106 protein-coding genes and 3 pseudogenes (1 of these 109 only partly in view) are annotated in these 95,296 nt (G+C 66.6%); 50 read left to right on the top strand and 59 right to left on the bottom strand.

The genetic code is table 11. From position 1 onward, the window contains the following. Positions 1-609, top strand: a 609-nt coding sequence (locus tag ACFVDI_RS04965) for an acyl-CoA dehydrogenase family protein (protein ID WP_378901198.1), incomplete at its 5' end; no start/stop codon positions are given. A gap of 1 nt (position 610) precedes the next feature. On the opposite strand, the gene ACFVDI_RS04960 is transcribed toward ACFVDI_RS04965, so the two are convergent. Beyond that, entirely contained in the window at positions 611-1,264 is a 654-nt protein-coding gene (locus ACFVDI_RS04960) for a TetR/AcrR family transcriptional regulator (RefSeq protein WP_378901195.1), read from the bottom strand. Between the two features lie 38 nt (positions 1,265-1,302). Between ACFVDI_RS04960 and ACFVDI_RS04955 the strand changes: the two genes are divergently transcribed. Together ACFVDI_RS04955 and ACFVDI_RS04950 are read left to right on the top strand one after the other, a co-directional pair. After that, a complete protein-coding gene (locus ACFVDI_RS04955) occupies positions 1,303-2,121 on the top strand; it encodes an alpha/beta fold hydrolase (RefSeq protein ID WP_378901192.1) in 819 nt (272 codons plus the stop codon). Between the two features lie 330 nt (positions 2,122-2,451). After that, a complete protein-coding gene (locus ACFVDI_RS04950; RefSeq protein WP_350716818.1) occupies positions 2,452-3,750 on the top strand; it encodes a site-specific integrase in 1,299 nt (432 codons plus the stop codon). Positions 3,751-3,845: 95 nt separating this feature from the next. Here the strand turns inward: ACFVDI_RS04950 and ACFVDI_RS04945 are convergent, their stop codons facing one another. Next, the gene (locus tag ACFVDI_RS04945; protein WP_141780853.1) at positions 3,846-4,121 is read right to left on the bottom strand and encodes a helix-turn-helix domain-containing protein; all 276 of its coding nucleotides are present in this window, start codon (positions 4,119-4,121) and stop codon (positions 3,846-3,848) included. Between the two features lie 371 nt (positions 4,122-4,492). Here ACFVDI_RS04945 and ACFVDI_RS04940 point away from each other — a divergent pair, with 371 nt between their 5' ends. Then, entirely contained in the window at positions 4,493-6,211 is a 1,719-nt protein-coding gene (locus ACFVDI_RS04940; RefSeq protein ID WP_378901187.1) for an ATP-dependent endonuclease, read from the top strand. A 355-nt stretch (positions 6,212-6,566) separates the two neighbouring features. Here the strand turns inward: ACFVDI_RS04940 and ACFVDI_RS04935 are convergent, their stop codons facing one another. The 3 genes from ACFVDI_RS04935 to ACFVDI_RS04925 form a co-directional block, all read right to left on the bottom strand. Continuing rightward, positions 6,567-7,574, bottom strand: coding sequence for a DUF6602 domain-containing protein (locus ACFVDI_RS04935; RefSeq protein WP_350716814.1), 1,008 nt, complete (start codon positions 7,572-7,574; stop codon positions 6,567-6,569). A gap of 367 nt (positions 7,575-7,941) precedes the next feature. Beyond that, positions 7,942-8,223: a TIGR02391 family protein gene (locus ACFVDI_RS04930; RefSeq protein WP_350716812.1), complete on the bottom strand. Its 282-nt coding sequence runs from the start codon at positions 8,221-8,223 to the stop codon at positions 7,942-7,944. A gap of 334 nt (positions 8,224-8,557) precedes the next feature. Continuing rightward, entirely contained in the window at positions 8,558-8,986 is a 429-nt protein-coding gene (locus ACFVDI_RS04925; RefSeq protein ID WP_350716810.1) for a hypothetical protein, read from the bottom strand. Positions 8,987-9,186: 200 nt separating this feature from the next. On the opposite strand from ACFVDI_RS04925, the gene ACFVDI_RS04920 reads away from it, so the two are divergent. Both ACFVDI_RS04920 and ACFVDI_RS04915 read left to right on the top strand, forming a co-directional pair. Further along, positions 9,187-10,014, top strand: coding sequence for a DUF2510 domain-containing protein (locus ACFVDI_RS04920; RefSeq protein ID WP_350716808.1), 828 nt, complete (start codon positions 9,187-9,189; stop codon positions 10,012-10,014). Positions 10,015-10,139: 125 nt separating this feature from the next. Beyond that, positions 10,140-10,658: a hypothetical protein gene (locus ACFVDI_RS04915; RefSeq protein ID WP_350716806.1), complete on the top strand. Its 519-nt coding sequence runs from the start codon at positions 10,140-10,142 to the stop codon at positions 10,656-10,658. 153 nt (positions 10,659-10,811) lie between these two features. Here the strand turns inward: ACFVDI_RS04915 and ACFVDI_RS04910 are convergent, their stop codons facing one another. After that, positions 10,812-11,408, bottom strand: a complete 597-nt coding sequence (locus ACFVDI_RS04910; RefSeq protein ID WP_350716804.1) for a hypothetical protein — start codon at positions 11,406-11,408, stop codon at positions 10,812-10,814. A gap of 561 nt (positions 11,409-11,969) precedes the next feature. Between ACFVDI_RS04910 and ACFVDI_RS04905 the strand changes: the two genes are divergently transcribed. From ACFVDI_RS04905 to ACFVDI_RS04895, 3 genes are all read left to right on the top strand, one after another. Continuing rightward, positions 11,970-13,178 (top strand): hypothetical protein, encoded by a 1,209-nt coding sequence (locus tag ACFVDI_RS04905; RefSeq protein ID WP_378901180.1) that lies wholly within the window; start codon positions 11,970-11,972, stop codon positions 13,176-13,178. 438 nt (positions 13,179-13,616) lie between these two features. Continuing rightward, positions 13,617-16,130, top strand: a complete 2,514-nt coding sequence (hrpB, locus tag ACFVDI_RS04900; protein ID WP_378901177.1) for an ATP-dependent helicase HrpB — start codon at positions 13,617-13,619, stop codon at positions 16,128-16,130. Between the two features lie 37 nt (positions 16,131-16,167). Continuing rightward, positions 16,168-17,901: a helicase gene (locus tag ACFVDI_RS04895; protein ID WP_378901174.1), complete on the top strand. Its 1,734-nt coding sequence runs from the start codon at positions 16,168-16,170 to the stop codon at positions 17,899-17,901. Positions 17,902-18,035: 134 nt separating this feature from the next. Here the strand turns inward: ACFVDI_RS04895 and ACFVDI_RS04890 are convergent, their stop codons facing one another. From ACFVDI_RS04890 to ACFVDI_RS04880, 3 genes are all read right to left on the bottom strand, one after another. Beyond that, positions 18,036-18,368, bottom strand: a complete 333-nt coding sequence (locus tag ACFVDI_RS04890) for a hypothetical protein (RefSeq protein ID WP_350721227.1) — start codon at positions 18,366-18,368, stop codon at positions 18,036-18,038. Between the two features lie 262 nt (positions 18,369-18,630). Then, positions 18,631-19,137, bottom strand: a complete 507-nt coding sequence (locus ACFVDI_RS04885; RefSeq protein ID WP_350721225.1) for a hypothetical protein — start codon at positions 19,135-19,137, stop codon at positions 18,631-18,633. Positions 19,138-19,364: 227 nt separating this feature from the next. Continuing rightward, complete coding sequence (locus ACFVDI_RS04880) at positions 19,365-19,760, bottom strand: hypothetical protein (RefSeq protein ID WP_350721223.1); 396 nt, start codon at positions 19,758-19,760, stop codon at positions 19,365-19,367. 260 nt (positions 19,761-20,020) lie between these two features. Between ACFVDI_RS04880 and ACFVDI_RS04875 the strand changes: the two genes are divergently transcribed. The 3 genes from ACFVDI_RS04875 (at position 20,021) to ACFVDI_RS04865 (ending at position 23,075) form a co-directional block, all read left to right on the top strand. Further along, the gene (locus tag ACFVDI_RS04875) at positions 20,021-20,623 is read left to right on the top strand and encodes an antibiotic biosynthesis monooxygenase (protein WP_350721222.1); all 603 of its coding nucleotides are present in this window, start codon (positions 20,021-20,023) and stop codon (positions 20,621-20,623) included. Between the two features lie 140 nt (positions 20,624-20,763). After that, on the top strand, positions 20,764-21,159 hold the full coding sequence (locus ACFVDI_RS04870; protein ID WP_350721220.1) for a hypothetical protein: 396 nt from the start codon (positions 20,764-20,766) through the stop codon (positions 21,157-21,159). Continuing rightward, entirely contained in the window at positions 21,156-23,075 is a 1,920-nt protein-coding gene (locus ACFVDI_RS04865; protein ID WP_378901168.1) for a caspase family protein, read from the top strand. The genes ACFVDI_RS04870 and ACFVDI_RS04865 overlap by 4 nt, the downstream gene beginning before the upstream one ends. A 412-nt stretch (positions 23,076-23,487) precedes the next feature. Here ACFVDI_RS04865 and ACFVDI_RS04860 read toward each other — a convergent pair whose 3' ends face one another. The 5 genes from ACFVDI_RS04860 to ACFVDI_RS04840 form a co-directional block, all read right to left on the bottom strand. Further along, positions 23,488-24,318, bottom strand: a complete 831-nt coding sequence (locus ACFVDI_RS04860; RefSeq protein WP_350719653.1) for a hypothetical protein — start codon at positions 24,316-24,318, stop codon at positions 23,488-23,490. Positions 24,319-24,691: 373 nt separating this feature from the next. Beyond that, positions 24,692-25,684 (bottom strand): hypothetical protein, encoded by a 993-nt coding sequence (locus ACFVDI_RS04855; protein ID WP_350719651.1) that lies wholly within the window; start codon positions 25,682-25,684, stop codon positions 24,692-24,694. A 311-nt stretch (positions 25,685-25,995) separates the two neighbouring features. Continuing rightward, positions 25,996-26,322, bottom strand: a complete 327-nt coding sequence (locus tag ACFVDI_RS04850) for a hypothetical protein (protein WP_350719649.1) — start codon at positions 26,320-26,322, stop codon at positions 25,996-25,998. A gap of 132 nt (positions 26,323-26,454) precedes the next feature. Next, complete coding sequence (locus ACFVDI_RS04845; protein WP_350719647.1) at positions 26,455-27,006, bottom strand: hypothetical protein; 552 nt, start codon at positions 27,004-27,006, stop codon at positions 26,455-26,457. Positions 27,007-27,014: 8 nt separating this feature from the next. Further along, entirely contained in the window at positions 27,015-27,437 is a 423-nt protein-coding gene (locus tag ACFVDI_RS04840) for a single-stranded DNA-binding protein (protein ID WP_350719645.1), read from the bottom strand. A 281-nt stretch (positions 27,438-27,718) separates the two neighbouring features. On the opposite strand from ACFVDI_RS04840, the gene ACFVDI_RS04835 reads away from it, so the two are divergent. Further along, positions 27,719-28,264, top strand: coding sequence for a hypothetical protein (locus ACFVDI_RS04835; RefSeq protein WP_350719644.1), 546 nt, complete (start codon positions 27,719-27,721; stop codon positions 28,262-28,264). Positions 28,265-28,677: 413 nt separating this feature from the next. Then, positions 28,678-29,313 carry a methyltransferase domain-containing protein gene (locus ACFVDI_RS04830; protein ID WP_350719642.1) on the top strand — a complete coding sequence of 212 codons (636 nt, stop codon included), beginning with the start codon at positions 28,678-28,680 and terminating at the stop codon, positions 29,311-29,313. 56 nt (positions 29,314-29,369) lie between these two features. On the opposite strand, the gene ACFVDI_RS04825 is transcribed toward ACFVDI_RS04830, so the two are convergent. From ACFVDI_RS04825 to ACFVDI_RS04815, 3 genes are all read right to left on the bottom strand, one after another. Further along, the gene (locus tag ACFVDI_RS04825; protein WP_141780841.1) at positions 29,370-29,849 is read right to left on the bottom strand and encodes a DUF2752 domain-containing protein; all 480 of its coding nucleotides are present in this window, start codon (positions 29,847-29,849) and stop codon (positions 29,370-29,372) included. Between the two features lie 109 nt (positions 29,850-29,958). Then, complete coding sequence (locus tag ACFVDI_RS04820) at positions 29,959-30,234, bottom strand: heavy-metal-associated domain-containing protein (RefSeq protein ID WP_141780840.1); 276 nt, start codon at positions 30,232-30,234, stop codon at positions 29,959-29,961. A 16-nt stretch (positions 30,235-30,250) separates the two neighbouring features. Next, positions 30,251-31,357, bottom strand: coding sequence for a sulfite exporter TauE/SafE family protein (locus ACFVDI_RS04815; protein WP_350719641.1), 1,107 nt, complete (start codon positions 31,355-31,357; stop codon positions 30,251-30,253). A gap of 264 nt (positions 31,358-31,621) precedes the next feature. Here ACFVDI_RS04815 and ACFVDI_RS04810 point away from each other — a divergent pair, with 264 nt between their 5' ends. From ACFVDI_RS04810 to ACFVDI_RS04795, 4 genes are all read left to right on the top strand, one after another. Further along, positions 31,622-33,628 (top strand): copper resistance CopC family protein, encoded by a 2,007-nt coding sequence (locus ACFVDI_RS04810; RefSeq protein ID WP_350719659.1) that lies wholly within the window; start codon positions 31,622-31,624, stop codon positions 33,626-33,628. A 328-nt stretch (positions 33,629-33,956) separates the two neighbouring features. After that, the gene (locus tag ACFVDI_RS04805; protein ID WP_350719639.1) at positions 33,957-34,466 is read left to right on the top strand and encodes a hypothetical protein; all 510 of its coding nucleotides are present in this window, start codon (positions 33,957-33,959) and stop codon (positions 34,464-34,466) included. Continuing rightward, the gene (sbnA, locus tag ACFVDI_RS04800; protein WP_378901158.1) at positions 34,381-35,547 is read left to right on the top strand and encodes a 2,3-diaminopropionate biosynthesis protein SbnA; all 1,167 of its coding nucleotides are present in this window, start codon (positions 34,381-34,383) and stop codon (positions 35,545-35,547) included. The genes ACFVDI_RS04805 and sbnA overlap by 86 nt, the downstream gene beginning before the upstream one ends. After that, positions 35,544-36,971, top strand: a complete 1,428-nt coding sequence (locus ACFVDI_RS04795) for an MFS transporter (RefSeq protein ID WP_350719637.1) — start codon at positions 35,544-35,546, stop codon at positions 36,969-36,971. The genes sbnA and ACFVDI_RS04795 overlap by 4 nt, the downstream gene beginning before the upstream one ends. 82 nt (positions 36,972-37,053) lie before the next feature. On the opposite strand, the gene ACFVDI_RS04790 is transcribed toward ACFVDI_RS04795, so the two are convergent. Continuing rightward, entirely contained in the window at positions 37,054-37,359 is a 306-nt protein-coding gene (locus ACFVDI_RS04790; RefSeq protein ID WP_141780833.1) for a CDGSH iron-sulfur domain-containing protein, read from the bottom strand. Positions 37,360-37,513: 154 nt separating this feature from the next. On the opposite strand from ACFVDI_RS04790, the gene ACFVDI_RS04785 reads away from it, so the two are divergent. From ACFVDI_RS04785 to ACFVDI_RS04760, 6 genes are all read left to right on the top strand, one after another. Further along, positions 37,514-37,819 carry a metal-sensitive transcriptional regulator gene (locus ACFVDI_RS04785; RefSeq protein WP_211352433.1) on the top strand — a complete coding sequence of 102 codons (306 nt, stop codon included), beginning with the start codon at positions 37,514-37,516 and terminating at the stop codon, positions 37,817-37,819. 52 nt (positions 37,820-37,871) lie between these two features. After that, positions 37,872-38,096: a heavy-metal-associated domain-containing protein gene (locus tag ACFVDI_RS04780; RefSeq protein ID WP_141780831.1), complete on the top strand. Its 225-nt coding sequence runs from the start codon at positions 37,872-37,874 to the stop codon at positions 38,094-38,096. Between the two features lie 74 nt (positions 38,097-38,170). Further along, a complete protein-coding gene (locus tag ACFVDI_RS04775) occupies positions 38,171-39,208 on the top strand; it encodes a hypothetical protein (RefSeq protein WP_350719635.1) in 1,038 nt (345 codons plus the stop codon). 52 nt (positions 39,209-39,260) lie between these two features. Beyond that, a complete protein-coding gene (locus tag ACFVDI_RS04770; RefSeq protein WP_350719633.1) occupies positions 39,261-41,633 on the top strand; it encodes a heavy metal translocating P-type ATPase in 2,373 nt (790 codons plus the stop codon). A gap of 118 nt (positions 41,634-41,751) precedes the next feature. Continuing rightward, positions 41,752-41,964: a heavy-metal-associated domain-containing protein gene (locus ACFVDI_RS04765; protein WP_141780828.1), complete on the top strand. Its 213-nt coding sequence runs from the start codon at positions 41,752-41,754 to the stop codon at positions 41,962-41,964. 270 nt (positions 41,965-42,234) lie between these two features. After that, positions 42,235-43,581, top strand: a complete 1,347-nt coding sequence (locus ACFVDI_RS04760) for an MFS transporter (RefSeq protein WP_350719631.1) — start codon at positions 42,235-42,237, stop codon at positions 43,579-43,581. A gap of 78 nt (positions 43,582-43,659) precedes the next feature. Here ACFVDI_RS04760 and ACFVDI_RS04755 read toward each other — a convergent pair whose 3' ends face one another. Further along, positions 43,660-44,262, bottom strand: coding sequence for a TetR/AcrR family transcriptional regulator (locus ACFVDI_RS04755; RefSeq protein ID WP_350719630.1), 603 nt, complete (start codon positions 44,260-44,262; stop codon positions 43,660-43,662). A 57-nt stretch (positions 44,263-44,319) separates the two neighbouring features. On the opposite strand from ACFVDI_RS04755, the gene ACFVDI_RS04750 reads away from it, so the two are divergent. Both ACFVDI_RS04750 and ACFVDI_RS04745 read left to right on the top strand, forming a co-directional pair. Further along, on the top strand, positions 44,320-44,571 hold the full coding sequence (locus ACFVDI_RS04750; RefSeq protein WP_211352432.1) for a hypothetical protein: 252 nt from the start codon (positions 44,320-44,322) through the stop codon (positions 44,569-44,571). Continuing rightward, positions 44,568-45,107: a DUF2269 domain-containing protein gene (locus ACFVDI_RS04745; RefSeq protein WP_350719627.1), complete on the top strand. Its 540-nt coding sequence runs from the start codon at positions 44,568-44,570 to the stop codon at positions 45,105-45,107. Before ACFVDI_RS04750 ends, ACFVDI_RS04745 begins: the two co-directional genes overlap by 4 nt. 9 nt (positions 45,108-45,116) lie before the next feature. Here the strand turns inward: ACFVDI_RS04745 and ACFVDI_RS04740 are convergent, their stop codons facing one another. The 6 genes from ACFVDI_RS04740 to ACFVDI_RS04715 all read right to left on the bottom strand — a co-directional run bounded on the left by ACFVDI_RS04740 (position 45,117) and on the right by ACFVDI_RS04715 (position 49,822). Beyond that, positions 45,117-45,506, bottom strand: a complete 390-nt coding sequence (locus tag ACFVDI_RS04740) for a four-helix bundle copper-binding protein (RefSeq protein WP_246088110.1) — start codon at positions 45,504-45,506, stop codon at positions 45,117-45,119. A gap of 290 nt (positions 45,507-45,796) precedes the next feature. Continuing rightward, complete coding sequence (locus tag ACFVDI_RS04735) at positions 45,797-46,873, bottom strand: HoxN/HupN/NixA family nickel/cobalt transporter (RefSeq protein ID WP_350719625.1); 1,077 nt, start codon at positions 46,871-46,873, stop codon at positions 45,797-45,799. An 89-nt stretch (positions 46,874-46,962) separates the two neighbouring features. Beyond that, a complete protein-coding gene (locus tag ACFVDI_RS04730) occupies positions 46,963-47,796 on the bottom strand; it encodes a DUF3152 domain-containing protein (protein ID WP_350719623.1) in 834 nt (277 codons plus the stop codon). Positions 47,797-47,808: 12 nt separating this feature from the next. Then, positions 47,809-48,657, bottom strand: coding sequence for a F510_1955 family glycosylhydrolase (locus tag ACFVDI_RS04725; protein WP_350719621.1), 849 nt, complete (start codon positions 48,655-48,657; stop codon positions 47,809-47,811). A 63-nt stretch (positions 48,658-48,720) separates the two neighbouring features. After that, positions 48,721-49,287: a DUF305 domain-containing protein gene (locus tag ACFVDI_RS04720; RefSeq protein WP_350719619.1), complete on the bottom strand. Its 567-nt coding sequence runs from the start codon at positions 49,285-49,287 to the stop codon at positions 48,721-48,723. An 85-nt stretch (positions 49,288-49,372) separates the two neighbouring features. Continuing rightward, the gene (locus tag ACFVDI_RS04715; protein WP_378901144.1) at positions 49,373-49,822 is read right to left on the bottom strand and encodes a DUF6153 family protein; all 450 of its coding nucleotides are present in this window, start codon (positions 49,820-49,822) and stop codon (positions 49,373-49,375) included. 672 nt (positions 49,823-50,494) lie between these two features. Between ACFVDI_RS04715 and ACFVDI_RS04710 the strand changes: the two genes are divergently transcribed. After that, positions 50,495-50,884 carry a M23 family metallopeptidase gene (locus ACFVDI_RS04710; protein WP_350719616.1) on the top strand — a complete coding sequence of 130 codons (390 nt, stop codon included), beginning with the start codon at positions 50,495-50,497 and terminating at the stop codon, positions 50,882-50,884. A gap of 31 nt (positions 50,885-50,915) precedes the next feature. Here ACFVDI_RS04710 and ACFVDI_RS04705 read toward each other — a convergent pair whose 3' ends face one another. Next, entirely contained in the window at positions 50,916-51,170 is a 255-nt protein-coding gene (locus ACFVDI_RS04705; RefSeq protein WP_378901140.1) for a hypothetical protein, read from the bottom strand. Positions 51,171-51,337: 167 nt separating this feature from the next. On the opposite strand from ACFVDI_RS04705, the gene ACFVDI_RS04700 reads away from it, so the two are divergent. Together ACFVDI_RS04700 and ACFVDI_RS04695 are read left to right on the top strand one after the other, a co-directional pair. Beyond that, a complete protein-coding gene (locus ACFVDI_RS04700) occupies positions 51,338-51,982 on the top strand; it encodes a GNAT family N-acetyltransferase (protein ID WP_378901137.1) in 645 nt (214 codons plus the stop codon). 260 nt (positions 51,983-52,242) lie between these two features. Then, on the top strand, positions 52,243-52,743 hold the full coding sequence (locus ACFVDI_RS04695; RefSeq protein WP_350719612.1) for a M15 family metallopeptidase: 501 nt from the start codon (positions 52,243-52,245) through the stop codon (positions 52,741-52,743). 9 nt (positions 52,744-52,752) lie between these two features. Here ACFVDI_RS04695 and ACFVDI_RS04690 read toward each other — a convergent pair whose 3' ends face one another. The 6 genes from ACFVDI_RS04690 to ACFVDI_RS04665 form a co-directional block, all read right to left on the bottom strand. Next, complete coding sequence (locus ACFVDI_RS04690; protein ID WP_350719610.1) at positions 52,753-53,703, bottom strand: M56 family metallopeptidase; 951 nt, start codon at positions 53,701-53,703, stop codon at positions 52,753-52,755. Beyond that, a complete protein-coding gene (locus ACFVDI_RS04685; RefSeq protein ID WP_350719608.1) occupies positions 53,696-54,043 on the bottom strand; it encodes a BlaI/MecI/CopY family transcriptional regulator in 348 nt (115 codons plus the stop codon). The genes ACFVDI_RS04690 and ACFVDI_RS04685 overlap by 8 nt, the downstream gene beginning before the upstream one ends. 26 nt (positions 54,044-54,069) lie before the next feature. Next, a complete protein-coding gene (locus tag ACFVDI_RS04680) occupies positions 54,070-54,924 on the bottom strand; it encodes a hypothetical protein (protein ID WP_350719606.1) in 855 nt (284 codons plus the stop codon). Positions 54,925-55,138: 214 nt separating this feature from the next. Further along, a complete protein-coding gene (locus tag ACFVDI_RS04675) occupies positions 55,139-56,272 on the bottom strand; it encodes a HAMP domain-containing sensor histidine kinase (RefSeq protein ID WP_350719604.1) in 1,134 nt (377 codons plus the stop codon). An 11-nt stretch (positions 56,273-56,283) separates the two neighbouring features. Further along, positions 56,284-57,009 carry a response regulator transcription factor gene (locus ACFVDI_RS04670; protein WP_141780812.1) on the bottom strand — a complete coding sequence of 242 codons (726 nt, stop codon included), beginning with the start codon at positions 57,007-57,009 and terminating at the stop codon, positions 56,284-56,286. 3 nt (positions 57,010-57,012) lie between these two features. Next, positions 57,013-59,523: a heavy metal translocating P-type ATPase gene (locus ACFVDI_RS04665; protein WP_350719602.1), complete on the bottom strand. Its 2,511-nt coding sequence runs from the start codon at positions 59,521-59,523 to the stop codon at positions 57,013-57,015. 123 nt (positions 59,524-59,646) lie between these two features. Between ACFVDI_RS04665 and ACFVDI_RS04660 the strand changes: the two genes are divergently transcribed. The 7 genes and pseudogenes from ACFVDI_RS04660 to ACFVDI_RS04630 form a co-directional block, all read left to right on the top strand. Continuing rightward, positions 59,647-59,856, top strand: a complete 210-nt coding sequence (locus ACFVDI_RS04660) for a hypothetical protein (protein ID WP_141780810.1) — start codon at positions 59,647-59,649, stop codon at positions 59,854-59,856. Continuing rightward, positions 59,853-61,376: a multicopper oxidase family protein gene (locus tag ACFVDI_RS04655; RefSeq protein ID WP_141780809.1), complete on the top strand. Its 1,524-nt coding sequence runs from the start codon at positions 59,853-59,855 to the stop codon at positions 61,374-61,376. The genes ACFVDI_RS04660 and ACFVDI_RS04655 overlap by 4 nt, the downstream gene beginning before the upstream one ends. A 31-nt stretch (positions 61,377-61,407) precedes the next feature. Beyond that, positions 61,408-62,010 carry a DUF305 domain-containing protein gene (locus tag ACFVDI_RS04650; protein ID WP_141780808.1) on the top strand — a complete coding sequence of 201 codons (603 nt, stop codon included), beginning with the start codon at positions 61,408-61,410 and terminating at the stop codon, positions 62,008-62,010. An 8-nt stretch (positions 62,011-62,018) separates the two neighbouring features. Then, positions 62,019-62,600: a class I SAM-dependent methyltransferase gene (locus ACFVDI_RS04645; RefSeq protein ID WP_350719600.1), complete on the top strand. Its 582-nt coding sequence runs from the start codon at positions 62,019-62,021 to the stop codon at positions 62,598-62,600. 3 nt (positions 62,601-62,603) lie between these two features. Further along, positions 62,604-62,762 (top strand): DUF1059 domain-containing protein, encoded by a 159-nt coding sequence (locus ACFVDI_RS04640; RefSeq protein ID WP_350719599.1) that lies wholly within the window; start codon positions 62,604-62,606, stop codon positions 62,760-62,762. 78 nt (positions 62,763-62,840) lie between these two features. Then, positions 62,841-63,296, top strand: a complete 456-nt coding sequence (locus ACFVDI_RS04635) for a hypothetical protein (RefSeq protein WP_350719598.1) — start codon at positions 62,841-62,843, stop codon at positions 63,294-63,296. Between the two features lie 157 nt (positions 63,297-63,453). After that, positions 63,454-63,764: pseudogene (locus tag ACFVDI_RS04630) on the top strand (IS3 family transposase); the annotation flags it as partial. Between the two features lie 430 nt (positions 63,765-64,194). Here the strand turns inward: ACFVDI_RS04630 and ACFVDI_RS04625 are convergent. The 4 genes and pseudogenes from ACFVDI_RS04625 to ACFVDI_RS04610 form a co-directional block, all read right to left on the bottom strand. After that, positions 64,195-66,087, bottom strand: a complete 1,893-nt coding sequence (locus tag ACFVDI_RS04625) for a TraM recognition domain-containing protein (RefSeq protein WP_350719596.1) — start codon at positions 66,085-66,087, stop codon at positions 64,195-64,197. Continuing rightward, entirely contained in the window at positions 66,087-66,539 is a 453-nt protein-coding gene (locus ACFVDI_RS04620) for a hypothetical protein (RefSeq protein WP_350719594.1), read from the bottom strand. Before ACFVDI_RS04620 ends, ACFVDI_RS04625 begins: the two co-directional genes overlap by 1 nt. Beyond that, positions 66,536-67,606 carry an ArdC-like ssDNA-binding domain-containing protein gene (locus tag ACFVDI_RS04615; RefSeq protein ID WP_350719657.1) on the bottom strand — a complete coding sequence of 357 codons (1,071 nt, stop codon included), beginning with the start codon at positions 67,604-67,606 and terminating at the stop codon, positions 66,536-66,538. The genes ACFVDI_RS04620 and ACFVDI_RS04615 overlap by 4 nt, the downstream gene beginning before the upstream one ends. 102 nt (positions 67,607-67,708) lie before the next feature. After that, positions 67,709-68,035, bottom strand: a pseudogene (locus ACFVDI_RS04610) (transposase); the annotation flags it as partial. A gap of 212 nt (positions 68,036-68,247) precedes the next feature. On the opposite strand from ACFVDI_RS04610, the gene ACFVDI_RS04605 reads away from it, so the two are divergent. The 12 genes and pseudogenes from ACFVDI_RS04605 to ACFVDI_RS04550 all read left to right on the top strand — a co-directional run bounded on the left by ACFVDI_RS04605 (position 68,248) and on the right by ACFVDI_RS04550 (position 74,626). Continuing rightward, positions 68,248-68,733 (top strand): hypothetical protein, encoded by a 486-nt coding sequence (locus ACFVDI_RS04605; RefSeq protein ID WP_378901123.1) that lies wholly within the window; start codon positions 68,248-68,250, stop codon positions 68,731-68,733. A gap of 56 nt (positions 68,734-68,789) precedes the next feature. After that, positions 68,790-69,161, top strand: a complete 372-nt coding sequence (locus tag ACFVDI_RS04600) for a metalloregulator ArsR/SmtB family transcription factor (protein WP_350719655.1) — start codon at positions 68,790-68,792, stop codon at positions 69,159-69,161. Between the two features lies 1 nt (position 69,162). After that, positions 69,163-69,909: a cation transporter gene (locus tag ACFVDI_RS04595; protein ID WP_350719591.1), complete on the top strand. Its 747-nt coding sequence runs from the start codon at positions 69,163-69,165 to the stop codon at positions 69,907-69,909. A gap of 123 nt (positions 69,910-70,032) precedes the next feature. Further along, on the top strand, positions 70,033-70,566 hold the full coding sequence (locus ACFVDI_RS04590) for a hypothetical protein (RefSeq protein ID WP_350719589.1): 534 nt from the start codon (positions 70,033-70,035) through the stop codon (positions 70,564-70,566). Beyond that, positions 70,563-70,880 (top strand): hypothetical protein, encoded by a 318-nt coding sequence (locus ACFVDI_RS04585; RefSeq protein WP_350719587.1) that lies wholly within the window; start codon positions 70,563-70,565, stop codon positions 70,878-70,880. The genes ACFVDI_RS04590 and ACFVDI_RS04585 overlap by 4 nt, the downstream gene beginning before the upstream one ends. Positions 70,881-71,192: 312 nt before the next feature. Beyond that, positions 71,193-71,615, top strand: a complete 423-nt coding sequence (locus ACFVDI_RS04580) for a MerR family transcriptional regulator (RefSeq protein ID WP_378901118.1) — start codon at positions 71,193-71,195, stop codon at positions 71,613-71,615. Continuing rightward, on the top strand, positions 71,612-72,640 hold the full coding sequence (locus ACFVDI_RS04575; protein ID WP_350719583.1) for an alkylmercury lyase family protein: 1,029 nt from the start codon (positions 71,612-71,614) through the stop codon (positions 72,638-72,640). Before ACFVDI_RS04580 ends, ACFVDI_RS04575 begins: the two co-directional genes overlap by 4 nt. Further along, the gene (locus ACFVDI_RS04570; protein ID WP_378901115.1) at positions 72,637-73,110 is read left to right on the top strand and encodes a YdeI/OmpD-associated family protein; all 474 of its coding nucleotides are present in this window, start codon (positions 72,637-72,639) and stop codon (positions 73,108-73,110) included. Before ACFVDI_RS04575 ends, ACFVDI_RS04570 begins: the two co-directional genes overlap by 4 nt. 122 nt (positions 73,111-73,232) lie before the next feature. Next, positions 73,233-73,556, top strand: coding sequence for a hypothetical protein (locus ACFVDI_RS04565; RefSeq protein ID WP_350719579.1), 324 nt, complete (start codon positions 73,233-73,235; stop codon positions 73,554-73,556). Further along, complete coding sequence (locus tag ACFVDI_RS04560) at positions 73,553-73,975, top strand: MerR family transcriptional regulator (RefSeq protein ID WP_350719577.1); 423 nt, start codon at positions 73,553-73,555, stop codon at positions 73,973-73,975. Before ACFVDI_RS04565 ends, ACFVDI_RS04560 begins: the two co-directional genes overlap by 4 nt. Beyond that, positions 73,972-74,277, top strand: a complete 306-nt coding sequence (locus tag ACFVDI_RS04555) for a hypothetical protein (RefSeq protein WP_350719576.1) — start codon at positions 73,972-73,974, stop codon at positions 74,275-74,277. Before ACFVDI_RS04560 ends, ACFVDI_RS04555 begins: the two co-directional genes overlap by 4 nt. Before the next feature lie 12 nt (positions 74,278-74,289). Further along, a pseudogene (locus ACFVDI_RS04550) lies at positions 74,290-74,626 on the top strand (YnfA family protein). A 101-nt stretch (positions 74,627-74,727) separates the two neighbouring features. Here the strand turns inward: ACFVDI_RS04550 and ACFVDI_RS04545 are convergent. From ACFVDI_RS04545 to ACFVDI_RS04515, 7 genes are all read right to left on the bottom strand, one after another. Further along, positions 74,728-76,032 carry an ATP-binding protein gene (locus tag ACFVDI_RS04545; RefSeq protein ID WP_350719574.1) on the bottom strand — a complete coding sequence of 435 codons (1,305 nt, stop codon included), beginning with the start codon at positions 76,030-76,032 and terminating at the stop codon, positions 74,728-74,730. Positions 76,033-76,190: 158 nt separating this feature from the next. Further along, positions 76,191-76,598 (bottom strand): hypothetical protein, encoded by a 408-nt coding sequence (locus ACFVDI_RS04540; protein ID WP_350719572.1) that lies wholly within the window; start codon positions 76,596-76,598, stop codon positions 76,191-76,193. A gap of 194 nt (positions 76,599-76,792) precedes the next feature. Continuing rightward, positions 76,793-76,933: a hypothetical protein gene (locus tag ACFVDI_RS04535; protein WP_350719570.1), complete on the bottom strand. Its 141-nt coding sequence runs from the start codon at positions 76,931-76,933 to the stop codon at positions 76,793-76,795. Between the two features lie 204 nt (positions 76,934-77,137). Then, the gene (locus ACFVDI_RS04530) at positions 77,138-77,953 is read right to left on the bottom strand and encodes a hypothetical protein (protein WP_350719569.1); all 816 of its coding nucleotides are present in this window, start codon (positions 77,951-77,953) and stop codon (positions 77,138-77,140) included. Positions 77,954-78,141: 188 nt separating this feature from the next. After that, entirely contained in the window at positions 78,142-79,587 is a 1,446-nt protein-coding gene (locus tag ACFVDI_RS04525; RefSeq protein ID WP_350719567.1) for an SCO6880 family protein, read from the bottom strand. After that, on the bottom strand, positions 79,584-80,882 hold the full coding sequence (locus ACFVDI_RS04520) for a conjugal transfer protein TrbL (protein WP_350719565.1): 1,299 nt from the start codon (positions 80,880-80,882) through the stop codon (positions 79,584-79,586). Before ACFVDI_RS04520 ends, ACFVDI_RS04525 begins: the two co-directional genes overlap by 4 nt. Positions 80,883-80,899: 17 nt before the next feature. After that, on the bottom strand, positions 80,900-81,208 hold the full coding sequence (locus tag ACFVDI_RS04515) for a DUF6112 family protein (RefSeq protein WP_179657653.1): 309 nt from the start codon (positions 81,206-81,208) through the stop codon (positions 80,900-80,902). Positions 81,209-81,360: 152 nt separating this feature from the next. Between ACFVDI_RS04515 and ACFVDI_RS04510 the strand changes: the two genes are divergently transcribed. Continuing rightward, positions 81,361-81,933: a DUF6933 domain-containing protein gene (locus ACFVDI_RS04510; protein WP_378901105.1), complete on the top strand. Its 573-nt coding sequence runs from the start codon at positions 81,361-81,363 to the stop codon at positions 81,931-81,933. Between the two features lie 3 nt (positions 81,934-81,936). Here ACFVDI_RS04510 and ACFVDI_RS04505 read toward each other — a convergent pair whose 3' ends face one another. The 7 genes from ACFVDI_RS04505 to ACFVDI_RS04475 form a co-directional block, all read right to left on the bottom strand. Beyond that, positions 81,937-82,224: a DUF6112 family protein gene (locus ACFVDI_RS04505; RefSeq protein ID WP_350719562.1), complete on the bottom strand. Its 288-nt coding sequence runs from the start codon at positions 82,222-82,224 to the stop codon at positions 81,937-81,939. A 100-nt stretch (positions 82,225-82,324) separates the two neighbouring features. Next, a complete protein-coding gene (locus ACFVDI_RS04500; RefSeq protein WP_350719561.1) occupies positions 82,325-83,482 on the bottom strand; it encodes a M23 family metallopeptidase in 1,158 nt (385 codons plus the stop codon). 13 nt (positions 83,483-83,495) lie between these two features. Then, a complete protein-coding gene (locus ACFVDI_RS04495) occupies positions 83,496-83,921 on the bottom strand; it encodes a hypothetical protein (protein ID WP_350719559.1) in 426 nt (141 codons plus the stop codon). Positions 83,922-84,214: 293 nt separating this feature from the next. Continuing rightward, positions 84,215-84,649, bottom strand: coding sequence for a hypothetical protein (locus tag ACFVDI_RS04490; RefSeq protein ID WP_350719557.1), 435 nt, complete (start codon positions 84,647-84,649; stop codon positions 84,215-84,217). Positions 84,650-84,688: 39 nt separating this feature from the next. After that, a complete protein-coding gene (locus tag ACFVDI_RS04485) occupies positions 84,689-85,021 on the bottom strand; it encodes a hypothetical protein (protein WP_350719556.1) in 333 nt (110 codons plus the stop codon). A gap of 113 nt (positions 85,022-85,134) precedes the next feature. After that, complete coding sequence (locus ACFVDI_RS04480) at positions 85,135-86,112, bottom strand: ParB N-terminal domain-containing protein (protein ID WP_350719554.1); 978 nt, start codon at positions 86,110-86,112, stop codon at positions 85,135-85,137. Beyond that, positions 86,105-87,064 (bottom strand): serine/arginine repetitive matrix protein 2, encoded by a 960-nt coding sequence (locus ACFVDI_RS04475; RefSeq protein WP_350719552.1) that lies wholly within the window; start codon positions 87,062-87,064, stop codon positions 86,105-86,107. Before ACFVDI_RS04475 ends, ACFVDI_RS04480 begins: the two co-directional genes overlap by 8 nt. Positions 87,065-87,211: 147 nt before the next feature. On the opposite strand from ACFVDI_RS04475, the gene ACFVDI_RS04470 reads away from it, so the two are divergent. Further along, the gene (locus ACFVDI_RS04470) at positions 87,212-87,379 is read left to right on the top strand and encodes a hypothetical protein (RefSeq protein WP_378901096.1); all 168 of its coding nucleotides are present in this window, start codon (positions 87,212-87,214) and stop codon (positions 87,377-87,379) included. A 22-nt stretch (positions 87,380-87,401) separates the two neighbouring features. Here ACFVDI_RS04470 and ACFVDI_RS04465 read toward each other — a convergent pair whose 3' ends face one another. The 9 genes from ACFVDI_RS04465 to ACFVDI_RS04425 form a co-directional block, all read right to left on the bottom strand. Beyond that, a complete protein-coding gene (locus ACFVDI_RS04465; protein ID WP_350719548.1) occupies positions 87,402-88,319 on the bottom strand; it encodes a bifunctional DNA primase/polymerase in 918 nt (305 codons plus the stop codon). A gap of 323 nt (positions 88,320-88,642) precedes the next feature. Continuing rightward, entirely contained in the window at positions 88,643-89,233 is a 591-nt protein-coding gene (locus ACFVDI_RS04460; RefSeq protein WP_350719547.1) for a GNAT family protein, read from the bottom strand. Next, entirely contained in the window at positions 89,220-89,963 is a 744-nt protein-coding gene (locus ACFVDI_RS04455) for a lasso peptide biosynthesis B2 protein (protein ID WP_350719545.1), read from the bottom strand. Before ACFVDI_RS04455 ends, ACFVDI_RS04460 begins: the two co-directional genes overlap by 14 nt. Next, positions 89,960-91,834 carry an albusnodin/ikarugamycin family macrolactam cyclase gene (locus ACFVDI_RS04450; RefSeq protein ID WP_350719543.1) on the bottom strand — a complete coding sequence of 625 codons (1,875 nt, stop codon included), beginning with the start codon at positions 91,832-91,834 and terminating at the stop codon, positions 89,960-89,962. The genes ACFVDI_RS04455 and ACFVDI_RS04450 overlap by 4 nt, the downstream gene beginning before the upstream one ends. Positions 91,835-91,923: 89 nt before the next feature. Further along, positions 91,924-92,067, bottom strand: coding sequence for an albusnodin family lasso peptide (locus tag ACFVDI_RS04445; protein WP_378901090.1), 144 nt, complete (start codon positions 92,065-92,067; stop codon positions 91,924-91,926). Positions 92,068-92,224: 157 nt separating this feature from the next. Next, positions 92,225-93,157 carry an aminoglycoside phosphotransferase family protein gene (locus ACFVDI_RS04440; RefSeq protein ID WP_350719540.1) on the bottom strand — a complete coding sequence of 311 codons (933 nt, stop codon included), beginning with the start codon at positions 93,155-93,157 and terminating at the stop codon, positions 92,225-92,227. 10 nt (positions 93,158-93,167) lie between these two features. Continuing rightward, on the bottom strand, positions 93,168-94,607 hold the full coding sequence (locus ACFVDI_RS04435) for a helix-turn-helix transcriptional regulator (RefSeq protein ID WP_350719538.1): 1,440 nt from the start codon (positions 94,605-94,607) through the stop codon (positions 93,168-93,170). A 216-nt stretch (positions 94,608-94,823) separates the two neighbouring features. After that, positions 94,824-95,123, bottom strand: a complete 300-nt coding sequence (locus tag ACFVDI_RS04430) for a hypothetical protein (protein WP_350719536.1) — start codon at positions 95,121-95,123, stop codon at positions 94,824-94,826. A gap of 67 nt (positions 95,124-95,190) precedes the next feature. Continuing rightward, positions 95,191-95,296 carry the end of a LysM peptidoglycan-binding domain-containing protein gene (locus ACFVDI_RS04425; protein WP_350719534.1) on the bottom strand. The gene runs 3,077 nt beyond the window's last position, so 106 of the gene's 3,183 nt are visible here — the last part of the coding sequence; the start codon falls outside the window, past its right edge; it ends in the stop codon at positions 95,191-95,193.

Genomic DNA, 95,296 nt, shown 5'->3' with positions numbered 1-95,296 from the left:
GTGGTGGAGAAGTCTGATGAGGGGGTGTCCTTCGGTGCCCCGGAGAAGAAGCTCGGGATCAAGGGATCCCCCACGCGCGAGGTGTACTTCGACAACGTGCGTATCCCTGCGGACCGGCTGATCGGTGAGGAGGGCAAGGGGTTCACCTATGCGATGCAGACCCTGGACCACACCCGGATCACGATCGCGGCCCAGGCTGTGGGTGTGGCGCAGGGTGCGTTGGACTATGCGTTGGGCTACATCCAGGAGCGCAAGCAGTTCGGCAAGGCGATCGCGGAGTTCCAGGGTGTGGAGTTCATGGTCGCTGACATGGGGATGAAGATCGAGGCCGCCCGTCAGCTGACCTATGCCGCGGCGGGGCGTTCGGAGCGCGGTGACAAGGATCTGACGTTCTTCGGTGCCGCCGCGAAGGCGTTCGCGTCCGATGTGGCGATGCAGGTCACCACCGACGCGGTGCAGCTGCTGGGTGGGTATGGGTTCACCCGCGACTACCCGGTCGAGCGGATGATGCGTGATGCCAAGATCACCCAGATCTATGAGGGCACCAACCAGGTCCAGCGGATCGTGATGGCCCGCCAGCTCCTCGCCGGCATCCAGTCGACCCTGTGACCTACGCGGGCGCCTGAACGTTGCCGTCGGGTCGCTGGTCACCCGCCCGGGCTGCCTGACCGAGGAGCGTCGCGTGTGCGGCGTCGACGATCTCGAGGAGCCTGTCGCGGTCGAGGCCTTGGTTGGACTGCGTCGAGAGCCCGTGCCAGAGCGTCTGCACGAGCGTGGCGAGTGTCGACGGATCCATGTCGGGTCGCAGCTGGCCGTCGTCGCGTGCTCGCTCGATGCGCGCGCGGAGCAGCTGCTCGTTGGAGGCGTGCAGGTCGCTCACGTAGGTCCGGGTGTCGATGGTGTCGGGCATGTCCGTCATCGCGGCACTGCTGATCAGGCAGCCCGGGTGATAGGCGCGCGGCTGGGTGAACTCCTCGACCGAACGGCGTAGGAGCCGCTCGAGGACATCGCCGAGATCGGGCGCAGAGCACGCCTCGGCATAGATGGTCCGGTAACGCTCTGCAAAGGTGCGGACGGCCTCCTCGAAGAGGCCCGCCTTGCTGCCGAACGCGGCATAGATGCTCGAGGTGGACATCCCGAGAGCAGAGCTGAGCGCGCGCGTGGTCGTGCCGGAGTATCCCCGGCTCCAGAAGAGCCGCGCGGCGGCCAGCACCGCATCGTCACGGTCGAACATCGGCGGACGTCCGAGGGGCCGGGAGGTCATGGGTTGAATTATAGAGCGCTCGTTTCATAATAAGAGTTATGGAGCGTACGTTTCAGAAAACCGTCCCAACGGCCGCTGGCGGTTCGATCACCGTCGATGTCTACGGAGACGGGCAGAGTCCAGGTCTGCTCGTCGTTCCCGGTGTCATGAGTGATGCCCACGGATGGCGGCACGTCGCCAGGGCCACGACCCGGTGGCCGTCGGTCTCGATCGTCAACCGCCGAGGGCGTGTCCCGTCGGGCCCGCTCGGGGAGGGCTATTCGATCCGGACCGAGGTCGACGACCTGAAGGCTGTGATCGAACGCCTCGGTGAGCCGCGGGACATCGTCGGCTGGAGCTACGGCGGTCTCATCGCGCTCCTGCTCGCCTCGGAGCGACCGGTCGAGCACGTCATCGCGTACGAACCGGTCGCGCCCGGGTTCGGAGCCGACGCGCTGCCGTCCCTGCGCAAGGCGGACGAGCTCGGCGATCGGGACCGCAGCGTCGAGATCGTGAACCGCGAGGTCTCCGGGTTCTCGGCGGAACACGTCGAGACCCTCCGGGCCGACCGCGACGCCTGGGCCACGCTGTGCCGCCTCAGCGAACCGCTCTACGCCGAGCTCGGCGCCCTCACCCGGGCGGAGATGCCGGAGACGTTGGGTTCGCAAGCGCGCCTGATCGACCTGCTCATCGGCGAGCACAACGTCGGCACGGCGCCGTACGGCACATCGTTCGAGCAGGTCAGGGAGCGGGTTCGCGATGCCGAGGTCCATCGGCTTCCCGGTCAGGGTCACCTCGCCCACGTGGATGCCCCGGACACACTCGGCCAGATGCTCGACTCCCTCGCCCGTGTGCCCGGCGGAGGCCTTCTGATCTGACCCCGGCCGACGCCCTCCGGCCAGGCCTGTCCGGGGTGCGTACGTTGCGATTCCCCTCGGTCTCGGGCCAGCGGATGTCGCCACCTGGGCGCATCCGGTGCCCGCGGTCGGAGGGTTCCCGTGAAATGCGAGAAACCCCAGGTCTCCCTGGGGTTTCTCTTTGTGCGCGAGGGGGGACTTGAACCGACATAAACCCCGCAGGTCAGGCCGACTTTTGGCCGATTCAGGCGTGAAGTGACCTCCCGTTACCTCCCGTTGCCTCCTGTTCTGGCCCGTGTTGTGCCCGGTGTCCGGGCACGGATTCGCACCTGATGCACGGAGGTGCAGAACATGGTGTGGATCGAGAAGCACAAGCGCAGTGACAAGGTGGTGTCGGCGTACGTCGTATGGCGGCTCGGCGGCGGCCGTGATGGTGAGAAGCAGTTCGAGGCGTTCAGTGCGGGGACGAGCGAGCAGAATCTGGCTCGTGCCGAGGGATTCCAGAAGATGGTCGTGGCCGCCGGAAGCCACTGGCCCGACGGCTGGGTGAAGGGCGAGGGGTTCGTACGTCCGAACGGCGGCGATCCGACCGCGGAGGCTCCTGCTTTCTCCACGATCGGCGAGGAGTACATCCGCCAGATCGTCGACATCACGCCCGGCCAGCGCAAGAAGTATCTCTCGCAGGTGCGCGTGCTCGCTCGCCTGGAGGTCCGCGGGCGGTTGCCGTTCGCGCAGCCAGTGTCGGCGATCAGCGAGCCGGAGGTGAAGGCTTGGCTGATTGACTGGGACCGTGCGCTGAAGACGAAGGCGAACTACCACGGTCTGATGTACGGCGTCTTCAACTATGCCGTGGAGCAGGGCTTCCTCACCGTCAACCCGTGTGCCCGGACGGCTCCGAAGCGTCGACGGGTCAAGCAGTCCCAGGCGGAGCTGCGGTTCCTGTCGGAGGACGAGTTCGCAGCTGTCGTGGCCAAGGCCGACGGCTACTCCTACTCCGCAGCCGACCTGATCCGGGCCACCGCCGGAACTGGCCTTCGTTTCGGTGAGATCACCGCGCTTTGGGTCAGTGACGTCGACTTGCGCAACCGGACGATCCGGGTGAACAAGGCGTGGAAGCGCGTGGGGGAGAACGGTGAGACCGAGGTCCCGTCGTGGCTGAAGAAGCAGATCCGCGATAAGCACACGATGCGCGAGCACTACCTCGGTAACCCGAAGACACCGAAGTCAAGGCGTACGGTCTCGATCTCGTCGAGCATGGCGACCATCCTGGAGAAGCTGATCGAGGGAAAGGCCGCGAACGACTTCGTGTTCGTCTCGCCAACTGGTCGGCCGGTGCACAACTCGGACTTCTATACCCGGGTCTGGCGTCCGCTGATGGATGAGGTGATCGAGGACGGGATCGCGTCGTTCCGGTTCCACGACCTGCGGCACACGCACGTGTCGTGGCTCATCGCCGGTGGCGCCCCGCTGCCGCACATCCAGGCACGGCTGGGACACGAGTCAATCACGACCACGATCGACACCTATGGCCACCTGTTGCCGGCCGGGGATGAGCTGATCTCTGACATCGTCGACGCCGTGCTGAGCGGCAAGCAGATCCGACCGCCTCTCCACCTGCTGCGCGGCGGAGTCGACGCCGCGGTCGCCTGAGCAACCGGATCGTTGGGCATCGGTCTTGCGCTGCCTGGTCGGTTGGCGTGGCATCGTCTCGCCTCGCCAACCGACCATCAGGACAGTCCTGAAGGTCAAAGACGCGAACGGCTCGCCCCTTTGGGCCTGAGGGTGAGGACGCTTTCCTCGCTAGGCACAGTCACGGGTTGTTCGCCAGCGGCAACGAGCTCGTCGAGGTGCTCGATGCGAAAGCGCACGTGCTTCCCAATCCGCGTGTATCGAATCCGGTGCTGACGTACCGCGTCCGCCACCCAGCGCCGGGGCACGTTGAGGTACGCCGCTGCTTCGTCGACGTTGAGAAGCGGCGGTGGGAAAGTTGTCGGCGCAGATCGAGCGGGTCGGGTCGGCATTGGTCTACTCCTCTCCGTGGATACACGACACTCGATCTAGAGGTGTGACGGGCTTTCCAGCCCGAGAGCCGTGACGTGTACGACCACGTCGCCGGGGGAGTTGACCGTTGGCGTTGGCCGTTGTGCGTCGATTCGCCCACAATGACTCACGACTTGACCACAGAACTTGGCTCGGTCCGCGCCTCCGAACTCACTGGGAAGGCCCCCGTTCTGTCGGAGCTGCAAGACTCTAACTCCCTACATACCTGATCGCCACGGCGCCAGCGCCAGCCTTGGCGCGAGGGCACCTCAACGGGGCCGGGCCGGACGACCTATCAGCCGCTGATACCAAAGGCACCCCAACCCTGATCTGGCTTCGGTAGGGTACCCGGGTGAGAATAACTGGGATCCGGGTTAAGAACTTTCGCACTATCGGGACGCAGGAACAGTTCCTCGATCTTCGCGAAAGTATGACTATCATCGGTCCCAACAACACCGGCAAGACGAATCTTCTGCACTCGGTGCAGATGTTCTTTACCGGCCATGAGAACACCCACGACTATCACGTTGACATCGACTCGCCTCGCGGCAAGGGCGCGCGAACCAGCATCGTCGGCTATTTCGAAGGCGATCCCCATGGTCAGGATTCCGAATTCTATGATGCGCTAGACAGACTCTACGCGATGTATAGCCTCACGCGACCAAATCCAACCGTCGCTTTATATCTGACATTCTCGCCTTCCAACACCCCTGTATACAACTTCTTCCCCAACCAGAAGCGACCGAAGGATGGTACGACACAATCCGCCATTAGCCGTCTCCAGAAGCAGATGGTAGTTGACCTCCTTTCCGAGTTCGAGTGCCATTTCATTCCATCTGAGAAGAGTATGCACGAGCTCATTGACGACGTCTTGACCCCGCTCATTCGCGGCGTCGTGGTGGGCGTACTCGAGCCGCTTCTAGGTGAAATTGAAACCAAGCTGGACGATGTTTCGAAGAACATCACGAGCGCGCTTGCGGCCAGTGGCATCGACGGGTTAACAGCATCCTTTGGTTTTCGAGGAGGCTCGATGGAAAACATGCTAAGCGACTTCGACCTTTATCTGAGCGACCCTTACAAAACTCCGTTCGCACGAAAGGGCCAGGGGATCCAGAGCCTGGCTTTCATGGCGACACTTCAGTGGGTCACCAACATGGAGGCTGCTCGCGGGCAGAAGGCCATCTGGCTCATTGAAGAACCGGAGTCGTTCTTGCATCCGCAGCTCTCCCATAGTGCAACCCGACTTCTCGAGAAGCTCGGGAACTCTTCGACGCTCGCCATGACAAGCCACTCGATGGCATTCGTACCCCACGATCCGCGACGGGTAATTGGAACCAGTCTCGATTCGGAAGGATGCACCGAGATCGCATCTTTCAAGTCGCACGAGAAGGCGACGGTGGTGCTCAGAAAAGGCCTCGGCCTCAGATTCGCCGACTACTTCTCACTAGGGACCGTGTCCGTCCTGACCGAGGGGCAGTCGGATTCTGAGTACCTGCGATGGTTTCTAAAGATCAGCGAAGACTGGCCGGATTGCAGTTGGCCTTCTCTTCGAACTGCGACGATTAGCGACCGCGGCGGAGCGTCGCATCTCGCAGGCTTTGTTCGCGCGAACTATGAAATCCTTCGGAAGGAACAACCGACCGTGAGCCTGTTCGACGCTGACGAGGCGGGCATTAGGGCGGTGAGTGACCTGAGCGCATATTTCAACAACGTTGGAGTGCCGTTCAATTCTAACAAGGAATACGTGTACGTGCGGGCCGGATTCGCTATCGAGGGACTGTTTCCAGATGAATGGATGCGCGACGCGCGGAATGCGAATTCGAATCACTTCTCCGATTTCCAGGTCGATGCTGGAGATAACATAGTCAAGTACCGCATCAAGGACAACGCAAAAGGGTCGATTAGCCACACCATGCGGACGCGCGCCGAGGCCGCCAGAGATAGAGGTTGGGCTCACCGATGGCTCGCCGTTTGTGCGGCGCTCGACAAGGCACTGGGTCACCAGGCATCGTCGCTTCTTGCCGCTACCGAAGTTGCCGACATCGATGAGGCATCCGGGGCGGCACGTTAGTCCGTCGCCTGGCACGTAGACCACGACGAACAGACCGAGGTCCATTGTCGCTAGCTGGCGGATTCTCATGATTGCACCAGCATGATCCGAGAAGAAGTTCGTGCCGAGTAAGCGCGGTGGATCTCGTGCAGGCTGCAAGCGGCGCGCGGATGAGTACGGCGCTGCAGCGTTCGGCGCGAGTCGGCGCGAGGTGATGTGATGAGGCGCGTCACCCCCTCCCCCCGGTGTGGCGAGGTGTGCTCGGCCCGTGTCGTCGGTCTCGGTCGCCAAGCCGCCATCGATGGAGAGGGGCGTTGGACGAACCCAGCGATGAAGTGTTCGCCGAGTACATACCCTACGAGATGGAGGCCCTCGGTCAGCGCAGTCCGCGTTGCCGCAGGGTCTTCACGGTCACTTCGCCGTTCTTGTCCATCGTGGGCTCGGTCGCAGCGACCGCTGCGGCCTCCTCAGGTGTCAGCGGCTCCTGACTGGCAATCTTCTGGAAGACTGCCGATGGCACGCCCGTGAGCTGCTCCATGAGTTCGTGTGCACGGGCGCGAAGACGTTCACTGACGCCCTCGCCCGGAGCGGTGCCACTCACGTTAAGTTCGTCTCGTGCGTAAGCCAACAGGTTAATGGGCGGCCGAGTGAATTCAGAGATGTGCGTCGCCAGGCTCAGAAACCACATAAGCAACGCTTTGTTGCTCTCCGCGTCCAGGAGGAAGCCGTGCGAGGATGGAGAGGCGGTGATTCTCGGTGCGATGGAGTCGCCTTCGTCGTCGAGTTCTAGACCGGAGTTCAAGTTCACGCCGCGGGTGAGGTAGCAGGCGGAGTCAATCCGGTGGTGGGCAGGCAGATCGAGTTGAAGCTCGTTGAGCGGACCTGCGTACATGTTGTCGCTGTCAAAGGCAAACAGCGAGTAGTACGGCGGCGGAGCCTCCCAGACCCGCTCATACACGTAGAACCTGCGACCGTCCGGCGACGGCATGAACGCTGAACGCTCCATCGTTTTCACCGAGAGGCAGTTGGCCAGAATTCCCTTGAGGTCAGCCCTCTTCAAAGCCATCTTCACTTCGATCACGGCGACCACGCCCTCGATAGGGACCAGCGTCACGTTGTCCTCGGCCGATCGGAACAGCATCGGGCAACGGATTGCGTCATACACGATCACATCAAGTTGTCGACTGCGGTGCCCCGCGCTGTCGATGACCTCTCCGCTTGTGACGCCGACCCCTGCTGGCAGATGATTCCGCAGGAAAGCCGCAACGAACTGTTCGGCAGTGGTGCCTTTGGTGGTTGAGTTCTCGAGTGCCGCACGATTGGCTTTGATGTCAGCAAGCATCTTGGCTTGAGTGGCATTCAGGATGTCGCCGAGCGAGGTCATGACCATCTTGTACCACGGCGGTCAACCACACGCATATATCTCGGATGGCGCTCAGGCTGGAGCGATGGCCCAAGTCGCCCACGACGCATGGTTGCGTGCTCGGCACCTCGACGGCATGGCTCGCATGCCGTCAGGACAGCAAGTCACTCGTGCCTGCAGTCGTCACCCGCTCTCGGGTCCGTTGCACGACTGGGGGTCCGGACACCTGCGTCGATCCACCGCGTGGCGGCTATTCCTTTTGGGGCGATGTCAAGGTCAACTCGTCGGTCCAACGCGCAACCGTCGAAGGCACGGCCAAGTACTCGACGGCTTCCTGGTCGGACCGCTGGGGCTCTAAAGAGTGGGCCACCACATTCCGGACGCCCGCCTATGCCCCCATCGCGAGATCGTGGACAACATCTTGTCGAGAGCGCCAGGTGTCGTTTCCCCTATCGCCCGGGAGCCAGAGTCGGGAGTGGGCCTTGTGTGGCTTTGGCGAGAAGACGTCAGCAGCCAACTCCCGGTCCGCCAGTTTCGATCCCGACTTCTGCTGGATGTGCGCGGTAAGCGACTTCGCCCCGTACTCCACTGCTGCCGCACGCTGTCCGGTCTCCCAAAAGGCGCTAGCCGTTCGCCATATCGACGGGTGCAGACCATCGGCGGTCAACATCGGGCCTCTGGCTCGTCTGGAGCGAGTCGGACGCGCCATTCTTCTCCATCTCGGAGGATGCCCAAGCTCTGGCGCACAAGACGCCCCGTCGGTGCGGACGCGTAGGACGGCGGAAGCAGCGGCTCCGTGGGCGGTGCACCGATCGCTTCCAAGATCCGTGTGACGGTCGGCAGGAGCTCTGTGGCCTTGTCGTTGAAGGCTCTCGCACGCTCATTCCAGTAGTCGCCGGCCGGGACGGCGTCACCGCAAGCTTCTCGAGCTCCAGGTACGTCGTCAGCTGCTCGCGAGCCCACTCGATGTCCACGGCGGATCGCTGTCCTCCAGCCCCGACTCCTCAGCGTAGTTCGGAGCGGAAGGAGAACGCGTCCTTTCGCCGCGACGAGCGCATCAGTGGGATGAAGATCGCGATGTCCGATTCGGCTTCCTCGATCGCGCCACGCAAGCCCGGCTCGTCGCGCATGCGCTGCAGCTCAGACTGCACAAGCGCCACATCCAGTTGCCCGTGGATCCGTGCAATGTGCCCCAGGCAAGTGATCGCGATCCCGCGCAGCCTGAAACTCTGATGACCGAGCAGTTCGAGGCACTTGTTCTGGCACCAACGCCAGCCGTCGTCGTGGAAGACCAGGCCGACGAGCGCCTGCGCTGACAAAGCATCGTCCCCCGATTCCAGGGCAGCGTCGAGGTCTCCGCGACTCGCCCGGCCTGGCTGCTCGTACTTCCGTCTGCTCACACCACGAAGTGTCCCGCAGATGTACTCGGTCATGCCGCGTACGGGGCGGCACTAGACTGCGTCACACCGCCGACTACCGTCAGGTGCTCCCAACCCGGAACCGCGATAGAGAGCTTCTCGCCGAGCATCACGACCACGGCCCGGCCTCAAGTGACCGCGTTCCGGTGAGCGTTTGGCCCCCGACGTAGCCGCTCCGGCGATAACGTCACCTGCAGACGACGAAGGGACTTGGTATGCAGGCGGAGGGCTACGGGGCCGACATCGCATTCGATGGCTCGACACTCACGATCGTGGCCAGGGGACTCGGCAAGGGTGCACTTGGTGCCAGCAGCCGGCAGATTTCGGTCGCATCACTTCGATCGATGGACTTCAAACCGGCGAGCGCGCTTGTCAACGGGCACATCGAACTAGTCACCGACCAGGGCAAGACCCTCGTGCATTTCCGTCGCAAGCACAGCGACTCGATGTCTGCCATCTATCAGGCAATAGCCGGGTCGGCGTCCCATGCACACCAGAGCAAGGTGAAGGCACCCATGGCCAGCAAGCTCAGGGACGCGAACCTAAGCCGCCAACCATCGACGACTGTGCCCCTGACGCCTGCAGGCTGGTATCCAGACACCGGCGGGTCCGGAAGGCTGCGCTACTGGGACGGCACGAAATGGACGGACCACTTCGCGGACGGCGCCGCGTCGCCGGATACCGCGGCGGACCCAGGATCACCATCCCAACAGCAAAACGCGGGTTCCCACGGGCGACCCATCCCACCCTGGTCCGAACAACTGAGCAACCACAACATTGTCGGCGAATCCTTCCATGAAGCCGACTTCAAAAAGCTCGCCGCAGAGCACGGGCACAAGACCGTGCCTGACTATGGCATCGAACTCACCGAAACCCGCGCCGCGCTCGTCCCTGACCCCGACAACCCATACGACTCCAACGCCCGTCGCTGTCTGGATCGACGATCGACACCCTTTCGCCGATCAGCCGACTGTCACCAACGTGATGGCCGAGTACATCTAGCGAGCACTGCGCCCTCACCGACGGCCTCGCGCAGGGGCTAGCGATGCAGCCGAATGACGTGCTCCCGACATTGAAACCGCACTTCGCACTCACCCATCTGCGGTAATCCGAGGGCGATTCCTACAACACGTCAAGATGGGGGCCGTAGCTCATCCACACTGGCCGGATGGAGATCACGGACCCGGACCAGCCTCCGAACGGTGCCGAAGTGATGCGGCGCCTAATTGCGCTGCAAACAAGTGCGACGGACAGCACGCTGCCGAGGAGACTTCGGGAAGCCGAAGTAATAGAGACGTACGACCGGTGCCAGGGCTACGCGATCATGGGCATGGCTTCCCTGGTGGCTCGACGCGCCAAGATGGCAATCCACCACGCTAAAGCCGAGAAACTACCGCTGGACGAGTTGCGTCGATCGTTGCCCAGCCAGACACCTGTCGAGGTGATAGAGCCCGTTCTCAATTTGTGCTGGATCTACAACATGGCCCCAGAAGGCACGGCCGAGTGCGGCAACATCATCAACGCGCTGACGACTTCGGGGAGAGGCTTCAATGCCTTCGTGGCACTGTGCCACTTAGCGAACGAAACGGCCTCAATGCTCGTGCAGTTTGACCCAACGCTCCTAACCAAGGTCGACCTATTACGCCGAGAGGCGCTCGAGTTCGAGGAGGGGCAAGACACGGTATGAGCTGAGCCCGCCTGGCCGTCTGGCGTCCTACCGGGCTGGCCAGGACCGCACCTCCGACCACCTGCGTCATTTCGCCGCATCGGACACGCGCATCAGTCGATATCCGCGCGGCAACCACATCGAGACTTCCGCTCCCCACTTAGGTTCTGTGCGCTAGTTTCGAGCCCTGTCCAGCGCAGCCCGAACAATCGGCGCAGCGTCGAGACCCCAAGAGCGAGCCGAGCGGCTGGTGTGCCGGACCTTGACGACCGGGACTGGGGGCTGCTGCGTCCTGACGAAGGCCTCAGCTTCGTTGCCGAGGACCAGGACAATCTTCGGCTGGAGGTGTTCGATCATCGTCTTGTGGAACTGCCAGCAGACGGTTTCCCACTGCCTTCGGGTCGACCCCTCTAGGTGAGCGATCTGGGAACTGCGAGCAAAAACCACGTTGCTGGCGGGGGTGCCTCGGAGGTCGAGTTTAAGCTCACGAAACAGGTCCTTAATACGGACCTGCATCGGGGACATTCCTTTAGCAGGACCCCAGGACTCGTCCTCGTAGCTCGACCAGCGCTCGGCCTCCAGCATCTTGGCTGCTTGCTGCCCCAATGTGTTGGCGTCGCTGCCACTGACACCACCAGGGTTGTACCCCAGCAGGTAGATCTCTGGCCGGGTGGATCTGACCCATGCTGACCGGCCGGAGTAGAGGACGGATCCTGCGACCGCGTCCCTGATCTCCGCGGGGATCGCAGCGACGATGTCTTGCTCGTTCAACCGTCTACCTTCCGATTCTGCCAACCTAGCGGGCTTGCCCGAGCCTCAACGAGCCCGCCCGCGAAAGGCAACGCGCTGGTGACTATCGCCTGGTCTCGACACCGACGAGGGCGCTCCACTTCTTCGTCGCGTAGCCGTGTCCGCCCTGATCTGCCGCGAGCCGCTCGTCCGGCACCCGCGTTTTAACGCCGCGTGCCTGCGGGGGTTACCCGGGCGATCAACGTGACACACTAGGATCCCCGTGTGGGACAAGTTCCGCCGATACATGCTCGGGTCACTCTGCCTTCCTGGCTATGGGGCGGCAATCCCGAGCAACTCCTCGCTGAATCGGACTATCGGTCACGCCCGGCTGAGGACGGTTCCTTCTTCGTCCAGACAACGGAGTCGTACCACCGTCAACGGCCCGATCTCGTCCGACTGCGCACGATAGCGAAGCCGGGTGACTCTTCGCCTCGGTGGGCCGACTTGGCGAATTACGCAGAACGAGTTTCCGTCGAAGCGCCGGAGCAACTTGGACCCGCCCTTGAGCGACGTCGGATGAAGGCCGAGGCGGGAGGCGGCTTGCTCGATGTCATCAACCATCAGCAGCTTCTGCTGCTCGTGATGCCGGTCCAGGACCTCCCGGTGCAAGCCCGGTACTTCATCGAATTCCTCAAGTCTGTGCGCTTCGACGAGGACCCAGACCACGGGCCGTTTCCCAACACTGGGGTGCACGTTGTTGACGTGAACGAGGCTCTAATGCACCGGCTCAAGATTGCGTCAGTCTGGCTTCGCATGGAACAAGACGCACGTCTTGGCATCGGGGACGCCGCTCACCTCCAGGAACTGGCCGCCGGCGCCGGTCAAGCGTTCGAGTCTTCCTCTGGTCTCTACAGCGGCGTCATGCTGTTCGACGCCTACCTCGGGCCACTCCTCGCAGCTGGCACCCCCGGCATCTGGGCCATCAACGTCGTAAGGTCCTTCGGTTCGATCATCTTTGATCTCGGTACCTTCATTTCTGGAACCGAGGGCGATGCAGTTGAAATGCTGCATCTCATCTCCGTCCCTGGGGCTGACGACGCCGTCAGATTCCCCAAGCTTTCGGCCCAAGCGGGACATGAATCTCTGCACTGGTGGGTGGATCGCCTAAATGCCCTCTTCGGGGTACTGAGCGACCTCGCCACGTTTACGAACGGAGCGGGCGACTACCGTCCAGCGAAGCATCTCGAAGCGCTGCTCACCATCGAGCAGGTCTTTCGGCGTACGACGTCGATGCTGGTAGCACATCGCGACACGAATGCGCGACGGACGCTCCTCTTCAGCGTGCTGGACTCGCTCGAGGGTGTCCGCGGCACCAACTTCTTGACCATGTGCAAGCACAGCCACGCGGAGAAGGTCCTCGAGCGACTCGAGGCTTCGGTACCGCGACAAGCAGGGGAAGTGCTGCTTCCCGCCGCCAGACGAGCGGTCAGTGCACTACGCGCGATGCAAGACGGCTTCTTTATTCGCCGTCAACTTGGAACCGAGAAGGTCGAACTTCAACTCAGCAGGTCTGAATCTCAGTCGCTATCGGCAGAGGACGCCGCCGCGCGCTATCTGAAGGTTCTGCGGGACGCGACGCACGGACACGGCGCCGAGAAGGAGTCGGCGAAGGCCATGACCGACGCTCTCCTGGCTCATCACAATGGCGACATCCCTCATGACCTCGGCCTACTCGGGTACCTGTACTTGCTTGATGTCCTCAATCACCCGGAGCGGGTGAGTCAACTTCTCTACCGCAACGGCCGATAGGTGAAGCAACGGGCTACGCACTGGGCGCCTACAACGCCGGCGCCGAAAGGTCGCGCTTGCGGGCGCCGGTCGTGCCTCCCACCTGTGCGTTGAACGCCGACGCATCAACGCGGCGAGTGCGTTCGAGCATGCGTCTATCCACCGCCAGTGGGGCGCACCAACTGTGTCGAGGCTTGAGGCGGTGGTGGACGGAAGCGCGAGTGGCCGATGCTGCGCCGAGCGGCTGGAGCGCTGCGGACACCGGATAGCGACCGGCTGCGGACGCGACGAGCCTGAGACACATGGCCCTTCAGTACTGCTTCCCACATCCACCAGTCCCAGATCATCACCTCCGATGCGATACGTCGGACGATGGGCTCGTCTGCTCGGGCGTCGTCGTGGTGACAGCCCTCGGCGCCGACGCGACACCGACCGAGGCACGTCAGGCACACTGCAGGTGTGTCCGACGCTCTGCGCAATCTGCTCGCCGCGCCGCCCGATCTCCCGGTCACCGCCGGCTTGGCCGCTCTCGACCAGGCGCTTCGTGCCCACGGAGCCGCGGTGGTCCACGCACCGCCGGGCACCGGCAAGACGACCTTGGTCCCGCCCGCGGTCGCCGAGGTTGTCGCCGGACGGGTCGTCGTCACGCAGCCCAGCCGCATCGCAGCCCGTGCTGCTGCCCGTCGGCTGGCGCACCTGCTGGGCGAACCGGTTGGCGAGACGGTCGGATACTCCGTGCGCGGAGACCGACGCACCAGTCGACGTACACGTGTCGAGATCGTCACGACCGGCCTGCTGCTCCGGCGGATCCAGCACGATCCCGAGCTGGTCGGCGTCGGGGCCGTCGTGCTCGACGAAGTGCACGAGCGCCACCTCGACGCCGACCTGACCTTGGCGCTGCTCATCGACATCCGGGCCCACCTGCGTGAGGACCTGTCCCTGGTGGCGATGTCGGCCACCATCGAGGCCGAACGGACCGCCGCCCTGCTCGGTGTGGTCCACACCGCTCCGGTGATCCGCGTCCCGGGTGCTCTGCACCCGGTTCAAGCGGTCTGGTGCCCGCCGCCTGCGGGGGTGCGCCGCACCGACGACCGGGGTATCACCCCGGCCTTCCACGACCATGTCGCAGCGACCGTACGTCGTGCGCTCGTCGAGCACGAGGGTGACGTCCTGGTCTTCGTTCCGGGTGTCGCGGAGGTCGAGGCGACCGTACGCCGCCTTGCCGGGGTGGACGCGTCCGTCCACGCCCTGCACGGACGTCTGTCCGGCGCCGAGCAGGATCGTGCGCTCAGCGAAGGCCCGCGTCGACGAGTGATCGTCTCGACCGCGGTCGCCGAGTCCTCGCTGACGGTACCTGGGGTACGTGTCGTGGTCGATGCCGGATTCTCGCGCGAGCCGCGCACTGACCACCGTCGCGGACTGGCTTCTCTGGTCACCGTCGCGGTGAGCCGGGCAGCGGCCGAGCAGCGGGCTGGTCGGGCCGGACGGCTGGGGCCGGGCGCCGTGCTGCGTTGTTGGTCCGAGGCGGAGCACGCGCATCTGGCCGCTCACCCGGAGCCCGAGATCGCGACCGCCGATCTGACGGCCTTCGCCCTGGAGGTGGCGTGCTGGGGCAGTGACGATGTGCACGACCTGGCGCTCCTCGACCAGCCACCGGCGCATGCGATGTCGGCAGCCAAGGAGGTGCTGGTGGATCTGGGGGCGATGACCGAGGACGGGAGAGCCACCCCGCGGGGCCGGGTGATCGCCGGCGTACCGGCCGATCCCAGGCTGGCGCGTGCCCTCATCGACGGGGCTGGTCTCGTCGGGGCCAGGCGCGCCTCAGAGGTGGTCGCGATGTTGAGCGAGGACGTGCGCGCTCCCGGCGGGGACCTGGTTGCCGCGCTCCGGTCGCTGCGCGCCGGACAGGGGGCAGGCTCGTGGCGCGGCCAGGTCGCCCGGTTGGAGAAGGTCGTCGGGAAGCAGGGCACCGACGGCCGAGCACTCACCGATGACGTGGCGGTGGGGCTGGTGGTGGCCCTGGCGCATCCGGGCCGGATTGCGCGCAAGCGCTCGAGTTCCGCGAGCTACCTGATGGCGTCCGGGACGGGCGCGGCGCTCGATCCGCGTGCTTCGGGGCCCTTGGTCGGACTGGAGTGGCTCGCGGTCGGCGACGCGGAGCGGCGGCCCGGGCAACGTGAAGCACGGATCCGGGCGGCGGCCCCGCTCACCGAGGACCTCGCGCTGGAGGCGGCCGGGTCCCTGTGGACCGAGGTGGACGAGGTCACCTGGACCGGAGGGCGGGTGCTGGCTCGCCGACGTACGCTGCTGGGTGCGATCGAGGTCCGCTCCGTCCCGCTCAGCGATCCACCGGCCCACGCCGTGACCGACGCCATCCGAGAGGCGGTGGCGAGGGAGGGAATCGCTCTCTTCGCCTGGTCGGAGGCGGCCACGGCGCTGCGCGCCCGCCTCGACTTCCTGCACCGTGCGCTCGGTGACCCGTGGCCCGATGTGAGCGACGTGGCACTGACGCAGAACCTCCAATCGTGGCTCGGGCCCCAGCTGGCGCGGGTTCGCTCGGCCCAGGATCTTCGTCGCGTCGACGTGGCTGCCGCGCTGCGGGCGATGGTGCCGTGGCCGCAGGCAGGCAGGCTCGACGATCTGGCTCCCGAGCGAGTGCAGGTCCCCAGTGGGTCGAGCGTGCGGATCGACTACTCCGCCGAACAACCGGTGCTCGCTGTGCGAATCCAAGAGGTCTTCGGCTGGACCGCAGCGCCGGTCCTCGCGGACGGCCAGGTCCCGCTCCTGCTGCATCTGCTCTCCCCCGCGCGACGCCCAGCAGCCGTCACCGCAGACCTGGAGTCCTTCTGGGACAACGGCTACCCCGGCGTTCGTGCTGATCTGCGCGGGCGCTATCCCAAGCACGCCTGGCCGGAGGATCCCCGCAGCGCACCAGCCACCGCGCGTACGAACAGTCCCCGCCGCCGAAGATGAGCGGCGGGTCGGCTCGCCTGGAGGATAGCGTCTGGGTGTGCCCAGTCCTCGCCGATCCAGTGCTCGTCGCCGCGGCGGGCGTCCGCGCCGGAGCGGGACGCGACATCCGAAGCGGCCGTTGCCGGCCGTCGGCCCGGGCGAGCGGCTGTGGGTGCTCGACGTCCCCTACGGCACCCAGGTCGAGGGCGCCACGTGGCACCCGGGAGTCAAGACCCACCTGTACGTCGGGCACGCTGTGCCGGCGCACCTCGCGCCCTACGCTCCGGGTCCGCACACGCTCGGTCGGTTCATCGAGCGCACCCTCAATCCCGACCTTCCGACGCAGAGCCTCGAGGCGACCGACGCCCTCGAGCCGCGACGGATCCAGTACGAGGCTGCTGACGCCATCGCGGCGCGCGCCGCGGCGGGCGGGCGGCAGTTCCTGCTGGCCGATGAGCCCGGCGTGGGCAAGACGATCTCCGCGGTCCTCGGGGCGACAGCGGTGGGCGACCTCCGCGGTGCGCGACGGGTGCTGGTCGTCGCCGACCGTCCCGCCGCGATCACGATCGGCCACTGGTGCCGCACGATCACGGCGCTGGGCGACGGCGGTCTCGAGTGGGTCGTGATCACATGGGACCGCCTGGAGAAGGTCAAGGATCACGCGTGGGACGTGATCATCGCGGACGAGGCCCACGCGCTGCGACGTACGACGACGAAGCGGTGGAAGCTCTGGGCGCGGATCTCGGGCCACGGGCGGCCGCACGACAAGGCACCCTTCGTCATCGCGACGACCGCGACGCCCGGACACACACCGCTCGACCTGCCATATCTCGCCCCGGCCTATGCGCAGGTCCTCGGCGAGCCGATGCAGGAGTGGACCTCGGCGACCCAGCCCGGCGCCACGTTCGCCACCGCGCTCGAGCGCAACGGCGTCGGGGTCGAGCGCGGACGCTACGGCGCAACGTGGACCGCCGACCCGGCGCGGCGCGCCGCGGACCTCAAGCTGGTACGCGGCTGGCTCGAGGACGAGCGGCCGCCCGCGATGCTGCACCGCGCGGCGCCGTGGGGGCCGGTGCCGATCTCCGGCATGCCGGTGGCACTCACGCCGTCGGAGCGGACGGCGTACGAGGCCGAATGGGGAGAGTTCTGCCGCGAGATGGACATCGCCCGGCGTGGCCGCAATGTCGCGAAAGGGCGGGCAGCGCTGCTGCGCTTCCGGCAGAAGGCCGGGCTGATACGCGTCGACTCCACGGTCGCCTGGATCGTCCAGCAGGTCGAGGCCGAGCGACAGGTGGCGTGCTCGGTCGAGTTCGTCGCGACCGCCGCCGACCCGATCGTCGACCGGCTGCGTGACTCCGGCCTCGAGGTCGCCACGATCTACGGCCGCGACCGGTTCGATGCAGAGGCCGAGCGGCTCCGGTTCCAGACCGGGCAGGCGAAGGCCTGCGTCTTCACCACGGTCGCCTCGATCAGCCTGCACGCCGGCGAAATCCTCGCCGACGGTCGCCGGGCTAGCAGCGAGCCGCGGGTCGGCGTCTTCCACCAGGCCCGCTTCTCGGGTATCGCAGGACGGCAGGTGACCGGCCGCACCCACCGCGACCACCAGCTCTCGCCGTGGCACATCGCGTACGCCGAGGGCACCGTCGAGGAGCAGGTCGGCAGGTTGATGGTCGAGCGGATCGCTGCGGCCTCTGCCACGGTGGGAAGCGACATCACCGGCCTCACTGCCCTCGCCCAGCTCCTCGGCGCCGACTGGCTTCCCTCCACCACCCTGACCGAGGACGGCGCCTGACCTCTCGTCTCATGCAAGGCACACCGGCACCGTGGAGAAACCCATGCAGAGGTGGCGCGGCATTCCGCCGCGAGCGCGCTACATCGCCGCGATGGGTCACTCACCGAAGGGGCGGGCTGTCGAGGTCTCCCTTCCTATGGCGTCGTCGTGGCGAGGAGGCGTCGCGCACGACGACCCAGATCGCTCAGATCCACCCGACCCTCCTCAGCCGCGGCCGCCAGACGCGCGGCAAGGTCCATTGCCTCGTCGAGCTCGGGTGCGGCGACCGCGGACTCCTGGCCCATATCGCGAAGGATTGTGATCTCGGTCCTGGACGCGATCAAGGGGTCGGTGACCCCGTCGATCCAGACTCGAGTGCGGCGGCCATCGCCGCGTTCCTCCCCGGTGATGCGCTCCAGGGCGAAGATACGGTCGGCGCGCGCGAACTTTCCGAAACCCAATGCCACCATCCGGGAGTCCGATGCCATGTAGTCATCTTGCCATTACGCATCGAACTTTGATCTGGCGTGCAACCCCGGCTGACAGAAAGGGTCCCGCGTCATGCCGCCGCGACGAGCGCGTCAGTAGATGAAGATCGAGATGTCCGATTCGGCTTCCTCGATCGCGCCACGCAAGCCCGGCTCGTCGCGCATGCGCTGCAGCTCAGACTGCACAAGCGCCACATCCAGTTGCGTACAGGGCGGCACCAGGATGCGTCACACCGCCGCTATTTGCCCGGTCTTTGCATAATCACCTGGTTGGCACACGTTGCAGCTGGTCCTTCTTCCCCTTGACCTGATGGAACTTCTTCATCAACTTGTGCGCTTCGTCTTGACTCAGGGTCGGGTAACCCTCGACCGCGTCCATGAAGACCCCCTTCAACGGGCCGTACGAGGTGGTAAGTTCCCGAGCCCGTCCAGCCATCTCTGAGTAGTTGCGCACATTCGGGAATACGGCACAGATGGCTGCGACAAGTGCCGGGAGTGCCAGTACGAGGCTCAGCCAGGCTGGACCGTCACTCTGCGCGACAGGATAGATCGAAGCACCGGTAACTGCTGCCAGGACTCCTGCTGTAATCGCGAATCTGTCCGCCTTACCCTGCTCGCGACTCGCGTACCGAGGCAACTCGTCGGTCCAGTGCGTGACGCTGCGCAAGCACTCCTCAAGGTTCTGAAGCGTGATGGCAATGTTCAGGTCATCGACGTCAATCGCGTCGACACTGACGTGCTCGTTTCCGGTGGAAGCCTTTGTCGTCATATCGTCCTCCGTCGCGATCGATTCGGCTCTTACTTCAGAGCACCTCATCTCGGTCGGGAAGGCAGGAGTCGGAGGTCATCCGCAGTCCGGTCGGAGGTCCTCCGTAGTCCGGTCAAGATGCCCATTCCAGTGGCCCTGATTGCAGGGCCAATTCCAGCGAGGGGTTGAAGTGCGATCTTCACAGAACTCATTGACAGCGTGACCAGTACGTTCAGCGGATCGCGCGCTCAGCGGTGCAGCCATTCTGCCAATGAAGGACGAGGCCTACGGAGCATCGGCCGCGATGCCATAGCGCAACCACACCAGTGAACCGCGACCACTTTCGACCAATGACCCGCGTCGCGCAGCGACTTCCAAGCGCCGACACGGCCGCGGCCGTCGACGACCGCCAAGATCGGCCCGGCGGGCGCTGGGCCGGGCAACTCCATGTCGGCGAGCGCCAACTCCTGAGCGAGGATTGTGTCTGCCCCTGCCAGGGTGACATCCTCGCGCCACACTGCGGCCAGTTCATAGAAGCGACCCACGTCAGGTTCGAAGCCCGCAGTGGATCCATCAACTGACACGGCCACGTGCACCACGACGTACGGCCGAGTGCGAGCAGCGCCCTCCTCCGGGTTGTTCATCCTGGAACGGTACATCGAGCGAGACCGGCCACACCGCCGCGCCAGATGCGTCATTGCGCCGGTTTCAGTGCGATAGCGCCCTACCGTCGCGAGCGGACATCCGAGGAGATCTCCGTCCAGCACAGACAAATGTCGGACCCGGCCCGACGAGGCCCGAGAACCCCAAAGGTTGGCGATGGCGTCGCCGTACCCAGAGGAGTAGACAGGGAACTACCGGCGGTGCCGGTCGGGCACTGCCCTGTTCTAGAAAGGAGCGGGCCGTGTACGCACGTTCCAGTACGTTCCACGGAAACCCCGGCAACATCGACGCGGGCATCGCATTCGTCAAGGACGAGGTCGGGCCCATGCTCGACAGCATCGAGGGCTGTCGCGGCCTCTCGATGCTGGTCGACCGCGAGACCGGGCAGTGCATCGCAACAAGTTCGTGGGAAGACGAGGCGGCCATGCGCGCCAGCGATGAGCAGCTTCGCCCGCTGCGCGATCGAGGGAAGGACATCCTCGGCGGCTCCATGCAGGTCGACGAGTGGGAGATCGTCGTCATGCACCGTAGCCATCACGGCGAGTGTGCCCGAGTCAGCTGGCTGCAGGGTGACCTCGACGCCATGGCCGAGACCTTCCGGGTAGGGATCCTTCCCGAGCTCGAGGAGACCGATGGATTCTGCAGCGCCAGCCTGCTGATGAACCGGTCGTCCGGCCTGGGTTGCGCCACCACAGCCTGGGAGTCCCGCGCCGCGATGGAAGCCAGCCGCTCGGCGGCCGACAACATGCGCAGCCGGGCCGCGAGCGACGCTGGCGGCGAGATCGTCGACGTGCACGAGTTCGACCTCGCGTACGCGCACCTGCATGTCCCTGAGATGGCCTGACGTCCACGTCTCTTCGCCGAGCCTGCCCTGGCCGGGCTCGGCGACCGTGTCGGTGAATCCGCTGACGAGCCCCGGGTCTGGGAGGACACTGACCGTAGGGGGAGTTTTGATGAAGCGAGGAGCCGCGGATGAGTCGCCAGATGACCATCACGATCCACGATCCTGATGTGGAGCGTCTCGATGAGCTCAGCTCGGTCTTGCGGCGGGAGTTGCTGGACCTCGGCGTCGATGATGTCGAACGCGCGAGCGCGGGCGAGGCGCCTGCTGGCACCCGTGGCATCGACGTCACGGAGATCGGGGTTCTGCTCGTTGCGTTCCGGGAGTCACTGGTCGCCGTGACCGCCATCGCGGGGGTGATACGGGGGTGGATGTCCTCTACTCGCGGGGCCAACGCGGTCGAGCTCACTATCGGCGACCAGACACTCAAGATCGACTCGGCGTCGCGGGAGCAGCAGGATCGACTCATCGATGAGTTCGTCGCATCCCTGCACGGGTCAGGGAAGCCGGATCCACCTACTTCCGCACCGGTGCCATGACCTCGGGTCGGCGCAGCGCGCTGGTGGTGGCGAACGATACGTACGACGACCAGCGGTTGAGCAGGCTTCGCGCGCCCGCCACCGACGCCGAGCAACTGGCAGGCGTGCTCCGGAACGCCGAGATCGGGGGCTTTGAGGTCGAGGTGTCACTCAACGAGCCGGAGCATGTGGTCCGGCGCAAGGTCTCGAGCTTCTTCGATGACCGCGGGCCGGACGATCTCCTCCTGCTGCATCTTTCGTGCCACGGGGTGAAGGATGAGGACGGGAGGCTCTACTTCGCTACGCCGGACACCGAGATCGACCACCTGGACGCCACGTCCCTGCCCGCCGACTACGTGAACAGGCAGATGACGAAGAGTCGATCCCGGCGCATCGTGCTGTTCCTGGACTGCTGTTACAGCGGCGCATTCGCGCGCGGGATGATGAATCGCGGCGATGAGCGCATGGACATCATGGAGCGTTTCGATGGCCACGGGCGGATTGTGCTGACGGCTTCGAGCGCGATGGAGTACTCATTTGAGGGCGACCAACTTGCCGGCCAGGGCAAGCCGTCGGTGTTCACCTCGGCTCTGGTGGAGGGTCTGGCCACCGGCGAGGCGGACCGGGATCGTGACGGTTATGTGTCGGTCGATGAGTTGTACGACTTCGCCTTCGACCGAGTGCGGACCGTCACGCCGTCGCAGACTCCGGGCAAGTGGGTCTTCGACGTGCAGGGGGACTTCCACATCGCCCGCAGCAACCGCCCGCCTGAACCGGTGGACCTGTTGGCCGACTTGCGTGGCGCCGTCTCGAGTCCGTTCACCAATGTGCGTCTCGGTGCAGTGGAGGAGCTGGCGGCGTTGCTGGACGACGCGGACTCCGCACGCGCCGCCGCGGCCCGCATGGCGCTGGACGACATGGCTGAGCACGACACACAGCGTGTCGTGCGAGGGTCGGCCGACCGAGCTCGTACGCCCGCCGAGGCCTCGCCCCAACCGTCACCGGCCCCACCGGCCGCCCCGGAGCAGCCGACAGTCGTGCCGCCCCCACCAGATACACCCGCACCGGCGGCCGAAGCCGAAGCCGCTGTCGCGCGCGAGCCCGAGCACAGGCCGCGGCCGGTGGCAGCTACCGAGCCCCAGCCGCCCGCGTGGGTGCCGGCCGCCGCGTCAATAGCTGCCGTGGCGCTCCTGGCCGCGATTCCGTTGCCGATGCTGGCCGAGGCCCCGACGTCGTGGAACTCGTTCGCGGTCGTCACGCCGTTCGAGGCAGGGCTTGCCGCCCTTGCTCTCCTCTTCGCTGCAGGCCAGCTCCGCCGTGAGCAGCTGGCTACAGCCGACGCAGCAGGACTGTTCATCGTGGTCGGGATCCTCATGGGCGCCGCCGGCATCGGACTGGTGAAGTTCTCCCTCGAGGACATCGGCGCCATCGGTGTTGTTCTGGGTCTTCTTGTCGTGTGCGGCGGAGTGGGGGCTGTCGTGGCAGGCCGGGCGTGCTTGAGCGTGTCGCCGAGGGATCGCGACCTTGGTCCGGTCGAGCCCGTCTGGGTTGTATCGGCCATGGCGGGCGCTGGACTGGCCACCCTCGCGCTGTTCATCCCCTACGACGGCTTCAGCTCGTACTGGACCGAGGTCGAGGAAGGCGCAAGCGCCGAGTTCATCTTCGAGCCGGCGGCAGTGGTCGGATGCCTGGCCTTCGGCATGCTGTCTCTTTCCTCCCGGCGTCGGTTCGCAACCGCCGTCCTCATGTCTGCCGGTGCCCTCACCGCAGTCCACTACGTCGGGGTCGTCATAGCGGCCTGGGTGGCGATCGGCGAGGAAGGCGAGGTACGTTCCGCCGGGTGGGTCGGCATTGCCGGGGGCCTGCTGACCGCCTTCGCTGCATGGCAGATCCAGCAGTCGCTGACACGGGGCGGCGCGGGGTCTGGCACCACCTGACCCCGACTGACTCCCGGATACAGCTAGGAGTAGCGGTGGCTCTTTGCCGCGTGGCCCTGCTCGCGTGTGCAGGTGCGTCCATTCATCGAACGGTGGCCACACAGCGCCTCGGCGGGCGACGGCGGAGAAGCCGTCCTGGCGGCCTGGGCCTTCGCAGGTCGAACCGCCGATCTGGTTGGCGTCGAGTCGTCGGTCGACGCATCTTGCCTTTCGCGATACCGGGCCTCGCGCATCGCCCGCATTGCGGCGTCCTTGCTCATTGTGTAATCACCTGACGAACTCTAGGCGTGCGTACCGATAGTCTCGTTCAGGCGCGGCGCCGACAGCCGCCGCTTCCCATCCCGGCAGCGCGAGATCCATGAAGGCGACCTCCGCGGTCAACCTCGCCGCGTCGTTTCGCCGCGAGGCGGACTCAAGGGCGTTGAAGCGCGCCTGCCTGGTCAACCCACCACACCTCTATGCCTGCCGCCGCCAGTGAGCCAACAGTCTCTGAGTGCAAGTCCCGGTAGCGTGGAAAGTCGGGAAGGGCTATCACGCTGCGCCAACTGGGCTCCTTCCCGCGAAGTCGCATTGCCGCAAGGACGGCTTGCGAATACCAATGCCCAGCTTGAGTACTGGGGTGCGTTCGTTTCGGCTCGAGTGCGCGCGCTGGATCCGCGTACGCGCGGCTCGGGAATCCCTTGACCTCGATGCCGACCGTCTGTCCGTCCCGGGCAGCAATCACGTCGATGCCGTGCTCCTTGGTGGCCGGGTTGGCAACGGAGAGGATGCGCCAGCCGTCGATCGCGAGCGCGGTCACCAACACGGCCTGGACGTTGGCTTCGGCGTACCATTCACCTTCCGCCTGCGTCGTCTCCATGAGTTCCGCTTCGGACGAAGCGGGGCCCAATGTAGAGGCACCGGATTCGACCGAACTGGCAGCGTCGTCGATCCTCAGTTGCTGCCTGCTCGCCGTGTCCGCGGCGCCCCCGGCGCGCCAGCTCTCGATTTCGTCAAGCGTGGCTAGCCGAAAGAGTCCGCGATCGATACGGGTGAGGAATGGCTCCTTCTTAGCGAACCAGGAACGGTCGTCTGTGTTCCAGCAGGCTCCACGGAGGTGTGTACGCACGGTTCGGTCTTTGGCTTGCGACGGTGCATGTCGTCGAAACCACGAGAGCGCCTCCTGAGACGTGAAGGGTCCTGACTGCGTTGCGGCGTACTCACGCAACCGGTCCCATACCGTCGGCGACTCGTTCACCTCCACGGGGTCCAGACTTCCATACGTCCGCGATGCCTACGAGCCCCAAGAGACATCGGTCCGGCTTAGGTGTTCTCGCCGACCACTCGCGTCATTTCGCCGCGTATGGGCCGGAGGAGCTTGGGCTGGCGTGATCGGCGTTCGCGACGTTGCTCGGCGAACTCCTGCACTGAGGCCGGCGTGAGCAGGGATTCGGCTGAGGATCTCGATGGAATCGATCGCTATCGCGATGGTCAAGTTTGGGTCATTGACCGCGTCAGGTGGCTGCACGACGCCGCGCAGGAGACCGCCACGGCGCACCAGACCAGCAATTGACGGTTGGTGAAAGTGGGAACTACGAGGGACCATCGACCCTCGAGCTGGAGCAATCGGGCGGATGCTAAAAGGTTGCCCCGCCGGTCCTGCGTCGATGGTTGACTGCGCTGCGGAGGTCAGCACGGGAGATCGCGGCATACCCTGGCGGCGCCATCCTTACTGGGTCGGCGCGCAGGGAGCGACGTGCGACGGCTATGAGGGGCGTACGTCCTTCGCGCTGGAGTGGCTCGAAGATCTGGCGTGCCTGGTGGGGCTGGAGGCCGTCTGCGGGGTCGATGCGGGGGAGGGTGTTGCGGACGAGGTAGATGCGGGTGTTGAAGCCGTGCTCGATGGCCCGGTGCAGGGCGTTGTCGACGTGGCGGAAGAGCTTGTCGAGGTTGCGGAACGCATCGACATCGATCATCGCGCCGGCGGGGATGGTGATGAGTAGACGTGTGGCGTCGGCGCTGTGCTGAGTGGCGCTGGCGCCGGTGCCGGCCAGGCCGCCGGCGGTTCGGGCAGCTTTCGACACCTTGGCAAGGTTCTGCTCGCGTCTGCGGAACTGTGCCGCCTGTTCGGGTGCGATGTCTCGGGCGCGGAGGGCGGCGAGGTTGGAGAGTTCGCGCTGGGAATCGAGCAGGTGCCGAAGGTTGGCCATCGAGGGGACGGTCTTGAGGGAGCTGAGGAGGCGGTGCTCGGCGGCGAGGACATGGGTGATCGTGCCTGCGTCCGGGGAGATCTCCGGCTGCGGTGGGTGCCACCCGCGCCAGTCGATGTTGTAGTCGGGGATGCCGTAGCGCGCCTGGCTGTGGGTTGCGCAGTCGTCGATGTGCTGGTCGAGGCCGCGTACGCCCTTGAGGCGCTCCCATCCCGGGAGGTTGCGGTAGCGGTGGTCGAGGACGCGCAGGGCTTTGGTGATGTCGGCGATGTCGCCGACGAGGGTGACCCACTCGCGGTGGGGGAGGATTCCGCCGCCGAGGCCGCCGGCGAGGTCGTGCTCGGCAAGGGCTGCTGCCTTGGCCGCTCGGCGCCAGTTTTCGAGAATGCCGATTTCTTGAGGAGAGGCGAGCTCGCTCAAGGATGGCAGCGGTCCAGGATTGCGGTGCCGCAATCGGGTCAGTGCTCTGCACAGCCAGTCCGGTGGCTCATAGAGTTCCGGGCTGCGCTCGGCTTTCGGGTTCGGGTTGGCCTGCTCGAGTGCTTGTTGACACCACGTCAGTATGGTCCGCCGGTAACGGAGGATCTGCTTGGTGAACTCGATCTGTCGGGACGTGGCGCCATGTGGCGGGTGCGTTCGGCTGATCTCGAGGAGCAGGCGGTAGTTGACTCGGTACTGGCCGAGCAAGGTGACGAGTGCGTTGCGGAGTTCACCGCCGTTCTCGCCGTACATCACGACCGCCCGGTGCTGCCGTTCACCGTGGTGTCTGTCTCGCGGGCCTCGAGGAGAGCTGCGAGGACGAGTTCGATCTGGAGGGCGTCGACTCCGTGGCGTACGAGGTCTTCGATGGTCTTGACCGCGAGGACGTAAAGCTGATTGGCGGGCAGCAGGCCGGGGAGAATCTCTTCGTGTGCCGGGGACTGGTCGCCGTGGACCAGGTCGAGTTGGAGAAGTACGCGTTCGTAGGCGATGGAGCCCTCGACGGTGCGGGCGTTGTCGGCGAGCGCGGCGAGGTAGGAGCGTGCTTCGGCAAGGGTGACGGCGTGTGCGAGCAGCATGACGGTCTCCGTTCGCGGAGTGGGTGCTGAGAAAGGTGCAGGCTGAGCGACGGTGCGCTCTTGACGGCGCACAACCTGGTGGCCTGTGGAGAAGCCGGTCCGGGCGTGGGCCGTAATGGAGCGGCGTACGTTTCAGTTCGTGCTCTTGCGAGCGGCCGCGTCTTCGGCCAGAAACTGTTCGAAGTCAGCGCGGCGGTTCGGGATCGGGTTCTCGGCGGTGGTGCCTGCGTCCGCCTCACCTGGCCAGGGCGTCTGGCGCGTTGGACGGTCGCGGTCGATGCGCGTGCCGCAGGTGGAGACCCACTCACGCAGCCGCGCGCGGGCCTCGGTGAAGTCGTGATGCCACTGCAGCGGCGCGGAGCCTGAGGAGTTCGGGTCGTAGCACTCACGCCAGTGGGTCTGGAGCGCGGAGAGCTCCCACACAAGCTCGTCGTGGCGGTGCCACAGGGGAGGGACGATCGTCGCCGGCAGCCCGTAGGTGCGACGCAGCCAGTCGACCCACTCGTCGAGATCGCGCCACTCCGCCTCCGCCTCCTCGGCGGTGAGGCTGTTCCAGTCGATCGGACGTGCGGGTTCAGGGATCTCGAGATTAGTGCGGTCGGTGGGGAGTTCGTCGGCGTCGTCCTCAGGCGGGTGCCAGGGCTCGGGGTCGGGCTCAACGGGGGCGTCGGGGGTATCAGACATGGCGCCGCTCAGATCGCGTGCAGACTCGGGGCTGGCATCTGGGTGGCTGGCGGAGGCGTTGGTGGTGTGGGTGATGGTCCGCGGGCGACGGTGTAGCGGGTGCGGTGCGCATCGTGTCCGATCTGACGGGCGATGAACTCCTCGCGCTGCTCGACGGCGCCGTTGCGTTCGACCTGGTACTCGTTGACGTACCCCGAGGCGATGATCTGGTCACCGACCTGGAACTGGTTGTATGCCTTCTCGGCCTTCGTCCCGAACATCGCCATGTTGTGGAAGGTCGGATCGAGCTTGGTGAAGTTCCCGTCGGCCTCCTTGCGGTAGTGCTCGACGCCGACGCGGGCGAAGAACCGGGCGATGCCGGTATCGCCGAAGGTCAGATTCGGAACGGTGGCGATGAACCCATGCAGGCTCATCTGGGTCGGGATCGTCATGACGTCCTCCTGCGGTGCTCGCGGCCACTGCGGTCGTGGCAGCTCTCGGCGATGAGGTGCGCATACCTGCCCGGCGGCCCGTGGGCGACGTGAGTGGGACACCTGGCTGAGGAATCCGCCGCACCGGCGGAACGCCCAGCGATCCATGGAGCCAGCCGATGTATCTCCGACGTGGTCTCAGCAGCGCCGCCCTCGTCGCGGCCGCGACGTCTGCCTGCGCGTCTCCACTGGCAACAGGCGAAGACGGCGCAACTTTCACCGTGGCTGGCGCAAGGAGCGCGATGCTCGTGGAGAGCGACCTTCCCGGCGAATGGCGTACGACGGAGGCACCTGCCCGTAGCGACAGCTCGATCTATGACTCAGGGGGCCTGGAGTCCGAGTGCGGCGAGGCCACAGGCCAGGTGCTGGAAGAGGCCTCGCGCTGGGCCGATGCCGATGTCGCCGTCGAGGGGACATGGCAGTCATTCGGTGGTGACATGACGCTGAAGCAGGAGATCGTCGCCGACCGTCAGCTCGACGCTAGTCACCTCGTCGCGCGTCTCGTGCGGCAGACTCACGAGTGTTCGGACGTCCTGGTGGCTGCTGACGGCATCACAGTCGAGTCGCATCTGCGTAGCTGCAGCCTCAGCGGCGGCGTGCGAGGCGTACAGATCGTGCAGACATGGGCCGCGAGCGACGGTCGCTCCGGCTCAACACGGCTTGCGTACGTCGACGCCGGCCATGCCCTGATCGTCATGAAACTCACGGGTGGAGATGACGACAGCACCTGCGACCACGCCGTCTTCGACCCCGTGGTCACCGCGGCTGCGGCAAAGCTCGCCCGATAGCGGTCAACGGCGCAGAGTCCGCAAGGCCTGGACCTTTACCTGGCGCTCTGGACTCGGTAACAGGTCGGTGCCGTATCCAGCCCGGCCGAGCATCACGCGACTCGGGATCAGGACCGCGGCGGATCTGATTGGAATATCGACAGATCTTGAACGCCGGCCTGGTCGGGTTCGGCGACGAACGGTCTTCGTGCTGCTGCGGGCTGTCGAGGCATCGTTCCCGCTCCGTTGATCCCTGAGGCCGGAAACTGTCTTCGTAGCGATACGCACGGATCAGTCACGGATTGAGGCGCCGCACCGAATGTCGGAGATGTGGCCCGCCACCTCTCACTGGGAACGCGGGCGCGCTCGTTGCTCGTCTGCTTGGTCGCTGCTCCGACGAAGGTTTGCTTGGCGGGCCGTGCAATGGTGGCGGCGTGAAGATCCCCGTTCCCGACGTTGCGCTTCGGATGCTCAGCCGCCAGCTCGGCGGCCCGGCAGGACCACTCGGTGCCGTGGTCGCACGCCTCCTCAACAAGGGCAATCGCACCGCAACCGAGTCCGCCGTCAATGCCCTCAAACTCGGAGGAAACGAGATGGTGGCCGACATCGGCTTTGGCGGCGGCGTTGGGCTTGAGCTGCTTCTTGCGGCGGTCCCGAACGGACGTGTGCAGGGGATCGAACCGTCGACCGACATGCTCGCGCGTGCACGCCGGACTTTCACGAATGAACTGCGGTCGGGACAACTCGTCCTGCATGAGGCGGCGATGTCGTCGCTTCCGATCGCCGATGCGACTCTCGGTGGCTGGATCAGCCTCAACACGATCTACTTCATCGCTGACCTGGAACCCGCGTTCGCTGAGCTGGCACGGGTCCTTGCTCCAGATGGCCGCGGCGTTCTTGGCGTTGCTGATCCGGACTGGATGGCCGCTCAACCGTTCGCCAAGCACAATTTCACGCTGCGCCCGATCAACGATGTCATCGGCAAACTCCGAGAGGCAGGATTCGTCGTCGAGCGGCTCGAGGTTGACCGCGATGGATCTACGTACAGCCTCCTGGTCTGCACACGCTGACCATCGCACCGCCGGACCCCTCGCCAGGTGAAGCCGCGAGGGAGGTGGGTCTGGCGTCAGAAGAGGGGATAGTCGACGAAGGTGAAGGTGTCGTCCATCAGGAGTTCTGCTCGACCTTGCTGTCTGACCTCGAGCAGGACAACCAGGATGACCGCCACCGCGATCATGATCTGGCGAGCGCGGGGTGACCAGGTCACCCGGAGTGTCGGCCAGCGGCAGGTCACGAGGCCGACGGCGCCGCGGAGCAGGAGAGCACTCACGGCCAGCACGGCGAGGATCCCGAGCGGGTTGTAGTTCCAGGCTGCTGCCCACTGGCCGAGTACTGTGTAGCGGGCCGCGCGGGTGCCGCCGCAGAGTGGGTCCATGATTCCGAACCAGTGAGTCGGCGGGTGCAGATCGATCGGCGGTAGGCCGAAGACGGCCATCGCTACGGCGAGGGTGACGAGTCCGGTCGCGCCGAGGGTGACCCAGCGATACGGATCGCGTGGCTCGATAGTCAGTCGGACCGCGAGGCGATGCGTGGTCGGGGTGTTCATATGCAGGTCCGTGCGCCGAGCGCTGCAAGCGCGAACCCAACGAGCAAGAAGGCGCTGAAGGCGTGGACCGGCCACAGGCTCGTCCGCGAGCGGCCATTCGTCGGGGTTATCATGACGTGGCGCGCCGTCGGAACCATGATCGCCGCGTCGGCGTGAGGTCGTGTTCGGTTGCAGGGGTGGCCTCGTATCCGGCGTCGCGAATGGCGTCGACGACTCGGTCGGGCTCGCACACAGCCGGGTCAAGGGTGACGGTGGTGAGCTTCTTCTTCAGCGAGGTCGTCGAGGACGTCACGCCGTCGAGCTCTTCGACGGCTTCGTCGATGAGGATGCTGCAGCTGGTGCAGTGCATTCCGGACACGCGCCAGGTGTGAGTGGTGGTCGCCACGGGTCTCTCCTCTGTCTCAGGTGACGGTGATGGTGCCGGAGTACATGCCCATCGAGCATGAGTAGTCGATTTGGCCGGCCTTGATGACGCCAAGGTCGATCGGGGTGTCGCCGGTTGCTGGCAGCACCGCCTGCACGCCAACGGAGGGGACCTCGAGCGCGGCCACACAGCCGAAGGCATCTTGCGACCGGAAGATCAGGGTGGTTGGGAAGCCGGACTTCAGAGCCAAGTTCGCGGGGCTGTAACGGCCGGCAGTGACCGTGATGACGCCCGTCTGAATGCCTTCGGTCACTGTGACCGTCGAGGCGTCCGGAGCGGCGGCCTGGCCGATGCCGACGGCGCGGGTGAGGTTCTGGGCCGCCAACGGGGAGCCCATCAGGGTCAGCCCTCCGTTGAACGTGTACAACCCGGCAGCGAAGACCACGAGGCCGGTCGCAGTCGCCAGTCGACCTTTCCAAGAGGTGGCGGCTTTGTTGGCGGCGTACCCGATGAGGGTGAACAGGGGAGCGGTGCCGATGACGAACACGGACATCGTGGTGGCGCCTTGCCAGGCCGAGCCAGTCGTCATGGCGATAGCCATCACTGAGATGGTGACGCCGCAAGGGATGAGGATGGCGGCGAAGCCGAGGATGGCCGGGGCAAAGGCGCTGGTGGAGCGGGCGCGGATGCGGACGAGGCGTACCCACGAGTCCGGGGGAGACAGGGTGAAGCCCTTGAACCCAGGCACGCCGAGCTGGGCGAGGCCGAAGGCGACGATGAGCAGCCCGGCCAGGATCTGGACGGTTGCGCGCAGGTGAGCGGAGAGCTCGATGGCCGAGCCGAGGGCACCGAGCAGGGCCCCGAAAAGAGTGTGCGATACCAGCTTTCCGGCCAGGAATCCGGCCACCGGAGCAAGGTCATCGCCAAGCTGTCCGCGCCAGGAGCCGGCTGGCTGCGAGATCGCCGTCGCGGTAGCGCCCGGCCCGTCCTGCGGGGTCCGGCCCTTCTTGGGCGTCGCTGCCGCCTCGGCGCGCTGCTGTCGCGTGACGAGCCCGGCGAGGAGGCCGCCTTGGACGGCGGCGCACGAGACGCCGCCAGCGAGGAGGCCGGTAAGAAGTACAGCCCAGAGGTTCACCAGATCCACTCCGCCCGCAGATTGCTCGTCAAGGTGGTGCTCAAGAAGACTCCGATCACGGTGGTAGGGCATCGAGGTGCGTGGCCTAGGAGGCGGTTACTATCGCAGATAGTAGATAATCGGAGGTTGCGTGTCGGGGCCAGGGCCCAGCAAGCGCGCGCTCACGCTTAGGACGTTCTCTTGCAGGATCCAACAAGCGACGATCCCGTCGTCGTTCCTGGGGCCGCCACCGCCAGCAACGGCCTTCGGCTGTGTCACATCCCGACCCTTGCTGTGCGCCCCCTGACCCGGCCTCGCCATGGGGCTGGGCGGCGGGCCCTGGCGAGCCTGCTGCTCGTCCTCGTTGCGGCAATCGTCTTCGCGACGCCGGCGCATGCACACGCGACGCTCCTGTTCACCACGCCGAGAGTCGATGGTGCAGTTCCCGACTCCCCGCCGGAGGTCCAGCTCGTCTTCGATCAGCCCGTGGTCCTGACGAGATCGACCCTGACCGTGACCGGACCTGATGGGGCGACGGTGCCGCTCGGACAGGTGACTTCCGGGCATCAGGGGCAGACCGTGACGGCGCCGGTGGGTACCGATCTCGACACGGGCGAGTACGTAGTCGAGTGGTTGGTCACTGCCAAGGATGGCGACACCATGACCGGCGAGTTCCGATTCGCCGTCGGCTCGGGGGTCGGCCTCGGCCAGGCCGCGGTCACGACTGGCACTCGCGCTGCCGGACTCATCACCGCACTCAGATGGCTGCTCTTCGCCGGCCTCGCGCTGTTCCTTGGCGGTGTCGTGGGGGACGGGCTCCTACGCCGTACCGCGGTCGGCGTCCCGACGCCGCGCCCTTGGCTCGTGCAGGGGGCGCTCATCTCTGCGCTCGGTGCCCTCGGCCTCGCTCTCACTCAGGCTGGCGGCGGATCCCTCGTCCAGGGAGTCCTCGACCCGTCGGTGTCGTCCATGCTCGCTTCCGGGCCTGGACGGCTCGCCGCACTCGAACTGCTCCTGCTGAGCATCACCAGTCTCCTCCTGCTGGTAGCCCGTCGAACGGCACGCACTGCCCCGCCCGTCGTCGTGCCCACTGTCGCGTTCACGGTCGGGGTGGCCGTACTGGAGGGCCTCCGCGCACACCCGGACGCGATGCTCCCCGGGTGGGGCGCGGCAGTGGTCACGGTCCACCTGATCGCGGCCGTGATCTGGGTAGGCGCCCTCATCCACGTCGTCCGCATCGCTTTCGCTCGACGCCGCGCGGGGCAGGCCACTCTTGCCATCATCGTCGCCTACGCCCGGATTGCACTGTGGCTGGCGGTCGTAGTCGTCACCGCGGGTACTCTCTCCGCGCTCGTGGTGATCCCTCTTGGTGAAGTGCCCTCGGTGATCCCAGGCACCACCTACGGCCGCTGGCTGATCGCCAAGCTCGTCCTCGTCGCGCTCGCCCTCGCCCTCGCGGTGTATGCCCGCTGGCACATGGCCCGCCGCAGGAGCCAACCTTTGGCGGCGGTACGCATCGAAGCCGTGGTCCTGGCCTGCGTCCTGGTCACCTCCGCCGCGCTCACTGCGCTCGCGCCACCGGCCCCAAAGGACCTGCCCCTGCCATTCCCGCCGCCCGCCGTCGGACCTGTCGTCGCCGTCGGCGACCGCGCCGGGTGGATCGGTATCGGTGCCACTGCCAGCCAAGGCCAGCTCGTGATCCGTCTCTCGACACCCGATACGACCGGCGGCCTCGACCCAGCGGCCGCCGAGGACTACAGCCTCGTCGGCAACCTCGCCGCCCCGGATGCCACCGAACATCAGCTGCGGTTCCGCCACTGCGGGGCCGCGTGCTTCGTCGCCGCTGTCGACTGGGCCCCTGGGCACAGCACCATCACTCTTGAGGCCGACGCTGAGCGGTTCGCGGGCGGCAGCGCGGCCGTCGTCATTCCGTGGCTCCCCGCGCAGCGGCCCGAACTCCTCCAGGCCGCGGTCAAGGCCACCGGCGCCGAACGACAACTCGTCGTCTACGAACAGGTCACCAGCGACACCAGGAGCGGACTCGGCGACCTCACCGGACTCCCGATGGCCGGCGATGAGTACGTCGGTGTCGGCCCCTACGGCTCCGGCAGGGCACCAATCGTGGTCCTGCTCGACCGTGCGGACGGCGAGCGCACCATCGCCCTCGGATACCCGGGCGAGGCGACGTACGTCCGTCTCACGCTCGACCACCACGACCGCATCATCCGCGAAGTGCTCGCCGCGCCCAACCACCTCGTAACGCGTACCCTCGTCTACCCCGACCATGAGCACCGTTCCTGAGTCTCCTGAGTCGGTGCGGCCTTGAGTCGCGCAGCCTGCTCTGTTTCGGATCGTCTCGGCGAGGATCCTGGCGATGGCCGCGATCACGCCTTCGACGATGGTGCAGGCAACGGTGGTGCCGACATGAGATCGATCGCTGGAGTACGTACGAGGCCGAGGCACGAGAGAACCACCTCACGAAGCAAATGGATGAGACGCGACGAGAACTGACAGATAAGAGTCGCCTGCGGATAGTGCGGAATGTCACGTCGTGGTGTCAGGGTTTCTTCAGGGTCGACTGTTAGTTTGGCTGCGCCGGACCATCAAGGATGATGACGCAAGGAGGCGTATGGGCTCGCGGGCTGACTCGGCGTTCGCCTCCCGTTTCCGTTCCTTCCCGTTCTCTGGGGGTCGGCCGCGCGTGGTGGTGGCTTTGGTTGCTGCCATGGTGTTTGCGGTGCACCTGCTGAGCATGCACAGCGGGCATCACGGCGATGCCGGTCATGACGTCGCGGGGTCTGTGGACGAGTCCGCAGCGCTGTCGGTCGCCCATGTAGATGGGGTTGATCGTGGGTCGGTCGAGCATGATCACGACCGGTCCTCTGATCAGCCGTCGGTCGGCGACGGCGGCCCCGCTGGTGAGCTCGACGTCATCAAGGTCGAGCACCCCCATGGCGAGGTGGAGTGTGGCGAGATCACTCAGTCGCGTCTTGGGGTGGCTGCTTCGGAGTTGATTCCGGCGCTGGGGTGCCTGTGGGTAGTTCCGCGCCAGGGTGGTCTCATCGAATCGCAGCGGCCTGCTGATCTGCCGCGATGGACCCCGCATCTCGTTCGCGAACTCGGCGTGCAGCGGGTGTAGGAGCCCGGTGTCGTTTCTTGACGACGCCCTCCTGCCCCTCTTCAAGCACTTTCGACTTCATGAACGAAGGAACTTTGGCATGCCCGAAAACATCCACAACTCCCTCACCACGTGCGTCGGCAACACTCCCTTGCTGCGTCTGGGACGTTGCTTCCCAGACCCGGATCGGGAGGTGATCGCCAAGCTCGAGATGCTCAACCCCGCGGGGAGCATGAAGGACAGGCCGGCCCGCTTCATCATCGAATCTGGACTGGCCTCAGGTGAACTGCGGCCCGGGATGCGGCTGGTGGAGAGCACCTCCGGGAACCTCGGGGTCGCGCTGGCAACGATGGCCAGGCTTCATGGGTTGGACTTCACCGCCGTGGTCGACCCCAAGACCACCTCGACCAACCTTCGGCTCCTCCAGACCGTCGGCGCGGATGTGGAGCTGGTGACCGAGCGCGACGAGAGCGGCGGCTATCTGCACACTCGGGTTCGGCGGGCACAGGAGCTGGCTGATGCCAGTTCGGACAGTGTCTGGGTGAACCAGTACGCCAACGATCTCAACTGGCGCGCCTACTACGAGACGACCGGCCGCGAGGTCCTCGAGGCGATCCAGACCCCGGTGGACTATCTAGTGGCGGCCGTGTCGACCACGGGTTCGATCCTGGGGCTGGCTCGACGCCTTCGCGAGCGCTATCCCGCGATGCAGGTGGTGGCTGTCGATGCGGTCGGGTCGGTCATCTTCGGTTCCCCAGCGGGTCCGCGTGAGATCCCCGGGTACGGCGCCAGCCGGGTCCCGGAGCTGCTCAGCCGCACGGAGATCGACCACGTGGTCCACATCGACGATGCCCGAGCTGCCCTGGGTTGCCGGCACCTGGTTGCCACTGAGGGTGTCCTCGGTGGCGGTTCCTCGGGTGCGGTGGTCGCAGCCATCACGCAGTTCCTGCCGACCACACCGCCCGGCAGCCGCATCCTGACGGTGCTGCCGGACCGGGGGGAGCGCTACCTCGACCTGGTCTATGACGACCAGTGGCTCGAGATGGTCTCCACCGTTGGCGGCGCATCTGATCAGCGACTGGATGCCTCGACTCGGGCATGACTGAGCACTTGACCCTGCGGCGGACGGACATGGGGCTGCTGTGGGTATCCCAGTTCGTCAACACCGCCGGGCTGATGGCGCTGGTGCCGATCATGCCGCTGTACATGGCTTCACTCGGCGCCTCCGACGCCACCGTCGGGGTCTGGGCGGGGGCTGCGATCGCGGCCCCCGCCCTCCCGCTGGCGATCACCACGCCACTGTGGGGTCGGCTGGGTGACCGTATCGGTCCCAAGTGGATGGTGGTCCGCGCCCTGGCGGGCCTGTGTCTGGCGATGGCTCTGATGGCCGCCGCCGGCAGCCCGCTGGCGTTGCTGGCCGCCCGGATCGTGCAAGGCACGTTGGGCGGTGTGGTCGAGGCCGCGGCGGCGTACGTGGGGTCGGCTGCTTCCGAGGGCAGCCGGGGTCGCGCACTGGGACGCTCCTACAGCGCCACCGCCGCCGGCGCCCTGGCCGGCCCGGTCGCCGGCGGCACCCTGGTGGCCACCGGTGATCTCAGACCGCTCCTGATCGGGATCGCCCTCGCGGCCCTGCTGCTCGGGTGTGTCTGCACGATCCGCCTGCGGAACCCCCACGATCCAAGACGACCACCCAACGGGACCGAACCTGCGCGCGCCGCTCTCGTGTCCGTGTGCGCGCGGATCGGCTGGATCCCGTTGGCCGGGGGATTCCTCGCATTCTTCGGCGTCTACGGTCTGATCCCGATCTATGCCGCCTTCCTCACCGAGCTGGTACCCGATCCGCAGCAGGTCGGACCGTGGGTGGGCGGGCTACATGCGGTGATGTGGGCCGGAACCCTGGTCGGCTCACTGTGGTGGGGCCGAGTCAACGACAGAACCGGTCACCCGTTGCAGACGTTGGTCATCGCGAGTGGTGTCACGGCCGCGACCGTGCTCGTCCAGGCAATGGTGGGCTGGCTACCGGCGCTGGTACCGCTGCGATTCATCCAGGGATTCTGCTTCGCGGCACTGGCACAGTCACTGATGTTGTACGCCTCCCAGAAGGCCGGCCCCCACGAACGCGCCGGGTACGTCGGTGCCGCCAACAGCTTCCTGCTCGGTGGGCAGTTCCTCGGCCCGCTCTCGGCCGGGAGCGCGATGGCGCTGCTCAGCCCGTCCCTCGGCGTGCTGATCACAGGGATCTGCGTGACCGCCGCGGCTCTGCTCGTCTTGGCCCCGGTCATCGCAGCCGCCCACGGATCCAGCAGTGACGCCGCCCAAGCGGCGGCGACACCGTTCGCCTCGAGGCGCCGCCGTACCCGGCCGGTCGGTCGACACGCAGCCCCTCGTCGATCGCGGCACCGCAATGGAAGCAGGGCGGGACGGCGGATACGCGGTGAAGGTCCGGGGCGGGCCCCGGCCTTGCCACCACATGGAGTATCCGCACGGCCCCGCGAGCCCCGACCGAGAGTCGACCGACGAGTGTAGTCCTGGGGCAGAACCACTTCTCGCGGAACACTTCCTCTGGCCCGACGCGAACCGTCCCGTCGGGCCAGAGGCCGATGTGCCGTCAGCTGGCGGCTGTCTCCTCGCTACCGGCCCGAAGGCCCTCGGACTGGACAGATTGGTCATCCTGCGCTGGGGTCGCGCGCTGGCTGGCAGCAAAGCCGATCTTGGCGTGGGTGCCGTCGCAGAACGGCTTGTTGCTGGATTCGCCACAGCGGCACAAGAAGATCGTTCTGCTCGTGCTGAAACTGTTGCCGTCGTGGTCGACGAGCTGCGCTGGGCCCTTGATCTGGAGTGGCCCGTTGTCCACTGTCTTGATGGTGGTGGGCTTGGCCTGGTTGCTGGGCTGCGGTGCCGAGCTGTCGGTCATGTGCGGGTGCTCCTTCTGCGTTGCTGGTCCGGTCTGTCGCGGTAGACATCCGTACCTTAGGGGGGTATGGTTCCTTTCACCGCGACGGGCATACCATACCGGGGTATGGTGTTGAGGCAAACGAAGACGGCATCGGCCCAGCAGAGGAATGAACATGGAAAGCCACGAGCACCAGAACGAGCACGGCTACATGCATCGACAGGACGACTACCTCAAGCGACTGCGACGCATCGAGGGCCAGGTGCGCGGCCTGCAGAGGATGGTCGAGGAAGAGAAGTACTGCATCGACATCCTCACGCAGGTGTCCGCGACGACGAAGGCACTGCAGTCTGTCTCCCTCGCCCTGCTCGATGAGCACCTCAGCCACTGCCTCATGCGGGCCGCCGCCGCGGGTGGGACGGAAGCCGACGAGAAGATCAAAGAGGCCTCCGACGCCATCGGCCGCCTGGTCCGCTCCTGATCCCCAGACTTCGACCGCACAACCAGACCACTACCCCTAAGGAGTACCCACCATGGCCACCGGAGTCCACACCACCAACTTCACCGTCGTCGGCATGACGTGCAGCCACTGCGTCGCTTCGGTCACCGAAGAGGTGAGCGAAGTCAGTGGCGTGACCGATGTCGACATCGACCTCGCCACCGGCCGACTCACCGTGACCAGCGACGCGCCGCTCGATGAAGCCAGCATTCGCTCGGCCGTCGATGAAGCCGGCTATCGAGTCGCCGACGCCAGCTAGCCACAGCGCGGTGCCCGTTCCGCGGCATCGCCCTCAACGGCCAATTCCGACTTGGTCCCACTAAGGAGCCTCCTGTGAAGACCTCTCTCAAGCTCGGCGGCTTCATCGCCGCCCTCGCTGCCATCCTTGCCGCCTCATTCGGCGTCGGCAACGCCATCGGGCCCATCGGCCAAGCCGCGCAGACCACCAGCCACTCAGGAGATGACATGAAGCACGACGCAGGCCGCGAAGAGGCCGGTCACGAAAGCACGGGCAGTGGCGCCAGCGGTCACGCCGGCCACGGCGGAGCTGCTGCCAAGCAGCCCGGCGGGCTGATGATCTCCGAGCACGGATACACGCTGGACCTGGACTCGACGATCCTGCCGGCAGGGCGAACCCAAGTGAAGTTCCGGGTGACCGGACCAGACGAGCAGCCCGTCACCGACTACGAGCCCACCCACGACAAGGAGCTCCACTTCATCGCCGTCCGGCGAGACATGAGCGGGTTCCAGCACGTACACCCCACCCTGGCCACGTCAGGTGATGAGGCGGGCACCTGGTCGACCGAGCTCGATCTCACACCCGGAGCGTGGCGGGTCTTCGCCGACTTCCGCGCCACCGAACACGGCGAGACCATGACGCTGGGCGGCGACGTATCGGTCGCGGGCGCCTACGAGCCGGAGCCGCTGCCGCCGGTCAGCCAGACCGCGGAGGTCGACGGCTACACCGTCACGCTGAAGGGGCAACTCGTCCCTGGTGAGTCCTCGGAGCTGACGCTGACGGTGAGCCGCGACGGGCAGCCAGTGACTGACCTGCAGCCCTACCTCGCTGCCTACGGGCACCTGGTGGCGCTGCGCTCGGGAGACCTGGCCTACCTGCACGTGCACCCCGACGGTGAGCCCGGGGATGGCACCACCAAGCCCGGCCCGGACATCACCTTCTTCGCAACCGCCCACTCCGCCGGACCGTATCGCCTCTACCTGGACTTCCAGCACGACGGCGTGGTTCGCACCGCCGAGTTCACCGCCCAGGCCGGCGAGCCTGTCCCGGCGCCGCGCGAAGGCAGTTCGATTGCGCCCGCCGCCCAGCCCAGCGGTTCTGGTTCAGGCGACCAGGGCGAGCACAGCCACTGACTCAACGAACAGACCTACGCAACGAGAAGCACCCGATGAGGAAGGAAAGACCATGAGTGCGCTCAACGACGTCACACCTGAGAGCGGTGTCCCTGGCAACCAGGTCGAGCTCGCGATTGGTGGCATGACGTGCGCCTCTTGCGCGAACCGTATCGAGCGCAAGCTGAACAAGCTCGAGGGCGTGACCGCAACGGTCAACTACGCCACCGAGAAGGCCAAGGTCACCTACGCCGACGGCATCGAGCCGACCGCATTGGTCGAGACGGTCGAACAGGCCGGCTACACCGCGCGACTCCCGGAACCGAAGGGAACGCCGGCCACGTCGACCTCTGAAACCGGAGCAGAGGATGACCCCGTTCGAGCCCTGCGCAACCGGGTGGTCGTCTCGGCGGTCCTGACCGTGCCGGTGATCGCGATGGCGATGATCCCTGCCCTGCAGTTCGACTACTGGCAGTGGCTCTCGTTGACGCTCGCCGCGCCGGTGGTGGTCTGGGGCGCGTTGCCGTTCCACAAGGCAGCCTGGACCAACCTCAAGCACGCCACCTCGACCATGGACACGCTGATCTCCATGGGCACACTGGCAGCGCTCGGCTGGTCCCTGTACGCGCTGTTCTTCGGCACGGCCGGTGCCCCGGGTATGACCCACCCGTTCGAGCTCACCATCGCCCGCACCGATGGATCCGGCAACATCTACCTCGAGGCTGCCGCAGGCGTGACCACGTTCATCCTGGCGGGTCGCTACTTCGAGGCGCGCTCCAAGCGCCGCGCCGGCGCAGCGCTACGGGCACTGCTCGAACTGGGTGCGAAGGAGGTCGCGGTCCTCCGCGACGGCCCCAGCGGCCCCACCGAGGAACGGATCGGCATCGACCAACTGGCCGTGGGCGACCGGTTCGTCGTCCGCCCCGGGGAGAAGATCGCCACCGACGGTCGGATCCTCGAAGGTTCCTCAGCTGTGGACGCCTCCATGGTGACCGGTGAATCCGTGCCGGTCGAGGTCGGCCCCGGAGATCTCGTGATCGGGGCCACCGTCAATGCCGGCGGCCGGCTCGTGGTCGAGGCGACGCGGGTGGGTGCCGACACCCAGCTGGCGCAGATGGCCAAGCTGGTCGAGGACGCCCAGAACGGCAAGGCTCAGGCCCAGCGACTGGCGGACCGGATCTCGGGGATCTTCGTGCCGATCGTGATCGGCCTGGCTGCGGCGACCTTCGGGTTCTGGGCAGGCACCGGCGGCGGGATCGCCGCCGCCTTCACGGCGGCCGTCGCGGTGCTGATCATCGCCTGCCCGTGCGCGCTCGGGTTGGCCACGCCGACCGCCCTCATGGTGGGCACGGGTCGTGGCGCCCAGCTAGGCATCCTGATCAAGGGTCCCGAGGTGTTGGAGTCGACGCGCAAGGTCGACACCATCGTCTTGGACAAGACCGGCACCGTCACCACTGGCCAGATGACCCTGGTTCGTACGGTCGTCGCCGACGGTGAGGACGTCGACGAGCTGTTGCGGTTCGCCGGCGCCCTGGAGGACGCCTCCGAGCACCCGATCGCCCAGGCCATCGCCAAGGGGGCGGCGGCACGAGTCGGGGACCTGCCGACAGTGGAGGACTTCGCCAACATCGAAGGCCTCGGCGTGCAGGGGATCGTCATCGACGGGGAGGCCTCGCACGCCGTCCTGGTCGGACGACCGCAGCTGCTTGCCGAGTGGTCCCAGTATCTGACCCCGACCCTGGAAACGGCGATGACCGAGGCAGCGGAGAAGGGCCAGACCGCGGTCGCGGTCGGGTGGGACGGCCGAGCCCGCGGGGTTCTGGTCGTGGCCGACGCCATCAAGCCGACCTCGGCCGAAGCCGTCGGCCAGCTGCGCGCCCTGGGATTGACCCCGGTGCTGCTCACAGGAGACAACGCCAGGGTCGCCACGGCGGTTGCGACCGCGGTGGGCATCGATGCGGGCCCCGACACGGTCATCGCCGAGGTGATGCCGTCGGAGAAGGTCGATGTGATCAAGCGACTGCAGGAGCAGGGCAGGACTGTCGCCATGGTCGGCGATGGTGTCAACGACGCCGCGGCACTGGCTCAGGCCGACCTCGGTCTGGCCATGGGCACCGGCACCGATGTCGCGATCGAGGCCTCCGACCTGACCCTGGTCCGCGGAGACCTCCGCGTGGCCGCCGACGCGATCCGGCTCTCTAGGCGGACCCTGGGCACCATCAAGGGCAACCTGTTCTGGGCCTTCGCCTACAACGTCGCCGCCCTACCGCTGGCAGCCGCTGGACTGCTCAACCCGATGCTCGCCGGAGCCGCCATGGCGTTCTCCTCGGTGTTCGTGGTCTCCAACAGCCTCCGGCTGCGCAGCTTCCGAGCGACCAACAGCGACCCCCGAGCTGGCACCGATGCCGCCACAGAGGTGTCCAGGCCCGAGCCAGTCAACGCCTGACCCTGCGCTTCTGGGCTTCCCGAGACGAATCGGGGGCCCAGAGGACCTGCCCCTCGGAGGGGCAGGACCACAACACCCGGCCCAACCCGGGCACGGAATCCACCAGAAAGGTTTCACGATGGCAACCAACGCCACCTATAACGTCGCCGGCATGACCTGCGGCGGATGCGCCGGCAAGGTCACCGACCAGGTCGAGCAGATCCCCGGCGTCCTCGACGTCGACGTCGACCTCGCCGCCGGCGCGATCACTCTCACCAGCGAGAGCGACATCAGCGACGCGTCCGTGAAGCAGGCCGTCGAAAAGGCCGGCTACAAGCTCGCCACCGCCTGAGACCGCACAAACCGTAAGGCTCCGACACTCCCGGCCCGACCGGCGTTGTCAGCGTACGCGCGGCGAAGGGCCGGGAGTATCGGATCCACGACGAGTAGCTCTGCCGGGCGCCAATAGCGCCCAACCCACGGTCGCCGTCCAGAGCGGAGAAGGCGCTCCGGCTGGACGGTGGCCGGACAGACCAGGGACAGCGACGCGAGACATGTTCTCTTCGAGAGAAACCACGACGCCAGGCCATGAAAGCGGCCTGGCCTGAGAAAGGTTAGAACCATGGGGTTGTTCGCGATCCGCGACTACCGACGCCTGTTCAGCGCGCAGGTGATCGCACTGTTCGGAACCGGTCTGGCCACCGTCGCGCTGGGTCTGCTCGCCTACGACCTGGCCGGTCCTCGCGCCGGCGCGGTGCTCGCAACCGCACTGACCATCAAGATGGTCGCCTACGTCGTGGTCGCGCCCCTGGCAGCGGCGTACGTCGATCGGCTGCCTCGGCGCTTGTTCCTCACCGTCCTCGACGTGGTCCGTGCCTTGGTGGTCCTTGCCCTGCCGTTCGTCACCGAGGTCTGGCAGATCTATGTGCTGATCGGTGTCCTACAGACAGCGTCTGCGGCATTCACCCCCACGTTCCAGGCCGTCATCCCTGACATCGTCACCGAAGAGGCCGACTACACGCGCGCCCTCTCTGCCTCGCAGGTGGCCTACACCATGGAGAGTCTGCTGAGCCCGGTGCTCGCGGCAGTCGCACTCTCGCTCATGTCCTTCAACCTGCTGTTCCTCGGCACCTCGCTCGGGTTCGCCGCCTCCGCGGTGCTCGTGCTCTCCACCCGCATCCCCAACGCCCGCCCGAGCGCGCACGTCAGCGCCGTGGACCGGGTTGTCTCCGGGATCCGGACCTTCGCCGCCACGCCCAGCCTGCGCGCAGTGATGGCGCTGAACCTCGTGGTTGCTGCCGCCGGGTCGATCGTCGTCGTCAACACCGTCAACTACGTCCGTGACGTGCTCGGTGGAACACAGTCCGACGTGGCCTGGATGCTCGCCGCCTCAGGAACCGGCACCCTCCTGGCAGCCCTCGTCCTCCCCAGAATCCTCGACCGCACCGGGGAACGGATCGTGATGCTCACTGGCGCTACCGTGCTGGTCATCGCAGTCGCCGCGGCCCTGGCAACGGTCGCGCTGGATCTCGCCCTTCCGCAGCTCACCGCGCTCATCTGGGTCACGATCGGCGGCGGGATGGCGCTCATCATCACCCCGACCGGCCAAGTGCTGCGGCGCGCGGTCGAACCCGATGCCATCCCCGAGGTCTTCGCCGCCCAGTTCTCCCTCTCGCACCTCGCCTGGCTGATCACCTACCCGATCGCAGGATGGGTTGCCACCAACGCCGGGTTCCCCACCACCTGGACCATCCTCGCCATCCTCGCCGCGATCGGCGCCGCCGCAGCACCGGCCCTGTGGACCCGCGAAGAAGCAGCACTGGACGAAGGAGCATCGGCGGCCGAGCCGATCACTGAATCGTCCAGCGCTGCGGATCGCGGCGGTGTCGATGTGCTCGTCCGCACGGCTGCGGAGACAGCCGAAGGCACCCTCGCCGCGTGCCAGTGCTCATGCGTGCACGCTGTGTGAGTCCCTCAATCCTGGGGCCGGTGCCTGCCTGCAGTTGAGGCCTCGGGCAGACCAGGGCATGGTGTTGGCCGTCGGGTCCTAGTCGCTCTCGGACCCGACGGTCTTCCCATGCAGGTGCAGAGATTCCGCGACGAGCTCGACCAGGTGGTCGATCGCGCTCGCCGCCCGTGCCTGCCCGGCAGCCTCGAGTGCGTGCAGGCTGTAGGCGGCCAGTTCCTCGGCCGCTATGTCGGTTCGCGCCTGTCCGCGGTCCTGTGCTTCGCGCACGGCCTTGGTGAACAGGGTCATCACATCCGCGCTGTTGCGCTCGTGCTCCTTGCCACGGTGGACCAGGCCGTGCAGGTCGGCTGTGGCTGATGCTCCCCGGTGGAAACAGATTCCTGCGTAGCCCTGGAGCATCGCGCGCAACCCGGCTCCGGCAGTCGGCGCCTCGCTGCGGACCGCTTCGAGGTGGGAGAGGTGCTGCGCGACGTGCTCGGCATGACCGGCGACGAGCATCTCGTCGATGCCGTGAAAGTACTTGTACAGCGTCGCGCGGCTGATGCCCGTCTGCTCGGCGACGAGGGCCATCGTGATTCCTCGGACACCCCGCTCGCGCGCGAGCGCCCAAGCGGTCTCTAGGATCGCCGTCCGCACGTCATGCCGGTGCTCCTCGACGGTGTCCTTCCAAAGCTTCGGCATGGATCAACGATACGCCTTGTCGCAGAGCAAGACACCATGCACACTTACGTAGACACAATGTCTTACAAACGAGGAGAGTGCGCGATGGCGCCCGGCGACAACCAGACACCGACCGCTTCGGGTGAGCACGAGATGCCCCCAGGCATGCCGTCGTGGGTCAAGCTCCTCCTCGGGGCACTGCTGGCCGTGATCGTGCTCGCCGTGCTGGCAATGATTCTCCTCGGCGGCGAGCATGGGCCGGGACGTCACGGCGGCGGGATGCACTCCGCTCCGGCAGCGGAAGCGGCCATTCGCGGGATCAGCCTGTGACTATCGGCCCCCGCGTACGCCGGCTCCTGCTGGCCCTGCACCTGAGCTGCTCAGTCGGCTGGATCGGCGCAGTATGCGCCTACCTGGCGCTGGCCTTCGCAGTGCCGGCCACGGATGATCCCGCGGTCGTGAGAGCGGCCTGGATCGGCATGGAGCTCGTCGGCTGGTACGCGATCGTGCCGCTTGCGCTCGGGTCGCTTGCCACCGGTGTGCTGATGGGCGCGGCGACGAAGTGGGGCCTGCTACGCCACTACTGGGTGCTCATCTCGCTGGTGAGCACGGTCGTACTCACCGCCGTCCTCATCATGCACATGCCCGACGTCACCGCTCAGGCCGATCGGGCGCGGACGCTGGGGGAGGAGGGGCTGCTCACGATGGGCAGCGACATCCCACACGCCGTCATCGGGCTCCTCATGCTGATCGGCATCCTCGTACTGAATATCTACAAGCCTCGCGGCCTGACGAAGTACGGGTGGCGCAAGGAGCAGGCGGCGCGTTCTCGCGCCGCAACGACGCGTACGTCGACGTCAGCCTGAGGGACCTGGTCAGCCCAGGTTCGCGATCAGATCGCGGCATGCCTGCTCGCACGATCGGCACGCCTCGGCGCAGGCGCGGCAGTGCTCGTGCATGTCGGCGTGGCGCGAGCACTCGTCACCACAGGCCTTGCACGCCGTCGCGCAAGCCTGCAGGAACGTCCTGGTGATGTTGGCGTCGTAGCCGGTGTGGCGCGACAGGATGTTCGCGGTTGCCGAGCATGCGTCGGCGCAGTCCAGGTTGCTCCGGACGCACTTGGTCAGGTCTGCGACGGTGTCTTCGCTCAGGCAGGCATCCGCGCACGCTGTGCAGGCCTGGGCGCATTCGACCAGGCTCTGGATCGTCGCAGCGAGCTTGGCGGTGTCGATGCCGCCTAAGTCCTTGGGGTAGGTCTTCAGCATCTGCTCGACGGTGTGCATGGCACTCCCTCTCGTCAATGGCACTGTTGTCGACGAGCCGGATGGCCCGATGCCCAAGAGGTACCCGCCCGCGGCCTATCCATGAGCGCCACGCACCCAAGAATCACCGAGGTCAGTGTCCAACCAGATCCACCCGGGCGGCCAGGGAATGGCAGTGCAGCCACCCACGACCACCTGGGTCATCTCGGCGATCGACAACGTCGAGGTCAAGGCGACCATCCCAGTTCTGCCGAGCCGGACCCACTCGATGAGCTCATCGATCAGCCAGACCTCTAAAGAGGTGTGGCTGATTCGGTGGGGCGGATCTCGATTCGCTCTTCGAAACGGCCGAGCTTCCACGCGAACAGGCTGATCGTCCAGACCACGACGAAGAGGCCGACCAGGAGGTAGCCGACATACTGCAGGTCGAGCCGCGTCACCCACGACAAGACGGCGAGGTGGAACTGCTCGGCGAGCAGTTGCAGCAGGACGATGCCGCCGATTACCAGGGCGACCAGGACCGACAAGGTCGTGACGGTCAGGTTGTAGTAGACCTTCCGGACCGGGCTGAGGAATGCCCATTTGTAGGCGTGGGCCATGAAGACGCCGTCGGCGGTGTCGAAGAGGGTCATCCCGGCAGCGAACAGGACCGGGAGCACCAAGATGGCATACCACGGCAGCGTGCTGGCCGCGCCGCCGGCGAGGACCAGGAGCGCGACCTGTGTCGCGGTGTCGAACCCGAGGCCCATCAGCAAACCGATCGGGTAGAGGTGGCGAGGCTTGGTCACCCGGCGGGTGGCCCGGTTGAAGAGCCGCGCCATGAGGCCGCGTTGGTGCAGGTGGTGCTCGAGCTTGTCCTCGTCGAAGGTTCCGGCTCGCATGTGCCGGAACACGTGGACGATGCCGAACAGTGCGCTCAGATTGGTCAGCCCGATCACGATCAGGAAGGTCCCGGCGGTAAGAGTGCCCACCAGCCCGAGTGTGGTCTGTAACGTCGAGTCGTCGTTCTGCACCGGGCCGGCGAGCGCACTCACCCCGACCGCGAGCAACAGGGAAAGCCCGAAGACGACACTGGAGTGGCCCAACGAGAACCAGAAACCCACGCCGCTGGCGGGTCTGCCCTCACCCACCAGCTTGCGCGCGGTGTTGTCGATCGCCGCGATGTGGTCGGCGTCGAAGGCATGTCGGACGCCCAGCAGGAACGCCGTGACCCCGAGGCCCACGCCGAACACACCGGAACCGCCGACCCGGTACTCCTGCGGCGCGACCACCGCGATCAGGACGACCCAACCGACGAGGTTCAACACCAGGACCACGCCCGCCATCGCCAGCAGTGCGATCCGGTCACGGCGGCGGGCGGTCATCAACATGGCAGCACCTTATCGCGAATCACTTGCAGCAACATCCTCGTGGCACAGGCTGGACACCGAGGATCGACCGGATGGGCCGCTGGCTCGAGTCAGTGCCCAGCCAAATCGACACGAGCGGGCCACGGGTTGGCGGTGCAGCCGTCCAGTCCCTTGGTTTGTTGCAGCATCACCGGAGCAGGCGCGCCATTGCCCGGGCATCCGACGTGCGGGTAGCCGAGCGCGTGGCCGGTCTCGTGGTTTACCACGTAGCGACGGTAGGCCGTCAGTTTGCTGGCGTAGCTGTCGGCGCCGAAGTGCCATCGCCAGGCGTTGAGTACGACATCGTCGCCGTTGCGGCACGACAGCCTGCCGTCGGTGTCAAGGGGAGCGCAAAGTTCGTCGGCGGTCTCGGGTGTGGCCAGGACGATCCGCAGGTCGGCGTGGCCGTCGACGCGTGCTAGCCGGTGCTCGGCAGCCCAGCCACGGTCGTCAGACAGTGTCTTCTCAATGAATCGAGCGACTTGTTTGGTCGCATACGGCAGCCCCTTTTCAATCTCGACGCGGTATGTCGTCGCGTCCTCCAGCGGGCTGAATGGAGCGGCCGCGACCTCAAACCTCCCGGACCCGCGCTCGGGTATCGCCACCGGCGACGCTGGCGGTTTGTTTGGCCGGGGGACCGGTCCCGCGGCTGCGGCAACTTCGCCGTCGGGAAGCTCCGTGCCCGAGGTCGGCGAAGCCGAAGGCGGGGCGGCAACCGACGAAACTGGGGCGCGTTCACTCTTGTTGGCGGGTTCACCGTCGCGCGCCATCGCGACGAGCGGGAGGGTGATCGCCAGCGCCGTGAGAAGGACGGCGAGACCGGCGTGGCCTGCGGAATCCTCGGCCACGAGCCGGGCGCGCTGCGGTTCCCGGCGTCGGTGAGATGCAGTTCGGTGCTTGCTCATCGTCTCGCCGACCTACAGGACCTGTTCCCAGGTGTCGCCGTTGTCGTCCGAGCGGAACGCCTCGTCCGAGGTGGCGGCGTACCAACCGTGCTCGGTGATCGTGAAGGCCGCCGGCTGGCCACCGATCGATCCAGTCTCCTGCCATGTCTTGCCCGCGTCTTGACTGACCCGAACGACACCGTCGGGCCCGATGCCTGCCAGGTCGCCCTCCGCAGTGGCGTCGAGATAGGCGGTGATGGGGCCTCCGAGCTCGCGGGTCTGTCCCGTGGATGCATCGATGCTGATCAGCTTGCCCTTGCCGGTGGTTGCGAACAGCTGACCGGCTTCCTTGGTGGCGGCGACGCTGATGAGGTCGCCCGAGAGGATCTCCTCGAACCGCTCCTGGTCGACGGTGCGGAGCAGGCGCTTGGTGGTGGCTTCGTACGCGTAGAGGACGTCGCCGGCCGATTCGAGGATGTGGAAGTCGGCCTCACCTTGCAGCGCGAGTGGCGTCCAGGTTTCGCCGGCGTCGGTGGACTCGATCAGCCCCAGGTGTGGAGGCAGGTCCTCGGTCAGGTCGGGGTGTCCGCTGCCGAGAAAGTGGCCGGGACCGACGACGGTGAACGCCATGGTGTCCTGCCATCTGTCGGCGACCCGGGTCGGCTTGCCGCTGTCGGGAACGTGGAAGAGGCCGAAATGGGTTGCCACATACAAGCTGCCATCGGCGGGGTCGATCCCGAGGCCGTGGATGTGGCCGACTGAACTCTCGTCCGCGGTGTTGTCGGTTGCGGCTGGGCTGGACTCCGAGTCGGCGGCGCAGGCAGTTGAAAGGAGGGCCGTTGCCACGGCGACCACCATCGTGAGGCGGGAGGTTCGTTTCATGAGAAGGCTCCGGTCTTGAGAAGATGCCGGGCAGGTGCGGGGCCTGCCCGGCTTGGATGACGGTCAGGACTTGAGTAGTGCCTGCATCGTCTTGATCTCCTCGGTCTGGGCAGTCTCGATGTCCGCGGCCATGGCCTTGGCATCGGGGAACTCGCCGTCGGCCTGCTCGGTCTGAGCCATCTCGATCGCACCCTCGTGGTGCTCGATCATCATCGTGATGAACATCTGGTCGAACTCGGCGCCCGAGGCGTTCTCGAGCTCGGTCATGTCCTCCTCCGACATCATCCCGGTCATCTCATCCGACGACATGTCGCCGTGATCCATGCCGGGCATGCCCTCGTCTGGAACGTCCTCGCCCCAGCTCTCGAGCCAGCCGGTCATGGTCTCGATCTCCGGGCCTTGCGCCGCCTCGATGTCGGCGGCCAGGTCCTTGACCTCTTGGCTCTCGGCCCGGGTCTCGGCGATCTCTGCCATCTCGATGGCTTGCTGGTGGTGCGGAATCATCTGCTGGGCGAACGTGACGTCGGCATCGTTGTGGTCGGTGGAGGTGGCGCTGTTGTCCTCGCTGCCGCACGCAACGAGAGTGACCAGCGCGGCCGCAAGGGTCGCGGCCATCAGGGCCTTACGCATGGGTATTGCTCCATCTGTGTGTGATCTGGGTCTGGGCAGGCGAAAGTCCGAGTCACCCGGATGGGTGCCTCGTGGCTCGGGCCTATCAGCAGCGGATCACGCAGAGTTGCAGCAGATCAGGCGGGTCACGGTCTCGTCCGTAGAGGACCGTGGCCGACCAGGTGGGAACCAGGTGCCTGAGGACCCGGATGCCGCGCCTAGCCATCAGCAGAGCGAAGCCCAAGATCAATCCGGTGAGGATCGCGAGACAGAGACCGAGGATGCTTCCATCTCCCACGCCGCCAGGCACCTCGGAACCTGCCGCGCCGTCGGGCAGAGTGGCCACGGATTCGTTCCTAGCGGCGGCGAGCTCGTGCGGGCCACCGTGGCCGACGGCCACCAGCACGCTCGCGCCCTCGGGGTCGGCGCTCATGGAGTGAGCGCCGGCGTGGGACCCCCAGCCGTGCATCGACATGAGTCCGAACAGCGCGACCGCAGCCGCGGCGAGCGCAAGGCGCGCGCCACCTGTATGCGTTGCCGTCCGGAGGTCCTGCATGGCATCGATACTAGGCATACGCCACGCGTAACGAGAACTCGCTTGGATGAATCCCGACTGGTTCGACATGACACGCCCGAGTTGGTCCGCAACCGCCGATCTACTACGGTCCATAGTAGAAGCGGGATTTCTCCCTCCCTTGGTGGGTGCCCGGCTTCCCCGTTATGGGCACCCACCACTTCATGCCTGTGGCGCGGTCGTGTACGCGATTCGGTGGGACGAGGAGAACAGGTGCGTCCTGGTCGACACAAGCGGATAGATGACAACAGGCAGGGTCGGTCGCAGGCTGACGCTAGAAGACTTATGGTGACCCCGCATCGGCTGGGGCCGATCGACGGTCGGCATCGACACGAACGTCGCGGTGCGATCGGCTGGCGAGGGGCAGTGCCGCAGGTCCTGACTGTCGTTGCGGTCGCGGGCGTTCTGGGCGGCGGTTCTGTAGTTCGAGATTCGGTGGACCCGGCAACATCGACGGAGCCGACGGCCGACAGTTCGGTACCGCCGGCGGCGCTTGATCGGCAGGACAGCGTGAGTAGGTCCGCAGAGCGGCGGCCTTCGGTGGATAGACGGCGCGAACCTCCCACTCCCAGCCCTAGTCGGCCTCCGAAGGGCAAGCCTGAGCGGCCCCGTCATGTCGAAAGGCTCGCGGTCGAGCGTACGGATGAGCGATGGGTGCTCCCGGTCGACTCATATCGCCTCACCGGCACTTTCGGCGAGGGAAGCTCATTGTGGAGCAACACGCATACGGGCCTCGACTTTGCGACGTCATGGGGGTCGAGGATCGTCGCGGTGGCAGGTGGGCGCGTCGTCGAAGCCGGCTGGGCGGGCTCGTACGGCTACCGCACGATCATCGAGCTACCCGATGGGACGGAGATCTGGTACTGCCATCAGGCACGCATCGAGGTCGATCCCGGCGAGCTGGTCGATCGAGGGCAGGCGATCGGTGACGTCGGGAGTACCGGCAACAGCACCGGACCTCACGTGCATATCGAGGTGCGCCCGGACGGCGGGGAACCGATCGATCCGAAGGTCGCGTTCGCAGAACATGGCGTTCGCCCGTAGGGCGGGCCCGACTACTGAACGAGGCGCGGCCTCAGGCCCCTGGGTCGGGATCCAAGGCGAGGCCTCCGCCGATCGCGAGCAGGATCGCCATGGGGTAGCCGACCAGGAGATCCTGCCACCCCATCGAGATCGGAAGCGGTTGGAAGCCGCCGTGCGCAAGCAGGTGCTGGATTGCCACCAGTCCCGCCGACGCGAACAGGGCTGTCGACAGCATGCGCCGCCGGGTCCACTTCGACAACTGCCCCTCGGCAGCACTCTTCTTCTGTCCGTGTCGAGTACGTGCCACGTGGTGTTCCTTCTTGAAATCTGAGCCTGGAGACGATCTACTATCGACGATAGTAGATCACCTAGGGAGGCGGCAGGCAGTTGCTACGACGTACTGCACCAGGACGTACCGCACAAGGACGTACTGCACCAGGCGGCGGGACGGCGCCGAACGAACCCGTCGATGACGTGACCGTGCGGATCAGGCGGATGGGCTTGCAGGATCTGCCGGACGTCGTTGCCGCTCATCGCCAGCATTTCCCCAACGGCTTCTTTGCGCGTCTCGGACCGCGGTTCCTGCGCCGCTACTACCGGACGTTCCTCGACGGTCCGCTGGCGGTAGCACTCATCGTCGAGGTGTCAGGAGTGCCATCGGGCTACCTCGTCGGCGTCCTGGATCCCGTCCAGCACCGACGCCTTCTGTTGACCTATCACGGAGTCGCGCTGGCAGCATGTGGGCTGATCGGTCTGATGCGCAGGCCGACGGTACTGACCCGCTTCCTCCTGACGCGGGCACGCCGATACTTGACCACATTGACCCGCTCCCGCGATCGCGCCCTCGAGTCCGTGGATGGGCCCCGACTTGCGGTGCTGTCGAATGTTGTCGTGGCGGAGCACGCCCGCGGCTTCGGACTAGGGACGCTGCTGGTGGACGCCTTCCTGGCTCAGGCGCGCGATGCGGGACGGGATCGCGCATGTCTGGTCACCGTCGCCGGCCCGGACGGCGCCGGCTCGTTCTACACGAAATCAGTCTGGCAGCACACGCGTGATGCAACAGGAGCCGATGGGCAACGCCTCTCCCACTTCGAACGCGATCTGTCGGAGATCGTGTGAGGTCGGTCCAGCGGGTGGCCGCCATACTGGTCCTGCCCTTGGTGCTCTCGGGATGCGCCAGCGCGGAGGACCGCGGCCAGCAGAAAGGGCAAAAGACCACATCTGCGACGGGGTCTGCGAGCCCGTCTGGGAAGCCATCGCCGGTGGACTCCGCCAACCCAGTGATCGAACCGGTTCCCCTACGTCAGTGGCAGGCGATGAAGAGGGCGGGAATGGTTCGACCGGGGTGTCCCATCGTGCGACGCGGTCAACTGCGTTCCGTGCGGGTGGGCTTCGTCGACTTCGAGGGTATGAAGCAGCGAGGTCAGTTGGTGGTCAACCGGGATGTGGCGGCCAGCGTGGCCCGAATCTTCAGTGTTCTGTACGACGCTCGATTTCCGATTCGGAAGATGCGACCAGTGGAGAAGTACGACGGCGACGCGAATGCCAGTCTTGCCGACGACAACACCTCCGCGTACAACTGCCGCACGGCGGACCAGATCAACGCTCCATTTCGGGAGTCTCCTCACGCAAACGGGCGGGCGATCGACATCAACCCGTTCGAGAACCCCTGGAAGGACCTCCGCTGCAAGTGCTGGTTTCCCTCTGATGAGAATCGGGCGCGCAAGGAAGGCCCTGGAGTGATCGTCCGAGGCGGCGTGGTCTGGAAGGCGTTCCGCCAGGAAGGGTGGATCTGGCAAGACATCGACGTCCCCGACTACATGCATTTCGACACGGGCTATCCGTCTAAGCCATTCCGCTCGGACCCCGACGTGGGGTGAGCGGCGCGATCAGCCGATGAGGCAGATGCCCTTCCATGCCATGGCAACTGCGGGCGCCGCTACGAGTGACAGTGGAATGACCACGAGTGTCGCAATGGCGAGCCCCGTGAAGATCGCGATGTGGCCGCGCAAGGTCACGGCGTTGTCGTCTAGCCGGCGCAAGCGCTGCTCGACATCGCTACCACTTGCCGCCATAGCGCCCGTGGGCGATGGGAGGACGGCGAGACGCTCAAGTGCAGAGCGAAGGGACCTGGCGCCGATCTGGCGACGGGCGCAGTCGTCGGCGGACAGCTCGGCGAAGAGGTGGACGTGCCGCATCGCTGCGCGGAATGCGGGAAAGAATGGCGCCAGGGCTCCGAACAACGCGCGACACGTCACCAGCGCGAGGTGGTGTCGCTGTCGCAGGTGGGCTGCCTCGTGGGCGAGAACGGCGTCGATCTCCCGCTGGTCGAGTGTCGCTAGCAGACCGCTTGTGACCACGACCCGGTGCCTCTTGCCGCCTATGCAGAACGCATAGGGTGCTTCGTGCTCCAACACCAGGACTCCGGGGACGATGCCGGAGCGTCCAATCACATCGAGCACCGCTACGCGTGCTCGGCGCTCACGTCGGTCCTGTAGCGAGACACGAAGGGCGCACCACAATATCCGGCCCAACAACACGCCGGCCGTGGCCAACCCGAGGGTCGCAAGAAATGCGCCACCTGGGGAGGAGTAGCCGTGCTTCAGGTTCTCGGCGCACAGATCGAACAGTCGCGCGATGTCACCTCGGGCGTGCTGGAACCCGATCGACAAGGCAACGCCACCGGCAAGCAGGCTCAGCAGAATCGATGAGGCCAGGGCCTGCCACGCCGCGATCGCCAATCGAGGGGCCGAGGTGGTCCAGGTCGACTGGGTGAGCACGGCTGCACCCCACGTGCCTGCGGTCACGGCGAAGACGAGGAGCAGCGCGGCGCTAATCATCCAACGCTCGCTTCAGCCGCTCGACCTCATTGTCTGACATCCGGTCAAGGAACCGCATCAGCGTGATGGAGCTGTCACCACTGTCACTGAGCAGCTCATGCATCAGGTCAGCAGTGTGTTCCGCCCGCCCCTTCGTCGGCTGATAGCGGAAGGCGCGGCCCGCTTTCACCCGCTCCAGAAATCCTTTGCGGTGGAGGTTGTCCATGACGGTCAGCACCGTCGTGTATGCAAGGGGCGGCTCGCGGTCGATGCGCCCCAGCACCTCGCGTACGGTCAAGGCGTCGTCGGAGGACCACAGGTGCTCCATGACGACAGCCTCGAGTTCGCCCAGTGGACGCATGCTCGCCCCTTCCTAATGATCTGTATTCACGTCAGCGAGTCCCACTCGCCATCCACGGCCCGGAAGACCTTTGCGCGGTCACCTGACAGGGTGGCCACCACGAGATCGCCCTTGGAAGTGTAGGTGGCCGCGCTCGTGCCCTCGGGCACATCCAGGGTTGACCAAGTCGTACCCCCGTCATCGCTGGACTCGGCTCCGCCCATTCCGATGATGACGAGTTGTTCGCCTGAACCGTCGACAGCGACCGCCATGGATCCGGGCAGCGACCCTATCGGAGCCCATGTCGCACCACCATTCGTTGTCTTGACGGCACCCGACTTCATCGAGGGGGCGATGGCGACGTCGGGATCTGCAGGGTCAACCCAGATCGTTCCCATCAGATCCTGCCCGGCGCTGGTCGCACGTTGGAAGGACCGGCCGCCGTTATCGGAGACGAGAACGCCGGCCGGTGAGCCGAGGTAGACCCGCTCGTCGGCGGCACCTAGTGCGTGTACATCTGAAACCGGAAGACCGGGGACGGCCGCAAATGCTGAGCCGTCGCTGGAGCGATATAGCCCCGCGTGGCCACCTGCCAGAATCCCGCCGCCCGATTGAGCCCAGCCCATGACGTCTTTGTTGTCGAGGGTGTCGATCTGCGTCCAGCGACCGGTGATGCGGCGGGAACTTGCGCCGCCGTGCCCGCCGACGAACAGCCGATCACCCAGCTCGCCCACCACATGCAGGTCATCACCCACGACCGGACCAGCCATGTCGTCCCCTCCGCCGCGGGTCAGCAGCGTGCCCACGATCATCGTGGCGAGCGCGAGGGCGAGCATTGGAATCATGACGCGGCGGGCTTTCGGAGAAAGCCCCAGCTTGCGGTCGCTGGTGTGGGCGGTCATCGGCGGTACATCCTTCGCTGCTCCAGTTTCGAGATGGCAGGGGCGTCCCATCTAATATCAACTATGAAGGATAGTAGATGCGAGCTGGTGTAGCGGCCCGAACGGGGGCGGGCCGAGCCCCGCTTGTGGCGGTCGTGGTGATCGGCGTGAGCTGCCCCATGCTCGAGCCCAGGAGCCAGGAGGATGTCGCCGCCGTCCTCGGAGGTGGAGCGACTCATCCCTGTCCGCTACCGCGGAGGCCGGATGACGCACCCTCTCCGTTAACCGCCAGGGTTGGGATCCTGATTGTGAAGGTTGCGCCTCTACCGGGCCCGTGGCTATATGCGTCGAGGCGCCCTCCGTGTGCCTCGACGATTGCGCGGCTGATGGTGAGGCCGATCCCGGATCCTTGTTCGTCGCGGCTGCGGGCAGCGTCGCCACGATAGAAGCGCTCGAAGATGTGTGGCAATTGAGCCGGTGGGATTCCGTCTCCGGTGTCGGTGACGGAGACTGTGATCCAGTCCTCCTCGCGCTGGGTGTCGATGGTGACGGTTCCGCCTGCCGGTGTGTGTCGGCGCGCGTTGTCGAGAAGGTTCGTGAGCACCTGGAGGAACCGGGTCCGGTCGACCTCGACCTGTCCTGAGCCGGTCGCCGTCACATCGATCCGGATGTGCTTCTCCTCGAACCGCCCGGCGACCGTGTCCCGTGCGGCCGCGATCAGCTCTGCTGGGATGGCCGGCTCCAGGGTCACCCGCAGGTGGCCCTCCTCGGCTCGGGAGACCGCGTCGAGGTCCGTGGCGAGGCGTGCCAGGCGTGTCACCTGCTCACCCAGGACGCTGCGCGTGGTCTGGTCCCAATGTCTGACGCCGTCGTCCAGGCCTTCTAGGTAGGCCTGCAGGGTCGCGATCGGCGTACGGAGTTCGTGCGCCAGATCGGACAGGAGACGCCGACGGGTGTCCTCGGTGCTGGCAAGTTGAGTGCCGAGGGTGTTGAACGACTCCGCCAGCGCGTCGAGCTCAGGCCCGGCGTCACCGACGGGGACACGGGTCGCATAGCGGCCGGCGGCCACCTCTGCGGCGGCGCGCTGCAGCCGAGTCAACGGTTCCTGGAACCGTCGGCTCAGGAACCAGCTGACCGCCAACGCCAGGGCCGCGGCGGCGACGATGGCGATACCCAGGGAGATGATGCTCGCCGTCTGGAATGCACGTTCGACGTGCTCGAGTTCGGACGGGTCGGGCGCGTGGTCTGCCTGGAGCATGTGCTCATGGAACAGGGGCGGCCCCACAACAGCGGCGATAACTCCGGCGGTAACAATCGCAGCGAGCAGGACCAGCGCCTGCGCCAGGACGAGCCGGGTTCCGATCCGCAATTGCCGTAGCCTCATCGGCTCTGCACTGTCTTGATCTGATCCGTCTTGAACCGGTAGCCGACCCCGCGGACGGTGTCAATGAAGAGGGGCTCGGTGGCGGCCTCGCCCAGTTTGCTGCGCAGGTGAGCGATGTGGACGTCGACGATGTGCTCGTCACCGCCCCATCCTTCGCCCCAGACGGCATCGACGAGTTGGCGTCGGGAGAAGACCCGCCGAGGAGCCTGCGCGAGGGCAACGAGTAGATCGAACTCGGTCCGGGTCAGGTGCACAGGCCCGTCGCTGAGGCTGACTTCACGGGCCGCGAGGTCGAGGGTGAGTCCGTTGAAGCGGAGCAGGTCGCCGGTCTGCGGTGTTGTGAGCTTGCTGAGCCGTGGGCGTCGTACCGCCGCCTGGGCTCGAGCTACGACTTCGCGTGGGGAGAACGGCTTGGTGATGTAATCGTCGGCTCCCACGCCCAAACCGATGAGCTTGTCGATCTCGTCCTCGCGGGCGGTGAGCATGATGATGTAACAGTCAGAGAATGTGCGGATGATGCGGCACACCTCTACGCCGTCCAGTCCAGGTAGACCCAGGTCCAAGAGGATCAGGTCGGGGTCTTGAGTGCGGGCGAGATCGACCGCGTCGGGGCCGTTGTGTACCTGGGTGACGACGAATCCGCCCTTGGTCAGGTAGTCGGCCACGATCTGGGCGAGGGGACGCTCATCTTCGACCACCAGGACCGGGATGGGTGCTGTCATAGGTCAGCTCTCGCTCGTCGCCTGGTGCGGTCTTGTGCCCGATCGGCCGAGGTGCACGCCACGCAGCCGCAAGGCGTTGCTGATCACGCTGACGGAAGACAGGGCCATCGCGGCGGCGGCGATGATCGGGGACAGCAGGAGGCCAGTGACGGGGTACAGGACGCCAGCGGCGATCGGGATGCCGGCGACGTTGTAGACGAAGGCGAACAGCAAGTTCTGCTTGATGTTGCGCATCGTCTTGTCCGAGAGCCGTCGTGCGAGAGCGATGCCCATCAGATCGCCGTTGAGCAGGGTCACACCTGCGGACTCCATCGCCACGTCGGTGCCCGAACTCATCGCGAGCCCGACATCGGCCGCGGCCAGGGCGGGGGCGTCGTTGACACCGTCTCCTGCCATCGCGACCACCTTGCCTTCGGACTGGAGCTTCTGCACGACCTCGGCCTTGCGGTCGGGTAGGACCTCGGCCTCGATCCGGGTGATTCCCAGACTGCTGGCGACGGCCTCAGCGGTGACGCGGTTGTCGCCGGTCAACATGACCACCTCGACGCCCTGTTCCTTGAGGTCGGCGAGCGCTTCGGCCGTGGTCGGCTTGACGGTGTCTGCGATCGCGAACACGGCAACGGGCCGCTGATCGGTGCCCATGAGAATCGCAGTCGCTCCCGTGGACCTGAGCCGATCGGCGACGGCCACCAGAGGCATGGGGTCGATGCCCTCGTCGGCGAGGAAGCGGGCACTGCCCAGTACGACCCGCCTGCCCTCCACGGTGCCAGCGACGCCGCGGCCGACGGGAGAATCGAAGTCGGCCACATCCGCCAGGCCCAACTCGCGCTCCTTAGCAGCATCGAGGATCGCTTGCCCCAAGGGATGCTCCGACGCACGCTCGACCGAGGCGGCAAGGCGCAGTGCGTCGTTGACGTCTCCGTCCCTGTCGGCCAGTTCAATCGTGGTGACTGAGGGCTTCCCTTCGGTCAGGGTGCCGGTCTTGTCGACCACGACCGTATCGACCCTCTCCATTCGCTCCAGCGCCTCGGCGTTCCTGATCAGGACGCCATGCTCGGCTCCACGACCTACGCCGACCTTGATGCTGATCGGGGTGGCCAAGCCGAGCGCACACGGGCAGGCGATGATGAGCACGGCGACCGCGACGACCAGACCGTGGGCCATCCGGGGCTCCGGACCAACCACCGCCCAGACGACGAACGCCAGCACGGCGATCCCGATCACGACGGGTACGAACACGCCGGCGACTCGGTCCGCAGTGCGCTGGATCGGGGCGCGGGAGCGCTGAGCGTCGGCAACCATCGCCACGATCCGCGCCAGCATCGTGTCCCGCCCGACACGTTCGGCACGCACCAACAGGCCACCGGTGGTGTTGATGGTGCCTCCGATCACGTGGTCACCCTCGGACTTGGACACCGGCATCGATTCACCGGTCACCATCGCCTCATCGACCGACGACCTGCCTTCCGTCACTACCGCATCCACAGGGATCTGGTCACCAGGACGTACGCGGAGTCGGTCCCCGGCGATGACGTCGTCCAGGCCGATCTCCTCGTCGGTGCCGTCGGCACGCACACGGCGGGCGGTCTTCGGAGCGAGATCGAGCAGAGCGCGAATAGCCCCCGAGGTCTGCTCGCGGGCTCGCAACTCCAACACCTGCCCCAACAGCACGAGAACGGTGATGACGGACGCTGCCTCGAAGTAGACATCGACCGCCCCAGATCCCATGCCGCCGGCCATGTCAGCAGACGAACGGAAGGAGTCGGGGAAGATCTCTGGTGACACCGTCGCGACGACGCTGTAGAGCCACGCCACCCCGGTGCCCATCGCGATCAGCGTGAACATGTTCAGATTGCGGGTTCGAACTGACGCCCACCCCCGCACGAAGAACGGCCACCCGGCCCACAACACCACGGGTGTGGCAAGAACGAGCTGAACCCAGTTCGACACCGACTGCGGGATGGCCTCGCCAATCGCGTCGACAAAATGACCACCCATCTCCAAGACCACCACCGGTACGGCCAGAGCGACACCGACCCAGAACCGGCGAGTCATATCCCGCAACTCGGGACTTGGGCCCTCCTCGGCGCTCGCTATCAGTGGCTCCAACGCCATCCCGCAGATCGGGCAGGCGCCCGGACCCGGACGGCGGATCTCTGGATGCATCGGGCACGTCCACTCAGTGGCAGGCGGCGCGGAAGCCTCCGCGGGTTGGGCCGACGCCTCCGCATGAGGGTGGTGCTCCTCGTGATGGTGTTGGTCGTGATCCGCGTGTGCGTGCCGGTCAGGCGTCTGGTGGCCGTAGCTGGCGTTGTGGTCGTGGTCGGCGGGGGGCGTAGCGTCCCCGGCGTAGGTGACCGGATCGGCCATGAACCGTTGTCGGCAGCCGGCGGAGCAAAAGAAATAGCGCTCGCCGCGGTAGGTCACCGAGTGCGGCGTGTTCGCCGGGTCGACACTCATCCCGCACACGGGGTCAGCGGCATGCGGCGGCGGCTCGTGGGCGTGGCTGCTCATGACCCCATTCTGACTGCCGTCGACGACGATCGCGACCGGCTCAGGTCCTCCGCGAGCCGACCTTCGTCAAACCTTCATGAAATCTGCGAGCCAATCACAAAGGTCGACCTCCAGGCTGGAGCCATGACGGACGGTGCATGGGACGTGACCTGGATCTGGGTGGTTCTCGGGCTCGCGGCCGTGTGGGCTGTGGTCGTCCTCGTCTGTCGCGCGATCATCGGCTCGCGCACCCGAGACGCTGGCCATGATCTGCGGGGCACGCTCGACCACAGGTTCGCAAGCGGCGAGCTTGACCTTGATCCGGACTTCAGCGACGAAGAGCGGCTTTCATGAGGCTCTCGCGCCGTTCGCTCCTGCTCGGCGCTGCGGGCAGCGCCAGCAGCGGCCTGCTCGCCGCCTGCTCGGGCAACCCCGCGATGCAGCCGTCGGGCCTCGCTCTGCCCACCCAGTCACCGATGACTCAGCCTGCGGGGAAACGGGTGGTTGAGCGCACCTTGACACCGCGGGCCACGACGATCGACCTCGGTGGCACGACCATGAACACATGGGCGTACGGCGACACGGTCCCTGGGCCGCTGGTCCGGGCGACCGCGGGAGACCTGGTGCGGATCACCGTTGACAACCAGCTCCCGACCGACACCAGCATCCACTGGCACGGCATCGCGCTACGCAACGCTGCCGACGGTGTGCCCGGCCTCACCCAAGATCCGATCACGCCGCAGTCGCGATTCGTCTACGAGTTTGTCGCCCCCGATCCGGGGACGTACTTCTACCATCCACACGTCGGGGTACAGCTCGACCGCGGTCTGTATGCCCCGATCGTGATCGACGACCCCGCCGAACCGGGCGACTACGACGACGAGTGGATCGTCATTCTCGACGACTGGATCGACGGCACCGGGACGACTCCCGACGACGTCCTCGCCGGCTTGGTCGCCACCAGTTCCGGTTCTGCCGGTCCCATGGGTGGAATGGATGGCATGGACATGGGGTCCGGTTCCTCGATGCCTGGGATGGACGGTATGGACGGTATGGACGGAATGTCGATGGGGTCTCCGGAGTCACCTTTCGGCGACGCCGGTGACGTCGACTACCCCCACTACCTGATCAACGGACGAGTCGGCTCGAGCCCGGACGTCCTGCGCGCCAAGCCCGGTCAGCGGGTGCGGCTGAGGTTCATCAACGCCGCAGCCGACACGATCTTCGCCGTCGCCGTCGGCGACCACACGTTGTCACTCACCCACACGGATGGCTTCCCTGTCCGACCGCAACAAGCCGGTGCGTTCTATATCGGCATGGGGGAGAGGTACGACGCGGTCGTCACCCTCAGGGAGGGTGTCTTCCCGCTCATCGCGAAGCCCATCGGTAAGACCGGGCAGGGATTCGCGCTCATCCGCACGGCCACGGGTGCGGCCCCTACACCAGGCGATGCTGTCGCCGAACTCAACGGTGCGATCCTGATCGGCTCCGACCTGACCCCGGAAGAATCGGCACGCCTACCAGAACGAGACATCGAGCAAGAACTCACCTTGACCCTGACCGGGCAGATGAGCCCATACGCCTGGGCGGTCAACGGAGCCGCGTACCCCGAGAACCAGCCGCTGACGATCCAGCCAGGCAAACGTATCCAGGTCCAACTTTCGAACATGACGATGATGACGCACCCGATGCACCTGCACGGCCACACCTTCGCGCTGCCAAACGGGCTACGCAAAGACACCGTTCTGCTCAAGCCGATGCAGAAATTAAACATCCAGTTCCAAGCCGACAACCCCGGCAACTGGATGGCGCACTGCCACAACATCTACCACGCCGAGGCCGGAATGATGGCCGCGCTCGTGTACCAGTCCTAGAACCAACGCCAACCAGGGAAAGAGACCAACCTTGCGTACCAAACCACTCGCAGCCGCAGCCTTCGTGGTCATCGGCGGCCTTACCCTGGCCGCGTGCGGCGACAGCGACAATTCGATGCCAGGCATGTCGGGCATGGATTCCTCGACGCCCGCCGAGCCAACCGATTCGAGCCTCAGCATCAACGATGCCGACGTGTCGTTCGCGACCGAGATGATTCCCCATCACCGTCAGGCGGTTGAGATGGCCGGGCTGGCAAAGTCCCGGGCGAAGAACCCCGAGGTCAGGGAGCTCGCCGCGGAGATTAAGGGTGCGCAGGATCCTGAGATCCAGACGATGTCGGAATGGCTGACGTCCTGGGGCGAGCCGGTGCCCGAGGACATGACTGGCATGGACATGTCTTCGTCGATGCCCGGCATGATGAGCAGCGACGACATGGACAAGTTGGCGAACGCCACCGGTAACGAGTTCGACCAGATGTTCCTCACGATGATGATCGAGCATCACGAGGGGGCCATCGAGATGGCCAAGTCCGAGCAGGCCAACGGCTCCTACCCCGACGCGGTCGCCTTGGCCAAGCAGATCGAGGCCGCTCAGACCAACGAGATCACCACGATGAAGGGGCTGTTGGGCTGATGCCGGTGATGTCCGCCATTGAAGGCGCGTTCTGTCGTAGCGGTCCGTGGCGGTGCCTCGCCAGACGTTGGGTCCTGCCCTGGGCGCTCAACGGCCTCGAGCTCCGCGGCGATGTTCTGGAGATCGGTGGCGGTAGCGGCGCCATGGCCGACGGCGTCGCCCGCAGGTTCCCCGACATCCGGCTCACCGTCACCGATGTCGACGACGCCATGGTGAGCGCCGCCAGCCGCCGGCTCCAAGATCACCCCAACATCAAGGTCGAACAAGCAGACGTCACATCGTTGCCGTACGCCACCGGATCGTTCGACATCGTGACGACCTACCTGATGCTGCATCACATCATCGACTGGACCGATGCACTTCAGGAGACTGCCCGCGTGCTTCGGCCCGGCGGGATCCTCGTCGGCTACGACCTCACAGACACCAACCTGGCCCGGCTGACACACCGGCTCGACGGCTCGCCACACCGCATCATCGCCCCCGACGAGTTGATGGAGGGCCTTGCCGCAGCCGGATTCGGCGACATCGGCATCGTGTTGTCAGCACGGCGCCATCTCATGCGGTTCCGCGCGACGACGACCAGGCGATGACCGATGCCGCTCGAATTGGCCTGCGATGCCTGCGACGTCGTTCTCACCGCCGACACGGACGATGAGTTGGCCGAGCTCGCGACCAGACATGCCCGAAGCATCCACGGGAGCACCCCGCCGCGGGATCACGTGTTCGCGCGCATCCACCTGCAAAACAGATGAACGGCCGCCGCGCCCACTCCGTGGTGGTGGCCGACTACGACGACGAACTACGCTGATGAGTATTAGAGGAGTGCAGACATGCTGCTGGCACGTCGATTGGCGATCGGTGGGATCGCGGCGATCGCAACCGCGCTCGTAATCGGGATTCCGACAGGGATAATCCAGACGCCGTGGTACCAGCGCATGACCCCAGTGCTCTGGTGGAACTATCCGGTCTGGGCGGCATCGGCTCTCCTCACGGGCGCGCTCGTTGCGACGTACGTCCGCGATCCGGAGCTTCCGGTGCCTGCCACCCAGGGAGGCAAGACTTTCTTGGGCAGCGTGCTCTCGTTGTTCGCGGTCGGATGCCCGGTCTGCAACAAACTAGTCGTCATGGCCATAGGGGTCAGCGGGGCTCTCAACTGGTTCGGCCCGATCCAGCCGCTCTTGGCGATCGGATCGCTCGCTCTTCTCGTTTACGCGCTCTGGGCGCGACGGCGCACCGTTCTTGCATGCCGAGTCGGCCCACAACCCACCGCGTCTAGTGCTCGTTGAAGTGGACCACTGTGGGCTGGTTGTCCTTCCGCCTGGTGGAGCTTCATGGGACTGCTGCACAGTGACGTCTGATCTGTGGCGATGTGGGTCGCTGCTGGAAGGATGTAGATCGTGCCTAAGAGGTCGCGCAGGTAGTCACGCCTGAAGGGCCTCGTGTCTGCAGCGATGGCTGGCCCAGGATGAGAAGGCCAGCGGTGGTTCGGGCTCGGCCGGTTCTGGCGGGCTGGTGGCCTCGGAGTCTGCTGAGCTGCGTGAGGCGAAGAAGCGGATCCGGTTGCTGGAGCAGGAGAACGAGGTCCTACGCAAAGCAGCGGCCTACTTCGCTCAGGCCAATCTGCCGGGGAAATGATGTACCCGCTCGTCCGTGAGCTGGCCGCTGAGGATGCCCCGGTGCGGGTGCCTGTGGCGGTGACGTGCCGGGTCCTTGGTATCGCCCGTCAGCCCTACTACCGGTGGCTGAAGAACCCCCATCACCCGCGCCGAGCTCGCCGAGGCCTCCGTCGGCGACATCGGGGAGCATACGAGACACGCTTTGCCGTCTCATGTGGCCGTCGCCTGGTGCGACTGCGTTTCTCGCCAGGGGCTGCTCGCGGTCGGTCCGATGGTTCAGGCTCGACACGGCCCGAGGCCCGACGGTGCTGGGACAGGAGGCAGAGGACGCCTACAGCGAGAGGCGCGTTCAACGCCGACGGGACGGCCGTCCAGTATGCGCCGTTGCCCATTCCGTAAACCGCCCACGCGATCGCATTGGCCAGTAGTAGGACCATGCCGCTGCGGGAGATGCCTGACAACGACTGTGGACTCCGCCGGAGGCGCCAGCAGCGCAGAGCCCGCGGCACGAACAGGATGAGCGCAAATCCGGGACCGGCGATTCCGCAGGCGTCGACCAGCGCCTCCGTCATTCGGGTGACCTGGTCGCGTTGCGTACGAGTCCGCCATCGAGGTCGCGAAGTGAGCCGTCCGCGTCCAATGTGACGGCAATCCCGTGATGGTGGTCGCCGGGACACTCCAGGACCGAGCCGAACCCAGGAGGCGTCGTGACGAGGACTTTGTGCCGCCAGGGCACACCGCACCTGGCGATTAACGGAGCCAATCGGGGTGGGCCGGCGCGATCGGTCCAGCGCCGGAGTTCAGTGACGATCGGGGGTGTGCTGCGGAGCAGGACAAGGCCGGTGCCAAAGGGCAGCGTTCGGATCGTTTCTGGGGGCATGACCGGGACGCGGCGCACGGATCGTTGGAGCGAGCGGGAGCCGTGATCGCCGACGATGAGGGTGTCGGTGTGTTCGTCGCGTTCGCCGATGAGGGCGGAAAGGTCTTGGAGGTCTTTGGTGGCGGAGGCGCCGCCGAGGATGACCTTGACGATGGCGGCGTCCCAGATGGCGTTGGCGGCGTGGTCGCCCCACTTGTTGCGTGCCTGGGCGAGGGATTGGAGGACGGGCATGGTGGTGATGCCCGTGCCGCCGCCCTCGGCCATCAGCACGGGCATGGAGGGCAAGGGGGAGAGGTTGCCGATCTCGTCGAGGGCCAGCAGCAGCGGTGGGTCGAGCCGGGCGCCGGGGGAGGCTGCGGCGAGATGACGGGCGGTTTCGACGAGGTCTTCGATGAACGCGGCGACCAGTGGCCAGGCGGCGCCGGCTCCGGCGCCGGTGGCGAGCAGGTAGAGGGTGCCGTTGTTGGTGAGGAACTCGGTGGGGTCGAAGGCTTCACCGTCGCGGGGGGTGACGGTGTCGAGAACGCGAGGGTCGGCAAGTGAGGAGAGTGCAAGGGAGACGCCCATCCAGATCGAGTCGCGGGTGCGTGGGTCGGCGCTGATCATGGCCTCGAGCGAGTCGCCCCACCCGTCCGCTGCTCCGGTGGAGCTGCGCAGGATCGCGACGGCGTCGGTGGCGACCGAGGGGTTGAGAGTCCAGGCGTAGAGGTCGGCTGCCGTGCGTTGGTCGAGGGCGGCGGCGTGAAGGAGGGCTTGGAGGGCGGTGCGGGTTTTGCCTTCCCAGAACCCGCCGCTTTCGACGCCGCCGGAGGAAAGGCCCGTAGCGGAGGCCAGCCCGGTGGCGCGGATCATCGCGGTGAGGGGGTCCTCGCAGCCGCGTACGGGAGACCAGCGCAGCCCCGATGGGGTGCCCTCGGCCAGGCGCTGGGGGTCGAAGACCGCGACCGGTCCGCGGTCGGAACGGTGGTCGATGGTGGCAGTGAGGTTGTCTGGTCGGGTGGAGGTGGTGACCACGGGGCCGGGGGCATCGAGGATCGCGTTGATGCCGAGGTGGAGTCCTTTGCCCGAGCGAGGTGGACCGAGGATCAGCATCGAGTCCTCGACGGAGCTCCACACCTGGTGGTTCCGGGATCTGCCGAGCAGGTAGCCGACATCCTCTGGCCGTGGCTCCGCGAGGCTGGGTCGAAGATTCGCGGCTCGTCGGAGGAGAGCTCGACGGGACGCCGCGGCGCGTACGTCCCGGCTGGTCGCGATGCCCGCGAGACGCCGAGGGTCACGGACGGTCCGGTGGTGGGTGAGTCCGATCAGGCGCCACGCGAACCAGGCCAGCGCACCGAGGACCGCGACGATGGCGGTGGCGATCAGCCAGTACGCGACGGGCTGCTGCCCGGCGGGACTCAACGGATCGTTCAGCACGTCGAGGCCGGTGGCCAGACCCTTTCCACGTACCCGCGCGCCGGTGAGGTGACTGTTCACCTCTGCCGCCATCCAGAGGATCGCGAAGAGGCCCGCCAGCGCGGCGATGAGGCCGAGTCCCAGGTTGACCAACGCGTCATCGATGGGCCGGGCGTTCGGGTTCATCAGTCGGCTCCGAGGAAGGTAAGGGTGCCTGAGGAACGGCCCAGCAGCATCACGGTGCCGCCGCGGCGGGCGAGCACGGCCGCCGGTAGACGTACGTGGGTCGTTCCGTCGTCGGAGGCGGGGTGTTCGCTGATGATCACCGCGACGGCGACTGGCTCGCCCGGCAGGAACCCTGACGCGTACGTATCAGGCTCGTCGCTCGTCGAGCCGGATGCCTCCGTCACGTCGTCGGGGCCGAGCACGTCGCTGTAGATGCTGCCGTCTGCCTCGATGATCTCGACCCGGACGGCGCCGAGATCCGTGCGAACGGCGTCGAGGACGCCGCGTACGGACTCGCGGCCTGCCAGTTGAGGGCCGCCAGGGGGTGTGTAGGTGTCGCCGTTGAGCGTGAAGGACGGAGCACCAGCCTCATTGATGTGGATTCGCAGGTGAGGGTGACGCGAGGAGGTCATAGCCCGATCGCCTCACTCGGCTTCACGTGCTGCACGGTGCGTTCGGCCTGCGGTGCTTTGGCGGTCGGCACGCGAGGTTCGAGTCCGGGCGGTGCCCCGGTAGCGGTCTGGTGTGTGTCGAGTCGGTCGAGGATCCCGAGCGCTGCGCGGCGTACCCGCTCGGCAGTGGCTTGGACGACCTCGACAGGGTTCGTCTCGGGCACGGTGTTCGCCCAGGTCGTGACGTAGGGGACGCTGTAGGCGGAGGTGTCCATGCCGTGCGCGGCACCGACCATGAGCGCGACGCTCTCGGCCTCTACCTCGGCGATCCCGCGATGGAACGGTGCATCCGGGCTATCGGGATCGGTCAGCAGAACATGCCCGAGCTCATGGCACAGCGACTTGATCTGGGCACTGTCGTCCATGTCGACGCGGACAGAGACCTCCCGGGTCTGGAAGTCGGTCAGTCCGTTGGCGCCCCCGATCGCCGCGGCGTTCGAGACCAGCCGCAGCTCGTATCCCTCCTCGGTGATCAGGTCTGCCAGCCCATCCCAGAGCCCTTCGGGTGCCTCGCCTTTCAGAATCTGCGGTGCGGGAGTAGTCGGCAGATCGTCTCCTTCGGTCAAGGAGATGTCCCAGACGTACGCCAAGCGGACCCCGGTCATCCGGGTCCGGACTGTTTCGCCCGGCTGTGCCTTCTCGTTGGTTGCCAGGCGCCGCCAGGACGATGGATCGGACGGCGTGGACGTGGCGAACCGAGCCGTCTTTGGTGAGAGGATCTGGTAGCCGGCCTCTCCTTTGCGAACCTGACGACCGAGGGTGAGCCATTGCTTGTAGCCTGCGACGTAGGTCGGGAACGGGGTCGGAACGCGACCCTGCTCGTATGCCTCGGCATGCTGGACCGCGATGAGCATCGAGTTCCGAAAGCTGCGGCTCCGAAACTTTGCCGAGAACTCCAGCGCGCGGCGCCAGTCGTCGCCGGTCACCAGTTGCTCTACCGCGGTCGTCAGCCGTTGCTGGACCGCTTCCAGCTTCGCTTCGCGCTCGGCTTGCTTGCGTGCCTGTCGCTCGGTGAGTGTCGTCGACATCGTCGCCTCCAGCTGTCGTGTCGACAGGCAGGTGCGGGGGACTACCCGGCATCGGATGAGCACGGGGGTGCCCCTATGGTCTTCGTCAAGCGCAGCGGGTGCTGATCGGTCTTCGTAGAGGGTGCCGTGTTTGAGCATGGCGTGGAGTACGTCGATGCGGCGTCGGGCCAGGCACACCAGCGCGGCGTTGTGTTTCTTGCCCTGGGCTCGTTTGCGGTCGTAGTAGGCCCGGCTGGTCGGGTCCTGCGGCGCGGCGAACGCGGCCAGGAAGAAGGCGCGTTTGAGGTGTTTGTTCCCGGCTCAGGATGGGTGCTCGCCGCGGATGCTGAGCCCGGATCGGCGGGTGACGGGCGCCAGCCCGGCGTAGGCGGCCAGGTGGCCGCTGGTCGGGAACGAGGATCCGTCACCGACTTCAAGGAGGATGCGGGCTCCCGGCGCCCACGTTACGAAGAGAGACCTACCAGCCACGCCGAGCTCGGCGACGTCCTGGTTGCCCTGTCCCTATCTTTAATGGTTCTCCGCTGACCTGGGGTCGGCTGGCGGGCTGACCTCCGGCTCCACCCGACGTGACTCTGTCCCTATCGGTGATCCGTGGCGAGCTCAACTCACCCAGCCCGGCTGTCGCGTTAGCTGTGGCCCTCGTGGCCTTCCATGCGCTGACCAACAAGCAGCTTCGACACGTGAGGCTGGCCGACATCATCGACGGCCACCCCCACCGCTACGGCCGCGACATACCGCTGGCAGCGCCAGTCCAGACCAGGCTCGCCGCCTGGCTCAACAACCGCAACCAGACCTGGCCGGGCAGCCTGAACCCCTACCTGATGGTCAGCAAACGCATCGCGCCGCGCCTCGTGCCCGTCGGCATCAGCTGCCCCTGGAACGGGATCACCCTGCGGCCCCAAGCACTGCGCGAGGTCCGAATCCTCCACGAGATCCATGCCACCGGTGGCGACATGCGCCGAGTCTGCGACATGTTCGGACTCAGCAACGCCTGTGCCACCCCGCTACTTCGCAACCGTCGAACACCCCGACTTCACCATCGAAGGCGAACAGGCTCGGACCTTGACGCCATCAACGAGAACCGGCGACCTCCGGGCAGCCGTGAGTCGCCCCAGGCGCCGAGCTAACCCGTCCAGCGTGTTGACACCCTGCGAAGCGATAGCGATAACATCGCCGTATGGCGATGAATACCAAGTCGGTGCCCCAGAGCTCTGATGTTCTCGATGAGGCAGCCGCTGGTCGGGCGGCGGCCTGCCTGTTCCGCGGGATGAGTGACCCCTCGCGGGTGGTGATCCTGCGGCACCTGCTGCTCGGCGAGCACAACGTCGCCGAGCTGACCACGCACCTCGGGCTGGCTCAGTCCACCGTGTCCAAGCACCTGGCCTGCCTGCGCGACTGTGGGCTCGTGGACTCCCGCCCCCTTGGCCGCGCGTCGGTGTTCTCGCTGGCCCACCCTGATGCGGTGCTGAAGGTGTTTGCCGCGGCCGAGGAGCTTCTGGCCGCCACTGGCGACGCCGTGGTGCTGTGCCCCAACTATGGCGAAGGAACCGCCTGATATGACCACTCACACCCCCAACCAGGCCTCTGGCCACGTCCATGCCTCCACCTACGTGCAGGACCCGGACCTGCGCCAGCGACTTGGCCGCCGAGCCCAACTGCTCGCGGCCGCCTCGGTCTCCTACAACGTGGTCGAGGCCGTCATCGCGATCACCGCGGGACTGGTCGCCGGCTCAATCGCCCTGGTCGGGTTCGGCCTGGACTCGATCGTCGAGGTCAGCAGCGGACTGATCATCCTGTGGCAGTTCCGCCATCGGCTCCCTGAGGCCCGCGAGCGGCAGGCCCTGCGGCTGATGGCCCTCTCGTTCTTCGCACTCGCCGGCTACGTAACCTTCGAGTCCGTGCGTTCCCTAACCACCGGTCACAACCCTGAGGCCTCCCCGGTCGGCATCGGGCTCGCGATCGCCTCGCTGGCCATCATGCCGTTCCTGTCCTGGGCGCAGCGCCGCACAGGCCGGGCCCTCGGCTCCAACGCCGTGGTTGCCGACTCCACCCAGACCCTGCTCTGCACCTACCTCTCCGCCGTGCTCCTGGCCGGCTTGGTACTCAACGCCACCCTCGGCTGGTCCTGGGCCGACCCCATCGCCGGCCTGATCATCGCGGCCGTCGCCATACGCGAAGGACTCGAGGCATGGCGCGGTGAGGGCTGCGCCTGCGGCCACACAGCCATCAACCAGCCCACCGACGAGGCAACCACTGTCGATGGCTGCGCCGACAGCTGCTGCACCAGCACCAAGCCATCGTGAGATCCCCGAACCTGAGCATCCAGCGTCTCCCGGCCGCGCTGGGGACGCTCAAGTTCCGAGCGAGACCGGTCAATATTCGTTCGAACTTCTAGCAATTTGTCTCTAGGCACTTAGGTTCGATCCGTGGCATCAGAGGCCTCGAATCGCGTTTGCGCAGGTGACGTCGGTTCCCCACCCCTGCCGCGCTACGACGGCAACATCATCTCCACCATCGACCTCCTCGCCGAAGGCGAGCTGCTCATCGAGGACCGCCCCAGCCGGGTGGAGGTCTACTTCGCCGCCAAGACCGTCAGCCTGCCGCCGCAGATCCGCGAGCACCTCGAACTGTGGCTGCAGGTCATGCTCGACGGTTCCCGACTCGCACCTCGTCAGGTACCCCGCGACGCGCAGACCGTCCGAGTTCAGATCATGGGTCTTGTCACCGTTGTCGACGTATGGGTCGCTGCCGGCTACCAGTCCTTCGCCCAGATCACCCGCCTCGACATCGAGACCGCCTTGGCGCCGCTGGGCCCGGGACGACGGCACGCCGCCGAGCTCGCGCTGAGGTCGCTGTTCAAGACTCTCAAGGGCCGGCGTCTGATCTTCGCCAGCCCCATGCTCGGGATGAAGCACACGCCGGTCGCACGAACCATCCCGCTCGCTCTGGACCCGCCGTGATCCGCGCCGAACTCAACCACCCCGACCCAGTGGTCGCACTCGCGGTCGCCCTGATCGCCTTCCACGTCCTGACCGGAAAGCAGCTGCGAGCAGTCCTGCTCACCGACATCGTCGACGGCAGGCTCACCATCGGCGATCGCGTGATCCCCTTGGCCGCCCCGGTCCGGACCCGGCTCGCAGCCTGGCTCGACCACCGCAACCGTCGCTGGCCTGGCTGCATCAACCCCCACCTGCTGGTCAGCAGACGCACCGCACCCCGGCTGGTGCCCGTAGGCCACAGCTTCCCCTGGCGCGGCATCACGCTGCGGCCCTAGGCGCTGCGCGAGGACCGCATCCTGTACGAGATCCACGCCATCGGCGGCGACGTCCGCCGCATCTACGACCTCGTCGGACTCAGCGTCGAAGGCGCCACCCGCTACCTGCAGACCGTCGAACACCCCGATCTTGCCGTGGACGGCGAGCGAGTTCCCCGAACCTGACCCGGCCATGAGGCGCGGCCGGTCCGGCAAACGTCTGTTTCCCGAAGCAAGCTGGTCACACACGTCGAATGCCTCCTTTCGTTCGTCGCGGTAGCGCCGCGGACGGGACTTGACTCTGTACTTGGGTCCGGGGTTCAGGATTGGTTCATGCGATCTAGCGAGCTGGCCGAACGGGCCAGGGTGAATCCGGAGACGCTGCGCTACTACGAGCGGCGTGGCCTCCTGCAGCCGCCGCCACGGACTCCCGGCGGCTACCGCGACTACCCGAACTCCACGGTTGAGCTATTGAGGTTCATCAAGCGGGCCCAGGAACTCGGCTTCACCCTGGAGGAGGTCGAGGAACTGCTGCATCTCGACGCCGGCGGCCCCGACAGCTGCGACGCAGCCCGCGCGCTGGCCGAGGCCCGCCGGGCGGACCTCGAGGCGCGCATCGCCGACCTGCAGCGCATGCAAGCCTCATTGACCGACCTGATCGCCACCTGCGAACGCCCCACAGCTGACCGAGCCTGCGCCCTGCTCGATGCGATTGCGATGCCGTCACTGTCCTCAACGACCAGGAGCACCCCGTGACCACGGCGAACCCGCCGAGCGGCACGGGCGGCGTGAGGATCGAGGTCCTCCACGTCCCCGACTGCCCCAACCTGGCCCCGATGCTGAATCGCCTGCACCAGGTCACCGACATCCCCGTCTCCACACGGGAGGTCCGCACCGACGCCGAGGCAGCCGCCTTCGGCATGGCGGGCTCACCCACCCTGCTGATCAACGGGGACGACCCGTTCGCCGACCCCGACGCCTGCGAGTGCGGGATCGCCTGCCGGCTATACCGCGACGAGAACGACCAGATCGTGTCCGCGCCCTCCGCCGAGCAGATCCGGGCAGCACTGACCAAAGTGCACCAACCGGCGCCCGCTCTGCCCGAAGAGCCCGACCGGTACGGCACCGGGACGAGGTCTCCTGCGGGTGTCCTGAGTGCATGGCGAACCGAGGCGGTGCCAATGAACCCGCTGGAACGGGCGGTGCACCAAGCGATCCTGCATACCTTCGCCACCACTGGCGAACCTCCTTCCTTCGAGGACCTGCTTCATGAGTCCGCAGCCAGCCGCCCCGTGCTCCACGGCGTGCTAGGCCGGCTCCACGACACCGACGCCATCCGGCTCGACAGCAGGGGTGCGGTCGCGGTCGCCTATCCCTTCTCCGCAAGGCCGACCCGACACCGCGTCCGCATCGGTGACGGCGTCACAGTCCATGCGATGTGCGGCATCGACGCCCTGGGAATCTCCGCGATGCTCCACGAGGACGTCCGCATCGACACCACCGACCCGGTCACAGGCGATCCGATCACCGTGACCAGCACCGCCGGACGAACCACCTGGAACCCACCTGGTGCGGTCGCGTTCGTCGGCGCGGACGCCGGCGGCGGCCCGTCGGCGGACTGCTGCTGCGACTACATCAACCTCTTCACGAGCAGCGCCACCGCACAGGCGTGGGCGGCCGCGCACCCGAGGGTTCCTGGACAAGTGCTGACCAAGATCGAGGCCGAAGAGCTCGCCACCTCCCTGTTCGGAGCCCTACACGCGCGGCCGATGCCACGATGAAACCCGTGAGCAAGAAGCAGCGGTTCCGCACCGCCGTCGCAGTCGACCGACGGGGACGCACCCTGCTCCCGATCCCGTTCGACCCCGACCAAGCCTGGGGCACCAAGCCGCGGCACCCGGTCACCGGGACGGTCGACAACCACTCCATGCGCGGCATCATCGAGAAGCGCGGCAGCGGACCGGTCATCCAACTCGGTCCCGCCTGGACCTGTCTCCCGCTTCACGACGGCGCCGAGGTCGACGTCGTCCTCGAGCCCGAAGGGCCACAACGGGAGGACCTGGCGCCCGACATCGCCGAAGCCTTGGACGCTGCGCCCACGGCCGCGGCGTTCTTCGACGGGCTCGCGCAGTTCTACCGCAACCAGTGGCTGCGGTGGATCGACTCAACCAAGCGCCGACCCGACCAGCGCCCGGTCCGGATCGCCGAGATGGTCCGACTGCTCGCCGAAGGCCACAAGGAGCGGCCATGACCTCGGCCAGACGAAGCCCACCACGATCGAGGTCGGGTTCAGGCCGAAGTGCCGCGGCCCCGAATTCGGGGTCGACCAAGGGCTTGCAAGTTGTACGCAGGTACGGACTTACCGTGGTCGGTATGGAGAACCTGCTGACCACCGACGCCTGCACCATGCCTACCGCTGAGCGACCGCTTCGACTGGCGGAGTTCGACGATCTGTTCGCCACCGCGGTACGCACCGTCGAACGCCGAGGAGACGACGTCCGGATCCACCTGACCGGCGGGGACGGCCTCGTCGACCACGTCCGCGACCTGACCGAGCGGGAGTCCTCATGCTGCTCGTTCTTCACCTTCGGGATCGAGGGCACCGACGAAGCCCTCATCCTGGACATCTCGGTACCGCCGGCACGCCAGGAGATCCTCGCCGCTCTGGTCGAGCGCGCCGAGGAACTCTCGGCGTGAGCCTGCGGATCAACCAGGTCGCCCAGGCCGCCGGGGTCAATCGGGAAACGCTGCGGTACTACGAACGTCGCGGCCTCATCGACCCGCCCGAGCGCAGCCCAGGCGGACACCGTCTCTATGACGAACGCGCGGTACAGACTCTGCGGATCATCAAGGCCGCCCAACGCCTCGGATTCACCCTGGACGAGGTGGCCGATCTGATCGAGGTCGGCCAACGCCGGGGCCGGGACTCCGGGCTCCAGGCCCGCGCTCACGCCAAGCTCCTCGAGGTCGAGAACCGGATGGCAGACCTCGCCGCCATCCGTGACAACCTGCGCGCGGCCCTCGACGCCGGCTGCGACGACCTCCACCAGTGCGCCACCAGCGACTGCTGCCCGCTCCCATTCGTCGAGATCACCACCAGAGAGGCCACCGCGTGAGCGCGAAGATCAAGGACCGGCACCTCCTCGGGGCCGGAGTCGCGGCATGCGCGCTCTGCTGCGTACCACCACTCCTCGCGCTGCTCGGTATCGCAGGTGCCGGCCTCGCCGCGACCATCGCCACCGTCGCGTTCGCCGGACTCGCCTTCGGCGCCGTCGTGCTGGCCGCGTCCGCGCTCGCCGTGTGGGCACGCCGCCGCCGCGTCGTCGCCTCGGCAGTTTGCGCGCAGGACGGACCGGTCGATGTGGTCATCCGCGCTCGCCCATCGGATGCACCGAAGGACTCCGACGCGCGCCCTTGACAAGACTTCCTCGTGGACACGCTTCGATCGATCGCCCTGTTTGTCGCCGCCGCCATCGCCGAGATCGGCGGTGCCTGGCTTGGTCTGGCAGGGCGTCCGAGAGCACAGAGGGTGGGCCTGGATCGGCGCCGGCATCGTCGCCCTGGGGATCTACGGCTTTGTCGCCACCTTCCAGCCCGACGCCCACTTCGGACGCATCCTTGCCGCCTACGGCGGCGTGTTCGTCGCGGGCTCGCTCGCCTGGGGCATGGCGCTCGACGGGTTCAAGCCCGACCGCTACGACATCGCCGGCGCACTCATCTGTCTGGCCGGCGTCGCCGTGATCATGTACTCCCCACGAACCAGTTGATCCACAGCACTGCAGGTTCACCGAACCTGAGCACCCACGTACGTTCCGAGCGCGATGGATGCCCAGGTTCAGGCTGAAACCGTCAATATTCATGCGAACTTCTAACCCGCCGCGTTCATCCGGCCCGTGGTGTCGAACAATTCGAGCTCGGCCGGATGCAGCTGATGTTGGACAACGAACGAGCGGTTCTTGATGCGCCACAGCCCTTGACCGGTGCCGAGGGTCGGTAGGAGCGACTGCTCGGTCCCGGTCAATCCAAGAGACGTCGCGGTCGAGCCGAGCTGGTCGGACTCCTGGCGGTAGACGATCCGGGTTTCCGCATTCGCGAGGAGCGACGAGGCTAGCGCGCGCATTGCGCTGCCCTGGTCGCCCACGTTGTCGAGATCGGAGAGCTTGTGGAAGATCAGCATGTTCGCGATCCCGTAGTGGCGGGCGAGTCGCCAGTGGGCGTCCATCCGTCGCAGGAGCGCAGGGTGCGACATCAGGCGCCACGCCTCGTCGTACACCACCCACCGCTGTCCACCTGCCGGGTCGAGCAGTGCCGACTCCATCCAGGCTGAGGCGCAGGTCATCAGCACGGAGATCAGCATGGCGTTCTCGGTGACGCGGGACAGGTCCAGCGAGATCATGGGCAGCGTGGGGTCGAACCGTACGGTTGAGGGTCCGTCGAAAAGTCCGGCGAGGTCACCCGCAACGAGTCGGCGGAGGGCATGGGCGGCGAGGCGGCCATCGTCGGTGAGCCGGTGGTCGGGGTCGTCGGCGGGGTCGGGGGAGAGAAGCCGGTCGACGACGAGGGGGAGGATTGGGACCTCGTACGACCGGACGACTGCGGCAAGCGCGACGTCGATCGCAGTGTGTTCGAGTGGTGTGAGGGTCCTGTCGAGGACGGTTTCGGCGAGTGCTCCGAGCAGGTCGCGGCGGCGCGCGGTGACCTGAGCGGCCCAATGGACGTCGTCGAGCCCCGCCGGGCGGTGACCCTCGTCGAGGGGGTTGAGGCGGTTGGGCATGCCGTGGCCGAGGGCGATGGCGCGTCCGCCGACGGCTTCGGCCACAGGGGTGTGTTCGCCTTTGGGGTCGCCGGGGACGTACACGCGTCTCCCGAACGGGATGGACCGGCTATAGAGGCTCTTGGCCAGTGATGACTTCCCGGAGCCGACGATTCCGGCGAGGACGACGTTGGGGGCGGTGATCTGTCCGCGGGCGTAGAGGACCCAGGGGTCGTAGACGAACGAGCTGCCGGAGTAGAGGTCCTGGCCGACGAAGACGCCGTCGGCGCCGAGTCCGCCCTCGGCGAGGAAGGGGTACGCGCCGCCCCAGGTTGCGGAGGTGTCTTGGTGCTTCGGGACGCGGAGTCGTCCGGGCGTACGCAGCATGGCCGGTCCAGCCTCACCTGCTCGACCGATCATCGGCGGCTCGTGCTCGACATCCGCGAGGTCGGCGGCGCGGTTCCGTGTGTGCCAGTCGGAAAGCAGTTGGGCGGTGGCACGGCGTCGCTTCTTGCGGTCTCGCCGACGCTCGTGGGCAGGAGAAACAAGCGTGGCAGCGTGGATCCGTTCCCCTCGGCTCACAGCGTGATCCCGTTGCCGGGGGTGCTGTTGGTTCGAGCGGTCTGTTCGACGGGACGTGAATAGGCGATTCTGGCCTCGATCTCGTGGGCGTGGTCGACGACTTTGGCCATCTGGCGGGTCATCTCGGCGGCCCGGTGGAGTTCCCACGACACCTGGTAGGAGGCGCTGTATCCAGCCCGCGAGCTGTCGGCCACGACGGGCCGGATGTCGCGCCGTTTCAGGGTGTCGTGGAAGCCGCCGATCTGGTTGAGCGTCTGCCCCATCGAGGTGATCGCTTGGGAGAGGGCGCCCAGCAGGTCGTAGACCACTGAGGGGTCCTCGAGGTTGCGGGTTACGTGTGCGAGGCCGCGCAGTGCTTGGCGGGCTTCCTCGGCGTCGTTGGTCGGGTCGTTGAAGGTCGGCATCGTGTCCTCCTGCTTTGAAAGGGTGGTCAGCAGGCAGGTGCCACCTCGACTCCAGCATTGACGCCACGCGGCCCAGACTTGGTCGGCGAAGAGTTCGGCGAACCGGCCGGGAGGTTTGAGGAGTTCGTCGAGGTGGCGGTCTGGACGATGTGGTCGTCGTTGAAGATGTAGATGCGGTCTATGCCGCGCCAGGTCTAGGCACGGTGGGAGTGTCGACGATGGTGATCCGGGTCCTCGGGGTTGGCCAGGAGTTCGGCGAAGACCTCCCGTTCGCCCTCGGCATCGATCGCGCTGGTCGGCTCGTCAACGATCCAGATCCCAGCGTTGCGCAACACGATTCTTCCCGGTGCCGTTGGCGCCGTCGCCCGAGACGAAATTCTGAACGCGTTCTCACCTGGTCAGGCACGCCGTTCCTGGTTGGTTTCATCTCCAACCGAGTCCGCTCACGGAGTCAGACGAAGAACAATGAGGGCAGGCTGCGCAGAGGACGCCTCGGCCGCTGTTGCAGGCCGGGCTCTGCGAACGCCAACGACTGAGCCTCAAGACCGGTACTTGGCGGGAAGATTGTCGTAGATGGCGTCAGCGACCTGTGCGGGTGAAACCTCTCCTGTGCGCCCGGGATGGGCTTCCAGGAAGGGGCGGGGCCGCTCGTTCCGGCCGGTCGCCTCCCGTTCAAGTGCCTGCTCGAAGTCGCGCTCCACGTCGAAGTACTTGACTGACCACCAGCCTTGACTCGACGTCACTGTTACGTACACCCGGTCTGTGAGATCTGCCTGCAAGATCACCTCACCGCCCATTTGAAGTTCATCCTGAGCCGGGCCTAGTTGCCAAGAGCCGTTGGAGTGCTTGCTCGTCAGCATGATGCCGAGTTCATGCTCGAGCGAACCGGCTCCATAGGTCACCGGGGGCATCTTCACCTTCGATTTGGCCTGACGGGCCATGGGTGGTCTTGAGCAATCGACGTTACTCTGAGGCCTCGCACTTGCGGGCGCGATCGTCTGGGTACCTGAGACCGGCACGTTGGGCAGAGCGGGCAGTTCCGTGACAGCAACTGACTCGTGCGGACCCCAGGACTCAACTCGACCGGCTGGGCGCCGGCTCTGGACAGCGCCTATGAGTAGCGCCAGGGGGAGAAACACGAGAACGAAGGCCCAGTAAGCGACCGTCAAGAGGATCGGTTCGCCGATGAGCAGCATGAACAACCCGAGAAGCAGGCTTCCGTCGGTCGAAAAGCCAATGATCGGCATCGTCCCACCGAAAAATCCCACCCAGATGCACCACAGCCCCCAGAATCCGGCTGCGGCGGCACATAGCCGGATCAGCACACTGAGCCAGGCCGGGAAGTCGTCGTTCATCAAACCTCTACTCTCTGGGCAAGGCTGTCCGAGAGTTCAGCGATGTTCTTACGGCCGATTCGCCGAGTAGCCGCAGCGTATTGCGCGGACAACGCAATTGGAAGTCATTCCGAGCAGATCCCTCACGCTGTTTGAGCCTGAACTGGCGCCTATGTTGGATCGTTGAACACGCGCTCCCGCCAGAATGATCACGATCCGAGCCGACGGCCGAGTGGTAGGGAGGCGGCGAAGCTCTGGGCTTGCTGACCCCAGAGCCGACGGGGTTCGCAGGAGGCCTGGATCGCAGCTTGCTCGATGGTGGCAATGGCCTTCTCGAGTTCGTGCTCTTCGGGGGCGGTGACGGTGATGAGGCCGGTGGTGCGGAGGATGCCGTGGCCGGCGGTGAGTTCGGCTTCTTGCTGGAGGACATCGCGGTATTCGGCGCTTTGCTGAGCGTCTTCGATCTGGCCGAGTTTTGCGCGTTGGGTGGCGTCGGAGACGTATTCGGTCTTCTTTCTCCGGATGTCGCGGGCGGCGGTGTCGGTGCGGAGCGGTTGGTAATAGAGGGTGAGGGCGCGGCGTATGCCCGAGGTGAGTAGGAGGGGTGCGAGGAAGCCGGGGTAGACCTGGGAGCGTGGCCACTCGCTGACCCAGAGGACGGCGTGGTGGGCGGAGTCGGAGCGCAGCGATCCCCAACTTTCGGAGACTGCGATCGGGCCGGCTTGGGTGAGGTCGCGGCCGAGGTCGGGGTGGCGCTCGAGAGCGGGTGCGGCGTCAGGGTCGTAGGCGGAGCGGAGGACGACGGCGAGGTCGGCAGGGGTAAGCCAGCCCTCAGGGGTTAGCTCGGCCGAGCGCAGCGCCGCGGTGAGGGTGCTCATCTCTTGGCGGAGCACAGCGGCGGCGCCTTTGCGGCCACCGCCGGCGGCTCGGATTACTCGGGAGGCGGCGCGCATGTCGAGGGCGATGGAGATGGTGGTGGCGTGGCGTTCGGAGGCGGGACCGGCTCGGTCGATGAGTTCGGCGTAGGTGCGGGCGGCCCAGGTGTCGTCGTCGGTGCCGTGGGTCTCCCACCATTCGGTGAGGCTCTTGCCGGAGTCGGGCAGCGTACGTTCGGTGACCTGGACGGCGGCAAGGCGTCCGGAGCGGCAGGCGGTGGCGAGTACGCGGCCCCAGCCGGTGACGCGGCGCTGTTGTTCCGCGGGGTCGAGGAGCACGAAGGCCGGGTGGGTGACCGCGACGATCGCGGTGAGAGTGGCGGCGTGAGGGTCGTGGACCATGACGGCGCCGGTCTCGGCGTCCTCCCACTGCTGGAGGCGGGCGGCGTCGCCGGGGAGGGCGAGGGTTCCGGCCTGACGCGGGCGGGTGACGTCGCGGCGGTAGTCGAGCTGCCCGGTCATCGAGCGCCGGAGCCACACGGTACCGATCGGTAGCCACGCAACCACGGGTCGTCCGCCGACCTTCAGGAACGAGAGGGCCGTGCAGGCGCCGATGACCGGGACTGCGATGGCGCGGGCGGAGGTGCCGCCAGCGTAGAGGGTGATGACCAGCGTGACCGCCGCGATGCCGACTGTGGCAAGTTGACTGGGGGAGAGGCCGAGGAGTACGCCGCGGCGGGACAGGCGGGAGAACTTGACCGGTGCGAGGTCGGTGGTCATCGCTGGTCACCCGGGGTTGGGTCGGCGGTGTGGGGCATGGGCACGCGAGGTGGTGGAGCGCCGTCACCGGCGGCCGCCTGTTCCTCTGTGGCACCGCCGATGGTCTGGCCAGTCCGCTGTCCGGCGGTTGCTGACGACTTCACGAGTTCGGCGCCCGCCACGGCGGCAGCGGCTGGACCCGCGACGGCTGTGGATGTCTCCGGCGCCGCCGCTTCGGGCGTCATGGGGGCTATCTCCGTGGTTGGCCCCTCCACGACGGTCGAACTCGAGCCTGGCTTCGGCGAGTGGGTTGCTGGCGGCGTACCGGCCGATTCTCCTCCGCCACCTTCATCGAGGACCTTGCGAGGCTGGATCCCGGGCGAGCGGGCGGAAAGGGGGACGGGGCGGTTGAGGGCGTTCTTGGCTTCTTGTTCGGCGGACATGGCGTGGTACATGTCGAAGCCGATGAAGCTGATCGCCTTATAGGCGATGTACGGCGCGAACCCGGCCACGAGCAGGAGCACGATGCCGGAGAGGGGTTCGCTCAGCGACTTCAGATCGGCATCGATCGGTGCAGAGACCTGGGTGCTGGCGATGAGGAAGATGACCACGACGACGAGCTTGGACAGGATCAGTGCGATCACGAACGAAGCCCATCGTCCGGCCCACGCGCGGGCGTGATCCCACGAGGAGCCGGCGAGGGCGACGGGGGCGAAGACGATCGCGACGAGCAGGAGGGCTTTGCGTACGAGCAGGCTGATCCAGATGAAGAAGGTCGCTCCGACGGCGAGGCTGGTGAGGAACACGCTCGCCAGGCTTGCGGCGCCGGGGTTGGCGACGCCGGCGACGGTGCCGACCGCGACCAGGACGGCGATCCGGTCGCCGAGCTCGCTCATGTTCGTGCCGGCGGCGTGGACGATGCCGATGCAGAGCCGGTCGGTGACTTCCAGTGCCGTGCCGACCAGGGCGAGGGCGAGGAAGGAGCCGAGGATCGACTTGCCCAGGCCGAGCGCGGCTCGACTCAGGCCGGCCGGTTCGCGGCGGATCATCGCGGCCATGACCTGGAGCAGGAAGAACCCGATCATGATCAAGAGCGCGATGCCGAAGATCAGGTTGTAGACGCGTGTGTAGCCACTGGAGGTCACCTCGACATACGTCGTGTCGTCGAGCACCTTCCAGGTCATCTCGAACACCGCCTTGGCCAGTTCACCCATCGCTGTCGCGAGCCAGGTGAAGGAGCCTTTAATGGCGCTGGTGGTGGCCTCGGAGGCTTGGTTGCAGACCTCGTTGACGCCGGGTACGTCGCACAGACCCATCGCTCGCTCCTCGTCTTTCAGACGGCCTGGCCGACGTTCCAGAAGAAGTTGACCAGGCTGACCGAGGCGCCGCAGACAATCGCGGCGCCGAGGGCGATCAGGACCCCGAGCTTGCCGCGGCCGGCCAGGTGAGGGTTGGAAGTGTTCGATCCCAGGGCCCACACAACTGCGGAGATGATCAGGGCGAGGACGGCGAGGATCAGGCCGATCGTCATCGTCGCGCCGACGATCTCGCGTAGCTCGGCGATGCCGGGCAGGCCGCTGGAGTTCGGACTGATGTCGATCTGAGCCGCAGGACCCTTATAGGTCGGCGGGTGAATGCTCACGGGTAGCTCCACGAGTGAGAAGGGGCTGGATGCCCAGCAGGTGGGTTGGCTTTCCCGTGATGCTCACGAATCGCCGGTGAAGCCACTTCCGGGCGTGCTGTCACTACGTCGTGCGGTCCGGGCGGTCTCCTACTGGAGCCCCCCGCCCGGTAGTGACGACGGCTGGGTCGTATGTCAGCGGTAGGGGATCGTGGCGTCGCGTCTGGACTCAGACGACGATCGGAGATGATTGCTCCATGCTCGTTCTGCGTGCGACCAAGAAGCTGCGCGATCGCATCGGCGGTCTGCCGCCAGTGGACGGGGAGACGTCGACGACATTGCTCGGTGACTGGTACGCGAATTTTCTGCCGTGGCGTCCCCAGACCGCGATCCTGGTCAACGCGCGCACGCTGCTCCCGGTCCTGACCCCGCTTGCTCCTGCCAAAGGCCTGCCGGGCCGCATCGCGGAGGTGATCGCTGAGGCTCTGATCGACCAGAGCGTGCCACCGGAGATCATCGATGCCGAGATCGAGCAGATGAAAGAGGTACGAGTCGGTCCGACCGCTGATCGCGGCGTGGTCGGGTCAATGAACGACTTCATCTTCCTCGCCGACCATCGTCGCGATGGTGTCCCCGACCTGCCTCAACTGTCGAAGGAGTTGGCCCGCGTTCCGTGCGGACCGCTCTTCAAGAAGCACGTACGTCCCGAGGCTGAGCTGGCGGCGTTTGTCGCGGCTCAGCGCTGATGCTCACAGCCGAGCTCCGATCCCGAGAAGCCAGTTCGCCCAGGCGAGCGCGCCCCCTGTGAGGACCGCGCCACCGAGAGCCACGAGCACACCCACCTTCGCCCGCGAGGCGCCATGCCAGCTTCCCGCCCCAGATGCGATAGCCCACGTGATTGCGCTGATGATCAGCATCGCGACCGAGAGCAGTAAACCGTAGGTGAGAAGTGCTCCCACGATGTCGCGCAGATCCCCAGTCCCGGAGATCGCGCCGAGGTCTGGGTGGACCTGTCCACGGGTGAGAGTGGGGCTCATGGCCAGCAGGTGGGCGACTGTGCCCGGGAAGGAGAAACCCCGCTGGCGTCTCGGGTCACCAGCGGGGCAAGAGAATGATGCATCATACCCCCAGGGGTTGTCAGCAACTTTCAGAAAGTTCCTCGGACGTGGATTTTGAGCGGCTGGCCGCGCCGTGTTCGGTGAGCCAGTTGTTGGCGTCGACGGGAGAGGCGTACGCGCCTCCGGGCCGGATCTCGAAGTGGAGGTGTGGGCCGGTGGACTTGCCGTCGGTGCCGACGTCGGCGATGTGCTGACCGGCGGTCACACGCTGTCCTTTGCGGACATGGATGCCGGCGGCGTACATGTGGGCGTATCCGGAGTGGACCGTGGCGGAGTTGACGGTGTGCTTGATGAGGATGAGGTGGCCGTAGCCTGAGGTCACGTCGCCTGCGAAGACCACGATGCCATCGGCGGCGGCGAGGATGGGAGTGCCGTTGGTTGCGGCGTAGTCGGAGCCGGTGTGCAGGGTGTGGGTGCCGGTGACCGGGTCGGTTCGCATCCCGAACGGGCTGGTTGCGGTCCAGGATCGGGCGGGGAGCGGGAACACGACTCGGCCGGTCTCGGGGACGTCGGGGGAGCTGGTGGCGCGGTCCGTGCGGACGGTCAGTGCGTCGAGGATCTGCTCAGCGACCGGTTCGAAGCGGGCGTAGCGGTCCGGGAAGGCTGAGACCTCCACGGCTTGCGCCGCGGCGCCTTTGGGGAGGCTGCGCCAGCCGGGGATGTCGCGCAGGCCGCGGGGTGAGCCGTGGTTCGGCCCGTCTTGGCCGCCGAAGAAGGCGCGTGCTTGGTAGTTGGAGTTCATGAGCTCGGCCACGGTTCCCCACCCGGCAAGGGGTCGCATCTGAAAAAGGCCGAGCGAGTCGTGGTCGCCACCGTTGCCGTCGTTGGGGAACCTCGCGGACTGCGGCCAGGCGCTGGCGTTGGCGAGCATCCGGAGGCTGGACTCGGTCAGCGCGGCCATCAATGCGACGAGCACGCCATCCCGTCCGACGCCGGGCGTACGTCCACCGACCTTCACGATGGTCGCGGCGTGGGTGAGCTGGGTCCGGTCCAGACGGATCTTCACCCCGTCTGCCGCTGTGGCGGTGAGGCTGTTGGGGACAGGTCCAGTCTCCCCGAGGCCGCAGCTCGAGGTGGGCTTGGCAGCGAAAGTCACGGCGACCGCAAGGGCACTTGCCTGGGCAGCCGGAGCGATCAGGACCATGAAGACGACAACCCCGATGAGCACCTTCCGCATCTCGTCGGTCCTTCTACGGCAGCGGGTGGTCGAGCCGGGAGAGCCGGAGCAGGTAACAGGATGGTTCGCGCGGCACGCAGAGGATGAAGACGGTGAAGCTAACCCGGTGGCGGCTGGTGACCGGTTCGCCGTTCCAGGTGCCGGCGCGGTGGCGGATCCCCGTGATCGTGTACGCGGTCGTGCCACGCTCGAGCCCGTACGCCTCGCCTTCGCGAGCGGTTGCCTCCCAGGTGGAGGGCACCATGGCGGAGGTGACCTCGAGCCACTGACGGGTCTCGTACGCCCGCAGTTCGCGCCACGCCTCCGGGTTCGGCAGGTAGGTGGTCAGGTCAGCCACCAGCCCGTCGGACTCGACTCCGCCTGGGTCGGCGATTGCGACGAGACGTGCGAAGTAGCCGTCGGTGTTCGAGGAGGTGGTCGTGTCCCAGTCGAAGACCATTTGTGCCGCTTCGATCGCGAAAGCCCGAGCCTCATCGTGACCTGCGCTTGATGGTTCATCCGAGGGCGGAGATGTCAGCGGTTCCGGGGCCTGGCTCGGGCGCTGGTTCGGGGCGTGTGCGTCGTCGGTGGTCGCGATCAGAATGCCGCTGAAAATGAAGAGCACGGCGCTGAGGCCGCCGACAAGGACAGCTGCAAGGGGGAGTCGCCGATGTCGGGCGGCGTAGGTCCGGGTTCGCATCACTTCTCCTGAATGAGTGGGTTGCAGGAGAGGTGCGCCGTGACCCCCGAGGTTTACAGGGTCGGCGTGTCCGGCCGAGGTGTCGACCGCGTGTTGGCCTGAGCGGATCGCGTGGAGAGTTGTTCCAGGTCCATCGCGAGGACCTGGAGCTCATCAGAGTTCATGTACGCCGCCTCAGCGATACCTCGGCGGAGCAGATGATGGTTCTCAGACTGTCCGCCACGCATCGTGTGGCCGTAAGCCTCACCAGCAGCGGAGACGAACGCAACGAGGGTGGCCAACGCGGCCCGGGCGTCGATGGGAGCGCCGACTCCGGAGTACAGGTCCGTGCCGACGACGGGGCCGTCGGGGGAGTCGGTGTCGTCGATCTGGTAGCGGTAACTGCGGCGGAATCCACCGCCCTCCTCGGGGCTATCGCCGACGTAGCGGACCTGAAGGTGAAGGGCCCCGGCGGTGCCTGAGGCACGTTCGTTCGTGGGAGTGTTCATGGGGGCAAGGTGCCCGCAGGCGCCGGCTCCATCGCCTCGTTAGTCCAGATCGTGCGAGCCGGCGTTCGCCTCCTTCACGAGGTCGGCGAGCTCACGGCGGGTGCGGTGACGATCGGCGCGGCGCTCGGCGCGAAGGCCAGCGGCGTCGTGGCACATTCCGCAACAGCACGCCATGGTGCCGGTGAAGCGCATGGCCCAGTAGCAGGAGCCGCGAGAGAAGCGACCTCCATCGGTGGCGTACTGGGCGAGGTCGTCGAGATAGGTCGCAGGAAGATCACAGGCGCCGTCGCTGTGGTCGTGAACAGCGACGCGGGTGAGAGTGCCATCCCACAGACGGACGCGGAAAGGCTGGGTCTTGTCGGTACGGGACACGTGACGCTCCGGATTCCTGCGACGGCGTCCATCCCGCGGGATTGCAGGTAGGTCACCGCCGCCTGGGTATGAACCCGGCGTCACGTGGTCTGCACAGCAACATGCTCCGAATTCTAGGACGCAGCCGTGCCCGCTGGCACCTTGGATTCGCGAGCCCGGCGAGCGGCTTCGACGAATGCGTCGAGCTCGCCGTACATCCGCTCGAGGAGCTCCCAGTCGCCGTCGTTGAGGTCGGCGCCGATCTCAGCGGCGTCATAGTGGGTCCACCAGCCGTCCAGGTCGGTCCACATCAGGACGAAGGATCGCGTTGACCACTCTGACTTGCGCGGGGTGCCGGACGGGTTCGTACGTCGCGTACGAGGCGCGGAGATCCGCTTGAGTGCTTCTTCGGCGAGGGCGTCGAGGTCGGGGAGGGAAGGGTCGGCGTCGGCTTGGCGGGCGAGGTCCATGACTCGCTCGTACGTCGAAGAGACCGGTGCGCCGTGGTCGATCTGGTCGAGAGCTTCGCTAGCGACTTGGCGTACATGCGCCGGTCGAGTGGGGTCGTCAGCGACGTCCTTGATCCGGCCGATGCGTTCGAGACGCTGGTGGGAGTTGGCTCCGGTGACGAGCGTGGCCGCCTGATTGCGGGTGTAACCAGCCCCTGACGGTGCTGATGATTCATCAGCACCGTCTTCCACCCCGATGCCGGCAGTGGGGTCGGCGCCGAAACGCGTCGCCTCCTGACGTCGCGCGGCGTCCTCGGCGAGCACCTTCTTGAGTTCCCGGTAGAGCGTCTCAGCCTCGGTGGGGGAGAACGGCTTGTGGAGCAGGTTCTCGTCTTGGAGCGCCATCAGCCCCTTGAGTTCGTCGGAGATCCCGGAGCGTACCCAGACGCGCACGGTCCGCCAGCCGAGTTCCTTGACCGCCTCCAGCCGTCGGCGTCCGCACAGGAGTGTGCCGTCGGGAGTGACGGTGATGGGCTGGAGCAGGCCGAGGCTCTCGATGGACTCCTTCAGGGTCGCCAAGTCGCCGAGGTCCTTGCGGTGGCGTACGCCGATGGCGATCGAGTCAAGGGTCCGCTCGAGCTCGAAGTGGCCGAGATCAGACATGAGATCTCCGCCGGCGGACGTAGCGCGCTGAGGTCACCAGTGCCCGGCGCAGGGATGTGTCGGCGAGGACCTGCTCGGTCTCGTGGCCCTTGCAGAACCTCCACCACATGCCCTTGCCGGTGAGGGTCTTGGCACGGTCGGGGTCCGGTGAGCCCAGAACCGCCCGCAGGAGCGTCCCCCAGACTTCCAGGTCGAGGTCGAACCGGAGCCATGGCTGGCGTTCGCGGCGCAGGCGTTCGTACGCCGCCTGCCTGGTGCCCGACATCATCAGCCGCGATCCGATGTACTCCATCGCAGCACGTGCAGTCTGCTCCGGCCAGCCGAACTCGACGAGGATCTCGACGATCTGGTCGAGCGCGAAGAACGCGTTCGGCGCTTCCTTCTCGGACCCGTCCTCGACCGGCCCATCGTCGTTTCCGACGGTGTCGTCGTCAGGTTCCCCGCCGCCCTCGTGGGCCTCGTGATCTCGGCGAGCCTTGGCTGCGTTCTCCTTCTCCTGTTCCTTTTTCGCCCGCTCGGCATCAGCGAGAAGGATGGCGAGATCGTGGGCGGGCGGGACCTGGAAGGCCAGGTGGTAGTCGGCCAAGGAATGCTCGCGGTCGCTGAGACGCTGGGCATCGTGGAACCCAGCCAGGTCAGCTTTCCGTACGCGAGCCTCCGAACAGAGCAGTCCGGCGGCGCGGTCTTCGGCGATCATCGTGATCTGAACCGCGTGGGTGACCACCGCCCACGGATCCTCGGCCTTCCGGACGGGACGGGTCCGAAGGACCTCGTACGCCGCAGCAGCCGCGTCTGCGGGCTCGAAACCGTGGCGGCGGGCTAGCGCACCGTACTTCTCCATTGTGTACGCCATCAGTTCAGCGACCTCGGGATCGTCGCGCCAGGCGTCGGGGCCGGCGCCGTAGAGCCGGAAGAGCAGGGACCGCAGTCCCTCGGAGTCGACGAAGCTCATTGCCCGATCCCTCCCAGTCGGTCTGGCGCAGTGTTGCTGGCGGATTGCGTTCTCGCGATGCGCACACGCGCTATCGCACGCCGCGGTAGCTGACGCGCCTGCCGCACAGCAGCCTCGTTCGCGCCCACGAGGCGGCGTACATAGCGGTTGGCGACCATCGTGGGCAACTCGCTGGGCCGCACCCACCGCACCGCGTTCTGGTCGCGCTCGGGTGCGGGCTCGCTTGTCTGCTGGGAGGGGTCGCCGTGGATGGCGAGTTTGGAGACCTCGGCCGGGGGAATGTCGACCGGCTTCTGGCGTGGCGGCATCGCGTGACGCCGGTAGAAGACTCCGCTGTTCACAGCGCCACCGCCTCACTGCTCGCTGTCGCCGTGCGGGCCTGGGTAGGGCCCAAGCGGCTCCCCGGACCGAGTCGGGACGCGATCCGGTAGGCCGACCGGATCGTCGACTCCACCTCGTGCTCACCCAGCCCCGCCGACCGGGCGGCATCGCCGAGGACCGAGAGCGTGGCGTCGTAGCGCTGCCCGTCTTCAACCATCCGGCACGCTGCCCAGAACAGGCTGCTGTTCCTGGTGCCCTCGGGGCGGTTGGCCATCCACGCGACCAGCCGGTCAGGGCGCGCCCCGCGAGCGGGCATCCCAACCGGTTCACGCACCTGACGTGGTGGGACGAGGAAGTCTCGGAGTCGGTCGGCGTCGAGCGGCTTGTCGCCATGCTGGGCAATCGCGATCAGTTCGTACGACCGTGTGTTGTCGCCCGGGCCACGGACCTGTGAGGGCGGTATGACGACGTATCCTCCCTCGCCGCGGAAGTCGACGTGGGTCCCGTTGGCCTGCCAGTTGCGCTGGTCTTCGCCAGCGGGGGTGAAGTAGGCGTGAATGCCACCCGAGGGCGTACGGACCAGGAACGACCACTGAGAGGTGATCCCGGCACGCTCGCTCCGCGCGAAGGCGCTGAACCCGTTGCCGGTGGCGTGAACATCGACGTCGACCACGACGACGCCGGAGGCGGTGCCGGTCGGCATCCCGATGTTCGCGGCGGGGGAGCGCAGCCACCAACGCCCGACCTGGCGAGGGTCGGTGGTGGCGGCATGGAACCCGCTGCGGGTCAGCGGCTGCTTGCCGCACGGGGAGCACGGGAAGACCGGTACGCCGGCATCAGCCAGAATCAACGCTGCGTCACGCAGTTGCTGGGACTGCGCTTCCCGGATCGCCTCGGCGATCCGTGCTGCGGCGGGTATGGATGGGATGTTCATGCCCTCCACGATGGACATCCCCCATCACCCGACTCATACCCCTAGGCCGGGGGAATGATGGGGGTATCTCAGCGTTTCCGCAGTTCAGATGACATCCCCCAAGAAGTCGCGGCGGAGGTCGCGGCGGAGGATTGCCGCAACTGCCGGAGAGTCTTTGTGAACTCTGATGTCTCATGGCACCGGTGACCGGAACTGCTGCCGGGATAGCTGACAGTTGATCTGTGATCCTGTCGGCAGCGCGGGAAGAAGGGGTTCAGTAGTGCGGCGTTTGAGGACTCGTTCGGGAGTCATCGCGGAGTGGCGCTAGACCGTGGGAACTACTATCACCGGCGGTCACCCATCACCGCAGCCTCGACCAACCTCGGACCCGTGTAGTCCTCTGGAAGGGCGTCCATGAGGATCTCGTCGGCGGGTCTTCCGAGCCACCATGAGGACTGGCGTCGGGTGCCGATCACCTTGAAACCAGCCTTCTCGTAGGCCCGCACTCCGGCTGTGTTCTCCGCGATCACTGAGAGGTAAACCGATCGGAGTTGGGCGACGTGGAAGGCCCAGTCGAGCGTCATCATGGTGGCGGTGGTGCCGATGCCGCGGCCGCGGACGGCCTCATCGCCGAGGTAGATGAAGAACTCGGCTGTGCCGTAGCGGTGGTCCAGGGCCAGAGATGAGCTGCCTGCGGGCTGCCACTCGCCGCCGTCTTCCTCTTGATAGATGGTGAATCGAGCCTGGGAATCGGAGTGACGCAGCTGCGACTCCAGCCCAGCGGACCTCTCGGAGAGAGTTTCGGAGTTGAGGCGGCCGTAGCCGGCCATGACGCGCAGGCTCGACTCCCACTTCCAATAGGTCTCGAGCAGGTCGGCGCGGAGCGGTCCGAGCCCGACGCCGTCGTGAGTCAGCCACAGGTCAGTGTTGGTCATAGTGCGCTCCTTCGTGGTCGGGGTCTTCGGGGATCGTGCGGAGGATCGTGTAGCGGCCGGTGGACGTCGGTTCGGCTACGGGGATGCCAGTGTCGCCATCTCGTGTCTGGACCCAGGCGTGGAGTCTGACGGGATCGGAAGCGACGCCATGGCACCACGTGACCGACCTGCCGAGCAGCGCAAGTGCCACTGTGGCCGCGACAGACTCCTCCAGGCACGCGACACGCCCAGGAATCCAGCGTCCCATCCGTCTGATGAGGAGAACACCCCGCTCGGCTTCGGCGACGGTCGCCATCTGGAGACGGAGAAGAGCGACGCCGCCGAGAAGGACGGTCAGCCGGCGCATCCTGCGCTCTCGGGGTCCGGATGCCTTCAGGAGGAGTACTGCCGCGAGGGCAACTGCCGAGGCGATGACTTCCACGGGCGTCGGGTTGACGTTCTTGTTCTCTGCCAGGCCGGCTTCGCTTTCATCTGCGCCGAACGACAGGGCGGAAGTCTTGCCGGTTACCACGCGCACAGAACGGGCTACACGGCTGCTCAGTCCGAGCCGGTCGCGGATTCGATCGGTGAGGGGACGGTCAACGGCAGGTGATCCGGCACCCGCCTCCCCCTCGCGTCCGATGGTGAGCAGACTGACCTGACCGGTGCGGTAGTCGACCACCAGGGCGGTGTCCGCGAAGCGGCAGGCGTACAGATCAGGACCGTCCGGCGGGATGGTCGTGGCTGTCATGAGATCGCCCCGGCCGGGATTGCTTGACGTTCCCACCTGACGACCGCGGTCCGTTCCAGCGCGCGCAGCCAGCTCTCCAGGCCGAGCGCGGTGTCGAGCTGGGGCAGGCAGACGGCTGCTCCTGTGGCCCCGGCCGCGCCGGCCCGGAGCGAGGCACGCAGAGCGTCCACGTCGACGAGTCCCAGTTCGCTCAGTCGTCCGTCGGCGAGGTCAAGCAGAGGAGACAGGTTGGTCCGCAGCCCGGCGAAGTAGTCGGATGTGAAGCTTCCCTTGGTGGTCCTGGCAGCCAGCTCGGGCGGGTAGACGTCGGCCAGTGCTTCCCGGATCTGCGGCTTGTACTCGCTCGGGCGCGGCATCGCGGCGACCGGCATGCTCAGCACGGCGGCCAGAACGCGAGAGTCGACGAAAGGATTGTGCAACGGCACGCCATGGTGCGCTGCCAGTTGGGCGTCGGAGAGGGCCGTCCTGCCGACCTCCGCCGTGTCGTGGACGATCGCGTGCGCTGTGAGCGCACCGCGGGCGTGCGGCAGGGCGGGGGCGACGTTCGCCAGGGCCGCTGCGTGGAGCCTGGCTTGCCCAGTCGCCCACGGCGGCGGTGCCGCGAGCGTCAGCCATGCAGCGGCCGCGGAGCGCTGGGTCTTGGTCGCGTGCCCTGAGTGCCACCAGGCGGCGGCTGCCGCCAGGCCCTGTTCCGGGGTATGGCGGAGGAGGTCCGTTGCCGCGCGGAGCACCTCTGCCGGGGCCGTGCGCCGCAGCCTCGCGAGCCTGCGTGCCTCGGCTGCAGCGACGGCGAAGCGTCGGTGGGTGATCGCGTCCGCGATCCACGCGACTGACGTCATGAGCACCGTGTCGCCGCCGTCGCCGGTCATGTGGCAGTCCGTGGCTGTGCGCTCGCGCATAGCGTTGAGCTGGAACGCGAACCTGGCGTAGGCCCTGGCCGACGGCGCGGGCTCGTCGGTCGCCGGCAGACCGTCAAGACGGCCGTACGGGAGATGAGCGCCGTCGAGGGCAAGGAGATGGTGCTCGATCCCCGGGTGCTGCCCAGCTCGCAGCGCGTGCGCAAGGTCCCCGGTCGGTTCTCCGGTTGCGTTGGCTGACGGCTCGTGGACCGTGTAGGCCGAGATCCTGCGCCCGCTGTGGGCCAGGGCTCTGGCCGCTAGGAGCGTCAGCGCGGTCGAGTCGAGCCCGCCGGATAGGTCCGCGCTCGGAGCGATCGCGTTCTCGACCCGCGATCTGACCGCTGCAGTGAGCTCGGCCCGGAGACCGGCCGGGCCGCTCGGTTCCGAGCCGTGCCGTTCTCCTGGCACCCACATGCGGCTGCGCCAGGCCGTGCCGCTGCGGCCGAACATGTAGCGGTGCCCGGGAAGGACGAGGCGTACGCCATCGAAGTACGTGCGTTCCCCGAAGAGCCTCGGCGTGCCGGGCGCATGGAGTTCGCCCGCGACCCGCTCGAGGTCGAGACGGTGCTCGCCGTCACTAGCGAGACCTGCGAGGCCCCGGGCGGTGGTCGACCAGTAGACGCCCTCGTCGGCGAGGCAGGTGTAGATCGGGACGGCGGTCGCCAGGTCCGACCAGACCGAGAGGTGCGACTCGGTCTGCTCTACGACCGCGTAGGCACCGGGCCATCGCCAGGTCACATTGTCGGGGACCGAACTGGCCGCGACCGCGGTGAGTTCGGCGTCGGCGACCGAAGTCGTCCCGATGAGGATCAGGTCGTGTGCGCGGTCGCGGACCAGGCGGTACTGCTGCGCTGCTGACGCGTGGGTCCCGTGCTCGTCCACTGCCCAGACGATCGATGTCCCCTTCGCGGCGATCGGGCGTGCGCCGAGCGGGGAGCGGGGCCGTGAGTGGTTGCCAATGTAGCCGGCCATCCAGAACATGCTCAACCTCGTTTCGTGAAGAGTCGCGGACCGGGCAGGGAGGGCCCGCAGGGCAGGCCCTCCCCGGTGCATGGCAGGCGTCAGTTGTACTGGCGGCGCTTGTCCTCGCTGCCCGATCCGCCGCTGCCCAGGGTGAGCTCAGCAGCGTCGCCGAGCTCGATCACCTTCACGTGATCGCTGTCTGTGCGCCGTTCGACGGGCTGGGTGCGGTCGTTCTCGAACATGTCGGTCTCCTTCGACTGGTTGATGTAGACGGTTCCTTTGCCGCAGCGGTTCGGCCGGGGCAGTTCCATTGGGCCCGTCATCAGGCAGTCGGCGGAAGGGGTTCGATGCGGACAGCGTTCCTGTCCGCATCGATGCGAGGAGGGAAGCGCGCTTGCCTCAGAGCCCTGTCCAGGTCATGGCGGTGTCGCCGGCGCGGATGGCGTCGAACCGTTCGCGGAGCGCCGCGTGGTGCGCAGCAGACCGGTTGGCACGCCGCAGTGGCCCGGAGAGCTGGACCAGGTCGCGCATCCGCATCAGCAGGTCCAGGCCGGGCTCCTCGCTCAGGTCGTAGCCGTAGGCGTCGACGAACCGCTCGATCCAGGCCTTGTCCCTGCCATAGCGGGTCGCCGCGTGCCAGGTCGGGATCAGGTCCATCTCTCGCGGACCGATGCTGACCCCGTCCCAGTCGCCGAGGATCGCCCGCGGCCCAGTGCTCGCGGTGACGTCCCAGAGCAGATTCCCCGCCCACGCGTCGGCGTGGATCAACCCCGTCCCCAGCGGCCAGTCGTACCTGTCGACCCGTTCGGTCACGGACTCGACCTCCTCGAGCAGCCATTCACGCTCCGCGCTGCTGAGGCCTTCGTAAGGGCCTTCTGAGGTCAAGACGTTGCGCAGCGAGGTGAGCGGCCGCCACCGGGGGAGCGCCAGCGGCGGCTCGGGCAGGGCGTGCAGATCCCGCAGGAGCGAGCCGAGATGGGCCGAGTCGAAGGCTTCGGCGGACTCCGGTTGCGGGTAGTAGTGCCAGAAACTCACCGTCAGGCCGGGTGCACCCTGGCGAGGCCGGACCACGGTGGGAGCGGTGCCCGCGATCGGCGAGGTCGCGCCGAAGCCGTGGTCGTCGCACAGCCGTCGGACGACGTGCTGGGTGGTCTCGATCTGCGCGACGGAACGGGATTCAGGGGTCATCCTCGCCACGGCTTCCTCGGCGGGGAGAAGGAACACCGCGTTCGAGTAGTGGTGGATGATCCGTGCCCCCTCGGCGGAGAGCGAGGCGCGCTCCGATGCTTCGCACAGGGCGTCGCGCAGCTCGGCGTCGGTGAGGTCGACCACGGGTTCCTCTCTACAGCATCACGTCATGAAGGTCGGACTCGAACCCTCTGAGCAGGTCCGGGTCGAGGTGACCGGCGAGCTGCCCTCGGACGGCGTTCACGGCCGCCAGCGCGCGGGCGCTGGACACTCCGGCGATGAACGGCAGGACCCGGCGCAGGGCCTCCAGGGCGCGCACCGGATCGGCGTGGCCGTCGCGTTGGGGAGACGGGAGGAACGCCGCGGCGATGGTCGCTGTGACCAGGACCTGGCGTCGCTGCATCGCCGACGAGGACGCCGTGGTGAGCAAGGTCGCCGCGTATTGCTCCACTCGCGCGGTCCTCCCGAGGTCGGAGGAGGAGTAGAGGAACTCGGTGGAGAGCTGGTCGGTGTTGAAGAACCCGATCCAGTCCGGGTCTCGGTCGCTCGCACCGGCTTGGAGGAAGCGCTCGGCGTCGTTCATCGCTCTGTCCGCGGCGACGGGGTCAGATGAGCGGGCGAATGCTCTCGAGGCCACAGCGCTGGCCCGCGCCGCGACGATGTGCGAACCCGACCGGCGGCCGGCTTCGGCAGCGGCCTCGCCCAGTGCGACCGCCTGTGCGCGGGCGTCCAGATGGAGCGCCTGCATGGTCATGTCGCCAAGGATGTGTGCACCGAGGGCCTCATCGTCGACCGCCCGCGCCAGGCGGAGAGCCTGGACGAAGTAGCGCTGGGCCAGGCCCTGATGGCCGGAGTCGAACGACATGAAGCCCGCGAGGTCGCAGAGTCTCGCGGTCGTGGTGAGCAGCTGGCGGTGGACCTTCCCGTCACACTCCGCCGAGAGCAGCGGGCGCGCCGTGGTGCGCAGGTAATGGCCGAGCGTCGACCTCGCGTAGCCGCCGCCGAGCTGGTGGTCGGCCTTCGAGAACGCGCTCCCCATGGCAGCGACGGCCTCCACGTCGAGCAGGCTGAGGCGTCGGCGTCCTCCGGGGCGATCAGATCTAGCTGGCCCGCCCGAAGGCCGCAGGGTCGGTGCCGGTCGTGCCTGCTCCAGGTGCCAGCGCAGCAGTGCTCCGTCGTCGGCCGACGGCAGCCATTGCAGAGGAATCGACTCCAAGGCGGCGTCCCCAGCCCAGAGTGCGGCCACGGTGCTAGCCGTCGTCGACAGGTCGGTGTGCCACTCCAGCCCCAGGCCGGTGTCGACCTGAGCTGTCCTCCCGCCGTCGTGCGGCCGCTGGGCCTCCTGATCGGCTCTGTCCCAGATCCGCACCAGGGCCCCGGACGTCTCCAACGCCTCGTCCAGCCGAAGGACTGCGGCGCGGCTCGGCCAGCGCTCCGCCTTCTCGAACCGGCCAATGAGGGCAGCGCTGTCATGGGTCACCCGACCGAGTGCAGCCTGCGACAGCCCCCGCTGCGTCCGCCAATGCCGCAGCTCTGCCCCGAAGAACGCACGCGCGGACTCGAACGGGTTCAGCTCCTTCGGTGTCTGCCCCACGCCGCCCCCTTCCGAGACCTCAAGAGCATACTTAAAACACGACATGACGGAGTCTGTAAGGGTCAGCGGATGCGGACAAGCTTTCTGTCCGCATCGTCTACGTGTCTCGATGGCCTCTTGCTGCTTGACGTCATGACGTCCCCGGCCGGATGGCCTCTCCGTGAACGATCCTTGCGGCTGGGGTCTCCAGACGACATGGCGCGGCCAGTTAGCGGGTCATCTGCTTCGGTAGCGCAGGACGTCCCTGTCGGTCTTCCAGGGTGCTGGGCCGTCGAGCCAGTTGGGGTCCACTTTGATCGGAGAGAGTTGCTGTCGTTTGAGCCAGGCCATCCGGACGCCGGCGTTCGGTCCGTCGTCCCAGTAGGCGACGAGGAAGCGGTTTCCGGTGCCGGCGATCGGCCAGGTGATGACGAGGCCCAGGCGGGGGCGGAGTCTTCCCTGCTGCCGTACGAAGACGAGGCGCTGCTGATCGGGGCGGTATGGCGGCCATCTGTCGTTCTTGGGTGGGATCGCCATGGCAACGAGTGTAGATCACCAAGTCGAACGAATGTTCGACGGGCGTTCGGCTTGAACTCCTTTCGCGTCAAGAACCTGGCTGGCCGTCCCTGCGGATCCAGCCGGCCTCGGTAGCGACTGCTCTCGTTCTGGCAGAATCTTCGATCGGGCCTTGGTGATCATCGGTGCGGTTG

This window comes from Nocardioides sp. NPDC057767 (genome assembly GCF_042798275.1).
Lineage (GTDB): Bacteria > Actinomycetota > Actinomycetes > Propionibacteriales > Nocardioidaceae > Nocardioides.
The sequence above is the reverse complement of the archived record's forward strand: the minus strand, read 5'-3'. Positions and strand labels throughout refer to the sequence as shown.

Excerpts from the sequence above, each read along its gene's own strand:
- ACFVDI_RS04885 (WP_350721225.1), bottom strand. The coding sequence starts at position 19,137 with ATGACGACAAAGGCTTCCACCGGAAACGAGCACGTCAGTGTCGACGCG.
- ACFVDI_RS04920 (WP_350716808.1), top strand. The coding sequence starts at position 9,187 with ATGCAGGCGGAGGGCTACGGGGCCGACATCGCATTCGATGGCTCGACA.
- ACFVDI_RS04880 (WP_350721223.1), bottom strand. The coding sequence starts at position 19,760 with ATGAACAACCCGGAGGAGGGCGCTGCTCGCACTCGGCCGTACGTCGTG.
- ACFVDI_RS04580 (WP_378901118.1), top strand. The coding sequence starts at position 71,193 with ATGCGATCTAGCGAGCTGGCCGAACGGGCCAGGGTGAATCCGGAGACG.
- ACFVDI_RS04955 (WP_378901192.1), top strand. The coding sequence starts at position 1,303 with ATGGAGCGTACGTTTCAGAAAACCGTCCCAACGGCCGCTGGCGGTTCG.
- ACFVDI_RS04825 (WP_141780841.1), bottom strand. The coding sequence starts at position 29,849 with ATGAACACCCCGACCACGCATCGCCTCGCGGTCCGACTGACTATCGAG.
- ACFVDI_RS04530 (WP_350719569.1), bottom strand. The coding sequence starts at position 77,953 with ATGAACGACGACTTCCCGGCCTGGCTCAGTGTGCTGATCCGGCTATGT.
- ACFVDI_RS04430 (WP_350719536.1), bottom strand. The coding sequence starts at position 95,123 with ATGGCGATCCCACCCAAGAACGACAGATGGCCGCCATACCGCCCCGAT.
- ACFVDI_RS04520 (WP_350719565.1), bottom strand. The coding sequence starts at position 80,882 with ATGGGTCTGTGCGACGTACCCGGCGTCAACGAGGTCTGCAACCAAGCC.
- ACFVDI_RS04445 (WP_378901090.1), bottom strand. The coding sequence starts at position 92,067 with ATGTTCGAGAACGACCGCACCCAGCCCGTCGAACGGCGCACAGACAGC.
- ACFVDI_RS04455 (WP_350719545.1), bottom strand. The coding sequence starts at position 89,963 with ATGACAGCCACGACCATCCCGCCGGACGGTCCTGATCTGTACGCCTGC.
- ACFVDI_RS04460 (WP_350719547.1), bottom strand. The coding sequence starts at position 89,233 with ATGACCAACACTGACCTGTGGCTGACTCACGACGGCGTCGGGCTCGGA.
- ACFVDI_RS04600 (WP_350719655.1), top strand. The coding sequence starts at position 68,790 with ATGAATACCAAGTCGGTGCCCCAGAGCTCTGATGTTCTCGATGAGGCA.
- ACFVDI_RS04840 (WP_350719645.1), bottom strand. The coding sequence starts at position 27,437 with ATGACGATCCCGACCCAGATGAGCCTGCATGGGTTCATCGCCACCGTT.
- ACFVDI_RS04690 (WP_350719610.1), bottom strand. The coding sequence starts at position 53,703 with ATGATTAGCGCCGCGCTGCTCCTCGTCTTCGCCGTGACCGCAGGCACG.
- ACFVDI_RS04795 (WP_350719637.1), top strand. The coding sequence starts at position 35,544 with ATGACTGAGCACTTGACCCTGCGGCGGACGGACATGGGGCTGCTGTGG.
- ACFVDI_RS04450 (WP_350719543.1), bottom strand. The coding sequence starts at position 91,834 with ATGGCCGGCTACATTGGCAACCACTCACGGCCCCGCTCCCCGCTCGGC.
- ACFVDI_RS04790 (WP_141780833.1), bottom strand. The coding sequence starts at position 37,359 with ATGACCGACAGCTCGGCACCGCAGCCCAGCAACCAGGCCAAGCCCACC.
- ACFVDI_RS04865 (WP_378901168.1), top strand. The coding sequence starts at position 21,156 with ATGACCTCGGGTCGGCGCAGCGCGCTGGTGGTGGCGAACGATACGTAC.
- ACFVDI_RS04565 (WP_350719579.1), top strand. The coding sequence starts at position 73,233 with ATGGAGAACCTGCTGACCACCGACGCCTGCACCATGCCTACCGCTGAG.
- ACFVDI_RS04685 (WP_350719608.1), bottom strand. The coding sequence starts at position 54,043 with ATGCGTCCACTGGGCGAACTCGAGGCTGTCGTCATGGAGCACCTGTGG.
- ACFVDI_RS04735 (WP_350719625.1), bottom strand. The coding sequence starts at position 46,873 with ATGTTGATGACCGCCCGCCGCCGTGACCGGATCGCACTGCTGGCGATG.
- ACFVDI_RS04665 (WP_350719602.1), bottom strand. The coding sequence starts at position 59,523 with ATGAGCAGCCACGCCCACGAGCCGCCGCCGCATGCCGCTGACCCCGTG.
- ACFVDI_RS04780 (WP_141780831.1), top strand. The coding sequence starts at position 37,872 with ATGGCCACCGGAGTCCACACCACCAACTTCACCGTCGTCGGCATGACG.
- ACFVDI_RS04620 (WP_350719594.1), bottom strand. The coding sequence starts at position 66,539 with ATGACCTCCTCGCGTCACCCTCACCTGCGAATCCACATCAATGAGGCT.
- ACFVDI_RS04890 (WP_350721227.1), bottom strand. The coding sequence starts at position 18,368 with ATGGCATCGGACTCCCGGATGGTGGCATTGGGTTTCGGAAAGTTCGCG.
- ACFVDI_RS04760 (WP_350719631.1), top strand. The coding sequence starts at position 42,235 with ATGGGGTTGTTCGCGATCCGCGACTACCGACGCCTGTTCAGCGCGCAG.
- ACFVDI_RS04505 (WP_350719562.1), bottom strand. The coding sequence starts at position 82,224 with ATGAGCCCCACTCTCACCCGTGGACAGGTCCACCCAGACCTCGGCGCG.
- ACFVDI_RS04500 (WP_350719561.1), bottom strand. The coding sequence starts at position 83,482 with ATGCGGAAGGTGCTCATCGGGGTTGTCGTCTTCATGGTCCTGATCGCT.
- ACFVDI_RS04540 (WP_350719572.1), bottom strand. The coding sequence starts at position 76,598 with ATGCCGACCTTCAACGACCCGACCAACGACGCCGAGGAAGCCCGCCAA.
- ACFVDI_RS04945 (WP_141780853.1), bottom strand. The coding sequence starts at position 4,121 with ATGCCGACCCGACCCGCTCGATCTGCGCCGACAACTTTCCCACCGCCG.
- ACFVDI_RS04640 (WP_350719599.1), top strand. The coding sequence starts at position 62,604 with ATGCCGCTCGAATTGGCCTGCGATGCCTGCGACGTCGTTCTCACCGCC.
- ACFVDI_RS04475 (WP_350719552.1), bottom strand. The coding sequence starts at position 87,064 with ATGAGCTTCGTCGACTCCGAGGGACTGCGGTCCCTGCTCTTCCGGCTC.
- ACFVDI_RS04755 (WP_350719630.1), bottom strand. The coding sequence starts at position 44,262 with ATGCCGAAGCTTTGGAAGGACACCGTCGAGGAGCACCGGCATGACGTG.
- ACFVDI_RS04480 (WP_350719554.1), bottom strand. The coding sequence starts at position 86,112 with ATGTCTGATCTCGGCCACTTCGAGCTCGAGCGGACCCTTGACTCGATC.
- ACFVDI_RS04715 (WP_378901144.1), bottom strand. The coding sequence starts at position 49,822 with ATGCAGGACCTCCGGACGGCAACGCATACAGGTGGCGCGCGCCTTGCG.
- ACFVDI_RS04670 (WP_141780812.1), bottom strand. The coding sequence starts at position 57,009 with ATGACAGCACCCATCCCGGTCCTGGTGGTCGAAGATGAGCGTCCCCTC.
- ACFVDI_RS04785 (WP_211352433.1), top strand. The coding sequence starts at position 37,514 with ATGGAAAGCCACGAGCACCAGAACGAGCACGGCTACATGCATCGACAG.
- ACFVDI_RS04490 (WP_350719557.1), bottom strand. The coding sequence starts at position 84,649 with ATGAACACTCCCACGAACGAACGTGCCTCAGGCACCGCCGGGGCCCTT.
- ACFVDI_RS04765 (WP_141780828.1), top strand. The coding sequence starts at position 41,752 with ATGGCAACCAACGCCACCTATAACGTCGCCGGCATGACCTGCGGCGGA.
- ACFVDI_RS04960 (WP_378901195.1), bottom strand. The coding sequence starts at position 1,264 with ATGACCTCCCGGCCCCTCGGACGTCCGCCGATGTTCGACCGTGACGAT.
- ACFVDI_RS04525 (WP_350719567.1), bottom strand. The coding sequence starts at position 79,587 with ATGACCACCGACCTCGCACCGGTCAAGTTCTCCCGCCTGTCCCGCCGC.
- ACFVDI_RS04915 (WP_350716806.1), top strand. The coding sequence starts at position 10,140 with ATGGAGATCACGGACCCGGACCAGCCTCCGAACGGTGCCGAAGTGATG.
- ACFVDI_RS04935 (WP_350716814.1), bottom strand. The coding sequence starts at position 7,574 with ATGACCTCGCTCGGCGACATCCTGAATGCCACTCAAGCCAAGATGCTT.
- ACFVDI_RS04805 (WP_350719639.1), top strand. The coding sequence starts at position 33,957 with ATGGGCTCGCGGGCTGACTCGGCGTTCGCCTCCCGTTTCCGTTCCTTC.
- ACFVDI_RS04465 (WP_350719548.1), bottom strand. The coding sequence starts at position 88,319 with ATGAACATCCCATCCATACCCGCCGCAGCACGGATCGCCGAGGCGATC.
- ACFVDI_RS04625 (WP_350719596.1), bottom strand. The coding sequence starts at position 66,087 with ATGAACCCGAACGCCCGGCCCATCGATGACGCGTTGGTCAACCTGGGA.
- ACFVDI_RS04850 (WP_350719649.1), bottom strand. The coding sequence starts at position 26,322 with ATGCTGCTCGCACACGCCGTCACCCTTGCCGAAGCACGCTCCTACCTC.
- ACFVDI_RS04570 (WP_378901115.1), top strand. The coding sequence starts at position 72,637 with ATGAAACCCGTGAGCAAGAAGCAGCGGTTCCGCACCGCCGTCGCAGTC.
- ACFVDI_RS04645 (WP_350719600.1), top strand. The coding sequence starts at position 62,019 with ATGTCCGCCATTGAAGGCGCGTTCTGTCGTAGCGGTCCGTGGCGGTGC.
- ACFVDI_RS04615 (WP_350719657.1), bottom strand. The coding sequence starts at position 67,606 with ATGTCGACGACACTCACCGAGCGACAGGCACGCAAGCAAGCCGAGCGC.
- ACFVDI_RS04730 (WP_350719623.1), bottom strand. The coding sequence starts at position 47,796 with ATGAGCAAGCACCGAACTGCATCTCACCGACGCCGGGAACCGCAGCGC.
- ACFVDI_RS04835 (WP_350719644.1), top strand. The coding sequence starts at position 27,719 with ATGCTCGTGGAGAGCGACCTTCCCGGCGAATGGCGTACGACGGAGGCA.
- ACFVDI_RS04770 (WP_350719633.1), top strand. The coding sequence starts at position 39,261 with ATGAGTGCGCTCAACGACGTCACACCTGAGAGCGGTGTCCCTGGCAAC.
- ACFVDI_RS04635 (WP_350719598.1), top strand. The coding sequence starts at position 62,841 with ATGCTGCTGGCACGTCGATTGGCGATCGGTGGGATCGCGGCGATCGCA.
- ACFVDI_RS04845 (WP_350719647.1), bottom strand. The coding sequence starts at position 27,006 with ATGTCTGATACCCCCGACGCCCCCGTTGAGCCCGACCCCGAGCCCTGG.
- ACFVDI_RS04925 (WP_350716810.1), bottom strand. The coding sequence starts at position 8,986 with ATGACCGAGTACATCTGCGGGACACTTCGTGGTGTGAGCAGACGGAAG.
- ACFVDI_RS04930 (WP_350716812.1), bottom strand. The coding sequence starts at position 8,223 with ATGTTGACCGCCGATGGTCTGCACCCGTCGATATGGCGAACGGCTAGC.
- ACFVDI_RS04660 (WP_141780810.1), top strand. The coding sequence starts at position 59,647 with ATGACGGACGGTGCATGGGACGTGACCTGGATCTGGGTGGTTCTCGGG.
- ACFVDI_RS04740 (WP_246088110.1), bottom strand. The coding sequence starts at position 45,506 with ATGCTGAAGACCTACCCCAAGGACTTAGGCGGCATCGACACCGCCAAG.
- ACFVDI_RS04870 (WP_350721220.1), top strand. The coding sequence starts at position 20,764 with ATGACCATCACGATCCACGATCCTGATGTGGAGCGTCTCGATGAGCTC.
- ACFVDI_RS04545 (WP_350719574.1), bottom strand. The coding sequence starts at position 76,032 with ATGATCGGTCGAGCAGGTGAGGCTGGACCGGCCATGCTGCGTACGCCC.
- ACFVDI_RS04495 (WP_350719559.1), bottom strand. The coding sequence starts at position 83,921 with ATGGTCTTCGACTGGGACACGACCACCTCCTCGAACACCGACGGCTAC.
- ACFVDI_RS04950 (WP_350716818.1), top strand. The coding sequence starts at position 2,452 with ATGGTGTGGATCGAGAAGCACAAGCGCAGTGACAAGGTGGTGTCGGCG.
- ACFVDI_RS04655 (WP_141780809.1), top strand. The coding sequence starts at position 59,853 with ATGAGGCTCTCGCGCCGTTCGCTCCTGCTCGGCGCTGCGGGCAGCGCC.
- ACFVDI_RS04720 (WP_350719619.1), bottom strand. The coding sequence starts at position 49,287 with ATGCGTAAGGCCCTGATGGCCGCGACCCTTGCGGCCGCGCTGGTCACT.
- ACFVDI_RS04680 (WP_350719606.1), bottom strand. The coding sequence starts at position 54,924 with ATGACCGCCCACACCAGCGACCGCAAGCTGGGGCTTTCTCCGAAAGCC.
- ACFVDI_RS04750 (WP_211352432.1), top strand. The coding sequence starts at position 44,320 with ATGTCTTACAAACGAGGAGAGTGCGCGATGGCGCCCGGCGACAACCAG.
- ACFVDI_RS04595 (WP_350719591.1), top strand. The coding sequence starts at position 69,163 with ATGACCACTCACACCCCCAACCAGGCCTCTGGCCACGTCCATGCCTCC.
- ACFVDI_RS04725 (WP_350719621.1), bottom strand. The coding sequence starts at position 48,657 with ATGAAACGAACCTCCCGCCTCACGATGGTGGTCGCCGTGGCAACGGCC.